Below are 115,343 nucleotides of genomic sequence, written 5' to 3' on the forward strand. Positions count from 1 at the left end.
GATTGTAAACTTGTACGAAGATTTATAGTTGTAGCTTTGTGTAAAGGTGGTGTAGATTCATGTGCTTTTTCTAAGTTGTAATTAGGTACTCTTGGACTTAAATGATGAACGTGATGGAAACCAATGTTGCCTGTTACCCATTGTAGCACTCTTGGTAATTTGTAGTAAGAGCTTCCTTCAATCGCAGCTTTTACATAATCCCATTCTTTCTCATCTTCGAAGTAGGAATCTTCAAACTGATGCTGTACGTAGAACAACCAAATCCCTAATGCTCCTGCTACAAAAAGAATAGTTCCCTGTATAATGGCAAATGCTTGCCAGCCAATTAGCCAAATCATGAAAGAATAAATAGCAATCACTGAAATGTTAATCAGATACGTGTTATAGCGCTCTTTTCCTTTAGCGCCTTTACGGTTAATACGATTACTTACTAGAAATAACAAGGCAGGTCCTAAACCAAACATAACAATTGGATTACGATATAGTCGGTAAGAAAGGCGCTTCATCGGTGAAGCCTCTATATACTCTTCGACTGTCATCATCCAAATGTCACCAACGCCACGTTTGTCTAAATTACCACTAGTTGCATGATGAATGTTATGCTCGCGCTTCCACTTCTCGTATGCAAATAAGGTGATGATACCTGTAATAGTTCCTGTTATATTATTAGCTTTTTTATTTTTAAAGAAAGATCCGTGTGTGCAATCGTGGAAGATAATAAATATACGAACGACAAATCCTGCAGCAATGATGGATAATCCAACAGTCAACCATACAGAAATGTCGAGGCTTAAATAGGCTAAAAACCAGAGGATAAAAAATGGTGGAATTGTATTGATGAGCTGTACTATGCTTTTCTTCAACTCGGAATTTTCAAATGGTTTTACATTCTTACGTAATTCAAGTGTTTTTTCTCTACTCATTATAATTCCTCCTATATACATATTTCGTTATGTTAACTATAAAGCAATGCTGGTATTAGGAGTAGGCATAAACGTCAAGTCAACACTATGACAAGTATCATATAGGACAATATATAGAAAAGGGCTAACCTGCAGTGTGAGGTTAGCCCTTTACTTATTATTTTTTACGCTCTTCTTTTAATAGTTGAACGGTGTCATCGAATTCTTTTTCAATCTCAGCGTTAGGCTTGTAGGTTAACAAGCTCACCACCACCGTAACAATCAGAGCTAAAAGGAAGCCGGGAACTATTTCATATAATGCGTCTTTAAGCGTTTCGTTAGCCTTCCAGATCACAACGGTTACAGCACCGACGACCATACCTGAAAGTGCGCCGGTAGCAGTAATCTTTTTCCAATAAAGTGAAAGTAAAATGACTGGACCAAATGACGCACCGAAGCCCGCCCATGCAAAAGCTACAAGGCCTAAAATAGTCTCGTTTTGTTCCCAAGCAAGCACAGCAGCAATTATGGATACTGCTAGTACAGCGATACGACCATAATTTACATATGTTCGATCAGAAGCATCTGTTTTTATAAATGCTTTATACAAGTCCTCTATTAATGCAGAGGAAGTAACGATTAGCTGAGACGAGATTGTACTCATAACGGCTGCTAAAACAGCAGCAAGCACAAGACCTGCAATGAATGGGTGGAACACAATTTGGCCAAGGGAGATAAATATAGCTTCTGGATCAGTAAGAGTTAGATTAGGGTTTTGTTGGTAATATGCTAGTCCAACAAGAGCAGTGGAAATAGCTCCAACTAAGCTTAGAATCATCCACCCTATACCAATGCGACGAGCATTCTTTGTTTCCTTTACTGAACTAATAGCCATAAAGCGAACAATAATATGGGGCTGTCCAAAGTAACCAAGACCCCATGCTAAGGATGATATAATCCCTGCAGTTGTAGTACCAGCGATCAGGCTTAAATGAGTTGGATTAACCGCCTTGATTGAATCTACAGTTGTATCTATTCCCCCAGTTGCAAATAAGCCAATAATGGGAACGAAAATTAGTGCGAGAAACATAAGAAGACCTTGTAGGAAATCCGTATAGCTAACGGCTAGGAAGCCGCCAAACAGAGTGTAGGCTACTGTAACCGCTGATACAACTAACAAGCCAGTATGGTAGTCTAGTCCAAATGAGCTTTCAAAAAATACTCCACCAGCAACCATTCCGGATGAGACATAAAAAGTAAAGAATAAAAGAATAATGAGACCTGATACTACTCGTAACAAGCGTGAAGATTGCTTCAAGCGACTTTCTAGGTAGCTTGGAATAGTAATGGAATCGTTGGAAACCTGTGTGTATACTCGTAAACGTGGTGCTACATATAGCCAGTTTAAATACGCTCCAATTGTTAAACCAACCGCTATCCAAGCTTCTCCCATACCATGTAGATAGATTGCTCCTGGTAATCCCATTAGGAGCCACCCAGACATATCAGCAGCTCCTGCACTTAAAGCGGTAACTGCTGGGCCGAGTGAACGTCCTCCTAGCATATAATCAGTCAGATTAACGGTTTTTCTATACGAATAATATCCGATAGCAAGCATGGCAACCATATAGATAGATATGGCTATCAATTGATAAGTTTCTGGTGACATATAAAAAATCCTCCTTTTAATCATAATCTTTACATATTTACTATTTAACTTTATATGAAATCTCGGCAAGTTAATATAACCTGTCCTCCTTAAATGATAAAATAGATATAAATTAACATAAAATCTTCAGTGTAGGAGGGTAATTACTCATGAAAATATTTCACACAGCCGACTGGCATTTAGGTAAATTAGTACAAGGGATCTATATGACAGAAGATCAGAGACATGTGTTGGCTTCATTTATAAAAGCAATTGAGGAAGAAAAGCCAGATGTAGTAATCATAGCAGGAGATTTATATGACCGGGCTGTACCACCTGCAGAATCTGTAAATTTGTTGGACAATGTACTTGCAGAGATTGTATTAAAGCATCAGACTCCTGTTTTAAGTATTGCGGGAAACCATGACAGCCCAGGCCGTTTAAATTTTGGAAGAAACATTATGAAAGAAACTGGTTTACATATAGTGGGACAACTAACAAAAGAGTTTAATTCTGTGACAATCAGTGATGAATATGGAGAAGTAGAATTTCATCTAATCCCGTATATGGACCCTTCTCAGGTTAGGTTCATACTCGAGGACGAAACAATCACCAGTCATCAGCTAGCCATGAAAAAAATAGTGGAAGCTATTGAATTGCAAATGGATTTTTCGAAAAGACATGTGTTTGTAGGACATGCCTTTGTTACTCCTCAAGGTCGGGAAGAGGATAATACTAGTGAGTCAGAAAGACCGCTTGCCATTGGTGGAGCTGAGTATGTAGATGCTTCGCTATTTAAGAACTTCAAGTACACAGCGTTAGGCCATCTTCATCAAGCACATTTTGTGCAAAATGAAACCATTCAATACGCCGGATCTCCTTTAAAATATTCCATTTCAGAGGAACACCATAAAAAAGGCTTTCTAATAGTGGAAATAGATGAAAAAGGTTGTGCAAAAGTAGAAAAAAGATTACTTACCCCTAAAAGAGATATGCGCACAGTGGAAGGCTATTTGAATGACATTTTACAGCATCCTACAAGCGAGGATTACATTTTCGTGAAGTTACTAGATGAAACGCCAGTACTTTCACCAATGGAGCAAATTCGAACTGTATATCCGAATGCCATGCATGTAGAAAGAAAAGTATTCCAATCTTTTGGAATAGGAAAAGCAGAAGAACCAAAAAGTCGTCATAAGATGGATGACTTAATGCTATTTGAATCCTTCTATGAGGAAATCAAGGGACAAACTCCGGCTGAGGAAACAAAAGAACTATTTAAGGAAGTACTTTCGGGATTAATGCTTGAAGAAAGAGAAGGAGGAAGCAGAGCATGAAGCCTATTCAGTTAAAAATGACAGCATTCGGTCCCTATAAATACACGGAAACGATTAACTTCATGGATTTGATGGATCATCGATTATTTGTCATATCTGGGGCCACTGGAGCAGGAAAAACGACAATATTTGATGGAATAAGCTTTGCCCTTTATGGCTCTGGGAGTGGGGAGGATAGAAAAGATACGAAAATGTTGCGCAGTGATTTTGCATTGGATCAAACGCATACTTCTGTTGAATTGATATTTGAAATATTTAACCGTAAATATCGTATTTTAAGACAGCTTCCTCACGTTAAAAAAGGAAATAAAAGCTCAACAGGAGAAAAATATGAGTTCTTCGAAATAAAGGAGACAGGGGAAGTACCTGTTGTTGAAAGACAAATAGTTTCAGAGATTAACAAGAAAATAGAGGATATCATTGGACTTACGCAAGATCAGTTCAGCCAAATCGTCATGCTGCCACAAGGCGAATTTAGGAAGCTATTAACCTCTTCTACTGAAAACAAGGAAGCAATTCTTCGAAAAATATTTAAAACAGAACCCTACAGGCTGATTAATGAAAGACTTAAAGAGAAAAAATTAGTAGCTGAGGCAGAGCTTAAAAAAGAAGAAAACACCCGTAATAGTTATTCGGAACAGATTATGGCCTCTTTTCCAAAACGGGAGTCTATTCTTTTTGACCTCCTAGAGGAAGGTAATTATAATATATTCCAGTTAAAGGATGCTTTACAGGCTGAGACTAATTATTACCGAGATAAGATAGAAAAAGACGAGCTCCTCTGTGAAGAGGCATATGAAAATCAGGTAGCGAAGCAATCAGCCTATTACAATGCTAAAAACACCAATACCCAATTGGAGGAGCTTGAGTTAAAAGAGCAAAACCTCCAGCGTCTTCTTAGCCAGGAAGAAACATACAAAAAGGAAGAAAGTAGACTAGAGGCAGCAGAACGGGCAAATACTATAGAAGCAATCGAGAGCCACTATAAAGAAACAGTTACTGAAGGAAATTTAAAGGAAAGCCTATTGCTTAGAGCTAAAGAGGAGCTATCCTTAACATCTAATTCCTTAATTCAGATGGAAGAGGTCTATCTCAAAGAGTTAAGCAAAAAGCAAGACCGTGAACAAAGTGTAGAAGCTTTAATCCAGCTAAATGCTCTATTACCTTTAATGGAAGACCTAGAAAAAAGGAAGCGGCAGTTAAAAGAGTTAGAGGTTAGGCAACGTAATCTCAAGGAGCAGCATGAACTTAAAATAGCTACATACCAACAAGCTAAGGCAAGCCACCTTTTGATGAAAAACGAAATAGAGAAACTAGAGGAGCAAGTAAATCCATTAGATAACAAGGTTCAACAATACTCTCAGATTAAAGGGCAATATCAACTAATGCAGGATTTTATACAGCAGGAGTCCAAGCTTGAGGAATTGAAGAACATAGAAGAAAAGGAAGAGACGATATACCTGAAAGCCCAGCAAACTCTTCAATATGAAGAAGGCAGATGGCTTAATAATCAGGCGAGTATCCTTGCCTCTAGGCTCGTAGACGGTGAAGCTTGTCCTGTATGTGGTAGTACCGAGCATAAGCCAACAAGCACTTATACCCATGAAGCTATATTAACGGATGAGCAAGTGCAGATGCTGAAAAAAGATCTTACGAGTAAGGAAACTAGCTACTTAACTATACGAACCAAACGAGAGCATGCTCTTGAGAACATAGAAAAAATCTTGGAACAGCTAGAAGAGCTACAATTATCTATTCTAGATATAGAGCAAGTAAAAATGGATCTAAATCAGCTAGAAAATGAAATAGAAGGTCTCCGTTCTGATAAAGAAAGCTTAATTTCCTTAAAAGAAACGTACAAAACGAGTGTAAGACAAATAGAGGAATTAGAAGAAAACAAGAATAATATTGAGGCAGATTATATCCATGCAAAGGCCGAATATGAGCAGGCAAATGCCGTCCTAGAGTCCAAACAAAGCTCTATCCCAAGTACAATTTCTAATCTTGAGGAGCTTCACGAACAAATTAATGCTGCTACTAAGCAAAAGCTTCTATTAGAAGAAACATGGGAGAAGGCTCAAAAGCAACATAAAGATGCAGAGGAATCCCATACGAAAGCCCAAATGAGATTAGAGCATGCCACTCAATCCGCAGAGGAAGCAATACTTAAGCAAGAGAAGGCTAAACAACAATTTTTACAAGCGTTAGTAAAGGCTGGTTTTGAAACCAAAGAGGAGTATGAGGAAGCAAGAATGGATGAACCTGCGCGGAAGGCGTTAAGAGAACGTTGTGAAGCATATAAACAGGCGGTACATACATTTACCGAACAAGTGAAGGATGGTTATAAGAAGCTAGAAGGTAAGAGCAAAGTCGATTTGAACGCCCTTGAAGAAGAGTTAAGCCAACTTAAAACTGCATATGAATCTGCATTAAATACTTTGAATAGTACTAAGGAGTTTGTAAAAGCGGGCATAGAAATTCAAGAAAAAATAGCATTATCCAGCGATCGTATTGCTAAGTTAGAGCAACAAGTAAGTCATATTCTCGATTTATACGATTTACTTAGAGGGCAAAATCCTTTGAAAATTTCTTTTGAACGCTATATACAAATAGAGTACTTAGAACAGATAATTCATGCAGCAAATGAAAGACTCAAGCATTTATCGAATGGACAGTACCAACTAATGAGAAGTGATAGACAGGAAACCCACGGCAAGCAAAGTGGACTAGGTCTAGATGTATATGATGCTTACACTGGGCAAATCCGAGATGTTAAAACATTATCAGGGGGAGAAAAATTTAATGCCTCCCTATGTCTTGCGCTTGGTATGGCAGACGTCATCCAAAGCTATCGTGGAAGTGTAAGAATTGATACGATGTTCATCGACGAAGGTTTTGGTTCGCTAGACGAGGAATCTTTAAATAAAGCGATAGACACGTTGGTAGATCTTCAAAGATCCGGTCGCATGGTCGGTGTGATTTCTCATGTTAGTGAGCTTAAGTCGGCTATTCCTGCCATACTTGAAGTCGAGAAGCTAAAAGAAGGCTACAGCCAAACAAAGTTTGTGATTAAGTAACGGAGGGATATCATGGACTTGGATCATATTTTTTAGAGATGGCGTTAGGGGAAGCGGAAAAAGCATTAGAGGAAAATACTTATCCAGTTGGAGCAGTTATTGTGGATGAGCATTTTAATCTCGTTGCTAAAGGTAGAAATAGAGTACATCCTAGTCAGGATATTACGGCACATGCAGAAATGGATGCGATAAGAAATGCTGGGACTGTAATGTTTGATGCTAAAATTAAACACAAGAAATTTACGCTTTATAGCTCCCTCGAGCCTTGTCCAATGTGTACAGGAGGAATACTATTTGCTAAAATTCAGCGTGTCGTTTGGTTATTAAACGATGATCATGGTTTTGGAGGATATAAAAGACTGAAAGATGCCTCCGTCTTCCTAGAAAAATTTGACCGTATCGAAGTAATGGAAGAACCTTTTGAGGATTTAAAGAATAGACAGAAGGAATTAATGATTAGCTGGGAGACAAATGCAAATAATGTAACATCATTGCGTAATAGGCAATAAGACGAAAAATATGCATAGTAAATGGTAGATTTTTCTGGGTAAGTGATTGATTGGTAAAGTAAATATAGTCTATAAATACTCAAATATATAGAAGGAAAGCTCGCGGAATTTCATCTTCGCGAGCTTTTTTATGATTAGAGAAAAAAAGATTATTATTGTCTTCTAAAATCAAATTTTTCCTTTGTAACATCTAATGTATGACCGTTAATTATTACTGTATTATTATCTGTCCAAGAAATATTTGCGCTTTCTTCTCGATAGTTCCAATAGATGTTTTTAGTTTTATTATCTTTATCATTAAATACCAGCTCGCCACGAACAGAATATGACGTAGTTGCGCCTCCGTTCGTAACATATGCTTTTAATGTGTACTTTCCATTAGGTGAAGTCTCTTCTATAAGATATTCTCCTGTTGGTAACCTATTCATATCAAAAAAAGCCCAATATACTCCGTAGCCGACAAGTCCGACGATTAACAAGCTTCCAATGATGAAGACCTTTAATAGTCTATTTAATTTATTTTTATTGTCATTTAGAGTTGGTTCATTGTATTCCAAATCTTATTACTTCCCCTCATTGGAACTATTAAAAAATAGACTATGCTAATTAATCAAAAAGTAGAATTGATTTCCGCACCAGCTTGACGCTTACCGCGACGGGAGTGACCTGTCCAAAACTAGGAGAGGATAGATTTAAAATAGGTATTTCAATTTACTGGTTGAAGTAGACTATTCAATGTCTGTTCGAACTGCCCACTAGGAACACCTAGAATATTATTTCCCGAGTAACCTTCGGGATCAACTATGGCCGGATCTGCCCCATACTCATACAATAGAGCTGTCAATTCGTAATTCTCATGATAAAAGGTGGCGGTCAAAGCGTTGGAATAGAGATCCTTTGTATTAGGGTCTGCCCCAGCCTCAAGTAAAATTTCTGCCATCATAATGTCATTTAAATATACTGCTTGATGTAAAGCAGTTGCCCCCTCTGTGTCTTTTTCTTCTAAATTTACCCCGCTAGCTATAAGCTCTCGCACCTTCGTATAGTCTCCATCCACGACTGCATTCATTAATGGAGTGTAATTGTAAGTGTCTTGGTCTGAAGGTGAAGAGCCTGTCTCTAGTGTTGACTCCTCCGAAGTTAAAGTATTTAACGCGGATTCATCCTCTAGCAAGTCATCAGGAAAAATGCTTGCATAGGTAAGAGAGCCTGCCAGGACTATTCCTATAATCCCTAAATAACCAATGAATAAAATACCAAATAATGCGCCTAAACCAAGAGCGATTTTATTAGCATTCGTATAGTAGGTAGGAGTCCCTTCTACTTGCATAAAATGACCGACTGCTTGGACTCTTTTAGGAGTGGGTGGGTGGGAGGATAAGACCTCACCAAGCCATGTGAAAACATTGGACTCTGTGGAAATTTGCTCTAAATAGGCATCCTCATTTACCTCTTTATATAGTTCCTTCCCAATACTTAAAATTGTTAGGCCACGCTTAGCAGCTGCACCATCTCTAATGAAGTAAGCTGCTTGACGATCACATGTATATTCACATGCACGACTATACGCCTGGGAAAGGAACGGCACTAAACGAGCGGGTGTAATTAATATATTTTTCCAAATGTGATTTCGTTTAATATGTGTAAGCTCGTGAGCTATGATGAAATCTAGCTCTGCATCGCCTTGCTCCCTAGCAAGCTCAAATACCTCTGAATAGAGCACAACCATATTCTTTCCTAAAAACCGGGTTGCAAAAGCGTTAAAAGCACCTTCGGAGTGAACTACAAATATATCTGGTACTTTTTTTAAATTCATATCTTCAGACATACGAGTTATTCGTTCATAGACATCTGGAAACTGCCTTTGGCTAACTCTGATACCATTTGATCGAATATAGCTAAGATTCATAAGATGTGCATATGTACTGATAAAAAATAAAACAAGAATGATTGCGATCCCAAAAATACTAGCTATAGCTATAACGTAAATTAATAAACTAAATAGGATGCTTAAAATAAAATATGGCATTTCTTTTGTGGATCTTAATTGTTTGTCTGTCATATTAACCCCCTCTTTCTTATTTTAAAATTACCAAAATCTACATTTTAAGTCAATTTCAATGTAGGTGTGGTCACACATTTTCCCCATTCGACATATTATTTTTAGAAAGAGGTGGTGAAAGATGCGCGATGAAAATGGGCTCGTGGATAGCGACTACGATCCCTATGAAACGGAACAAAAGGAATGGAAAAAGCAACAACTAAAAGAACGTGGTAAGCAGCTTTTAACAATTACTTCACCAATACTCATCTTAATCTTGTGGGAGGTCTTCTCACGAACGGGCATTTTAGATATACGCTTTTTCCCTCCTCCTACTGCAATAGTTTCGACATTTTTTGAGCTTGCTACAAGTGGGTTACTATGGACTCATGTATCAGTCTCTCTTTACCGAATTGCAATGGGTTTCCTACTCGGTGTAATTCCAGGTGTAATCATAGGGCTGTTAATGGGATTGTATGCTCCTATTCGACACTTTATATCCCCTATAGTAATGGCATTTATGCCGATTCCAACATTAGCTTTAATGCCAATCATCATTATCCTTTTTGGTATTGGAGATTTTTCAAAGGTAGTTACTATTGCTGGGAGTGTATTTTTTCCTGTCGTTATTAATACAGTGGCTGGTGTTTTGAACATAGATAGGGTACATCTAGATGTAGCCAAAAACTATGGTGCAAGTCCAAAGGATTTCTTTTTGAAAATTGCTTTCCCGGGTGCCTTGCCAGTTATGCTAGAAGGTATTCAAATGGGGCAGGCAATAGCTTTGTTAACAATCGTTGCCGCAGAAATGATGGGGGCAACCTCTGGTATCGGTTATTTAATATGGACCTCTTATAAGGCATTCATGTTGAAGGAAATGTTCGTTGGTTTAGTGCTCATTTCTTTTTTTGGGTTTCTTTTTTCCCTTCTCCTACGTGGACTGCAAAAGAGAATTGTCCCATGGAGGTGAGTTAAATGAGCGGAAAAGTTAAAATTTCCATTGATAATCTTACGAAGATTTTCTATAAAAAAAGTAATAGTGTTACAGCTATAAAGGATATTTCTCTGCAGGTAGAGGAAGGAGAATTTATCTGTCTAGTTGGACCAAGTGGATGTGGAAAGACAACTCTTTTACGCATCCTTGCGGGACTAGAAACTCCGAGCTCTGGCTCCTTTTTAATTGCATCGGAAGCAGGGGAACGTCCGCTACAGTCTATGGTGTTTCAAGAAAAAGGGGTTATTCCTTGGCTGACCGTTGAAGAGAATGTTGCTTTTGGTTTAAAAATGAGGCACCTTCCAAAGGAATACGTTAAAAAGCAAACCGACTACTACTTAAAAAAGGTAGGTTTAAGTAAGTTTTCTTCGCTTTATCCAAAAGAGCTTTCTGGAGGGATGAAGCAACGGATTAGTATTGCTAGGGCTTTTGCCAATGATCCAGAAATTTTGTTAATGGATGAGCCATTTGCTGCCTTGGATGAACAAAACAAATTCATATTGCAGGAAGAGTTACTATCAATTTGGTCCGAAAACAAAAAGACCGTTTTATTTATCACTCATAGTATTGATGAGGCTTTGTTGCTGAGTGACCGTATCGTGTTATTGAGCTCTCATCCAGGTGAGATTGTAAGTGAGATAAAAGTTCCATTGCCAAGACCCCGTACAATGGAGCAGGTTAGGGCAAATGCAGAAATGGCGGAACAGTTTATAACGATTTGGAATCATTTACAGCAAGAAGTTCAAAAATCGAGAAAATAAAGGAGGAAAGTTGTGAAGAAACGCTGGTTCATACTATTTGCATCTATTGTTCTTTTACTAGGTGCTTGTAGTCCAAAAGAAGAAGGAACTGACAATGTAAATGATGAAGTAAGTAAGGATAACCCTTCTGGAGACTTGGCACCGCTAAATAAGAAAGTAAAAGTAATTATAGCGGAAGACGGGGCTGCCTCTGGAGCAGGTTTTTACATTGCAAAAGAAAAAGGTTATTTTGAGGACTACAATATTGAAGTAGAGTTTGCGCAATTTGCAAATAGTGATGAAATGCTTCCTGCACTTGCTTCGGGAGACGTGGATATTGCCGGTGGGGTTTCAACTGCTTCATTTTTTAATGCCATTGCCCAAGGGATTGACGTAAAAATTATTGCAGACAAGGGACACAATGTGCCAGGTAAGTCGTATTTCTCATTCGTCATTGGAAACCACATGAAGGATGTCATCAAGGAGTATAAGGATTTTGAAGGAAAGCGTATTGCTGTTTCCTCTAAAAACTCGATTGATGAATTTATCTTTTTAGAAATGCTGAAGCATGCAGGATTAACACCTGAGGATGTAGAGTTTGTATTACTTGGAGACTTTGGAAGCATGCTAGGGGCGATTGAAAATGGTTCGATAGATGCCGCACTTCAAATTGAACCACTAATCGCCCAAGGGATTGAAAACGGATTTCATGAGCGCTTTGGAGACGCTACGGATTATGCACCGGAATCTCAAATCGCGATGGTTTTAGGTTCTCCTCAATTTATGAGTGAGGAACAAGATGTTTCGCTCCGATTCATGGCGGCCTATTTAAAGGGTGTCCGGGATTATAATGATGCATTTATAAAGGGTGAAGGAAAAGCTGAAATCATTGAAATTATGACAAAGTATACTTCACTAAAAGATCCAGTGTTATGGGAAAAAGTATTTGTTACAGGCTTAGATCCTAATGGAAAAATGTTTTTAGATGACGTGTTAAAGCAATATGACGTATATAAAGAAAATGGAGCAATTAGCGGTGACGTTGACTTTGATAAAGCGGTGGATACATCTATAACAGAAAAAGCAGTGGAGATATTAGGTGAATATAAGTAAAGGTTCAATATAAAAGGTATGGAAGAATATATCCATGCCTTTTGATTTATATAATAATTGGAAACTTTTAAAAACTAATTGCCAAATACAACTAAATTATTCATTTTGATAACTGCGTGGTAAAAAAGCCTTTGTATTGCAACCTCCTACATTCATAAAAATATTCTTTTAGTATACAATGTAGGATATATAGCTGATAGGGGTGCTCAAAATGGTGAATGTACTAGTAGATGCGGACGGCTGTCCTGTCGTGGATTTAACGATTGATATCGCAAAACAGTTCGATTTGAAGGTAACGTTGTTATGCGACACTGCACATTATATGCAGAGGGAAGGTGCTGAAACAGTCATGGTTTCGAAAGGCGCGGATGCTGTAGACTTTGTGCTCGTTAATAAAGTGAATAAGGGCGACATTGTTGTCACCCAGGATTATGGTCTTGCAGCCATGGTTTTAGCTAAGCGAGGCTATGCAATAGACCAAAATGGAAGATGGTATACACCAGAGAATATAGACCAGCTATTAGAGAGTAGACATATATCCAAAAAAATAAGACAAGCAGGTGGCCGAATGAAGGGACCACGAAAACGTCAAAAAGAAGACAATGAGAAATATGAAATTCATTTTAAAAGACTTTGTGAAAAAGTTTTGAAGCAACAGATTTAATTTTGTGTACGATCTATTATTTCTAAAGCAACGTTAGGAGCATCTGCGAATATACCATCAGCCTTGTAGAGCAAGGCTTTTTTTATATCTGCTTCTCCTATCAAGGAAAACAGGTGTACCTTCAACCCATTTTCATGTGCTTCATGGACAAAGGTTCCATCTACAGCATTCACGTTGACGCCAATTCCACTTGCATAGGTTTTTAGGCTTTTCATTTCCTGGTTGGTAAATTTAGCCTCCTCTTTATTACCGAGCAGTTGGATAAGGGGGATGCTTGGTTCAAGCTCATGAAATTCTATTAGGCTAGCACGGTTGAAGGATTGGACGATTACTTTTGGTACATCTTCTTCGTGATTTAATAAGTTATATTCTTCTAACAAAGCAAGCAATTCCTCCTCCATTTCCTCATATATTTTTGGGGATTTCATTTCAATGTAGTAGTTGACTCTATCTCCAAAATTATCAAATATTTCTCTTAATGTAGGAACTCGTGCCTTTTCAAATGCAGTATTGGCGAAATCTGGATATTTATCATTAAACCATTTCCCGGCATTCAACTTTTTTAATTCCTCTAATGTGTAATCTTTTACTAGCCCTTCACCTTCAGTAGTACGTTCTACTGTTTCATCATGCATGGCAACTAATACTCCATCTTTTGTCATTTGTAAGTCAATTTCAATATAAGTAGCCCCTAGCTGCTCAGCAATCTCATAAGCGACCAATGTATGCTCTGGTGCATAAGTGGATGCTCCTCTATGTGCGATGATAAAAAACTCTCCCGAAGCTATGGGTGTTACTTCTTTCCCTACACATCCACAAACAAACAAAACAAGTATAAGTAGGATTATTTGATATTTACGCATAAATTTGTCCTCCAAGAACTGTAAACTTTTTGTATAAAATTAAATATTCTGTAAAGATTGTAAATTTCTTTGATTTAGAATATTCTTTTTAGTAATATGGTTAAGAAAAGATTACATAGCTATGGAAAAAATGACAAAAACATAATTTACTAGCTTCCATAGTAAAATCTATAAACTTGAGGCTTATGTCAACATAATCGATTAGAGAATGGGGGAAATCTTTTGAAGCGAGTAGAATTGATTGATATCTCTAAATCATACGACAAACAATCTAACGTTATTTCTAATATTAACGTAACGATTGAACCAGGGGAATTTTTTGTGCTTGTTGGTCCATCGGGGTGTGGAAAAAGTACAATGCTTCGAATGATCGCGGGATTAGAAGAGATAACAGGAGGAGTGCTCAAGATTGGTGAGCAGGAAGTGAATGATTTACCTCCAAGTAAGCGTGATTTGTCTATGGTATTCCAGAACTATGCTTTATACCCACATCTTTCGGTAGAAGAAAATATTCAATTTGGTCTGCATGTAAAAAAAATCTCTAAAGAAGAACGTAACAATCGAACAATAGAGGTTGCTCAAATGCTAGGGCTTTCTGATTACTTAAAACGTAAGCCAAGAGAACTTTCCGGTGGACAAAGACAACGAGTTGCTCTTGCCCGAGCTATCGTAAACCAAGCGCCAATTTGTCTAATGGACGAACCATTATCTAACTTAGATGCTAAGCTTCGTGCGCACATGAGATCTGAAATTAGACAAATCCAGCGCAGACTTGGAATTACTATGATTTATGTGACGCATGATCAAATTGAAGCGATGACAATGGGTGATCGCATTATGATCCTACATGAAGGATCTATCCAACAAATAGGCAAACCAATTGATATTTATAATAATCCAGCCAATCCTTTTGTGGCTACCTTTATTGGTTCACCTCCTATGAATATTGCGGAAGGCATAGGAAGTAAAGAACAGCGTGCTATTGTGTTAAATGATTTCATTACTATTTCCGTACCAGCTGAGGACGATCACTACCTGACAGACAAAGTTATTGTTGGCATTCGTCCGGAGCATATAAAAGCAGCGACTAAGGAGTCGACCTCTGAGGAAAAGGTATTTGTAGAAATTGTAAATGTAGAAATTTTAGGAAATGAAACTGTATTTTCATTTACATTGAATGATCAGCAATGGCAAGTTAAATGGAGCGGCCAATGGCAGATAGCTGTCGGTGATAAAATACCAGTCATCATGAACTATGATTCCTTTTGCTTCTTTGATAGCGTAACAAAGGAGATTATTAAAAAACCTTCTGATGTAGAAAACCATGTATTTGGTAAAGAGGTATTTGTATGACAGTAGTGAAATCAAATCATGTAACTGCCGTTAGATCTAAGCAAAAGAAAGGTTTCTGGAAGCGCTCACTGAATGCTCGAACAGCTCTTTTATATTTATTGCCATCTATTATCTTATTTTCCGTTTTTGTTTTTTATCCAATGTTTCGTACCATTTATTTAAGCTTTTTCTTAACCAACCAAGCAGGAGAGGCTGCAGTGTTTGTTGGTCTGGAAAATTATGCTTATTTGCTTGAATCGTCTACTTTTCTAAACAGTATAAAGGCCACATTCCTATTTGTACTATATACAGTGCCTACTGGAATTATTATTGCGCTAGGCCTAGCATTACTTGCCAATGAAAAGCTAAGAGGAATAGGTTTCTTTCGTACAATTTATGCTTCCACTATGGGGGTTTCCGTAGCAGCTTCCTCCGTTGTGTGGCTATTCTTATTCCACCCAAGTATTGGGATGTTCAACAAAGTGCTTGCCATATTGAATCTTCCACAAGTCGAGTGGCTTCTAGATCCAACATGGGCGTTGCTATCGGTGTCTTTAACAACGATTTGGTTGAACACAGGCTTCTGCTTCCTAATATTGCTAGGGGGACTACAAAATATTGATGAGCACTTATATGAAAGTGCTCGTATTGACGGAGCAAGCTATTGGTATCGTTTGAGAAGAATAACTATACCAATGCTCTCTCCCACCTTATTTTTTATTATTACCATTTCTCTCATCAATGCGTTTCAAACGTTTGGACAGGTGGATATCTTAACAAAGGGCGGGCCCTCCCAATCCACTAACTTAATCGTGTATTCCATTTATAGAGAGGCATTTGTTAACGCTCAATTTGGTACTGCCAGTGCGCAGGCGGTGTTCTTATTTATATGTATTTTACTCGTTACAATTTTACAATTTAAGCTAGGGGAAAAGAAGGTGCATTACCAATGAGAATACTAAAGCGCTCCATTGTGTATTTTTTATTGATCGTTACTGCCCTGATTATGTTTTTCCCGATTATCTATGCCTTGATGGTAAGCTTCATGACGGGAGGCGAAATTTTACAAGGAAAATTCTTGCCGTCAACCTTCAGTTTTGATAATTATGTGAAGGTGTTTGATCGATTGCCTCTATTAAATTATTTGATAAACAGTTTCATTGTTTCGTTCGGGGTTATGCTTGGACAGCTGGTCGTATGTAGTTTAGCGGCCTATGCCTTCGTCTTTATCCCATTCAAAGGAAGGGACTTTGTATTTTTCCTTTTTATCTCCACGATGATGATTCCTTGGGAAGCAACAATGATTCCCAATTTCTTTACCATTCAAAATCTAAACTGGCTTAACACATACCAAGGGATGACACTACCATTTTTTGCTTTAGCCTTCGGGACATTTTTACTTAGACAGCATTTCAAAACAATACCGAAGGAGCTGCATGAGGCATCCCAGATTGCAGGACTCAGTAGATTTGCGTTTTTTGTTCGTGTAATCTTGCCGGTTTCTAAAACTAGTTTAGTAACATTAGGAGCATATGGGTTTCTAACAACATGGAATATGTACTTGTGGCCATTACTAGTTACAACTAATAACTCTGTAAGAACCGTACAAATTGGCTTGAAACAACTCCAGTCACAAGAGGTTGCAACAGAATGGGGGGTGGTTATGGCAGGGGTAATCGTTGTTATTATTCCAACACTACTACTATTGTTTTTAGGTCAAAAGCAATTGCAAAAAGGGTTAACGCAAGGGGCTCTAAAATAACAGTTGTTCCAAACTAAAAAAAGAGGTGTATGACATGAGGAAGAAGTTTAAGTTTACGTGGTTATTCATGATTTTGTTAGGTATTCTAGCATTAGCTGCATGTACAAATAGTGATGACAGTTCATCGACAGAACCTGTACAAAAAAGCGACGAGGATGTTGAAAAATCCGAAGATGGTAAAACAGTCATCTCCTTTTGGCACGCTATGTCAGGTTCAGGGCAAACAGCTCTTGATAATATTGTCGCTGACTTTAATGCATCCCAGGATGATTACGAGGTAAAGGCAGAATTCCAAGGATCATATGAAGAATCGTTAACTAAGCTTCGTAGTGTTGGGGGTACTGCAGACGCTCCGGCCATAACGCAGGTGTTTGAGGTAGGTACTAAATATATGATTGAAAGTGGATTTATCGAGCCAATGCAAAAGTTTATCGATGAAGATAACTATGACTTGTCTCAATTAGAGGAGAATATCTTAAATTATTATTCTCTTGATGGAGAGCTATATTCTATGCCATTTAACTCCTCTACACCAGTAATGCTATACAACAAGGATGCATTTAAAGCAGCCGGCTTGGATCCTGAAAACCCTCCTAAAACGTTCCAGGAGGTAATTGATACAGCAGCAAAGCTTAAAACAGAGGAGATGAAAGGCTTTTCTATGCTAACATACGGCTGGTTCTTCGAGCAGTTAGTAGCCACACAAGGTGGACTTTATGTAAATGAAGACAACGGTCGTGCTGGTGATGCAACAGAAGCGGTTTTCAACGGAGAAGAAGGTCAACGTGTGTTTGAATTCTTAAATACTATGAATGAGGCTGGTACATTTGGTAACTTCGGAACGAACTGGGATGACATTCGAGCAGCTTTCCAATCAGGGAAGGTAGCTATGTATATGGATTCCTCTGCAGGTGTACGAGGTATTATTGATAATGCGCCATTTGAAGTGGGTGCTGCATACATTCCTTACGCAGACGAAGTAGATCGTAAAGGTGTTGTAATTGGAGGGGCATCTTTATGGATGTCTAAAGGAATCGCTGAAATTGAGCAAAAAGCAGCTTGGGAGTTCATGAAGTATTTAACTACTCCAGAAGTTCAAGCTAAGTGGCATTTAGATACAGGATACTTTGCGATTAACCCATCTGCATATGAAGCAGACATTGTTAAAGAAGCATGGGAAAAGATGCCACAGTTAAAAGTAACGGTAGAACAGCTACAAAGCACAGAGCCATCTATCGCTACTCAGGGCGCCTTAATATCAGTGTTCCCAGAATCTCGTCAGCAAATTGTGACGGCGTTGGAGAATTTATATCAAGGGATGGATCCTAAAGAAGCGCTAGATGCAGCGGCAGAAGGAACTAACCGCGCAATCGAGATTGCTAATAGAACAAAATAATAAAACAAGCAGAGAGCTTAGGCTTTCTGCTTGTTTTTTAAGTAATTTAAAGAAAGGATACAGGGCGGTTAATTATGAATCTCCGAGCTTACTTTAATATCTAGCTAAATCTCCAAATGCAGAAGTAAACTCCTTTCTTATCTGAATAATGAATTTTATAGGTTCTTCAGTATTATCTTTAGTACTTAAATTCTTGCGTTCCTTTCCTTCATACCAAAATCTCTTACCATTAGAGGTCTTTTTAAGCTCTTCGTCACCGTCAAAGTAAATTTCGAAACCTCTTTCCTTATAATAATCATGTACTTCTTTTTCGCTAAGTTCAGAATATAACTTTTTGTAGACAACGACAGTTGGTCGTCCCCCACTCCCCCATGGTCCTCCACCATACGCAACTCCAAAGTCAAATCCACGATCAAGCTCTTTTGTCTTAGGAGGTAGAGGAGTAGAAAAGACTTTGTTTGCAAATTCTTCTGCGTTCTTTTTGTCTTGGCTAAAAAAAGATACAGCCAAACATACAATGGCGAAAAAAGTTAATAAGATCATCAAAATCTTAAATTTATTATTCAAAGAAATTCTCCTATCTTAATGCACATTACTGTTTTTCAAAAAGAAAAAACTTTTTCGTTTTCGCGTTCTTGCATTAAGTTTGTTTTTCGTCTCTATCTTCTATATATCTTTCGTACGCTTCTTTTACCTTGTCATTGATTGGCGGGTACTACTTGTTTATGAATCTCTTTAAATAAAATAAATGAGCTGAAAATGACCCACGCAACAATTGGACATATATGATTTATATTCAAAAAGGACTGAGAATAGTTAGAAAACCTAAAACCCAGGTCAAAACTGTCTAGTCTCGAATCATATTGTTTTGTTGTTAAATCTTTTTATTGCGCTTGCTAAAATGGCAATTAGAAAAACAATAACACTATTTATTAGTAGATAGTATGCTACTTGAAGGCCGTAAAATATTGCAAAAGGATCATTAATAACAAATACGGTTATTGCACCACCGATGGAGCCAAACAAAACCCCTAGATATAATATAGTAAAAGCGGAGTAATATAGACTTTTCTTTTTTCTGTAAGTTAGAAATCCAATAATATTGGCAGCAACGATAAAAAAGACTAAAAGTATTATGAAAAAACTATCCATGTAAACCCCCGTCAGTAAATTTATTTATCATCACAACTAAAATATTGTTTGCGATGATCATTACTAGTTCAAGTGTAACATTTTACAAACAATTCCATATAAAGAAAAATAAAACCTTAAAGTTATAAGTGGAAAATGGCTTTCCTGTTAGACTTATCAGACATTAAAACTCTTTGAATTATTTCGTGATTATTTTTTGACAAAACTAACTATTTAACTTCTCCCTTTAAATTTGTTATGATAAATTGATGGACAAAATTTGAAAAGGTGGAGTAAAAAATGGACACAAATGCATACAGAGTATTACTTTACTACAAATATGTCCCGATTGAAGATCCAGTAACATTTGCACAAGAACATCTTGCTGCATGTAAGGAACTTGGGTTAAAAGGGCGTATTTTAGTATCGAATGAAGGTATAAACGGAACTTGTTCCGGAACAATTGAACAAACAGACGCATACATGGACATGATGAAAGCAGACGAACGTTTTGCTGACATGGTGTTTAAAATAGATGAAGCGGAAGGACATGCATTTAAGAAAATGCACGTTCGCCCTAAGCGTGAAATTGTTCACTTAGGATTAGAGGAAGATATCAATCCTAATGAATTAACAGGTAAATACCTGTCTCCAAAAGAATTTTATGAGCAAATGCAAGCCGAAGACACAATAGTTATCGATGCTCGTAACGATTATGAATTTGACTTAGGTCATTTCCGCGGAGCAATCCGTCCAGATATCAAAAACTTCCGTGATCTTCCTGAATGGATTCACGATAATAAAGAGCTTTTTGAAGGTAAAAAGGTATTAACGTATTGCACAGGCGGAATTCGCTGTGAAAAATTCTCTGGTTGGTTAGTTAGAGAAGGATTCGAAGATGTTGCTCAACTGCACGGAGGTATTGCTACCTATGGTAAAGACCCAGAAGTTCGTGGTCAGCTATGGGACGGTCAAATGTACGTATTTGATGAGCGTATTGCTGTTCCGATTAACCAAGTAGAGCATGTGGTTGTAGGGAAAGATCATTTCACTGGAGAGCCTTGTGAACGTTATGTAAACTGTGCAAATCCGGACTGTAATGACAAAATTCTATGTTCGGAAGAAAATGAACATAAGTATCTTCGCAGCTGTTCACACGAATGTCGTGTACACCCGCGTAATCGCTATATTGTAGAACATAAATTGACGGATGAAGAAGTAGAAGCAAGATTAGCTGCTATCTAATTTCGTTTGCTAAAGGACTGTGCTTTTAAGCGCAGTCTTTTTTTACTTTTTTTAAGACGAGCCTGCATCAGAAAATAAGATTTAATGGGTACGTGAATGATGACATTCTATTTGTGGAAGGATAGAAATATATTGATGTAATAGAGGTTATTCGCTTCTGTATATCGAAAGTTACTAGGAGTTCGTTTTTACAAATAGAATGGAGGAGCGTATATGGCAATCGAAGTAAGAAGAATTTCTGATTTGAATGAGGTCGACGTATCCAAGCTAATTCAAGAAAGCGAAAAAGAAGGGTACCGTTTTGTATCCAGGCTAGCTACTGAGTATGAGGACGGTACAAACAGGTTTAGTGAGCAAGGGGAGGCACTATATGGTGCTTGGAATGAAGGAGAGCTAGTGGCAATTGGAGGCTTAAATCGAGATGTTTTAGGAGCAGATTCTGCTAGATTGCATCGTTTTTATACGTTGCCTGATTATCGAAGAAAAGGAATCGGCAGTGAACTTTTTAAAGCAATTTTAGAGGATGCTAAAGGTCAGTTCAACGAAATCACGACTAAAACCGAATCCATGAAAGCGGATGCTTTTTATCGGGCAAACGGCTTTATATTTGACCGCAGATCTCCTGACACCACTCATGTAATAGGACTTTAAACAACAATTCTATAAGGTGCTCTTTGTGAAGTTATTTACAAGGAGCACCTTTTTATATTCAATTCTTAGGTTCCTCTAGATGCTTTTCTTCTCGCATAGCTTTTCGCTCCAAAAGCATAAAAGCCTCGTTTTCTAAACGCAAAAGTTCTATCTCTAATTCCTTTTGTTTATGCTGCTGTTGTTTCACTGTTACGTAGCCACCCATAGCGATTAAACTCAGCAAGGATAAGCCAATAGTTGAAAAAATAAAGATAGCAATAATATCCTCCAAGAAATGCACCTCCCTTTATATAAATAGTATAACAAATACATTAATAGTTAAAGTTTCCAAGGATAAGAAAAACATAGAAGCAAATAACTAACAGGAGCTAACCTTTTGACAGTCTTCTTATATTAATATAATATAAGGAAGTCTCGAATTTGAGATAAATAAAAATATAAAAATATATGGATATTATAGAGGAGTTATAAAAATGAACGTATTAGTAGTAAAAGCAAATAACCGACCAGCAACAGAAGCGATTTCAAGTAAAATGTATGAAACTTTCATGGCTGAACTTGAAGGTAAAGATGTAAACGTAACAGTTTATGATGTATATGAAGAGGATACTCCATACTTCGGACAAGACCTTTTCAATGCTTTCGGTAAAGTACAAACTGGTGGAGAGTTGACGGACGTTGAATCTCGCTTATTAGCAGCTAAACAAAAAGCAATGGATCTATTAACTGCTGCAGATGTTGTAGTATTTGCATTCCCATTATGGAATCTAACAATCCCTGCTAAATTACAAACTTTTATTGATTATGTATATGCTGCAGGCTTTGCATTTAAATATGATGCACAAGGCAACATGGTTCAATTAATGACAGATAAAAAAGCAATCTTCTTAAACGCTCGTGGTGGAATTTATTCTACACCTGAGGCAGCGCCAATGGAAATGGCTGTAAACTATATGCGTGCAGTATTTGGTGGAGTATTCGGTATGCAAATCATTGATGAAGTAATTATTGAAGGTCACAATGCTATGCCTGCTAAAGCACAAGAAATTATCTCAGCAGGTATGGAAGAAGTAAAAGCTTCTGCTCAACGCTTAGTAGAGTTAACAGTAAAAGGATAATAAACATATTTGGAACCGGCAAGATCCTCAGAGATCTTGTCGGCTTTTTTTGTTGGAATGAGTCCTGTTTGCGGAAGAATGGTAAGTGTGAAGGGCTCCGTAGTTATTGATAAGCATCAGGATTGGATCGGGATTGTCGTAAAACTTCAGTTAATTGTAGTAAAAGAATGAGGGATTGTAGTAAATGAATGCTTGATTGTAGTAAATCGAGTCAGGGAAATAAGCCTGGAAAGGGATTGTCGTAAAATTTCCAGTGATTGTAGTAAAAGAGTGAGGGATTGTAGTAAACGAAGCCTGGATTGTAGTAATTGAGGCGCGGATTGTCGTAAAACGACCCAAGATTATCCAGTAAAACAATGGATTAGCCAAAAATAAAAACATTTTGATATACTACATATAGAACAGAGTGTTATAATATATATAGAACAAGAGGTAAATAGGAGGTCATGAAATGTTTATAGAGATAAAGCCGAATTCATCTGTGCCGATCTATTTACAGCTAGCGCAACAATTGATGGAAGGAATGGCTAGAGGAGAACTAAAGCCAGGGGATTCCTTGCCATCTGTTAGAAGCTTTGCCAGTGATTTGGGTATGAATATGCATACGGTTAATAAGGCTTATCATCTTTTGGAGGAGAAAGATTTCATTCAAATTGTTCCGAAGTCAGGGGTAATTATACAACCAAAAGGTATGGAAAAAGCAACAGATCAACAAAAGCAAGTGTTAGCTGAACAGATTCGCCCATTGTTAGCAGAGGGGATGGTATTGCAACTTTCAGAGGAAGAAATGGTTGTAATGGTACGAGAGCTTGTTCGACAAATTAAGGAGGGGTAAATAATGATTTTGTTGTTATTTGGATTTATTCTTTTATTTATTACAATTTTACAGGCATACATTCCAAAATTTTTAAAACCAACGATTGTGTTTGGTGTAAACGTTCCTGAGCAGCATGAAAAGGACAAGGAAATCCTTCAGTTAAAAAATAGATACACAGCTGTAGTACTTTTTGTTGGGTTAGTAATTTTTGCGGGCTATATTGCTTGGGCGTTGCTTCAAAATCCTCAGGAAGAAGTATTAGCTCTTGTTAGTGTTGGAGTTCAAATTGGTGTTCTATTTTTGAGCGTCGCCTATTACTTCATCATGCATACGAAAATGAAGAAATTAAAGGAGCAGCGTCGCTGGTTTTCCGACAAAAATGAAGTGAAAGTAGTAGATTTAGGATTTCAAGAGAAGCTTCAACTGCTGCCGAGAATTTTATTTATTATTCCCATGATTGTATCGATTGGGCTTATATTTTATACGCTTTTAAAATATCCACAGATGCCGGACATGATTCCTACTCATTGGGGTCCAACTGGGGAAGCGGATGCTTTTAGTGAGAAAAGCTATCTTACTGTTATTTCCCTTCCACTAATTTTATTGATAGTGCAGGTAATGTTTTTATTTACTAGCGAGGGAATTAAAATGTCGGGAACAAGCATTAGCCCTCAACGCAAAAAAACTTCCGTTAAGCAGCAGCTTGCATTTCGGAAATACTCTAGCTGGCTCTCTTTTGTCATGTCGGTAGGAGTCACCTTGCTGATGGGATATCTTCAGTTACAGACTATACATCCTGAAATAACCTCTTCCCTTGTTATGATTGCTTTACCAATAGGATTTTTGGTGCTAGCTTTTGCTAGTGTAGCTATTTTTACTGTAAGAGTTGGTCAAGGAGGATCACGTTTGAAAGTAGGGGAGGAAGAAGCGGTTGTAGGAAATCCTCATATTACTTCTGTAGATGATGATCGATTTTGGAAGGGCGGTATTTTCTATATCAACAAAGATGATCCAAGTGTTTTTGTAGAAAAACGCTTTGGAGTTGGCTGGTCTGTCAACTTTGCAAGACCGCTAGCTTGGTTATTTATTTTAGGACCTATCGTGCTCATTATTGGTATTTCATTTCTCTTATAGAAAATGTCTCTAGAGTAAAACACTCTAGGGATCTTTTTAATTTTTGTCTGCGTTTGAACGAACGATAAATAGGAAAAGGATATAGGACAGGTAATTAGAAAGGAAGGTTCACTTATGTGTGGGCGTTTTAGTCTATATACGGATATGGAACAGATCAAAGAACAATTTGATGTGCAGTTTGTATCCAATGAAGAGGATTATTATCCTAATTATAATATAGCCCCTTCTCAGTCTGTCGTAGCTATTATTAACGATGGAACCAGCAATAGAATGGGGCAGCTACGGTGGGGTTTAATACCCAGCTGGGCAAAGGACGAGAAGATAGGTTACAAAATGATCAATGCAAGGTCTGAAACAGTTGATGAAAAACCTAGCTATCGTAATGCTTTTACACAACGAAGATGTATCATACCTATGAATTCCTTTTATGAATGGACCGTAAATGAAAAGGAAAAGGTTCCAATGCTTATAAAAATGAAAAACAATGAACTATTTGGAGTAGCGGGAATATGGGAGACCTGGAAAAGGGATAATGAAGAAACGGTTCATTCCTGCACTATTCTCACTACCGAAGCTAATTCTTTAGTAAAGACTATTCATGATCGTATGCCAGTCATACTTCCACCAGAAAAGTTCGGGAATTGGTTAGATCCCAACCTTCGTGATAAAGATAGGCTTAAAGCAATGCTCAACCCTTATGAATCAAACCTAATGCAGGCTTATCCAGTTTCGAAGGAAGTAAATACTCCAAAAAATAATTATGCTGAGCTCTTAAACTCATTATAAAATAACTACATGTAATAAAAAAAGACAGGCTCCTAAAAGCCCGTCTTGTGAGGTGAAGTATAGTAACTAGGAGGAACATTAACACATTTATTTAGCAGGACTCTCCGCCAACATAACCGCCGCCACTTCCATATCCGAAAGTACCAACTACGATGATTAAAAGAATAAATAAAACAACTAATAAAGCAAATCCAGAACCCATGCCAGCTCCGCCGCCTGGGTAACCGCCACCGCCAGTGTTACCGCCGTATCCACCACCGTAGCCACCACCACAATAATTTGAATAACTCATTATTAACACCTCCTCCTCGCTAAGAGTTATCTTATTTATATGTAGAGGGATAGGGTTAGACTGATGAATATGTAACGATTTTTCATATTATTTTTTAGGCGAAACAAAAAAATATTGGGTTCACTAGTATTGACGGGATATGGTGGGATTGGACAGGTAAGTAAAACTGTAATAAAAAAACGAGCAGCTATGACTGCTCGTTTGTAACTTCCATCGTCTCTTCGGTAACCTTCCAATGCTTAGAAGGAATAATATTATTATTTAACTTTAGAACAAACTTATGGGCATCCTCATAAGTTGTAAAAGTTTTATTGAATTGGCTGTTGGAATTTTTCAAGGTCTCTGTTGTACCATTGATTTTGCGAGTGATTAGAAACATAGGTACACCTCCGCCTATCACTATTTTGTTATAATTTATTATACCTACAAAAACATATAAAAGGTATAAATATACAAATTTATATTATAATTGTTACTATATTGTAATATAGTAACCAAATATTAAAAAAATAATTAATTATGACTATAAAAGGAATTTATTTACAACGTAATGGGTTTTGCTGAGATGTTTTAAGAACTGAAGTACTGTTATTAAAAATCGATGCAATGAGTTGGAAGGAAAGTGCTTAAGAGGGTAGATCTTATAAAGCTGTAGGTGGCGAAGCGAGACGGTTGATGGATAAGCCTTTACGCTTAGTGACGAGAGATGGATTCTTCCTAACATAAAGTAGGCTCTCGAAGGAGGGCCTACTTGGATTCCAATATAGCAGAATTAATTGAATTGACCAAAACCAACCGTATGAAGGCTAACCGGCAGTTCATGCCCATTTCGATTAAGAGAAATAATTAAATTTTGTCCGGGATTACATGAAAATACATACCTTTCCAAGTCGTCATAGCATTGAATCGGATTTCCATTTACTGCTGTAATCACGTCATCTACTTCTATTAACCCATCCGCTGGAGTAGAGGCTATTACTTGAACTACTTTAGTTCCTTCTCGTTTATCCGCAGTACGATGCAAGACACCAATCCAACTTTTCCAAAAGTTTTTGCGTAAATCCATTTCCTTTTCTAATACACTCTTAAGGTTTAACATGAACTGATAAGTACCAAAAAGCATATTGTCCATTTCCATTAAGCCAATGTCCCCAGTCCAAGAACCTGTATATTCAATGGAGACAAGGACACCATCTGCTTCAGTAGTAATGGTCCATGTGGTCAATTGCTTGTCGTTCCCTTGCAAAACGAGCTTTTGTTCTTCCTCTAACTCTATTATAGTTCCTACATAGCTAGCGCCCCACCCATAATCTAGGGTTACCTGTCCGCCGATTCTAATATCCATTTCGCAGCTTCTGGTTTCCCAGGCATTACGTTCGTCTGCTTGTGTAAGTGCTCTCCATACCCTCTCAGGTGTAGATTTTATGAAGATTTTCCTTTGAACCGACTGAACAACTTTCTCCAATTTTAATCCTCCTCTAAATAGTTTTTTAGCTTCGTGAGCTTATCCTCTAATATCAAGCCAATCTCTTCTTGCAATTTTTTATAGTGAACAGCAAAATTGTCTTGCTTTAAACGATAGAGACGATATTTCCCTTCTCGCCTTTCCTCAATTAATTCCTCTTCTAGCAATATAGTGAGATGTTTTTTTACTGCAGGCTGGGAGATTGGGAAATGATCAACTAGCTCGGTTTGAGTACATTCCTTTTGAGACAATATGGTGAGGATACGACGACGTATGGGATCTGCTATTGCTCTATAAATGTCCGTCAACAAATGACCTCCTCATCACATAACCTTTTGGTTATATATAAAATATACAATAATGGATAAGCGGTGTAAATATATAGTTGTAATATTTAGTTTAATTTATTAAGACTTACTAGTGTCTGTCTTCTCCATTAGCTTTCTTACATTCTCTTTTGGGTTCCAACAGTTGAATTTATAAGAGGGTTCAGTTTGAAAGCCTAATCGTTTGCATTTATAATGCATGCCTTTAGTCGTTTTTTCACTGCTAAAATGAATGCAAGTTGCACAGCAATGGAAATCCTTCATCCTTTTACCTCCTAAAATGTACTGCTCTGTTTTTATTGTTCAGTGATATACGATACTGGGGATTTAGCTGGGGGGAGGGGTGTGACTTTGTTATTTAAAATAGGCCTTGGAATTAATCACCCCAAGACCTAAAATATCTAACTTAAGCTTCGTCGAATACTTCGACTTTTTCCATTTTGTCGCCGTTTTTCATAGCTTTTGCTACTTCTAAACCACTAGTTACTTTACCAAAAACAGTGTGAACACCGTTTAAATGTGGTTGTGGTTCGTGAACGATGAAGAATTGGCTTGACCCAGTGTCTTTTCCAGCGTGAGCCATAGAAAGGCTTCCAGCTTCGTGTTTGTGAGGATTTCCAGCAGTTTCACATTTAATAGTTTTACCGCTTCCGCCCATACCTGTACCAGTTGGGTCTCCACCTTGGCTTACAAAACCAGGAATTACACGGTGGAACACTACACCATTGTAGAAACCACTGTTAGCTAATTCTTCAAAGTTAGCTACTGTGTTTGGTGCTTCGTTTGGATATAGTTCAAATTCAATTTTGTCCCCAGATTCCATAAGGAAATAACCTTTTTTCGCCATTATAAAACACTCCTTTTGTAATGAAAATTCTTTCACAGTATAGCATGAACTCTTGCTTTTTCCAAAGAACATAGCTGTTATTAGCAGTTGTAGTGTACTAAATATAAGATGGCGCCCATTTCTTCTAAAACTTACTAAGGAAAACCGGTTTCAATTAAACAAATGGATGTAAGCATGATATGAAAGTGGTACGATACAAAAAGAGGTGATTATATGAACGGACAAAATAGAAAAGACATTCACGCAGGACTAGAAGTTTATATTATTTTGAAGAAGGATCAGCGTACCGGTAACAAAACAAAAGGAATCGTTCAAGATATTTTAACGAATTCTTCCTTTCATCCACACGGTATTAAAGTAAGACTCACAGATGGTCAAATTGGCCGTGTATGTGAAATCATAAAGTAAAAAATTGGGGCTTCAAAAAAGCTCTAAAAATAAAAAAGTGTAAAGGGAGAATGAGAAAAGATGCAGGTAGAATCTCAAATTTTAGAGTGGTTTGAACATTTTCATAAATACCCCGAAGTTAGCTGGAAGGAATTCGAAACAACGAAAAAAATAACAGAAATTCTTGATTCGCTCAATGTACCTTACCGACTTTTTAATGATGTAACCGGCCTCCTAGCAGAGATAGGAGAAGGTGACGAAGTAATAGCAATTCGTGCAGATATAGATGCTTTGTGGCAGGAAGTGGACGGGGTTTACCGAGCCAATCATTCATGTGGTCACGACGCTAATATCTCTATGGTTTTAGGAGCCCTTCTTTTATTGAAGGATGAAAAATTAAATAAACGTATTCGTTTCATCTTCCAGCCTGCAGAAGAAAAAGGAAATGGTGCGAATTCTATGGTCGATAGAGGAGCGCTTGAAGGAGTTACGCATCTCTTTGGTGTGCACTTAAGACCGATAGAAGAACTACCTTTTGGTAAGGTCTCACCAGCAATTCATCACGGAGCAGCTATGTTTCTTGAAGGTAAGATTAAAGGAATGGATGCCCATGGAGCCAGACCTCATCAAGGGCAGAATGCAATTGATGTAGCAGTCGCTATACATCAATCCTTAAAGAACTTATATTTTTCTCCTTTTGAAGCATATTCCGCGAAACTAACTAAAATTCAGGCTGGCGGTGAGAGCTCTAATATTATTCCTGGTACAGCGAGCTTTTCAATTGATGCACGCGCTCAAAAGAATAGTGTGCTAAAACAAATGAAAGTACAAATTGAAAAGAATTTACATGCTCTTCAAGCTCTTTTTGATATAGATATAGAATGGGAATGGCAGGATATCACTCCAGGAGCAGAAGTCTCCAATGAGGCTGCTTTAATAGCAAGAGAGGGTATCGTGGAAGCAATAGGAGAAGAGAGCCTGGCGGAAGAGGTTATCACATCTGGTAGTGATGATTTCCATTTTTATACGATTAGACAGCCGGATTTAAAGGCTACTATGATTGGGGTCGGTGCAGACCTTTCTCCCGGTCTTCATCATCCACATATGTCTTTTGACCGTAAAGCCCTTTATATAGGCGCTCAAGTCCTTATGAAAACGCTTTTACAAATTGCCAAAAAAGATTGACGAATTTTTAATAAAAGATTAATATATCCCTAATAGCGACTAATAAACGACAATTTCTAATAATTGAAAAAGTCGCGAAGGGGTGAAGTGGAATGGTAGAAAAGAAGGAACAAACAGAGAAAAAAGAAATGTCATTAATATGGGCTGTAACGCCTTTACTAGTAATGATTATAACAATGGTTATAGCTGTCGTTAAGCTGGAGCAAGGTCCTCACATTCCGCTAATAGTTGGTACAATCGTAGCAGCTATGGTTGCTTGGAAGCATGGCTTTAAATGGGATGAAGTCGAGGAAATGATGTATAAGGGGATCAAACTAGCGCTTCCAGCTGTAGTCATCATTATATTGGTCGGCCTCATAATAGGAGCTTGGATCGGTGGCGGTGTAGTTGCGACCATGATTTATTTTGGTCTAAAAATTATTACACCAGCATTCTTTTTAGTCACTATTTGTGTGATTTGTATGATTGTCTCTCTTGCCATTGGTAGCTCCTGGTCTACGATGGGGACTATCGGGGTTGCAGGTATGGGGATTGGTCTAAGCATGGGGATTCCAGCTGCTATGATTGCTGGTGCAGTTATTTCTGGAGCTTATTTTGGAGACAAGATGTCCCCGCTTTCTGATACTACCAATCTTGCAGCTGGTCTTACAGGGACAGATTTGTTCGTACATATCCGACACATGTTTTATACAACTATACCAGCAGCTATTATTGCGTTAGTAGCTTACGGTCTGTTAGGAATGAAATACAAAAATAGCAGTATTGATCAGGAGAGCATACAGCAAACAATAAATGTACTTGATCAAAGCTTTGTAATATCTCCATGGTTGTTATTAATCCCGTTAGCAGTAATTGTATTAGTTGCTGTAAAGGTACCTGCTATACCAGCTTTAGTGGTGGGGATTTTACTAGGATTCCTTTCTCAAATTTTTGTACAAGGGGGAGATGTAGCATCAGCTGTTAGTGCTCTTCAAAGTGGGTTTGAGATTAAAACAGGTAACACAATGGTGGATGAACTATTTAATCGTGGTGGATTGGATTCCATGATGTATACCGTGTCGATGACCATTGTGGCGATGACATTTGGTGGTATTCTCGAATTTTCAGGGATGCTTCAATCTATTATGAATCAAATTTTAAAGCTAGCAAAGACTGCTTTTTCGATGATAGCTTCTACTATATTAGCTTGCTTTACAACGAATGCGACATGCTCTGAGCAATATATCTCCATCGTTGTGCCAGCGAGAATGTTTTCTAAAGCATATACGAATATGGGACTCCACTCTAAAAACCTATCACGAGCTTTAGAGGATGGAGGGACATTGACTTCTGTGTTCATACCTTGGAACACATGTGGCGTTTTCATATTAGGAACATTAGGAGTAGGGGCTTATGAATATGCTCCCTATGCAATATTAAACTTTACAGTGCCAATTATATCTATTATCTATGCAGCGGTAGGGTTCTCCATTGTAAAAATTACAGAGGAAGAAAAGCAAGAGATTTTAAACAAAGAGATTGCCGAAGCGTAAAAAAGAAAGTTCAGTGACAAGCTGAACTTTCTTTTTTATAGGTTTCATGATTGAATACTGATAAAAAGATTAGTTGATGCCTATACATATTTATTGGTAGGTAGGAAAATTAAATTCATAAATCGCTCGGGGACGGCCTTGCTGGTACGTCATTTCTTCCCCAACAATGGATGCATAACCTTTGTTCAACAGCTTCTTTAGTATCCTTTCGGTAGTCCTGCGGCTGACCTTTAAAAAGATCTCTAAATCATGTGCCGTAAACTCAACTGAATGATGGAGGCGACTAAAAAGCATAATTTTAGATAGATTTGCTGGACTTAAAGTTGTTTCCTTCGCCAATACAACTAGCCTAGGATCGCTCGTTCTTAAATTGATCTTGTTCTCTTCCTGGAAGAGTGGGCTAGTCAATTGTTTTTTCTCATTCATAAGGAAGACTGTATTTTCTGTCGCATGTGCTAAAGCATCTTTTGCATTTTCACTTGCTTCTATTGCTGTCGTTCCATAACCAAAGGCAATACGAATTGGTGTACTAAAAAACTCAAGCCAATTATTAACCTTATTGTGCTCTAAGGCTTGCTGAACCTTACCTTGAGTAGTAAATAGCAAATAGAGGAGGTCATCTGCTTTCACAATAGAAGCATCAATCGAATCTGTAATTCTTTTTAATGCTGTTGCTGTGTTCATGTCTTGTTCGGTAAGGGAGATGGAACAAACGGCAATCTTAGCAGCCTCACTTTTTGTGAGTAATGCCAATGACCTAGTTTCTTCAAGGGACTTTAAAATAGAGTTTTTAGGATCAATCATTCGTATAACAGGTATTCCCCTTTGTACCAGGGTCTCATAAACTGCGTGCACAGAGGTGATAGCCAATTTTGTTTTTTCGTTCCTTTGTAGGTTTATATGAAAGGAAGTCACTTCCTCTAAAGAGAATGCAGGATCTACTTGCATAAGGAAGGGGACAGAAGCAGTTTGATTAATATCCTGAAGGACACTCTCTACAAGGGCTGGTTCCATTAAATCCATGGAAATATGATGCATAGGGGTACTGCAGGTTGCTAATAATGTAGTGGCAACAGAAGTACCATCCTGTTTTAAATAATAGGAAGGTACCGGCAACAGCTCTCTCTCCTGTACTGCATATAGGTAGGGGAGCGAACCGGAGAAAAATACAGCGTCGCATGGTTTTATATTTTTTAGTAGTTCCTTTGCTTCTTTTGGAGTATGATATTGATAATAATCCAAACGGATAGAAGGAATTTCTTGTTCGAAAAGCTTCAAGCGATCTATAAAGTTTCTAGAACCAAGTACTGCTATACGTGTTTGCATGACATCCTCCTTTTTTTAAAACATTAACGACTATTTAACGACAACTATAACTAAAAAATATAAAAATGTAAAGGAAGTTAGAAAAATATGAAAATTAAAGAAATAGAAATTTATGCTATTAGATTACCATTAATTGCCCCATTTATCATCAGCTATCATACATACGATGATATGCCTTCGATTATAGTTAAGCTAACAACAGAAGAAGGTTTAATTGGATATGGGGAGGCAGTAGCAGACGAGCATGTAACAGGGGAAACGTGGGAGAGCACTTATGCGATGCTGAAAAATACGTTAGCTCCGGCTTTGATTGGAGAAAATCCAATGGAATTTGAGCGACTGCATGAAAAAATGGATAAGGCGGTCTATCAAGCTCCAGCAGCTAAAGCAGCCTTAGATATTGCTTGTTACGATGTAGTTGGTAAAAAACTAGGCGTACCTGTATACCAATTGTTAGGTGGGCGTTATCACGAGCAATTTCCAGTTACTCATGTATTGAGCATAGGATCACCAGAGTCTATGGCAGAGGAAGCAGAAAAACGTATGAAAGAGGGCTATACATCGTTTAAAATGAAGGTTGGAACAGAAGTACAGGCGGATGTACAACGTATACAAGCCGTTAGAGAAAAAGTAGGTAATGAGGTTGCTATCCGAGTGGACGTAAACCAAGGGTGGAAGAACAGTGCGAACACAATTTCTGCCATGCGTCAGTTGGAGCATACCGGATTAGATTGGCTAGAGCAGCCCGTTATGGCCGACGACTTCAATGGGATGGTAGAGGTCAAGGCAAAAACTAGTACCCCGCTTATGATGGATGAAGGGTTGAGAGGAATACGAGACATGCGTGAATTAATAGAAAAACAAGCCGCGCATAAGGTGAATATCAAGCTGATGAAATGTGGGGGTATATACCCTGCTATGAAACTCGCTCATATGGCAGAAATGGCTGGAATGGAATGCCAGATTGGCTCGATGGTAGAGTCTTCTATTGGTTCAGCAGCAGGTTTTCATGTGGCATTTTCTAAAAAAGCATTTACGAGTGTCGAATTGACCGGTCCACTTAAATTCTCGAAGGACGTTGGGAATTTGCGCTATGATGTCCCATTTATTAAACTGAATGAGTGTCCGGGTTTAGGAATTGATGTGGATGAAAATATGTTAAAAGAGTTAACCGAGTTCTCCGTAAAAGTCATGAAGTAAGAGGAAGTGCGTCAATGAAAGAGTGGACTGTCAGTCTAGGGAAAAAAGATTATCCAGCTAGAGAATTAACAATAGACAACATGGAACAAATTTTAGCGTTACAGAGCATTGTTCTCCAGCATTTAGAGAACAAAGAGTTTTTACAGCCTCTAACAAAAGAGGAATTTGAAGACTCTCTTAAGCATCGATTAATGGTAGGGGTATTCGCTGATGATGAGCTGATTGCATTTCGAACGCTTGCCATCCCAGTGATGGATGAGAATCACCTTGGCTATGACATTGGTCTTTCGGAAGAGCAGCTAGGTGATGTAGTTTATCAGGAAATTACAAATGTCCATCCAGAGTATCGAGGCTACGGTCTTCAAAGAAAACTAGCAGACCTAGTAATGGAGCTCCTGCAGAATTCTCCGTACACATACATTTGTGCAACAGTAGCACCTTTTAACTTTGCTAGCTTGAAGGACAAGCTTAGTCAAGGAATGGTTATTAAAGCTCTCAAACGTAAGTATGACAACATGCTACGTTACATATTTTACAAAAGGCTCGACGGAAATGATTATATTGTATTTGGTGAAAATCAGATGAATATAAAAATGTCTGACATAGAGGAACAGCAAAAGCTACTTAAAGCAGGCTGGGTAGGCACCAACATTCTACAAAAAGAAGAAGAGTGGTACGTAGTCTATAAAGAAACGATTTAAGGTAAAGGGAATACCTTTAGAGCTATAGCCTTGAGGTAACTCTTATAAATTTTTGCTTATTTGCATAGACTATAAAAGGCAGGGACACTAGTGTCTCTGCCTTTCTTATATATTCATTATAGCAGATTTATTTTTTTATTATAAGACTGCAAATTGTTAGAATTTTTTGTAATAATACATAAGCATGCTATGTCAGGGAGGTTAGTGGATGGAAAAACATATTTGGGATGAGGAACAGCGACATTTAACCACAGTAGTTGAAAAGCTAACGGGACATATAGATGTTCTTCAAGTTTTTCTTAAAAAGCAAAAAGGTGAACTAATAGAAGAGCGGCAATCCGTTTCAAAGGAGTTCTCAGATTTGTCTGATGAACGTGGAATTGATTTTGCAACCATACTACCTACTCTCAAGGAAAAAGAACTTCGTTATATCCATGTTAATGACGTGCTTTCTAAGTTAGAGCTACTCTATAAAAGTGCCTATTTTGGACGAATTGATATAGAGGATGAACAACTGGAGAGCCTTTATATTGGACTCGCTACGTTTGGTGAAGAAGATACAGGTGATATCATTATCCATGATTGGCGTGCCCCTATATCCAGTCTGTTTTATGAAAACAAGTTAGGTGAAGCGTTCTACCAAATTCCTAGTGAAGAGATGGTGCCCGTCCAGATTCAAAGACGCCGACAATTTAAAATCTCCTACGATAATCTTCTACAAATATTCGATGCAGACATGTATATCGGTGATGAGGTGCTGCAAAGCCTTTTGACGGATACAGCAAAACAAAAGATGAAGAGTATTGTGACGACCATTCAAAGTGATCAGAATGCAGTTATTCGTTCAGAAAGTCATCGTAATATGATGGTGCTAGGACCACCGGGAAGTGGAAAGACATCTGTAGCTATGCAACGCATCGCTTATCTTCTATATCAATACCGCAGGACGCTTTCCGCCAAAAATATTATGCTTATATCCCCAAGCGATTTGTTTAATGATTATATTTCCAATGTTTTACCAGAATTAGGAGAGGAGAATGTCGTACATTCAACCTATTATCGTTTATATAAAGGGATGAGGCGTCTTCCATTATTGGCAGAGACCTTTTATGAAAATGTAGAGCGGCTACAAAACGCCGACTTGATACATCAGGAAAGCTTTTACTGGAAAAACTCAAATGCTTATGCAATTCATCTCGTACAATACCTACAGGATTTAGGATTGGCAGGATTACCTTTTTACACATTAAGCATTGGCAAGAAAGTTTTTATATCAGCTACAGAGCTTCAAGAATTGTTTTATCGAAAATATACAAACTTGGAAATAGACTTCCGTTTAAAAAAGATCCGTAATCACTTGATGCCTAGGTTAAGGGAATGGAAGGAACAAGCGATTTTGAGGAGATACGAGGAACTTAGAGGAGTCGACCAATACATCGGTGATGACGAGGATTTGATTAGACAGAGTAAAAAAGAGATAGAAAAGCAGTACTCACCCCTCCATAGTGCAATAGAAGAACTGGGATTCGTTAACATCCTGAAAATTTATACGGGTTCCATTAGGAGTATGGATACAACGGAGGCTAGAAAAGTCTATGAATTAACGATTCGACAAATAAAATCCAAACAACTTTTTTATGAAGATTTAGGTCCACTTATGTATATACAAGCTAGAATCAAAGGGATTGACAGAAACCTAGACATCAAGCATATTGTAATCGATGAAATACAGGACTATTCATTTCTTCAGTTTAAAGCTATTCAGCAGCTTTTCCCGAAAGCTCACTTTACCTTGCTGGGAGATAAAAACCAGGTAGTACATCCAACCGAAAAAGATCAGGTGCCAAGGGAGCTTTCCGATATATCAATAGTAGAACTTAACAAATCGTATCGTTCTACGCATGAAATTACAGATTTTATGAGTGATATTTTAAAACAAGACAAGGTCCTCTCGCTAGGAGTGAGTGGGAGAAAGCCATTAGTAAAAAAAGTGGATAAGGAGCAACGGCTAACGGAAATAGAAGCAGTGGTAGATTCTTATTATGAGACCAACACCTCTTTGGTTATATTATGTAAGGACATGGCAAGCTGTCGGATGCTCTTTGAGGAATTGAAGAATATCATTCCCACTATTCAACTAATATCACAGGAACAAAAGGTATATATGAAAGGGATATTAATCATGCCAGGATACATGGCAAAGGGGTTCGAATTTACGACTGTATTAATAGCAGACGCTGACCAAGCGGTTTACGCTGGGCCCTATGACAAGTTTCTTCTCTACACTATGGTATCGCGAGCAACCAGAAACTTAATTATTTTCTATCGTATAGAGCTTACGGAGGCTTTGAAACAAATCCAAAAGGACTTATATCTTACGGAAACCTTAAAATAAAACAAAGAAACCCACCTTTACCTCCTGTAAAGGTGGGTTTCTTCGGTCAAAGGTATGAGGATGATTTAAGACCATTGGCTGAATGCAATCCATGTCAATTCCCTTACATTAAGAATAGTAAGAATATTTGAGAGGGTGTTTGACGATGAAAAATTTATATAAAGATTCGCGATTTTGGCTGATCATACTGGCTAATATAGCTTCCTCTATTGGTTCTGGAATAACAATGATTGCAATCCCTTGGATGCTCGTGACAAGTGATGAAGGAAATACTGTCTTCGGATACATTACAATCACAATGACAATCATTAGTTTTATGATAACGCCTTTTGTGGGTTCTTTAGTGGATAGAATGTCCAGGAAAAAATTACTTTTAATCAGTGAAGTAGTTTGTTTAATCGCATTAGTGTTTTTTGCTTCCATTGGATTCCTTGGGTTATCCTATGAGATCTGGCATTATACACTAATTTATATGATTGGAAGTCTGTATTACACTATTTTTTATCCCACTATGTTTGCGATGAATCAGGAGATTTTTCATAAGGATCAGTATAAATCTTTAAACGGGACGATGGAGGTACAGGGGCAGCTTTCTAGCATGATAGCTGGAGGAGTAGCTAGTATTTTGTTGATGAAATGGGATTTACATTATATTTTACTATTAGATGTTTTGACTTACGGAGCAGCTATTTACTTCTATGTTAAACTTCCTTATACCAGAGCGAAACAATCAGAAGCAGAGAAGGAAGAGAAGGGTAGAGCTTGGGATGGGTTAGCTTACATGATGGCACGTCCAGCCATGTTCGTTTTTTTGATATTTGCCTTTATGCCCTTTATAGGAGTTATGCTGACGAATTATTTATTTCCTGTTTATTTAGTGGAAGTACTAGAGGCGGACGCTAGCGTATATGGCTTGGAGGGAATGATATATGCAGCTGGAGCAGTGCTAGCAGGGGCATTTGTTCCGATGCTTGCGAAAAAGCTAGGAAATGAGAAGACTATTATAGTAGGAGTGCTTATTTATACCGTTGCCATTTCTTTGATTGTTTTTGTAGAGCTGCCTATTTACCTATCGTTAATGTTGTTTTTAGCTATTGGAAACAGCGGGGCTCGAGTAGCGAGAAATTCGTTCCTGATGGATCAAGTTCCGAACAAGATTATTGGCAGAGTTGATAGTTTGTTCCGTTCTATTGGTTTACTCATTAGAATATTATTACTAGGTCTTTTTACAGGAATGGTCTCTTCCGGATTAATTATCATATGTTTCTATATATTAAGTGGCCTATTGGTCGCGTCGGCCTTCATGGTTACAATTAGCTGGAAGAAAGGCTTTGTGGTAAGAAATAAAAAAGCTATTTGTATAGAAGAAGTCAGTATATAAACTAAATTAATCAAACAAAACTGCTCTTAAGTATGATGGAATATTAAGAGCAGTTTTTTCATATTCTCATCATAGTGAAAGGTAGCAAATGTTGAAATATGCATATGTAATCTACATAGAAGTTTCTTTGTTTTCATAACTAAACTTTGCAATTTAAATACGAATTTAATCTTTTTTATAATTGTGCCTGCAGGTAGCTATTAGGTCTAAAAAACTAGAGTTCTCAAGTTAAATGTCCTACCCTAAACTATATTTTAAAACATATGTTCATAAACTAACGTCAATTTATAATTTTAGAGTACAAAGAATTGTTGAAATTAACAATGTAATTGAGTAGTACATGTTGATTTTACTATATTCGTTGTTTATAATGAAAGACGACTCAATAATGATAATCGTTATCAACAAAGTTGAGAAATATATTTTTTTATGGGGATTACAAATGAGATTATGGATATTAGTAGTAGCAACTATTATCCTATCCTTTATTTCGCTATTTATAGGTGCCATTGATATAAAACCGAGTGATCTGCTTGATTTGGACTCCCAGAAGACCCAAATCTTTATAATGAGTCGATTGCCACGTTTAATGGCAATTATTTTAGCTGGTGCAGGAATGGGTATTGCAGGCTTAATTATGCAAAGTTTAAGTCGGAACAAGTTCGTATCACCGACAACGGCCGGTACGCTGGATGCAGCGAAACTAGGGGTCATTGTTTCGATGATATTCTTTACAAATATGTCTTATATGGGACAGATTTTCTTTAGTTTTTCATTTGCACTAATCGGTACGTTTATTTTTATGCAGCTGCTTGAGCGTATTAAATTCAAGGATGTTATGTTCGTACCTTTAATTGGTATTATGTATGGTAATATCATTGGTGCCATTTCCACATTCTTAGGATACGAAGCAGATGTCTTACAAAATGTAGATTCATTCTTCTTAGGGAGCTTTACACTAATTGTTTCTGGACGCTATGAACTACTATACGTAGCCGTACCTGCCATTATTATAGCTTATATTTACGCAAACAAATTCACTGTAGCAGGCATGGGTGAGGACTTTGCAAAAAACTTAGGTTTAAGTTATCGTACAGTGTTAAATATAGGTCTTGTCATTGTAGCTATTATTTCTACAACGGTCGTTTTAACGGTAGGTATTATACCGTTTTTAGGTTTAATCGTTCCGAACCTCGTTTCTTTGTATTTAGGAGATAATTTACGCAAGACAATACCGCATACTATTTTCATGGGAGCAGCATTCTTACTCGCATGTGATATTATCAGCCGTCTAATAGTTCATCCCTATGAGATTCCGGTAAATACAACAGTTGCCGTAATCGGCAGTGCGATCTTCTTAATTATGTTGTTTAGGGGGAAAGCATATGCGAAAAAATAGTAAGAAGCTAATTATTTTGGCTGTTATTGCATTAGTATGTATGGCATTGTTTGCATTTTACAATATTCAGGGTGGCTTTAGTTATGCCTTTCCAAAGCGTGTGGAACGTTTAGCTGCAATGGTAATCACGGGTACTGCAATTGCCTATGCAACGATTATATTCCAGACGGTAACACATAATCGTTTATTAACACCTTCCGTAATGGGCGTTGACTCTATGTATGAGGTAGTACAAACGGTGATTTACTTTACAGCAGGCTCTGCTTCTTTATTCGTCGTAAATCGTTATTTGAACTTTAGCGTATCGATTATGGCGATGATCATTTTCGCAGTGCTTTTATATCGTTTCCTATTCCGAGCAGATAAGTATCCAATCTTCCTTCTACTATTAGCAGGTATGATCATTGGGACTTTGCTAGGAAGTCTAGTGACATTTATGCAGGTCATCATTGATCCTGTTGAATATGAAAGTTTACAAGCTCGGTTGTTTGCAAGCTTTATGAATGTGAAAACCGAATTATTACTGATTGCCATGGTTATACTAGGACTGGCATTTTTGTATGGCTCTAGGTTGTTAAAAGATTTAAATGTTGTTTCGTTAGGACGAGACAATGCCATTAACCTCGGTGTTAATTATGACAAGATTGTTCTACAAGTTTTGATTTTATCTTCTGTGTTAATAGCTACTTCCACAGCGCTAGTTGGTCCTGTTACATTCTTAGGACTAATCGTAGCAAACGTAGCTTATCAATTTTTAGATACGTATAAGCATTCTGTATTAATTGTTGGAGCAAGCTTGATTAGTATTATCGGCCTTGTCGGAGGACAATTTATCGTGCAGCATGTGTTTCATTTAAATACAACTATTAGTGTCATCATTAACTTTGTCGGTGGGATTTACTTTATTTACTTATTACTAAAGGAAAGTAGGAAAGCAGCATGATAGAAATTAAAGAGCTTTCTAAAAGCTTTGGGAAAAAACCGGTCGTTGAAAATGTAACACTAAAAATACAACCAAAAGCAATCACTTCTTTTATTGGACCAAATGGTGCAGGTAAATCCACATTGTTATCCATGGTAAGCCGCCTTTTAGATGCGGATACAGGGGAAGTATTTTTAGATCAAACGGATGTAAAGAAAATGAAATCGAATAACTTTGCAAAGCGTGTGGCTATTTTAAAGCAGGCCAATCATTTAAACATCCGTTTAACTGTACGCGAGCTTGTTGCTTTTGGTCGCTATCCTTATTCAAAAGGGAGACTAAATGCAGAGGACGAGAAGTTGGTAGATCAAGCGCTGGAGTATTTGAATTTAACAGATATGCAAGATAAGTTTTTAGATGAGTTATCAGGTGGTCAAAGACAGCGTGCTTTTATTTCCATGGTAATTGCTCAAGATACGGAATATATCTTATTGGATGAGCCGTTAAACAATCTAGATATGAAACATTCTGTACAAATCATGAAAATCTTACGCAAGCTTGTAGATGACTTAGGAAAAACTGTAGTTATTGTATTACATGACATTAACTTTGCTTCTGTTTATTCTGATCGTATCGTTGCACTTAAAGAGGGGCGCCTTGTAAAAGATGGTCCAACACACGAAATTATCAATTCTGAAGCATTACGTGATGTCTACGATATGGATATCCCAGTACAAGTGCAAGATGGTTGCCGTATTTGCGTATACTTTAATTCTCAATAACTTTGCAGACGAAAAGTTCTTTTAGTTTGTAATCAGTAGATTCCATGTACGTGCATAAGTCAGACACTTATGCACGTGTTTCATGAGGCTAAATGAGAATGATAATTAATTGCAGAAATCAGTTGACAAATTTTGAAGGTTTCATTTAAACTAGAGTTAGAAATGAAAATGATAATCATTTTCAATTAAAGTAAGTATATTTTAGGAGGAAAAGAAAGATGAAAAAATGGAAGTTTTTAACTGCTGTTGCAGCCTTAACATTAATGCTAGGAGCATGTAACTCAGATGATGATTCAGCAACTGGTGAATCTACAGAGAAAGATTCAACTTCAGCAGCAACTGATACGGCTGAAAAATCTGCATTTCCAATGAAAATATCTTCTTTGACAGCTTCAAGCGAAGATGAAGAAAAAGGAACAACAATTACATTTGAAGATGTAACATTAGATAAAATGCCTGAACGCATTATCACTTTAGATTATGGTTTCTTGGATACACTGGATGCACTTGGAGTAGAAGGAATTGTAGGAATCGCAGCTAACGGTGGTAAAGGTAACATCCCACCACATTTAAAAGAAAAATATGTAGTTGACGGTGTAGCTGATGTTGGTACGCTAAAACAAATCGACTTTGAAGCAGTAGCAGCTGCTGAACCAGATGTTATTTTCATCTCAGGTCGTCAAGCACCATTCTATGAGGAATTAAAAGAAATTACACCAAATGTAGTATTCATAGGTTCTGACAATGAAAATTATATTAACGCTGTAAATGAAACAGTTGACTTAGCAGCTCAAATCTTTGATAAAGAAACAGAAGCTGAAAAACTAAAAGCAGATCTACAAGCAAAAGTGGATGAAGTGAAAGAAAAAGCAGCAGGTTATGAAAATGCATTAGTAGCAATGTACAATGACAAAAAAATCTCTGGTTTCGATAACGGAGCAGATTCTCGTTTTGCATATGTGTACAATGACTTTGGTTTCAAACCAGCAACTACTGATATTGAGGCATCATCTCATGGTTCAGATTTCTCTTATGAATCAGTTCTTTCTGTAGATCCAGAAGTTTTATTAATAATTGACCGTACAGCTTCTGATGTAGAAACAATTAAAGCTGATATTGAAAATGATATTATTAAACAAACTCGCGCTTACAAAGAAGGTAAAATCGTGTACTTAGACGGTGTTAACTGGTACTTCTCAAGCAACGGTGTAACTACTGAAACAGAAAAATTAGATGAAATCTTAAATGAGTTAAAATAATCTCATAAAAAGATTCAAATCATAGCCAAATAAACCCTATAAGATAGACACTTTGAAAAAAGGTCATCTTATAGGGTTTTTTTTAATAGCGGGGTGAGCGATAAGCCATCACCCATCGCTTACGCGCGTGGTTGTGATAGCTTTCATCCCACCGCGGAGTCGCCACCTCCCGCTACAATCAATACAGCGAGTGTCCGTTAATTAATCGAAGAAATACTACAATCTTTCAAACAAGTTCCATCCATCTGCGTTTAGAAAATATGAGATGATTCTCTTAACAAATCATTAACTGATCTTGTATGGTGAATAATACTTTAGAGTTAACCGGATTGGAAAGAGATGAATCACATCTTTGAGTGGATTTTTTTTACCATTATACAATCTTAGGCAAATCTATTAGTATATTAATATATAGTTTTTATAAGATTCTTAATAGGATGAGGAGAGCAATTAAGTGAATAAATGTAATATTTTTGCGACGGTTATTATTTTAACTGTTCTTATGATGACAATGCCTAGCACAGGCAATGCAGCTACCCTTTCACAAGCAGAGAAGTTGGTTCAAAAAGCTGAGAGTGCTGCAACGATATTAAAATGGGAAATCTCTCTAGAACATAGAAAGGTTAAGTATTCAGATCCCGTGACATTACCAAATATGAATTTATACAATGATACAAAACGTGCAAGGCAATTAGCATACGATGCGATCAAAAGTCTCCCCTCTCAAGAGAAAGAGAAGTTAACTAAAAGAATGGAGAGTAATGTGGATATCCACTTTACCAGGTCAATGGCGTACATAGATGCTATAAAGTCTGGGAATAAAATCATAGTAAAAAAAGATGATCTTAATGATGCCTATAGATTAAACCCGTTAGGTAAGCAAACAGAAAAGGCTTATCATGATTTATCGAGCGAAATTAGAAAGCAGGCGATATTACTATATCGTGTATACGGTAAGTCAACGAGGGATGCTATTTTAGAAAGATATAAAAGCCCAGGAGAAAAAGCCAGACAATCTACCATGTATGCCATAAGCGCAAACATAGAGATTGACCGGTTTCAGCAATTAATTGCTAATAATAAAACCAAAGAAGAACTACTTTTAACTGCCAAGCAAATTCAGGCCACTGTTAACAAAATACAAGATGAAAACGCTCGACAACTATTACTAAATAAATTAGATGAGGCTAAAAAGACCATTCCAGGAATCAACCTGTTCGATTATGATGAGTTCTTTTATTTATCCGATTTAATTCGGGAGGTAGTGATTCATCCATCCCAGCCTATTATTTATGCTTTAAACGAAAATAAAGATGTTTTAAAGATAAATTATAAAACAGGTGAAATTCAGCGACTTACAATGAATCTAGTTCCCGAAACTATCTATTTATATAATAATGAGCTGTATGTTGCTTTACTAAAAGGGACACGTAGTACTTATATAGAATATCAAAATGGGGCTATCGCTATAATTGATACGGTTAATTTTAAAGTGGTGGAACAGTTTGATATTAATATCGATCCTTTTGATATAGTGGCAGATGACAAGTCTATATATATATCAAGCGGTTCTGGTCAACATTCAAATATCCTGGGATATTCAAGGGAGACACTACTCGAAACTTCCAAGAGCAGCATGTCTGTATATCAGGATAGTTATATAGTAATGCATCCAAATTTAGATAGAATTTATGCCATTGATACAACTGTTAGTCCAAGAGATATTGAAAATCACTTTATTGAAAATGGTAAAGTAACAACAGGGTACGATTCACCTTATCACGGTGATTACTCACTAAATACAAATATAAGCATTTCACCGGATGGAAAATATATTTTTAACGGTTCCGGTGTCATTATGGTTGCTTCAGATTCAAAGGCAATGAATATGACGTATCTAACAAAGCTATATACCCCCTTTGAACAAATTACCTATAACATGGATGATGGGCTCTTCTATACAAGCAATAGAAAAAATATAGAGGTTTACAATTATGCCACAATGGAAAGAGTTCAGAGTTATACAATGAGTGGATATATCAAAAATATATTTTATCAAAATGGGAGATTGGTGGTTGTTTCTACTGAAACATTATATTCTTCAAAACTTCCAAAACACGCCATAAAAACGTACAAGGTGGAAGGCGATAAAATTATACAATGATGAAAGTCGTTTCAGCTAATTAAAATTAACGGTTAGATATAGGGAAAATAATAGAAAAGAACCTTGTGTAAAATTCGATTGTTCCAGTATAGAGAAACTTGCCAATGCTAATGAGTTACCATTTTCTGTGCAAATGGGAGTGATAGTGACAGAATTAATACTGTCCATCTCTCTAAGGGCTTTTTAATATTTTCGAGGTTTTCACATGAAAACACACATGATTCACTGATTTATCTTCAACGCCGATACATAACCGTAACAGAGCCTGAATAAAAAAAGACTGTAATATATCCAACATTATTCATGGAGGAAGTATTACAGTTTTTTATTAGTAAAAGGGAGCTTCAAAATAAAAGTCAGCTTTTTCTCTAAGGTTTTGAGGATTTAGTTTATCGAAATTGACCTTTAAAAGCTTCTCCTGTGTAAAATCTATTTTGAATACGCCATAGTTTATATTTTCCCCATTTTCTTTTTCATACGGTATTTCAACTACAAGTGTAAGATTCTGCACCTTGTCTTGCATTTGTATTTCTTGCAAAAGTAGTATGCAACTATCAAGTAAATCAGCTTTAAATTCTTCTACTGTTTCATCCATAAAAGCTAAGGTAGTTACAACAACTTTTAAATTTCCATTTTTTTCATTAAATTCTATCGTTTTAACTGCTTGTTCTGGAATTTCAACCCGATGGCCAAAATAACCAATAATGGCCTCGTTCATTTGGTCTTCTAGAGAAAAATCTTTACTTTCATTTTCCAAGCTATTGTTCTGATTTGAACAGCTTGCAAGGATTAAGAGGGATATAAGTATAGTTAGTATTCTTTTCAAATTATTGCTCCCTTAATCATTAGATTCTTGTAAATTATAATGGGAATTAAATAAGTTTGAAAGAATTATTTAATTTATTAGCTTGAAACCATTTCTTCTTTCGACCGTATATTGAAGTATGAACAAAAGAAAGAAGGATGAATAAATGGCTTTTGTATTTATTATTTCAGCCGTAGTCGCAGTATTCACTGCATTATTAGTAGTCCCACTTGGCGGCGGTCGTAAGGATAAAGTGTCTTCTATTGCTTTACTTGCAATCCTAACGTTCGTTGTAGTCGCAATCATATACTATGTAACAAATTTAGATAGAAACTGGACTGCCCTATGGCCGTGGCTAGTATTGATCACCTTTGCAGGAACGTTTTTGGCAAGAGGTGTAGAACAAAAGGTAAAAGGTTTCCTTTTACTAGGAAGCTTAGCTTTAGCAATTTATATGCTATCAGCACCTGTGTGGAATGCTGATAAAAAGTATGAAGTAGCAAAAATGGATGAAGAAGTTGAAATTGAGGCATTCGATGAAACAAAAACACCAGCGAGTGTTCCTCCTAAGTTTGCGCGTAACAAAATGAAGAAGGCATTTGGCCAAGTACCAGATACAAGCTACTATGAATTAGGTAATTTACAAATTCAAAAGGTAGATGGCAAGTACGTATATATCGCACCGGTAGAATTTTCAGGATTTTTTAAATGGTGGAATGGGGATGTCACTCCAGGTTATTTTACAATGAGTGCAACTGATTCAGCGGATAATCCTAAATTTGTGAAATCCCAAATGACCTATACACCATCGTCATTTCTTCATAAAAACTTAGAAAGACATATGCGTATGAAGCATCCGACTAAAATTTTCTATGGAGATGCCCAATTAGAAATTGATGAAGATGGAAAACCATACTATATTCGTTCATACGGTAAATTTATCACTGCACGTAATGGCTTTGATGTAGAGGGGATCGTTGTTGTAGACCCAGCTACAGGACAAACGGAATCATTTGCTTTAGCAGATGTACCCGAATTTATTGATGGTGCTGTTTCACCAGAGACGGTAAGCTTACAAAACAGTTACTATGGAAAGTATGTGCATGGGTTTATTAATAGCTTGATCGGTAAAAAAGAAGTGAAGCTTCCTTCAGACGAAGGAACGGAGGCTAATGTAAGTCCAATCTTCACTGAAAACGGAGAAATGTATTATTTTACAGATTTCACTAGCCCAAAAGAAGGCGTGGACTCTATGCTTGGTTACTCCTTAACTGACGGTCGAACTGGTAAAGCAACCTATTACACTGGTAACCTAGAGGATTCCTATATGGACTCACAAGGTGCACTTCAAATTATTGAAAAGAAATTTATTGAAAAGAAATGGTCTGGAGAAATGCCTGTTCTCTATAATTTTTATGGAGAAGCAAGCTGGCTAACACCAGTATTAGACTCAAACGGGTTTTTACAAAACTACTTTATCGTGTCAGCAGCGAACCCGGAAATCTCTGTTTACGGGAATACGCCAAATGAAGCGTTAAAACTTTATAAAACAGCTATTCAGCGTGGCGGAAGCACTGTAGACGGTAGTTCTAGCGCCGAGGAAAAATCAGTGTCTGGTACAGTAGTTCGTGTATTTAAAGAACGTGTAGGAGACTTCACGCAAGTATCGTTCCTGCTAGACAATAAAGCAAATTACATTGTCTCTTCAGAAATGGCACCATTCGTTGTGTATATGGAAGTGGGCGACAAGGTACAGGTGAAGTATCTAGAGACAGGCGAGCTGTTCTTACCAGTGAAAGAAGTAAAGATAGAGGGCATTGAGTAGTACTATAAAAAGGGATTTGGAGTTATCTCCGAATCCCTATTTTTTGGCTAAATTTAAGGCAATATCAGCTTTTTCTAAATCATGCTCCATTTGTTCGTTTAAATCATACGCGTGATACATTTCATTTTTAATCATGTATTGTGCGATTTTATCATGTGTATCAATGGCATTATCCATCTCACGACGTAGCAGCTTCTTAATAGAAGGAGTCGCAGTTTCCGTAATTGCAGTAGCAAGGTTTCTAACAGCTGCCTTAGAAGTAATTAATAAATCGGTAGCAATTACCCCCTTTTTTTCTTTTAATCCATTTCAATCTTTAATTTAAATATAAAAAGAGAGAAGGACATTTGAAAGGAGACAGAAGGAAGGATATTCTAATAGAAGCAGTTAATAAAGGGAGGACTAACAATGGACGTATTTATCGTAACTGGATCTACTAGCGGGATCGGACAAGAGCTAGTAAAACAACTAATTGATAAAAATAAAAGAGTGTTTGGTATTGCAAGGGGAGAAAGTAAGCTTGAACATCCTAATTATCATCACGTTCTATTAGATTTAGCAACAACTGAAAAGGTAGCAGAAACTCTAGAAGAGCTGTTGAATAACGTGATAGAAGAGGCAACATCGTTGACCCTTATCAATAATGCAGGAACCATTGAGCCAATTGGGACAGCTGGAGAGATAGATTCTAATCTAGTGGCAAAAAGCATTGCGGTAAACCTCACTGCACCTATGATATTAACTGGAACGTTTATAAGAATGACAGAACAAATAGAAGTTCCGAAAAAAATTATGCAAATTTCTTCTGGCGCTGGTCGAAATGGGTATGAGGGATGGAGCAGCTATTGTGCTGGGAAGGCAGGACTTGATCGTTTTACAGAAGCAGTACAGCTAGAGGAATCGAGGAAAACAAATGGTGTAAAGCTAGTATCTATTGCTCCGGGAATTATTGATACGAATATGCAAGGGAAGATTCGGGATGCCAAAGAAAGTGAATTTGCGTTAGTAAATAAATTTAGAGAGTATAAAGTGACTGGTCAGCTAAGTAGTGCAGAGGAAGTTGCATCCAAGCTGATAGGTTTTTTGGTAAGTGATCAATATTATACTAGTGAAGTTGTAACAGATTTACGACAACTGTAAGGAGTCATTTTATCTTTTAGGTAAAATCCGATACAATAGAGGGTATAGAATCTTGAACGTGAAATGGAGGCGCCTAGTTGTGCGTGAAGTAGCAACATTACAAAAAGAAGCAATGGATATGCTAAAGAAAACAAGCAGAACCTTTTATATTCCAATTACTTTTTTAGAGCCCACTCTGAAAAAAGCGGTTGCTTCTGCATACCTTTGTATGCGTGCAATTGATGAGATTGAAGACCACGAAACATTGGATGCACTAGTAAAACAACATTTATTGTTCGAAACTAGCAAGATGCTTGTAAATGGTTTTGATAAAAAAGGGTATGAACTGCTTGTAGCTCCGTATCAGGAACAATTACCAGCAGTTTCCCTCCGACTTGGCGACTGGCTTGAAATCTGTCCAACAGATTTAGCGGAGACAGTTAAGACCTATACTGCTGAAATGGCGGAAGGAATGGCGAAGTGGGTTGAGAAGGAATGGCAAGTAAAAACAAAAGAAGACTTAGATGAGTATACCTACTATGTAGCTGGACTTGTTGGCGTAATGCTTTCTGATCTATGGAAGTGGAATGCAGATATTGAAACCGACCGAGATTTAGCGGTAGCGTACGGGAGAGGCTTGCAAGCAGTAAACATATTAAGAAATAAAGACGAAGACAAAGAGCGAGGGGTACAATTCTTCCCCGAGGGATGGACACGAGCGGATATGTTTGAATATGCGGAGGACAACCTATCTAAAGCGGACGAGTATATAAAAAGCATTAACCGTAAAAGCATCCTGTTATTCTGCAAGCTACCACTTGCGCTAGCACATAAAACATTAAAAGCGTTGAAGAGCGGTAAAGAAAAAATGAGTCGCTCTGAAGTAGAAGAAACAGTGGTTGAAGTACAGGCAGAAGTTTAAAAGTGTATAGACTAAAGCAATCTCGAGATGTAGTGTCTCGAGATTTTTTAATAGGCTGATTTAAAGGAAAAGGTTTATAACCTAAATGAATAGGGAGTATCGATCCCTATTCATATGGTTACTTGTTTTAAAGGGTGTGGTATAAAATGACATAATTTGGGCTTTTATCATATAGTATCTAGGGGGTGAAAAAATGGCTAGAGTTAAATACCGAGATAAAGATGTTGACCTCATGGCAAGGATGATGAGAGCAGAAGCTGAAGGTGAAGGTAAGCAAGGGATGTTATATGTTGGAAATGTAATTGTAAACCGTGCTAAAGCTGATTGTTTAGACTTTAGAGATGTAAGGTCTATTGAGGATGTCATTTTTCAGGTACAAGGGGGCAATTATTCTTTTGAAGCCGTTCAAAAAGGTAATTTATTTTATGAAAGAGCGAGAGGTACTGAAAAAAGTTAGCAAAGCAGGCTTTGGATTACTGGAGAGAACACCCAGCAAAATATGCATTATGGTATTTTAATCCATACGCTCCGTGCCCTCCGACTTGGTATGGTCAACCTTTTTCTGGTCAATATAAAGATCATTGTTTTTATGAACCAGCAGCTGGAACATGCGAAAGCGTTTATATAGGTTAGGTTATATAGTATTTTAAATCTGGAGTTTTAGTTGAATTTAATGTTCTTCAATAAGTCTATTTATAAGGCATATTCAGATAAAATGAATATGTCTATTTTTGAGCATATTTATCGAGCATAGTTTCATAAATCACTGGAGATAGATGAAAATATAGCAGTCATTACTAAATAAAGTACTTATATTTCAAAAAAAACACCTCCGATTGAAAATTGAAGGTAACGTATACCCATTTTCCAACGAAAGGTGTTTTTATTTGTCTAATGTAATCCAAGCTAAAATTATATATGAGCAAAGCTTAACAACAGCTAGAAGTAGGGTCTTGAATATTCACACTGCAAACTCCCGTTTCAGGTAAATCTAACTCTACCTTTTTGGCTGCAGCTATATCTCCAGTTATATAGGCTACAATAGAACGTACTTGCTCGTATCCTGTGGCCATTAGAAAAGTAGGTGCCCGACCATAACTTTTCATCCCAACAATATAGTAGTTCTTTTCAGGCTGTCTTAATTCCTCTTCTCCATGGGGGCGAACAGTTCCGCAGCTATGGATATTTGGATCAATTAATGGGGCAATCGCAGTCACGCTTTCAGTTACTGGATCGATATCCAATCGAATCTCTCTTGTTAAAGAAAAATCTGGTCGACTACCTGTGTTTGCAATAATTTCATCGATGGGAGGTAGAGTGGTAACCTGGCCCTTAGATTCACCTTCTATAATGATTCCATTTTCTGTTTTTGCTAAGTGATGAATAAGAAATGGTGTGAATACCCGCACTTTGCCGGCATCTACTAGCTGGTGTACTTTACTGCCTAATTCACCTCTAGCTGCCAGGGCATCCTTGTCTTCTCCTCCAAATGCCGCTTCTACGTTTCTCTTTCTCATAATCCATACGATTTCAATTTCTTCATCTAATTGAGCTAGCTCTAAAATCGAATTAATAGCTGAATGACCACCACCAACAACTGCTACTCGTTTTCCTTTATATTTGTCTAGAGCAGAGCCATGTACATTAGGAATTCCGTAATAAATATGATCTTTTAAATCTTTTTCAGCGTTTGTCCATATGTTGTCGGCATTAACTGGATTGGGAGAAGACCACGTTCCAGTTGCGTCAATAACTGCTCGTGCCTCTATTCTCTTTAATTGTCCTGCTTGCTCCACGTACAAAATGAAGGGTACATCTGATCGATTGGCAGTTTTCATCTTGTCTAATCCCTTTTTGCTAATGGATACTACTTTCGTGTTAAGCGAAAGTGAAGACTTTATTTCGGGTATTTTTGCTAAAGGCTCTAAATAGCTGCTAATTAGTTCTTTACCTAAAGGAAGATGCTCAGGATTTGGTGCAATCCATCCCTGTTTCTCCAACAATTTCTCCGCAACCTTATCTACATTATATTGCCATGGAGAAAATAAACGTACATGTTCCCAAGAAGAAATATGGTGTCCAACAGTACTTCCAGCTTCAAGAACGATAAAGTGTTCTCCTGCATTTACTAAGTGAGCAGCTGCTGCCAAGCCGATGGGGCCAGCACCGATAATGGCTATAGGTAGTTCTTTGTTTGGTTCAATCTTTTCAGGAGTGGAAGAACAGCATCCTGTGTTAATCGGCGTTAATTTAATTTGATTCATTATAGTAACCTCCAGTAATTTATTTGTAATTTGCAACTATATAATATTTTATTAAGCAAGCTTTCGCTTGCTCAAAGTAACGGAGTACAGCATACCGTGGATTTAGCCATTGCCTGATTCAATAATTGAATGGAGCGTATGACAGTTTCTTTTTCAAACTCATTCATATGTGAAAATACTTCCTCTAAATAATCATTCATCGATTGATCGATTGTTGTAGCGACAAACTTTCCTTGAGTGGTTAAAGAAAGCAGGTACACTCTTTTGTCTTTAGGTGATGGACATTTCTTTACTAATTCCATTTTAATTAATGTTTGAATCTGTCGACTAAAGGTAGTGATATCCACTGCAAGAATATCTGCAATTTGTTGCATAGAACGATCGGGGTGTTTATCAATTTCGTATAAAATGTGGCTTTGAATAGTTGAAATATCAACAGAACCTACTGAACAACAATTTTTGTTTAATAGTCCAAAGCGACGCGTAAGTATTTGAAATAGCTCCCGTTTGTTATCCATGTAGTTCACCTCTATTAAAGTATATGGTCATTACTTGTAAAGTGCAACTAATTAATAAAAATTTCGAGCGTAAGTGCTCGAAATCATACTTATTCACCCGTTTTCGCGAAGTGCCTGATTCTTTCTCCAATCTCATCGCGAACTCGTTGGAAGACGCTCCATTTTTCTTCTTCAGATCCTTTTGCTTTAGCAGGGTCATCAAATCCCCAATGTACTCTTTTCACATGGGGTGGTGTTACTGGACATTTGTCGGCAGCATCGCCACATAGAGTAACGACTAATTCGGCGTGATGGAGTGTGTCCATGTCAATAAGATCTGAGGTTTGATTGGAAATATTGATATCTACCTCATTCATGGCCTTTATAGCATTAGGATTAAGGCCGTGTGCTTCAATTCCAGCACTTTTTACAATCCATTCGTCACTTAAATATTGTTTTGCCCAACCCTCAGCCATTTGACTTCTGCAAGAATTGCCGGTGCATAAAAAATAAATTATTTTACTGGTCATTATAGTTTGCTCCTCTAGGTTTATTAATAGGCTAATAAAGAAAAATATAGGCCTAATAGTGTGATGAATAGAATAGGGATTGTTAACATGAGACCTGTTTTAAAATAGATTCCCCATGATATTTTAACGCCTTTTTGAGAAAGGACATGCAACCATACAAGTGTTGCAAGAGACCCGATAGGTGTAATTTTTGGTCCCAAATCAGAGCCAATAATATTGGCATAAATAAGTGCCTCTCGGATTGTACCAGTAGTATTCGTCTCGGCGATTGCAAGTGCATCAATCATTACCGTTGGCATATTGTTCATAATGGATGATAGAAACGCAGCGATGAAACCCATAGACATGGTTGCAGTAAATAAGCCATATCCAGCAGCAGTCTCAATAACCCCCGCCAAGGCATGAGTCAATCCTGCATTTCCTAGTCCGTAAACAACTACATACATACCAATAGAAAAGAAGACAATATTCCATGGTGCACCTTTAATTACCGTGCGAGTATCGACAACTGAACTCTTTCTTGCCATAACGATAAAAAATATGGCAACCACGCCAGCTACAAATGAAACAGGTAACCCTATAAACTCACTTGTGAAATAGCCGACTAATAGAATAGCAAGCACATACCAGGACAAGCGGAACATAGACGTATCTTTTATAGCCTCCTTAGGCTGTTTGAGCATGGTTAAATCGTACGTTCTCGGAATACTTTTTCTAAAGTAAAACAGTAAAACTGTAATAGTGGCAATTAAAGAAAATATATTTGGCAAAATCATGCGAGATGCATATTCTATAAATCCAATGCCAAAGAAATCAGCAGAAACGATATTTACTAGATTACTGACGACAAAGGGTAAAGAAGTCGTATCGGCTATAAAACCACTAGCCATAATAAAAGGAAAAATCATTTTCTCTGTAAAATTTAAGTTGCGAACCATTGCCAATACGATAGGGGTAAGGATCAAAGCAGCTCCATCATTAGCAAAGAACGCCGCAACTACCGCCCCTAGTAGACTGACATAGACAAACATTTTAATACCATTGCTTTTTGCTACTCTAGCCATATGAAGGGCAGCCCATTCAAATAGACCAATTTCATCTAAAATCAATGAAATTAGAATGATTGCTATAAAAGATAGGGTGGCATTCCAGGTGATGTCTATTACTGTTAGGACATCATTAAATCCGACAACGCCAACTAACAATGCGACAACAGCTCCTGCGCAGGCAGACCAGCCGATATTCAAGCCTCTAGGCTGCCAAATGACAAAAATCAAAGTAACGATAAAAATAGTTGCTGCTAAAATAAGTGGTGACAATATAGAAACCTCCAATAATTACTTACATGAAATACGTCTTCCTTGTTCCTCTAGCTGTTCCAGGTAAAAGTCTTGATTTGGCAAATGTTCGAGCAAGCTTTTTACGAGTGAAAAGAGCTCCTGATTTTTATTGAGGGAATAAATAATCCATTGGCCTCTTCTAGTCTCTTGAACTAAGCCTGCATCCTTTAGCTTTTTTAAATGCTGACTAATTGCAGGCTGACTCGTCTTGAAAATCTCCACAAATTCGCAAACACAGTAATCATGTGATTCAAGCATTTTAAGCATAGTAAGTCTTGTTTTATCACCGAGTAGCTTGAAAAGATTCGCAGCACGTTCGATTTCTTGTTCCAAGAGTAATCCATCCTTTATATAAGCGTTTGCTTATATAATACCTTGCTTATATGCTCGGTGCAACTAAATTTTACAGTAGGAGAAGAGGTGGACTATAATAAAATATATGGAACGTAAAGTAGAAGGGAAGTATTTAAATGTTAAAAACAGCAGTATTTGAACAATTGAAGCAAGCGATGCGTGATAAAGATGTGTTATCAAAAGGTGTATTGACTCTTTTAAAAGCAGCTTTAGATAAAGCTGAAAAAGAAAAAGGTGCTACTCTAGCGCAAGAAGAGGAAGTAGCAGTGGTAAATCGTGAAGTAAAACAAACGAACCAAGCATTAGATGGAGCCAAAGATGCGGGGCGTGAAGATTTAATTGAGAAAGAGGAAGCGAAGCTAGAATTATTAAAGAGCTTCTTGCCTAAACAATTAAGTGAAGAAGAAATTGCTGCGGCTCTTACAGAAGCAGGGGTTACTAAGGGAATGAACATGGGTGACGCTATGAAAATTGCTAAACCTTTGCTTTCAGGAAAAGCAGATGGAGCAACAATGTCTAAAGTAGTTAAAAGCTTAATCTAAAAAAAGGAGGGGCGTGACTCAAAAAGTCATGCCCCTCCTCGTTATATTTAAACCATTTATGAATTAGGCTCCGGCAGAAAACCTTGCAGAAACGAGCGAGAACCTTGCACAGATCGACTGAAACCTTGCACAAATCAGCTTAAACCTTGCGGAAACCATCAAGAACCTTGCAGTAACCAAAAACCTGCCCTTTCTCTTACCCCATTAGCATATCGAGCCTAGCCTAAGTAGTGCTTACGCTTTTATTATTTTGCCCGTATGAAAAGTACTTTTAAATAGTTACCTTCTTTGAAGAGTGGGGAAGTACGGAAATCACTTGGTAACGAGAATTCATCTTCAATGACATACTTTCGATTGCTTTCGTTAAATGCCTTTTCCACAAAGGTCTTAAATTTCTTCATGCCAAAGGTTGCATTGTTTGTGGAGGCAACAATTACCCCATTTTTTTCTGTTATCGTAATGGCATCCATTAACAATTTCGTATAATCCTTAGCGGAACTGAACGTATACTTCTTCGAGCGTGCAAAGCTAGGGGGATCTATAATAACCATGTCAAAAGATAATTCTTTACGCTTTGCATATTTGAAGTAATCGAAGACATCCATCACGATAATATCCTGGTCTTCAACATTAATCCCGTTTATTTCAAATTGCTCTGTCGTTTTACTTAAACTACGTTTTGCTAAATCGACACTTGTTGTCTTTTTTGCACCGCCAGCTGCAGCAAATACAGAAAAAGCACCAGTATAGGAGAATGTATTGAGAACCGTTTTTCCTTTTGCATACTCATCGCGTATTTTTTTTCGAACCTCTCGCTGATCTAGGAAGACTCCAACCATCGCTCCATCGTTTAAGTAGATAGCAAAGTTTTCTCCATTTTCTTTTACTAAAAGAGGGAACTCCCCGCGTTCGCCTTTTACGAAATCATCGTCTTCTAAATACTGGCCCTTCGTATCGAAACGTTTTTTTTCATAAATTCCTTTATAAGAAGGAACAGTAGATTCTAAAGCTTTTAAGATTTGCTCCTTAAATGCATAAATCCCTTCACTGTACCAGCTGAGCAGATAAAATTCATCAAAATAATCAATCGTCAAACCGCCGATTCCGTCACCCTCTCCATTGAAGACACGGAAGGCGGTTGTATCATCGTTTTCATAGTAATCTTTTCGGTGCTTTAATGCATTGGTAATTTTATTTTGAAAGAAACCAGTATCAATTGTCTCTGCTTCATTTTTAGTAAGCAGCCAGCCAATTCCCTTATTTTGCTTCCCGACATAGCCTTTGCCTATAAACTTTCCTCCAGGATTTCTGAGCTTTAGAATTGTCCCATCTACCAACGAGTCCGTCTCGTGAAAGCCATCCTTCAGTAAAACAGGAACCCCCTTCTGTAAATCTTGTGCTAGAGAGTCTTTTACTTTAATATCTATTTCTTTTTGCATACATTTCATCCTTCTAGTTATGTTTTCTCTATTATCACATAACCAGCTATATTTAAAAAGGAACGAGGTTCCAGTTAATTCAGTAGCTTATAAATGACTTATATTACCTACAAGCACAAAATAGAGACTAATGGTTTTCCATACTTATAATGTAAAGTAGCTTCTAAATTAACTCGACGTTACACCCTCTTCGCCACATTCTTCCTATGAATTATGATATACTAATCTATATGTCGCGAAAGGAAGTTTGTTTTGAAAAAATCAAAAGTTATCATACCGATCATGGTAATTGTGGTCGTGTTGGCAGCCATTCTTTTATCTCAAGAAGAATATAATGAAGTCACTATTATAAATAAGATTCTTATCGCACTTGGTGCAGCTATTGTGTCCTCTTCCATAGGTTATATCCTCTTAAAACCAGACATCGACAAGGTAGATCCAAAACCATCAGCTAATCATACAGAGAATAAAAAGAAGGGAAGCGGAAAATAATCTGTTTCCCTTTTTACTTCACTAGATAGGAGCGACTAGCATGCTAGAAAATGCAACACAGTTACTACAGGAATATTATGGCTATGACTCTTTCAGAGAAGGACAAGAGAAAGTTATCAATTATGTAATGAATGGCAAATCGAGCCTGTGTGTTATGCCTACTGGAGGTGGTAAATCTCTTTGCTATCAAATTCCCTCTCTATTATTAGATGGGACGACCATAGTAATTTCGCCATTGATTTCTTTGATGAAGGATCAGGTGGATACCTTATTGCAGGCAGGTATACCCGCAACATTCATAAATAGCACATTATCTTCTGAAGAAGTACGAGAAACGATGGAAGAGGTTTTAAATGGCCAATATCGAATGCTTTATATAGCTCCAGAGCGTTTGGAATCACAGGCCTTTTTGAACCAATTAAAAAAAGTGAAGGTACCGTTAATTGCAGTAGATGAGGCACACTGTATCTCTCAGTGGGGTCATGATTTTCGTCCCAGCTACCGTGCGATTCATCGATTAAAGGATGTATTCACGGAACAGCCTGTTGTTCTTGCATTAACAGCAACAGCGACACCAGCTGTACGAGATGATATTTGTCGTCTATTACAAATTCGAGATGAAAATACGGTTATAACTGGATTTGCTCGTTCAAATCTATCGTTCTCTGTTGTGCTCGGACAAGATAAGAATAAATTTTTAAAAGAATTTATTAAAAAGAATGCACAGGAAGTCGGCATTATATATGCAGCAACGAGAAAAACAGTAGATTTGTTATATGATTTATTAAACAAGGCAGGTGTCCAAGCGGCTAAATACCATGCCGGATTACCTGAGGCCTTTAGAAACAAGGAGCAGGAGCGGTTTCTTACAGATGAGGCACAGGTTATGGTTGCTACCAATGCCTTCGGAATGGGAATTGATAAATCGAATGTTCGATATGTTATTCACTATCAGCTTCCTAAAAACATGGAAAGCTATTATCAAGAGGCTGGAAGAGCTGGCCGAGATGGACTACCGAGTGAATGTGTGGTTCTCTATGCATCGCAGGATGTACAAACACAGCGATTCTTAATCGATCAGGCATTAGACCGAGATAGAATTCCTCAAGAATTAGAAAAACTTCAAGGGATGGTAGATTATTGCCATACAGAAAACTGCTTACAGCAGTATATCGTGCAATATTTTGGAGAGCCCAATGGAGAAACTTGTGGTCAATGTGGAAATTGTACAGATTCTAGAGAAATGCAGGACGTTACAAAGGAAGTACAAATGGTTTTGTCTTGTGTGGTTAGAATGGGACAAAGATTTGGTAAGACGATTACAGCTCAGGTGCTAACAGGTTCAGAAAATAAAAAGGTAATAGAGTTTGGATTTCAAAAACTATCTACTTATGGGATATTAAAGGCTAAATCCTTAAAAGAAGTGTTAGGGCTTATGGAGTTTATGATTGCAGAAGGGTTACTTCTAGTGAAACAGGGAAGTATGCCGACGATTTATATTTCGGATGCAGGAAAAGAAGTATTGTTAGGGAAGAGAAAGATCATGCGTAAGGGAGTAGCGGTCACAAAGCAGATTGCTAAGAATGACCCGTTATTTGAAGGGTTAAGAGTGCTTCGGAAAAAAATTGCGGACGAAGCTGGTGTTCCACCGTTTGTTATATTTTCTGATAAAACATTACAAGACATGTGCGTAAAGCGTCCGCAAACCGAAGATGAGCTACTAGATGTACATGGAGTTGGTGCTAATAAGCGTGACAAATATGGTCAAGCTTTTCTAGAAGAAATACTCCGTTATATCACCGTATAGTTTTTATGTGATACTACTGTAAGATTCGAAGGAACATTAATTTTCTTCGCATCCTCCATAGATATTTCGACAATAACAGATTGCTCTAGGATTTTAAAAATAGTACCCTGTACTTCAACATCATTGCGTGTAAAAGAGATCTTCTCATCAATTTTCCGTGCTGCCACGAAAGGTGAAACATCCTTAGGTTGTCGTTGGAAACTCATGTATCTGCCTCTTTTCTAATATATTCACTCACAGAGCGATATAGTAATTATACCACAAAATTGGGTTGAAAATTGTAGTTTAAGATTATTAAAAAGAGATTCCCTACGAATATTGTCGAATTGTAGTTTGGCCAATGACACTAGCACATTTTATGTTTGAGATTAACCCATTTGCACATGATAGAAGTAAGGCAAGAAAAAGAACGCGGAAGATAAATTAGGCTTTAACTAAGAGGAGATTATGCAGAATGCATTTTAACGAATTTAAATTAGATGATAAAATATTGCAAGCAATTGAACAACTAGGTTACACAGAGCCAACTGAAGTCCAACAAAAGGTAATCCCAGTAGCCTTGTCAAAGAAAGACATTCTGGTGAAATCGAAAACAGGTAGTGGGAAGACTGCAGCATTTGCCACTCCTTTATGTGAGCTAGTAGATTGGGAAGAAAATAAGCCACAAGCTTTAGTTTTAACCCCGACAAGAGAGCTTGCAGTGCAGGTTCAGGAAGACATCACAAATATCGGTCGCTATAAACGAATTAAAGGATTAGCGTTGTATGGAAAATCTCCATTTGCAAAGCAAAAGCTGGCATTAAAGCAAAAAACACATATTGTAGTTGGAACTCCAGGTCGTGTGTTAGATCATATAGAAAAAGGGACATTGGATGTATCCAAAATAGAATACTTAGTAATTGATGAAGCAGATGAAATGTTAAACATGGGCTTCCTTGAACAAGTAGAATCTATTATAAAACTGCTTCCTAAAAAACGTACGACTATGCTATTCTCTGCAACCTTGTCACAGGAGATAAAAACGTTGAGCGGCAGATATATGAATGATGCGGTATCAATAGAAATAGACGCAGCTGAAGAAGATGCGCCTAAAATTGAGCATTTAAAATATATAGTGAAAGATGACCAGAAGTTAGCCTTTATAGAAAAGCTGACGATTACAGAAAATCCGGATAGCTGTATTGTATTTTGCCGGACAAAAGAGCGTGTAGATCAATTAGTAGACGCATTAGACAATAAAGGCTATACGGCAGATAAGATTCACGGTGGTATGATGCAGGAAGATCGTTTTGAGGTAATGGATGATTTCAGAAAAGGTGAGTTCCGTTATTTGATCGCTACGGATGTCGCAGCACGTGGTATTGATATTGAAGATATTACGCACGTAGTACATTATGATGTGCCGTTAGAGCAAGAAAGCTATGTACATCGTACAGGTAGAACAGGAAGAGCTGGCAGAAGCGGAAAATCGATCATGCTTGCGACTCCTCATGAAGACAAATTTGTAAAAGAGATTGAAGCATTTATTGGCTTTGAAATTCCAACTGGTCGTGAAATTACGTCAGAAATGGTTGCTCAAAACAGAGCAGCGTTTGATTTGAAGATGCAGGAGCAGCCGGAGGCTAAGAAATCAAAAGGCGAGCAGCTGAATGTTAATATTACTAAGCTATATTTCAATGGTGGTAAGAAGAAGAAAATCAGAGCGGTAGACTTCGTAGGGACAATAGCCAAAATCGAGGGCGTTAGTGCTGACGATATAGGTATTATTACGATCCAAGATAACGTTTCATACGTTGAAATTCTCAATGGCAAAGGACCTCTTGTATTGAAAAAAATGAGAAACACAACGATTAAAGGTAAGCTTTTAAAAGTCCACATTGCGCATAAATAAGATATCTAATAGAAAACGAAAACTACCTCTAGAGAGTGATCTAGAGGTAGTTTTTTTGTTTGAATTAAAGGTTAGGAGGTTCTTCTAATTCTTTTGTACATACCTCATAAAAAGATTATATTATTTAAAAAAAAGTATCTCTTTTGAATACGGGTTGAACGTATACACTAGTGTTTGTGAATCTTTGAGAACAGTAATTCTATATACTTCTTTGCCAACGTCATGATCCATTACTTTCTTATAATCACTTTCTACTACTTTTACATTATATTCCGTCTCTACTATTTCCTTAGCTTCGTCATACGTATAATTAGGACTAGTCAATTCAAATAAAATAAACATACCTACTATTATAGCCATAAAAATAGTGGCCATTTTAAAAACAAGGTGTTGTCTATCTTTAAGATATAAGATAAATACGCCGGAAAACAATACTAAAAAGGTGATAATTGGGAAGAAAACAAGATTTAAATACGGAATAGCAAATGCGTAAGCAACGGTTCTATTATAAAAATAAAAAGAGCATGAACTTGCGATAAGGAAGTAAAAAATCAAAATAAATATAGATTTTTTATTCATGATTTTTTCTCCGCTCCTTGTATATGAATTTTTCTGAGTTCCCTGATGAGTGAATATAATAGCTTAGATTTTAATGGATTAACTTTTATCATCTAACTTTTTCAATACGGTATCTAACTTTTGGTTAATTAGCTGTTTTTCTTTAGTTGAATTTCTCAAGCCTTTAATAGCTATAAAAATAATAGCAATAACTAGAACAATAAAAATTAAAAATATTAAAGTCGCTATAACATCATCCAGATTCAAAGTCATTAATTACACCCCCTAAATGCATTTACTCGTTCTATACACATATGCCAATTTTCATTAACGTCTTGTAATTACTTGTTTATTCTCCTCCAAAACAATGATGCCATAAGAAGCAGAACTCCAACGGATGCTCCAATAAGTTGGTCTACTAGAAGTTCATTCGTTCTAAAATAACGAATGACAAAAGTTCCACCGAAAATAATAATTATTGTAAAAGATAATTGAATAAAGTAAGTATTTATTTTAATAATGGTACCTCCTGCTTATCATTTTATAAAGGCTATGTTAAAGGGTAGGATTGATTTATGATTCAAAGAGATCTTAAAAGAGAGTAGAATTGATTTCCGCGCCAGCCGGACGCTTTCCTCGGGGTGAGCGATAAGTCATCACCCATCGCTTACGCGCGTGGTTGTGATGTCTTATCTGTCTCACTCATCCCGTAGGAGTCGCCGTCTGGCGCTCCAATCAATAAATTGGAACAACTTTAGCATCGATAAAGCGCCAATCAATTTACTTGCATAAACAAAGCTGAAAAACTGTAACCAACGTAATTTAGTCATCTATTTATGATTTTAATAGTAATTTGAATGTCCTTTTTATAATGTTTACAGTCACTATAAAAAAGAATTGTTAGTTAAAATCAACCAATAACTTAAACAAAGCTTTTATAAAAAATGTACAATTGACTTCTCTGTATCATTAGTTCAAGTTTAGTTTTTAACAACTTCTTTATATTTTAACATAAATATCCATTTTAAGTGGTTGTGAAATTGTTTTTTAAATAACCAAGAATAAGCGTTATGATCTGCTATACTAGGTCTATATTCCATGTTTAGGTAAGGATTTCCCGAATTTGAACATTAAGAAAAGTAACAAAAAGGTCAGCATCTCCTAGTCGCTGACCTTTATTTCTCTTTTATAATTCCTATCCAATTTTTCATCTATAAAATAATTGGAGATAATTGAATGACAATCTATTTTTTTAGAAATACTAAAATTATAGAAGTTTCATACATATTAAGCGTAGTATTTGTATTGAATTATGTTATTGAGACGTTAATTCAATAACTCGTCCTCTATAAAGGTACGATAGGATGCTAGGATACCGTTCGGTAGGTTATTCGGTGGAAAAAATTGAAGTGAGATAGATTCTAATTCATCCGGTGTAAGTAGGCCTTCATATTCATTGGTTTTGTAAACGATAGTAACCGAATAAAAGGTATCACCATTTGGATTTTCTATATAATAATCAGGACCCGAGTAAACTTGGCAAAGTGTCAGCTTTCCAATACGCAAGCCAGTCTCCTCTAAAACCTCTCGATGTGCAGTGTCTTCCAGGCTTTCACCAAGTTCCATTAATCCTCCAGGTAGACCATAAATGCCAGGTGCTCTTTCTTGAAGTAACACTTCATTGTGTTCATTTAGTATTAGCACAACTGAACCAGGTAGTATTAGTGGCTGATGCCCAACATATTGGCGTAATTTTTTATAGTATTCCAAGAGTCTCCCCCTATTCAAGTTAAGAATTATTAACAGTTTACTATAAAAATGGTACGATACGTATAATGTTGAAACTTACCTTATGATAATTCGTATATAAGATTATGTTAAACCTACATGGAGGATGTGAAAGTTAGTTGACTAAAAAGCTTTGGTTCCAGGTTGGAACCGCAATATTATTTACTTTATTAATTATTTTTATGTTTATGCAGGTTAAATCGATCTTTTCCCCTTTTCTGACAATTGCCCAGGCTATTTTTATGCCACTGTTATTGGGTGGGGTATTATTCTATTTATCCAGACCACTTCAAAAATGGCTAGAATCGAAAAAATTTCCACGATGGGCTAGTATTATATCGGTATTTGTTGTAATTGGTCTCCTTATTTGGGGATTCATAGCATTATTAAGTCCTGTCCTAACAAAACAGGTGAATGCGTTGGTAGATAATACACCTGAGATGGTAGAAGAGGTAGAGGAATTTGTTAATTATTCCATTTCCCAGAGAAAAAAATTTGGTGAACTGCCAGAGGCAATTCAAACTACGATAGATAGTGCAAGTGGGAAAATAGAAACCATAGCAGTATCTGCAGGCGGTTTGATAGTTAAGTTCGTCCAGAATGTATTCCAAGGAGTATTTTTATTGGTGCTTGTACCATTCTTCCTGGTCTATATGCTGAAGGATCATGAAAAGTTTGTCCCTTTCATTACACAGTTTTTTAAGGGGGAAAAGAAAAAGTTTATACGTAAAACCTTATCTGATATAGATGATACTCTTCGCTCATACGTTCAAGGACAATTATTCGTGAGTTTTTTAGTGGGAGTAATGTTATTCATCGGATATACAGCAATTGGTCTTGAATATGCCTTACTACTAGCGCTATTTGGGATGATTATGAATGTTATTCCATTCCTAGGGCCATATATATCCCTAGTTCCTGCAGTTATAATTGCTTTAATTCAAGAGCCTAAACTAGCTATCTACGTAGCGATTATAATGCTTGTAGCTCAGCAAATTGAAAGTAACTTCATTACTCCAAACGTGATGGGGAAATCCTTGGATATTCATCCACTAACTGTTATTACAATTATTTTAGCGGCTGGAAATATTGCAGGTTTAATGGGAATCATTTTAGGGGTTCCAACCTATGCAGTTATTAAAGCTATTTTAAAGAATATATATGCACATAGGGAAGGGATTAAGGATACAGCCACGAAATCTGTCTAGGAGGGGATGGAATGACCTTTAAATCTAAAATCGATAAAACCTTTGCTTATTTTATAGGGGTAGCAATTTTTATAATAGCACTTGCTACTCTTGTACCCGCCTTATATGAAATCTTTTCAGATGATGTAGATGTAAAAGCAGTGGTTATTATCAGTATTCTATTTATCATGTGTGTTGGATTTATTTTGTGGATAACCTTTGATATTGAGTATTCTTTTAGGGAGAAGTACTTATTTATTAAAGGAGGTCCGTTTAAAAGTAAAATTCCTTATGAGGATATAACGAAAGTGAATAAAACATCTCAAATTTTAGCTGGTTATCGAATTCTATCTTCTAAAGATGCGTTAGAAATTCATTATAAAAAAGCAGTGCTTGGAAGTGTAATTATCTCACCTAGCGAACAGCAGAAATTTTTAAGAATTTTGTCTGAAAAAGCACCACACATCTCTATGAAATGAGGTTTGATGATGGATAAGGACGATTATACACCACCGGTTAACGATTTAATGGGTGATATTCTTAGGAACTATGAAAAGTCTGGAGGCATGGATCGTATCAAGGGAATGGGTCAACCGATTTCGGATGAATATTTCTCAGGAGACATTTTTCAGCACTTTCAAAAGATAGCCAAGGATGCTGGGTACAAACCACACTGGCTTAAGCTACAGCATGAAATTCGTGATGAGTTACAGGATATAGCGTCTAACTATACACATGGTATTAAAGAAGGACTCCATTTTCGAATTACTAAAGTAAATGAAAAAATTATGGCTTATAACAAGTCATGTCCGCCTCCTATGCAAAAGAGTACAGTACGATTAGAATCAGTAGAAAATGCAGTGATTCGTTGGTTGTAAGCATTGCTAGACAGACTTGCTCCAAATAAAAAAAGAAACCGAGAATTAATCCTCCGGTTTCTTTTTTTATTTTGTTCTCTTTTACCCACCTTTGTGTTAACCTATATTTGTAAGTGGTTAACACAAATAAAAAGGGGAAGAAATTATGAGAAATGAACGTTTGAAAATGATGATTACTGCTGCTATGTTTGCTGGCATTATTGCCGTAGCTGCTCAGATAATGATCGCTATACCGCCTGTACCATTTTCACTCTTAACGATTGCTGTTATGTTAACGGCTACTATTTTACCGAAGGAATATGCGTGTCTTGCTATTATCATCTATATATTACTTGGACTAGGTGGCATACCTGTTTTTGCTGGCATGACAGGTGGACCAGGCATATTACTCGGTCCAACGGGAGGATATATTTTAGCTACGCTTCCAGCTGTGGTATGTATAAGTTTTCTGTTAGACATGTTTGGTCATAACAAATTTGTGGCTATTGGAGCTAATATGCTTAGTGTATTAATTATCCTATCGATCGGTATGGTTTGGTTAAAAATAGTTACAGGTATTTCATGGGAAGGTGCCTTTAAAGGTGGAATGTTAATTTTTCTTATTCCCGATTTAGTAAAATCAATAGTTGCAGCACTACTAGGAGTGGTTATTAGACGTCGTTTGGTCCAAGCTAAATTGATTAGGGCTACTCCTCTTTAATAAAAAAAGAATGCTCCAAGGGGAAAGGAGCATTCTTTTTTATTTCTAGGTTGGAGAAACATTATCTAGGAGGAAATCGTTCTTCGCTAGAAGAACGGTTTTTCGTGTGGGTATGATCTCTTTCGTCTTGAACTTGAATATTCAAATCCTCTACAGAGATTGCATCAACAGTTTGCATATCCTCATGCATATCGAACAGGCTGACTTTGGTCGTCTTAACCCTATCAGGATTGTCTAATAGACGACCATCTGCCTCTTCTCGTTTATCCTTCATGTTTCGTAAGTTTTAAAAGCATTTGGCTAAGTGCTTGCTTCTCATCTTTGTCAGCAGTTTTCCATAGTTGCTGTAAAAGATGTTCTTCACGGTTTCTAGGTTCTTCGTGCGCTGCAAGATAACCTGCGACTTTCTCGGTTGCTTTTGCAAGGGTCTCATCACTTAGACCCATTTTTTCACCCATTTTAACTTTGTCAGCTAGATAATCCTTAAATGTAGTAAAGCTTTTTAGGATATTATTTTTTTCGTCTGTACTGAAGCTTTCTAATGCTACTTCCACTTGTTTGTCTATTTTTCGATCCATTCTTTCTCACTCCTTTTTTTTGGGGATTGTTATTAGCTATTCCCGAAGCTAAAAGGAATATGCATTTTAGTTTTACAATAAAGTTATTGGCAAACTGTTAAAAGGGGAGTGTAATCGATAAACACCTAAAAATGGTGTTTTATTTTGATTTCTACTCTGGCAAAAGTTTACTTGTGAAAAGAGATAATAAGCCGTCACCAATCTTCGGCTGCTAAATATAAACTCAACTTGGGTAAGTAAAAAATTACATTTATAAAAATGGTTGACATACTAATTGAAAATGATTATCATTATCGTATAGAGCTTACTCAATAGAGAAGGTTCTTACCAGCAACTTTTCTCCAAAGTACAGCTGAGTATTTATTACGACTTAACCCCCTCAACGTTAAGTTCGTCCCTTGAAAAGCGGCATCCGCGTGGATGTCGCTTTTTTTTACGCGATAAAACAAATAAGGCGGCGACGTAACTATCAATAAATAGAAAGTGTTCGCTGTAACGGTGAACAGCCTACAGGTATTGGAATAGTAATATTTGGTGGACCAACCTATAGTTTTATATAAGTTTAAAAAGAAATTATTGTGGAAGACTTAAAATAATTGACAAAAAAATTATGAAGTCAAGCTCGTAAAGAAAAAAACAAATAATTGATTGTATGAAATTATTATGTGTAATTTATCAGGCATTATTAATAATATACAAAAACAAGGATTTACAAATTTATCGCATGTATTTACTGAGACTTCGGCGGCCATTCTAACTGGGAATTATCTTCACTGTACATCCAATCAATTGAGAAATGCACCAGATGTGCTAGCATGCACTACAGTTTAAAAAAGAGCATATAGTATAAGGTAAAATCGTTTAAGCAATCTTGCGTTGTACCAATTATCACTTATGTAATAATGACTTGTGACATGGAACCTTTTTAACTTCCAAACCGTAGAAGTTAGAAAGGGGGCGGTTATTATGAAAGACGTACGAGAATTTTATGTAGATATTACACCTATTGAGGCATTAAGGGTAATAGAACAATCAATTGTCACAGGATCTATATCTGGTAAGGTGTTAGACGTATATAAGCGCTCTGTAGGAGACCAAGAGATAGTTGTTTGTGTAATAGAAAAATTCTATTATCGAACAAGTAATAGAGCATCTTTAACTATCACATTAGACAATTTAGAGGAATTTACCAAGGTTCATGCAGTAGCCTCTGGTGGTGGGGCAGGAGCATTTATGCGGTTTGATTGGGGAGCTGGCAGTAATTTTGTAGAGGGTGTAAGCCGTGCGTTGGACCAATATATTGTTGAACAGTGAAATTTTGATAATTTTTGTCTAAAATTACTATTTAACAAAAATAATGAAAAATATAAAAATTTAAAATATAATTAATGTAGGAATAAAAATGAATGAGTATTCATTTTTTGTTTCTACATTTTTTTAATTTAAAATAGGGGGTTATGTATGGGTGCGTTCAAATTGTTGGGCGTGGAATTATCCAAGCTAACAGAGAAAAAAGGGGTATTATTTTCACTCATTGGAGTTTTGCTAATTCCAATTGTCTATGCAGCAGTGTTGTTATCTGCTACATGGGATCCGTATGACAATCTAGATAATTTACCTGTAGCGTTTGTTAATAATGATGCAGGTGCTGAATCAGGGGGAGCCCCAATAAACGTGGGGAATGATTTAGTGGCAGATTTGAAGCAAAATCCAGCATTAGGATGGGATTTTGTATCGAAAGAGGAAGCCGAAAAAGGACTCAAGAGTCAGAAGTATTATATGACTATTGAAATTCCAGAGGACTTTTCTAGCAAGGTAACAACTGTGCTAGATGCTAATCCACAGGTAGCAGAAATAATTTATACACAAAATGAAGGACTAAACTTCATGGCTTCACAGGTCACGAAAAGTGCCACAGAAAAAATTCGTGAACAGCTAGGAAACAAAATTACGGAAACCTACACCAAAACATTATTTGCTCGATTTGGTGATATTTCTAATGGATTTGCTTCTGGTGCTGATGGTTCTAACAAATTGTATGAGGGTACAACAAGTCTTTCGGCAGGTACAAGTCAACTGCTACAATCTTTAAACGAAAAATCAGGAGATGTTCAGAAGCTTGCAGTTGGAGCTAAAACTGCTGAGGATGGAGCTAGCCAATTACTTAGCTCGATTAAAAGTGGAGAGAATGATATTAAAAAGCTGGCTGTAGGATCAAAAGAGGTTGTGAAGGGCTTAGATTCTCTAAAAGCTGGATCTGACCAGGTATTGAATGGTTTAAAGACTGTTAACACAGGCAGTTCCACATTATCTGCAGGTTTAGAAAAACAGTTGAAACCAGGGGCAGAGCAGTTAGCAGGTGGAATTGCTAAAGTGACGGAATCTACGAAAACGCTTTCAGGAGGATCTCAAAATCTTACGGAAGGCCTGAAGGGTTATTTAGCAAAACATCCTGAGCTTGCAAAAGATGTGGAATTTATGACTCTTGTAGGTACAAGTGATGCAATTTCAAAAGGTCTCACTCAATTTGATCAGCAAGTTCAACCATTAAAGCAGGGTGCTGACGCTTTAGTTGCGGGAGCGACTCAGCTTACCACAGGCTCTAAGCAGCTGAATGCTGGGATCAATCAACTTGTAGAAGGACAAACGGTAGCTAATGCTGGGATCAATCGACTTAAAACAGGGGCAAATCAAGTGGCTAATGGGAATGCCACGGTTGCAAGTTCCTGGACGAAGATTGGAAATGCAGTTACTGATTTAAAGGCAGGGCTTACACAAATTAGTGATGGTAACCAAACTGTTGCAGTTGGTTGGGAAACAATGACTTTAGGGGTAACATCACTAAACGATGGTGCAAATCAATTGCAATCTGGAAGCCAAGAGCTTCAAACTGGCTTAGCAGGTGGAGCAGAGCAGGTCAGTGGTATTCAAGTGAGTGAAGCTAATATAGCTAAATTCTCTAATCCAGTTAGTTTTAAGGGGGAGACGGTGAATAGTTATAATTATTACCGTGACTCTACAGCTCCATATATTATTTCTTTAGCTTTATTTGTTGGCATTTTAATATTATCCTTTATTGTTGATTTTAAAAGACCAGCTACTTTGCCTGGTTCATTATTTAGCTGGTATGCAAGTAAACTAATGCAGCTTTCGTTATTTGCCATTGCTCAAGGCTTATTAGTGTCTTTATTTTCGTTATTCTTTTTGAAGCTACAGGTTACTAACGCTGGATTGTTTATATTATTTACTGTTTTTGTAAGTTTAGCGTTTATGTCAATTGTATTCTTCTTGATAGCACTAGGAGGTAATATTGGTCGATTTATTGCTCTAGCATTCATCGTTCTTCAATTATCTACAACAGGCTCGAACCTACCAATACCTATGTTACCGGAGAACTTGCAAGCGCTTAGTAAATTCTTACCGCTAACGTATTCTAATGCAGGGCTTAAAGCCGTTATTTCTTTAGGCGATCCAGGGTTTATGCTGGCTAATGGTTTTGTACTTCTAATTTGCTTAGTGGCATTCCTTGTACTGACATTTATTGTATTTGCTGTCAGCTACAAGCATGTATCTCGCTACATTGCAGAAAGAAATCCAGTAACAGAAGCTACAGTGTAATAAGATATGCTAAAACGATAAAAGAGACACTCGCTAATATGGCAAGTGTCTCTTTTATCTATAGCTTAGTTATGCTTTATTTTCAAAGGTTTGAATAATCCCTTTCATTACTTCTGTAGCTTTTTCCATTGCATTTATAGAGATATACTCATATTTCCCATGATAGTTTTCTCCACCTGTAAAGATGTTTGGTGTTGGCATACCCATGAAGGAAAGCTGAGAGCCATCTGTCCCACCACGGATAGGAATGATTAATGGTTCTATGTCTAAAGAAATCATAACATCCTTAGCAATATCTACAATTTCCATAACAGGTGTAATTTTTTCACCCATGTTATAGTATTGATCTTTTACCTCGACTACGATTGCCTTTTCTCCGTACTCCGCTTTAAATTTCTCTGCAACATCAAGGAAAAGTTGTTTTTTAGCTTCGAACTTTTGACGGTCGTGATCACGGATAATATAGCTTAGCTCCGATTTTTCCACATCGCCGTTAAAGGACATCAAATGAATAAAACCTTCACTTCCGCTAGTTTTTTCTGGAACCTCATCCATAGGCATAGGAGATTGGAATTTAGTAGCCATCGTAATGGAGTTCACCATTTTATCCTTAGCAGAGCCAGGATGTACACTTTTGCCATGGGTAGTAACTTTAACACTAGCAGCGTTAAAGCTCTCATATTGCAGTTCTCCAAGTGGACCTCCGTCCATCGTGTATGCGTATTTTGCCCCGAATTTTTCTACATCAAATTTATGTGGTCCGCGACCTATTTCCTCGTCAGGCGTAAAGGCCACACGAATTTTCCCGTGTTTTACTTCGGGGTTTTGAAGGAAGTATTCCATAGCAGTCATGATAATAGCTATACCTGCTTTGTTGTCAGCTCCTAATAAGGTTGATCCATCTGTAGTCATTAGTGTTTGACCAACATACTTTGTTAATTCAGGGAAGTCTGCAATTGACATAACAGTATTCTTATTCAGTTGAATGTCTCGTCCGTCATAGCTTTCAATTAGCTGAGGATTTACATTTTTTCCTGTGTAATCTGTTGCTGTATCCACATGTGCCAAAAAGCCGATTGTAGGTACATCCTTATTTGTGTTAGCTGGTAGAGATGCAAACAAGTATCCATTATCATCTAACGTGATCTCTTCCATCCCAAGTTCTGCTAATTCCTTCTCCAATAAATGAAGTAAGTCCCACTGACCTTCAGTAGAAGGACAAGAAGAGCTAGCGGCATTTGATTGTGTATCTATTTTAGCGTATCTAGTTAATCGATCGATAAGAATTTCTTTCATGATAAAATCTCCTCCAATATGCAAAGCATATATTTATTTTAACAGATTATTCCGTGTTGAGGAATAATGCGAAAATATACTGTATGAGAAGAGAAATTGTGCACCATAGTAGGAGAGCATTACAAGTGCATGTTCATAAGGGATAGCTACTATAAACTTATTAATCGCTAGGATGGAATCAGAGAATATAAATAAGATGGCACCAATTATGGCGAACCTATTACCTGTCTGTAATGCATGCCAGCCCATAGTTAAAATAACACCTATATACAGAACAACAGCAACTACTAAAACAAATTCTCCTTCAGTCCATAAAGTGCCTGCAATCCAAATAATCATAATAAGTCCATAAAGAAGTAACAAAGCTGCTGCCCACTTAGGGATTGTGTTTTTCTTTATTCTTCTGAACGCAAAAATATAAACAATATGTCCTATTAAAAATGTGATGAGACCAATAATAAACCAATAAATTAGTCCGTCTGCTAGCATACATATAAATAGCCCCGAAATAATGAGTGTCTTATAGCTCTTGGGTAAACCAGGTGGTTGAACACTTGCAAAAAGAATAATAAGCAACATAGGAATAAGTTTGAACATTATTTTAATACCAACCGGATCATGAGGTATCAAAAATATATAAATAATTCCCATAATCGCAATTGTAATTGCTAATATTTTACTCGACATAATAACACCCCTTTATACTTACATTCGTTATCTTCTATGAATTACCTGCTATTGTATGAGAGTATAGGCTAAAAAATGTTATTAAAAAGACTATGTTAAAGGTTAGGGTTGATTTATGATGCAAAATAATCTTAGATCAGAGAGTAGAATTGATTTTTCGCCCCAGCCGGATGCTTTCCTCGGGGTGAGCGATAAGCCATCACCCATCGCTTACGCGCGTGGTTGTGACGACTTATCTGTCTCACTCATCCCGTAGGAGTTGCCGTCTGGCGCTCCAATCAATAAACGGGAACAGCTTTAGCATCGATCGCTAAAGAATTTACTCGCTAAACAAAGCTGAAAAACTGTCACCAACCCCAATTTCATCATCTATTTATGTTCTTAATAGCCATTTGAAAGTTCCTTTGTTTATGTTTACAGTCACTATAAAAAAATTGTTAGTCTAAATCAACCAATAACTTTAACAAAGCTTTAAAAAATAAGGCTAGATAAAAGAAGATGGTCGTGAAGGGAATCACGACCATCTTCTTTTCTTTTCATTAGTATCAAAAATAAAGTGGGGATGATAGAAGGTTAAGTTAACTGCTCATGAATAAGGCGAATCATGAGTTACATAAGTACCAGCTATAAAATCATGAAGGGATCTCTTATCCTCGCGTAAACCGACCATAAAACAGCTCACAATTAGACCAATACCCAAAGTTATCCCATAGACAATTCCTGCTATTATAACTCTTTTTACCATCGTCCAAACGTCTACACTAGACCCGTCTACTTTAACGATTCGTACTCCTACAATTCGTTTGCCTATTGTGTATCCTGCCCATAAAATAGGCAAGATAAAAGTATAAAAGTTTTGTCCTATGGTCGTAAACCAAGTATCACTTTCTCCGAACAAAAGTAAGCTAATAATTGCCAATGGTATACCGATAATAATTCCATCTAATAGACCTGCCCCAACTCTTATCCAAAAACCTGCTGGGTTAATCATAACTTATAAACTCCTTATTTCTAAAATTAAAGTGAAGCATCATCTACGCTGTTTAAGTAATCCTCAATTGTACCAATGACAGACTCGACACAGCCTTCTTCAAAAGGAGAAATGAGATTAGCTTCTTTTACAAGCTTAGTGAAGGACATAGAGCCCCCTAGTTTACAAAGGTGTAAGTAATCCTTCCAAGCGGATTCACGATCTTCTCTTGAACGTTTCCAAAATTGGAATGCACAAATCTGTGCCAACGTATAATCGATGTAATAGAATGGACTTGCGTAAATATGTCCTTGGCGCTGCCAGAAGCCACCAGCCTCATAATAACTGTTCCCATCATAATCACGATGAGGGAGGTACGTTTGCTCAATTTTTCTCCATGCTGCCTTTCTTTCTGCTGGTGTCATTTCTGGATTTTCATATACGACGTGCTGGAATTCGTCTACGGCCACACCGTAAGGAAGGAACAAAAGGCCACTGCTTAGATGGGCAAATTTATATTTCTCTGTTTGCTCTTTGAAGAAAAGCTCCATCCATGGCCAAGTAAAAAACTCCATGCTCATCGAGTGGATCTCGCATGATTCAAACGTTGGCCAGATATATTCCGGTATCCCAATATTTCTACTTGTGTAAACCTGAAAAGCATGCCCGGCTTCATGTGTTAAGACATCAATATCTCCAGATGTTCCATTAAAATTAGAGAAAATATAAGGAGATTCATAGTCATCGATAAATGTACAATATCCTCCAGCTTCTTTCCCTTTTTTAGCTTCTAAATCCATTAGATCTCGGTCAATCATAAATTGGAAGAATTCAGCTGTCTCTGGAGAAAGCTCCTCATACATTTTCTTTCCGTTATCTATAATCCATTGTGGAGAGCCTTGTGGAGTTGCATTCCCAGTTAAAAAGTTAAGTGGTTCATCATAAAATTTAAGCTTCTCTACACCAATGCGTTTAGCTTGTCTTTCATGTAGCTTATTGGCAAGAGGGACTATATAATCACGAACCTGGTCACGGAATTTCTTTACCATCTCTGCATTATAGTCGATTCTGTTCATTCGAATATACCCAAGCTCTACAAAGTTTTTGTAGCCAAGAGTAGTTGCCATCTCATGACGTAGTTTGACAAGTTGGTCATAGATATCATCGAATTTGGCTTCGTTTTCTTCGAAAAATCCACCGGAAGCTTCTCTAGCTTTCTTTCTTATTTCACGGTCTGTCGACTCTGTGAACTTTCCAAGCTGTGCTAGTGTATATTTTTCTCCCTCGAACTCAACTTCTGCAGATGCAACAAGCTTAGAGTAGTCAGAAGTTAGTTTGTTTTCCTTTTGCATTAAGCCTATAAGTTCGGAAGAGAATCCTTTAATTTGAAAGTCTGCCAAATCAAATAATTGGCTGCCCCATTTTTGTTCTAGCTCATTACGGTATGGGGAAGCTACAAGAACCTTGTAGTATTCTGTGACAAGCTCATCTACCTCGGGACTAATTTCATCTAAAAAATCGCGTTCCTTTTGATAAAATTCATTGTTTGTATCGATAGAAGCTCGGATATAAACAAGGTTTGCTTGGGTAGAGAAGTCGTTGCGAATCGAGTTAATCTCTTCAATTATTGAATTTTGCTCCTCTACAGAAGAAGCCTCCTTCATTTTATCCAATAAACTATGAAATGCTGTCTTCATTTCTTGTAAATCTGGTCTTTTATATTCGTACTCTTTAAATGTAACCACTGTATTTCCCCCTAATTTTTGTAATCCTCACCTTTCAATTGTTTATTATTTTCAGAAAAATTGCAACAGTATTATTTTATTTGATTACTTATAGACAATAATATAAAATGTTTATAAATAAATAAACAAAATTAAGGAGTGTTTGTTATGAATGCGGTTGAGAAATTTATAGAAGCTTCTATGGAAGATATGAAAAGAGGATATGTGGAGGAACTAGAATGCTATCAATGTTTATTGTGTGGGGAAAAAGTAGAAAAAGGTTTGATTTATCCTGAAAATCACGTACTTTATGAGTCGGAGAAATTTATGAAGCTTCATATAGAGCAACAACATATCTCTGTGTTTGACTATTTAATTGGCTTAAACAAAAAGCTAACAGGCTTGACGGATCACCAAAATAGCTTGCTAAAACTGTTTTATGAAGGGAGAAGTGACTTAGAAGTTCAAAAGGAGTTAGAGATAGGGAGTGCCTCAACTATTCGAAATCATCGTTTTGTTTTGAAGGAGAAGGAACGCCAAGCAAAGATATTTTTGACGATGATGGAGCTGTTGAAGGAAAAGGACAGTCATGCCCCTAATTTCCTTCCAATTCATAAAAACGCTACGATGGTAGACGATCGCTACAATATAACAGCCGAAGAGCAGGCAGAAGTAGAGAAAAAGTTCTTCCCTGGTGGATTAAATGGGCGGATGATTAAGTTTCCGAAAAAGGAAAAGCAAAAGCTAGCAACACTAAGAGTAATTATTAAGCATTTTGACAAGGAAAAACAGTATAGCGAAAAAGAAATAAATGAAATTCTAAAAAGCATATACGATGACTATGTGACCCTTAGACGCTATTTAGTTGAGTACGGGTTTTTAGATAGAAAAGATGATGGTAGTGTTTATTGGGTAAAGGGGTGAGGAAGAAGTGAATTGAATCCAATTATAATTAGAGAAGAATACAGACCATATATAAAAGTATTGAAAGGTAACTTATTCCACCCTTGTCCGTCTAACAATGTAAGGAGGGGATAACGTGAGACTACCAGCATTATTTTTGGGTTTGATCATTTTCGTTTTATTAACTGCTGTTGGATGTTCTAATTCATTAAATACAGAAAAAATAGAAGTTCATGAAACTAAAAATCCTGACGCTGAAGAGGTTTTAACATTAGACCCTGAAGCCGATATATTTCAGCTAGATGGTGTGATTTATAAGACCGGAATTGATTGGGTTGAGGAACTTACTTTAACAAAAGGCGAGCAAGTAGGGGAAATAAAAAAAAGAAATGATTCAGACACAGACTTTGAAGACGAAATGTCGAATAAGCTCCCTGTTGGTGCAAAGATCTTTTCAACTATAGAAAAAGAAGGTCCTATTTTACTCGTAGAGTTAGAAGGTAAACTTCTGAAATACTATGCACTGGTAGAGGGTTAATAAATTTCCTATATTTCGAAAATGAGCGAGCCGAGGAAGGGAGGAAGGGCAGCGTAGCTACTCTTCTTTTTAATCCTTCCCTTTGTTTTATTCTCCAGAGACAAAGGTTTTGAGCAAGGCTGCTCTTTCACGCAAACGCAGTTTTGCCTCTGAAATTTGTGGTGTCCTAGCAGCTACCACATCAGCATTCCATCCTATTCCTTCGGCTATAATTTTTGCGCGCTGTAAATGGAAATCACTCGTAATAATGGTGACAGAGGTAACGCTGTCAGGGAGAAGCTGTTGGGAGTATAAAAGGTTTTCATACGTAGAGGTAGATTGATCTTCTACTATGATTCGACTCTCCTTAATTCCATTCTCTACAAGATAGTTCTTCATCACTATAGCTTCCTCTATATCCTCATCTTGTCCCTGTCCTCCAGTAACAACAAGTTTTACAGCTGGATACTTTTCAGCATATTCTAGTGCTGCTTCCAAACGATAAAGAAGTGCTAGAGAAGGTATATGTCCTTTTTTTACCTTTGCCCCTAACACAATGGCATACTCATTGGAACCGTCTGCCTTAGGCTTCAACCCGTCCTCGAGCCATTTGCTTGTAAGCATCCACATACCTAATCCGCTCGATGCGATTATTATTAATGGAATGACCACAATCCACCTCTTTTTTTTGCTCATTTAACTCACTCTTTTCCTTTAAAGCGAAGGCTTCTTTTTCTTTATAACGGAGGAGATTTTTGTCTCTTCCTTTCGTAATAATCGTTGGACATTTTCTATGTGTAAGAAGGAAGCCATTAAAAATAGGAAGCCAGCTATTAAAATTGGCCCTGCTCCATCTGCTGTCCAGACAGAGGCTCCTAAAAATATGAGATAAAAAAATAAAACTCCTATCAACAAATAATCCGTTAAAAGTGTAACGCAGATTAATATAAGCAATCCTGCCAGTCCGACCGGCCAGTGTAATGCAAGTAAAACCCCGATGATGGAAGCAGTGCCTTTCCCACCTTTAAATTTTGTGAAAACTGGAAAGTTGTGTCCTAAAATAACCGCGGCACCAGCTAGATAAAGAAGTAGATCCAGCTCTGATGAACTAAACAAGCTCCACTGCTCAGAAAGTACACGTACGCCAATAATCATAATGGCACCCTTTAATATATCTATGACTCCCACTAAAACACCATACTTCCAACCAAGTACGATAGTAGCATTGGATGCTCCGGAATTATTTAGGCCTTCTTTTTTTATATTAACTCCACTCATCCATTGAGCGAGTTTAGATCCATGTAGCGAACCAATAATGTAGCCTGTTAGGAGAATGCTAACAATCCAAACAACCATTCTATGACACCCCTTATAAAATTATTCTATCTATTATATTAAACGATTAAAAAAAGAAGAAGTTTCAGAATTTTTATAAAATGACTTGACATCTAAATATATGGAGACTTATACTGTGTAACAAGATGGAATACTAATCAAATACTCTTATCAAGAGTGACTGAGGGAATAGGCCCTAAGAAGTCCGGCAACCACCAAGTTCTATAACTTGGAAAGGTGCTAAATCCTACAAATTCTTTAATAGAATTTGGAAGATAAGAGGAGGAACATGTCATCAATTTGACCCCTCTTCTTAATTGAAGAGGGGTTTTTATAGTTGTCAGTTCTATAATCCTCTCTGGCCTCCAGCATCCATCTAATCTACTAAATCGGAGGAATTCAAATGACTAATCTTCAAAAAGAAACACTTCTATTGCACGGTGGACAAACGCCTGATCCAGTGACAGGATCTAGAGCAGTACCTATTTACAAAACAACCTCATATGTATTTCAAAACACAGAGCATGCACAAAATCTATTTGCCTTGAAAGAGACTGGTAATATCTATTCCAGAATCACAAACCCAACAGTAGATGTTTTTGAACAAAGAATTGCATTACTGGAAGGAGGAACAGCAGCAGTAGCACTTTCCTCAGGAGCAGCAGCCATAGCATTTTCTATTTTGAACATTGCTGGAGCTGGAGATGAAATTATAGCTGCTGAAAACTTATACGGAGGAACTTTTAATCTATTTGCACATACACTCCCACGTTATGGGATTACAGTAAAATTCGTAGATTCCTCTGACCCAGAAAATTTCCGTAAAGCTGTTACAGAGAAAACGAAAGGCTTCTTTGCAGAAATCATTGGAAATCCAAGCTTAAATGTTCTAGACGTAGAAGCTGTTTCAAAAATTTCCAATGAAGTAGGAGTTCCATTATTAGTAGATAACACATTTGCTACACCTTTTGGTTCAAATCCTATAGAGTATGGAGCTAACGTTGTTATACATTCTGCAACGAAATGGATTGGAGGCCATGGGACAACAATTGGTGGTGTAGTAGTAGACGGAGGGAATTTCAATTGGAACTCCGATAAATTTCCGGGATTTACAGAGCCTGATGTTACTTATCATGGGCTACGTTATGGAATCGACGTACCAAATGTGGCATTTGCAATTAAGCTAAGAGTTCAGTTGCTTCGGGATTTTGGTCCTACTCTTAGCCCAGAGGCAGCATTTTCCTTTCTTCAAGGACTAGAAACACTTCACTTAAGAGTGCCAAAACATAACGAAAATGCACAGAAGATTGCAGAGTACTTAAATGCAAATGAGGAAGTGTCATGGGTTAACTACTTAGGGCTTGAAAACCATCCAACGCACGAGCTGGCTAAAAAGTATTTAAAAAATGGCTTCGGTTCTATTCTGACATTTGGAGTGAAGGGAGGCAGAGAAGCAGGCAGACAAATTATTGATAATATTGAAATTTGGTCTCATGTTGCTAATGTAGGAGACGCAAAATCCTTAATTATCCACCCGGCTTCTACTACTCACCAACAGCTTACTCCAGAGGATTTAGAAAAAACAGGCGTTACAGAGGACCTAATCCGCTTGTCTGTTGGCTTGGAGGCAGTTGAAGACTTACAAAATGCACTCGAAAAAGTACTTTTGAGAAAAACAAATGTCCTCTCTAGGTAGAATTATATTGTATAATGAATAAAAATAGTCTACAATATGTAAAATAGTCAATAAATTTATTGAAATATTACACAAGTGCGATTATTTATATTCAATTGTACAGATTCATTTTGGAGGAGACAGCATGGCAAAAATAAAAGCAGCGATTTTAGGGTTTGGAACAGTCGGCCAAGGGATTTATCATATCGTAAATGAAAAAAGAGAAGACTTAAAAAAGTCATTAGGGTTGGATATTGAGATTTGTGCAATCCTGATAAATAATTTAGCAAAAGAAAGACCTGAAACTCCAGGAGTTTTGGTAACAGACGACTTTGAGGATATTGAGAATATTCCTGGACTCCAGGTAGTTTTTGAGGCAATTGTCAACGAAGAGCCCGCATATAGCTATTTATGCAGAGCGATTGACAAAGGTTGTCACGTGATTACTGCAAATAAAGTCATGTTCTCTAAATATAGTATTCCCTTACAGGAGCGCGCAAAATCACGAGGTGTATTTGTAGGCTATGAGGCTACTACAGCTGGTGGGGTGCCAATTATCAAGACTCTAAAAAACCTGCTTCAAGTAAACTCTGTGAAGAAAATTCAAGGAATATTGAATGGAACATCCAACTATATTTTGACGCAAATGCGTATAGAGGATTCGCCATTTGAGGATGCCTTAAAAGAAGCACAGCTGCTTGGATATGCAGAGGCTGATCCTTACAACGATATATCTGGTCAGGATGCATTTCGCAAGCTAATGATCTTAAGCGCATTGGCATTTGGAAAACAGCCAGATTGGGACGATGTACGTGTAGTAGGAATCGATGAAATTACATTAGAGGATGTACGTGAAGCTAAGGACAAAGGTCTTCGTTATCGTCATGTAGCAGAAATTGAACAGGATGAAAATGGAGAGTTATATGCATCAGTAGGACCTCAGCTGGTAGGAGCAGATCATCCGTTGTATGCAATCGAAGGAGTAAATAATGCTGTTTCTCTTGATACTAACTATATTGGGACACTTACACTAGTAGGTCCTGGAGCGGGGATGTATCCTACTGCTAGTGTGATGGTTGAGGACTACGCAGAGATTATCGGTAAGAGAGCAGGCTTTTTTATTACAATATAAAATCAAAAAGGACAATTTCCCTTCGGAAAAAGTCCTTTTTGTTTGATATGCTTAAATTGGCTAGTCCTCGTCCTTCACATCAATGTCCTCTGGAATTGGAGTATTGCGCCACTCATCAATTTGGCGTTTTAATTCTTCCACTTGCTCTAAATGGGTTTCGAACTGTGCACTATTGACAACATATTGCTCTCCGTCAAAGACAGCACGTATTTTTTTATCGGCGATATACCTTTTGACTTGTTCAAGTGGCATCGACAAGAAGTCAGCTGTTTCTTCTACTGTCATGTACATGGTACAAATCCCTCCTACGTCTTTATTAGTATAATGGAGACAAGGAGGTAACTCAATGTCCTCACATAGAAAATAGTTGTAGTAGAAAGGATGAAAAGAGTGGCTGTTATACCATACATATTCGTATTACTGGGAGCGATGCTTTGGGGAACGACAGGAACGGCTCAAACATTTTTACCAGATAATGCCCATCCCTTTATTATTAGCGCTGGACGATCGGCAACCGGAGGCATTCCCCTATTAATCATTATGATTTTACTAAAAAAGTTAAAGCTTCGCACTTGGCCTTGGAAACAGACAATATATGCCGCTATTTGCATATCCTTGTTTCAGCTTTTGTTTTTTTCATCCGTACGATTAACCGGTGTTGCCATTGCCAGTGTAGTTGCTATCGGAAGTGCGCCTGTTTTCTCTGGCATGGTTGAATGGATTTTCTTGAAAATGAGACCCACAAAAGTGTGGGGTTTCTCTACTGGACTAGCAATTGTTGGCTGTCTGTTTTTATTTTTGACGAAGGGTGAAGTAACAATCGATCCGGTAGGTATTTTATATTCACTAGTTGCCGGGCTTATATTTGCTTTTTATACGCTTACGAGCAAGTCCCTTTTACAAAAAGAAGAAGCCATCCCTGTAGTGGCAGTGACGTTCTCACTAAGTGCGTTGCTGTTAACGCCATTTTTCTTTATCTATGACATAAGCTGGCTAGCTGATCCAGGTAACGTGGGAATCATCGTCTATTTAGGCTTGGCTACAACGAGTGTGGCGTATGTTTTGTATGGGTGGGGTCTTCGGAAGATACCAGCATCCTCTGCATTGACACTATCGCTAGCAGAGCCAACCACAGCTGCACTGCTTGGTGTAGTCGTAGTGGGAGAAATTTTAGGGTTTACATCGTGGATAGGAATTGGTTTGTTGCTTGGAAGTATCGTCATTTTAACTTTGGGTAGTAGACGCTAGCCTGTCCCTGTGTCACACACAATTTCCACACAATTCATGACTGGAAGCAGCAATCTGAAATAAAGTCTCATTGATTGCGACAATCCTACGCTCGTTTACTACAATGGAGCTTTGCTTTACGACAATCAACCGGTATTTTACTACAATCCCTAACCAAATTGGTTTCCTGAACAAAGATTACGACAATCCTGTGCTCGTTTACTACAATGGAGCTCTACTTTACGACAATCAACCGGTATTTTACTACAATCCCTAACCAAATTGGTTTCCTGAACAAAGATTACGACAATCCTGCGCTCGTTTACTACAATGGAGCTTTGCTTTACGACAATCAACCGGTATTTTACTACAATCCCTAACCAAATTGGTTTCCTGAACAAAGATTACGACAATCCTGTGCTCGTTTACTACAATGGAGCTCTACTTTACGACAATCAACCGGTATTTTACTACAATCCCTAACCAAATTGGTTTCCTGAACAAAGATTACGACAATCCTGTGCTCGTTTACTACAATGAAGCTCTACTTTACGACAATCAGCCGGTATTTTACTACAATCCAGCAGTAGAGCATCCTTTCGAAAGCAATTAGGGACTGCATTTTTGTGTGGAAGATAATTTGTACATTCTAACCTTGGGACTTCAAAATGTATGGGGAAAAGGTAAAAGAGGACGGCTTGTTGAAGAATAAGTAAGAATGGAAATCTTTTAATAGAAATCTGTAAGTGAGGTGAAAAGATGAAGGAAATAATTGTGTCTATTATTTATTTTATAGCGTCCATTGCTTTCTTTCTTCACTTCTTTTATGATTCCAGCAAATATTTAAGGATTGATCCAACTCTACACTTTTTATCGATTTACATTCCGTTAATTTTATTATCGTATGTTCAAATTTATATTATTTGGATGGATGAAAGAGAAAAATTCTTTAAAACGACAGGATTGTGCTTATTAGGTATTGTTTGTATTACTTTGATGTATGAAATAGTTAAGCCTAATTATACGTATGAAGAAGCAAAGCAAATAGTAGCGAAGGAGTATGACGTAGAGGTCCAAGAGAGTTTTCTAACTACTATACCTCAAGCGGAGACAGGTAAAGAGAATTATCGTATGAATGTTATTCAGGATTCCAATGAAATTGTTGTAATCTTTAACCCATATACAAGGAAAATACTGTTTTTAAATTAACAAGCTGTTTCGAGCAAGAGTCGAAGCAGCTTTTATTAATATGTACGTTTTCAAAACGTGCTGTATAGGTGCCTCGTCTATTATTAAAAGGGGTAGGAAGGGGGATAGAATTTGGACAGTTATTTAGAAGAACAGAGGTTTCAGCAGGTAATGCAGGAGCATATGGATTATCTGCTTAAGCTTGCTTACTTATATGTAAAGGAGTGGCCTGCAGCAGAAGATATTGTTCAAGAGGTTTTTTTGACCTTCTATCAGAAATTCGAGCAGTTTGAAGAACGAGCATCTTTGAAGACATACCTTGCACGAATAACCATTAACAGATGTAAGGATTATTTGAAGAGCTGGCGATATCGAACTCATACATTAACTAATTCATTTAAATCACCAACTAAAAGGTCTCGAAATGTCATGATAGAAAGTGATGAAAAATTAGAACTGGCAGAAGCAGTGCTAGAGCTCCCATTGAAATATCGTGAAGTGATCATACACTATTATTTTGAAGAGTTATCAGTCCTGGAGGTTTCTCAGCTGTTAATCATTTCAGATAGTACCGTAAAGACAAGGCTCAGAAAAGCTAGGTCACTATTGAAGGAAAAACTAAAGGATGGGGAATGGGAGGTGCTTGTAAATGAATGATATTAAACAACAGCTGCTGTTGAAAATAGGGAACACCTCCGAACGTGGTGATAGAGTGAAGGAGCAGATTCAAAAGAAAAAAGGGAACCACATAAAAAGAAAGTCGGAGCGTTTGGCTAGCTATACAGCTATAGCAGCTTTTACAGGTTTGATAGCTGTTGCTTGCTTCATACTAGTCCCAAACCTTCTCCAAGAAAAGCCGTTCCAACCTGCAGAGGAACCGCCAACCACTGTGGTCCCTCCCTTGGAAGAACCAAATCATGAAGAAGATCTTACATTGCTATTAAAAGAATATTTTCCGGTCAATAGCAAGTCTACTTTTGATGGTGGTTATGAGGATAGCGGTTCTACTATTGAAACAACTTGGCTCAACGTAGATTATGTTCAGCAAATAGTGAGTAATACAGGGGCAGCGTTCGAAAACATTTATCGGATTAAGGACAATAAGGTAGAGCTCGTTTACAGAGAAATGCTAGAGGGCGTCTCGCCAACGAATATGACATTCAAAGAGTTAGAGTCCTTGCCTACCATAGAGCTGATACTAGAAGCTCCATTTGAAGTGGGAGATCCATATGGGTATGGAGGTACCCTTGGTGAAGGGGTTATTGTTTCCTTAGAGGAAGAGATTACAACTCCTTTAGGTACCTTGAACAACGTGATGGTTGTAGAGACAAGTGCGGATGCGTATCGAGCTAGAAGCTACTATGCTCCTGGATATGGATATATAAAAGGGGTATCTGAATACTGGGATGAAGAAAAAGGCGATTATATTATTGGGGTAACAGAGGAAATAAAAGAATATACGTATGCAACAGAGTCAAAAGATGATAGAAATAAAGCAACTCCCGATACATTTGAGAAAACTAAAGCATTTAATTACAAACCAACTTTCCACTCTCCATGGATTCCTTCACCCAACGGTACATATCGTGCCACAATAGAAGGACGTGGAGAACAGGCTGGAGAAGAGGGCATCGGTACTTTAGTTATCGAAAACATGAATGCAAAGGATTCATTTATCTTTAAATTACTGGAGGAAGAACCTTACAGGCAATACACACCGAAAGAAGTGGCTTGGATTGATGAAAGTCGACTATTTGTTATAATCGGCTACGCGTACGGGATGATAACTGCTGGTGGCAAGCTGTATGTGTTAGACATAGAGAGGAATGAAATGAAGCCAATTATCACAGATTTAACTAACAAAGAAGAAGTTATGTCTATAAAGGTGAACAACGATGATACTTTCACATATCAATTACATGTATATGATACAGATGCAATGGAAGGCTCAGAAAGCCATGTGGAAGAAAATACACTACCATTACCAAAGCCTGGAGAGAGGGAGTAATTACCCTCTCTTTTTTATTCTGCCTTGTTAGAATGGGGGAGGTTATCGAGCTTTCTAGAAATCTCTCTTAATAATTCATTACGCTCTTTATTCGAAAGTACTAATGTAATGATAAACCAAATAACAAAACACCAGAATGCAAAGAAAAGAATTAAAGGGATAATTGCAATAAACGTGTTCATCAATCAAATTTCTCCTTTCTTATTATAATTGGTTACTTAAATGCTCATGAATGAGTTTCCAATCTCCTTCATTCTTTACGAATACATTTGTAGCTCTGCCTTCACCATTAACATACTCACCATTTACGTACCCTTCATAAAAATAGGTATAGATACATGTCGCTGAGTCTTCACCTTGATGGAGCCAATGGACATTCCGAGCCTCATAGTTTTCATCTTTTACAACCGTCCAAGCGTTTTCAAAGTTATTCTGTATCTCTTGATGAGTAGTACAGGTTTGATCGGAGAAAAAGTAAACGGCATTGTTGTGCAATACTTTACGGACCTGTTCAAAGTCATGCGTGTTCGTGGCTGCTATATACGTATTTAGAATTTCCATGATTATCCTCCGACAGTTTACTTATTTTTATAATAAAGAAGTTGTTTGTAGAAAACAAATGGTATTTGGCAACCTAAAAAGAGCTTCCCTAAAATGGTAGCTCTTTTATTTATGTCTATTGATAGAGGCTTATGACCTCTTCTTTTAAAATCCTAGAACAGCCCTCACCTCAGCCATATAAGATTGGCTAATCGGCAATTCTGTATCATCGGTTAATACAACTAATAAATTGGAGGAAAAGTCTCGAATGATTCGATCAATAAATGAGATATTAACGATATAAGAACGATGTATTCTTATGAAATTATCAGGCAATTTTCTTTGAAGATCCTTTAAAGGGAGAGTCGTTTTGTAAGCGTCACCCTCTGCATAAAACCAAATCTTTTTTTGCAAGCTTTCCAGGTATTCTATTTTTTCAATAGGTACAGGCTTCCACTCTTCTTCTTTTTTTCCTGTAAGAAATCGAACCAGGGATTGCTTTGGAACAGCATGCTTTGGTGGGAGGATAACAACTAATACAGCATTTTCGCCATTAATTTCGATAGGATAGCCTACTCCGTAGTAAGGGATTTGAAACAAATTATCGTCTAATACAGCTTCTGTTCGACAGCCATTTTTAAAAACTAAATCAGCAATACTTCCTGGCTGAACCTTCTGTCCTTCCTGCAATTGTAGGTCATGCTCACCTGCATAATAATAGATGTACTGGTCTTTAACGGCAATTGCAATGGAAGCCTCTTTAGGAATCCATTCTTCTAATAGATTGCTATACCTCTTTAATTGGTCTTTCGTTATTTCCATTCATACACCTCCAAGTTCTTTTTTTACCATTCGTCTGCCTTATTTCTTGTTCGTCCTTGAAAAAAAGTATCTTATCCAAAAACCGATACAGAATAAACCATTCTGTTATATATTAGATTACAAGAAAAGGCACTGTTATGATACAGTAAAAAAGACATATTTTTAATTATCAAAAAATTGTGGAGAGGTGTGTTGAATAATGACAAACAGACAACAGCAAGTAGAAGAGCTTAGAAAGCAATGGGAAGAGGATAACCGTTGGAAGGGAATAGAACGTCCTTATACTCCTGAAGAGGTTATTAAGTTACGTGGATCACTACAAATCGAGCATACATTAGCGCGCAAGGGAGCAGAACGTCTATGGAATTCCCTTCATAAAGAAGATTTTATAAATGCCTTAGGAGCTCTAACTGGAAACCAGGCAGTACAGCAGGTAAAAGCAGGACTACAAGCGATTTACTTGAGTGGCTGGCAGGTAGCAGCTGATGCAAACCTTTCCGGTCAAATGTACCCAGACCAAAGTCTTTACCCGGCAAACAGCGTTCCAGCAGTAGTGAAGCGTATTAACCAAGCACTTCAGCGTGCAGACCAAATTGACCAAGCTGAAGGTCGTGAGGATGAGTTTGACTGGTTCGCACCGATTGTGGCAGACGCTGAAGCAGGTTTTGGTGGCCCACTGAACGTATTTGAGCTAATTAAAGGAATGATTGAAGCAGGAGCAGCTGGCGTTCACTTAGAAGACCAGCTAGCATCAGAAAAGAAGTGCGGTCATCTTGGAGGTAAAGTACTTCTTCCAACACAAAATGCTATCCGTAACCTAGTGGCAGCTCGTTTAGCAGCTGACGTATCTGGCGTCCCTACCGTTTTAATCGCACGTACGGATGCAGACGCTGCAGACATGGTGACAAGTGATATTGATCCACGTGACCATGAATTTATTACGGGAGAAAGAACTCCAGAAGGCTTCTATCGTACGAAGGCTGGTATAGAACAAGCAATCGCTCGTGGAATGGCTTATGCTCCATATGCAGATCTAGTATGGTGCGAAACCTCCCACCCGAGCCTAGAGGAAGCAAAGCAATTTGCGGATGCAATTCATGCTCAATATCCAGATAAAATGCTTGCATACAACTGTTCTCCATCATTTAACTGGAAGGCAAACTTAGATGAAGAGACGATTGCTAAGTATCAAGTAGAGCTAGGTAAGATGGGCTACAAGTTCCAATTCGTTACACTTGCTGGATTCCATTCATTGAACCACAGCATGTTTGAGCTTGCTCATGAGTACAAAACGAAAGGGATGGCTGCATACTCCAAATTGCAACAGGCAGAGTTTGCGAACGAATCAAAGGGGTATACTGCTACCAAACATCAGCGTGAGGTTGGTACTGGATACTTTGATGAGGTTTCTCAAGTCGTTTCCGGTGGTACTTCCTCTACGACTGCCATGAAAGGTTCAACTGAAACAGCACAATTTGCTTGATCATTGAAGAAATGGGAGGGTAAAGGAATGGAACAAATAACTGAAAAAAAGATTGAAATTGTTGGTAATGATGTGGAAGGAATACATGAGATTCTAACACCAGAAGCATTGGAATTCGTCGCTTCTCTTCATCAAACATTTGATGATCGACGAAAGGATTTGCTCATTGCTCGGAGAGATCGCCAGGAAAGACTAGATAATGGAGAAAAATTAGATTTTCTTACAGAAACAAAGCATATTCGAGAAGGGGACTGGACAATAGCTCCACTCCCTAAGGATTTACAGGATAGAAGGGTAGAGATTACTGGACCAGTCAATCGAAAGATGGTTATTAATGCCCTAAATTCTGGAGCAAAAGCATTCATGGCCTGCTTTGAGGATGCAACATCTCCTACATGGGAGAATATGATTGAAGGCCAGATTAATATGAGAGACGCAGTAAGAAAGACAATTTCTTATACGCAACCTGAGACTGGAAAAAGTTATCACTTAAAGGATGAAACAGCAGTGTTATTAGTTCGTCCTCGTGGCCTCCATCTGATGGAGAAGAATATTCATATAGATGGTAAGCCGATTTCTGGTAGCTTCTTTGACTTTGGATTATATTTTTTCCACAACGCGAAAGAGGCAATCGAACGTGGAACAGGACCATATTTTTATCTGCCAAAGCTAGAAAGTCATCTAGAGGCAAGACTGTGGAATGATATCTTTATCTTTGCGCAGGAGAAGCTAGGTATTCCACAAGGAACTATAAAAGCAACGGTATTGATAGAAACAATTATGGCTGCCTTTGAAATGGATGAGATTTTATACGAATTAAAAGATCATTCTGCAGGCTTAAATTGTGGACGCTGGGATTATATTTTTAGCTATATCAAACGTCTTCGCAACCAACCAGAGGTCATTTTACCTGACCGCGGCCAGGTGACCATGACGTCACCATTTATGAGAGCGTATACACAGCTTTGTATTCAAACCTGTCATAAACGTAATGCTTCAGCTATCGGGGGAATGGCAGCTCAAATTCCTATTAAGAATGATGAGGAAGCAAACGAGGCGGCATTTGCAAAGGTTCGAGAAGACAAAAGAAGAGAGGCTTCGGATGGACACGATGGAACTTGGGTAGCACACCCTGGACTTGTACCAGTTGCTTGGGAGCAATTCGACGAGTATATGCCAACGCCTAACCAAATCCACCGTAAACGAGAGGATGTTCAGGTAACTGCAGACAACCTTCTCGAAGTCCCAGCTGGAACAATCACCGAAGAAGGACTCCGTCTAAACTGTAGCGTTGGAGTTCAATACATTGCTTCATGGCTACGAGGCAACGGGGCTGCACCTATTAACAACCTGATGGAGGATGCAGCGACTGCAGAAATTTCTCGTACACAGGTATGGCAATGGGTTCGACATCCAGAAGGAAAGCTAGAGGACGGGCGAAAAATTACAATGCCACTTGTAGAGCAGGTATTAACAGAGGAGCTAGGGAAGTTAAAAGCTGACTTCGGTAATGACATCTATTTGAACGGTAGATATATGGAAGCAGCAGAGCTATTTTTGACATTAGTGAAAGAGGATAACTTCATTGAATTTTTAACTATTCCAGGCTATGCAAAATTATAGGAGGTGATTGGAATGAATAAGCCAACGAGTGAAAAAAATCCAAAGATTTGTCGCGAATGTGGATGCGTCATCCAAGAGCAAGTCGAATCTCCATTATTTGAATGTGAACGCTGTCTGAATGATAGAAGTGAATAAACTAGAAAAAGAGCTTGGAGGTGATCCAAGCTCTTTTGTTTTATTAATTTGGTTTTGTATATTGCTCATCGCGTGTGAATGTGGATACAGCTCCCATATGTGACAGTTCAACAGGTGTACCATCTTCTTTAACAAAATCAATTTCTTCTAATTTAGGGTAGTTTTCAAAGTAAGAATGGAGGACTTTGCCTAAAAATAGGTATTCTCCAGCAGTTCCTTGAACATTTTCAGTAGCCTTATCCATTACTAAAACTAGTTTTTTCTCGTCATTCTCAAAACGATATTCTAGTAATCCTACATTTGTTGTGTCAATTTCTTCAAATATTTGCTTCACTTTATCTCCAGATGGATCAATTTCCACCTCGTAAGGCTCTACAAATTCTGCATTAGCATCTTCTTTGTATAAAGTAATTTTACCATTTTCACCAGCAGGAGGAGCATTTTCTTCTGCTTGTTCAGTTCCAGCCCATTCGTAATTTGTTTCCACTTTTTGTTCGCTCAGTTCAGATGCCAAAGACCAAACAACTAGCTTATACTTTCCAGCAGGTACATCTGCAAGCTCGTTTTCTAAATCTAGGTTAACGGAAATCTCTTCGTTAGGCTGTATTTTCTTTTCTTGAATTGCTTGTGTAAAATTTTTATTGGCAGAATACGTATAAATAACATTTTTATCCTGGTCTAGTAGTTGGTACTCCACTTCTTGACCACTTGGAAAGGTTAATGTCATTTCTTCCTTGGTAGGGTTTTTGATAAGGAGATTTGCTTCTCCAGTAGCATCCACCTTTAATTGAGTAGTAATTTTCGCCTCTGTTTCTTGCTCTCCACTGCCTGTTGTAGGGTCATCGTTATTATTACTAGTACCGCAGCCTGCAAGGAATAAGATCGTAAAAATAGTTAACATACTCCAAAGCATTTTTTTCATCTTGTTCACTCCTTTAGAATATTAGACCGTTTTTGTTCCAGAAAGTTTCAGATATACGAAAAAGTGATAGTTAAGTTGCCTTAATAGGATTATAATGGAATTTAAATGTGTTATAAATACTTTATTTCTTACTGTATCCTGGACTTGTTGTTTAAAGTCTTTGAAAGTAAGTATTTACCTCTAATAATTAAATAAATGATTTCTACTCGGACGGATTTTCGTGGGTTGCCCAATATGATATTTTCCGTCTTACAAATCAAATATAGATTCTAAATTTATCTGTGAAACGCTATTACGTAATTGAGCCCCTTATATGGCATTTGATGAAAAAGAATATCATTACTTACATAATCATATGCATAACTTAACAAAGGATCTTTCCCTTTACTAGTATAGACTTTTAAGAAGGAGCTGGACCACTATATCGAAAAATTATACTCGATCACTAAATGTTATCCCCGTGATTATTACTATCGTATTTTATCTTCTAGTACTAGGTTTATTCCTTCGAGACGCTATAGATGGTATCTCGTATTTAGTTTTACTGCTCCTTAGTTTATTTATGCTAATTATCTCCATCTTCATATTTCGAAGAAAACAGAAGACCAAAAAACAACTTACTATTGCTCTAGCTATCCTATTGCTTCTATTTTGTTATGAGCTTCCGCTTCTAGGGTTCGTTACAAAAACATACGTAGCAAACTTATATGTAGAACCAAGACAGACAGTAGAAGGTTCAGGAATCTTTATAGTTTCTGTTTCTTACAAGCCTCTAGATAACATGAAAAGCCAACAGGAGGTCCGGAAGTATTTAAGAAATCACCCTGATCTAGAGGTTATAAACGTTGCTAAAATAACGAATGAAATTCTTTACGAAAATAAGAACAGGACAATATTTGAGTGGCTACAACTTAAAAAAACGCCGAAGGAAGAGATGAGAGAGAACTTAAAACTGTACTTTGGTAAAGAAGAAGCAAGGCTTACAGAATATTTCAAGCATGATAAAGCGATAGGAGACAGTGCAGGGCTAAGCTTGCTGTTAACTGAGCTCATTATAAAAGGTGAACTACAAAATGATTTACGTTTGGCTATTACAGGTGCCATTGATGCAGAGGGAAATGTTTTAGCTATTGGAGGCTTGAGAGAAAAGCTGCAAAATGTTAACAAATATGGTTTTCCTTTTATTATTATACCGAGCGAAAACGCAAAAGAAGCAGAGACCCTTCAAAGAGAGTTAAAGTTAAATATTGAAGTTTTTGATGTCGAGCATGTTGAGGAAGCAATTGAAGTAATTAATGATTTGAACGAAAAATATAAAAAGTAGATTGATAGGAACTTTAAATTATTTAGGAACGCCCATAGTGGCGTTTTTTTCTTTACAAAATTTCATTTCCCTAAAATTTCAAGTTGTAAAAACAAACAAATGTTCGTATACTAAAAAGTAATAGGAGGGAACGAATGTGCGCATAATAATTTTGAAGTCAATGAAAGCCAATCAGTTATCTGAAATGATTTACATGAAACACAATGGTGAAATCAGTAAGAGACGAGTTAAGGTGCTAAGTGTCTCTAAGGAATCCTTTCAGGCTTATTGCTTTTTAAGAGGTACGAAAAGGATCTTTAAAATAGAAAATGTGCTAGCATTTGTTCCCATTCTTCAAAAGGAACGTGAGGTTATATGAATATTCATGATAAGTTTTTTGAAGGGATTAAAAAATCTAAATATCCTTTAGATCCTCGCCGAAATATTAAATGGGGGACATCTATGATGCTTCCAGAACATGTCTCACTACTTCGTGAGTATTATGAAGAGGTAAAGAAAGAGCCTAAGCCAGTATTGACAGAATACGATTATGTCATGATATCAGAGACGCTTGAGTTAGCCTATACGTCTAAAGGTGATACGAAGATCAAACGCTGGAAAAATGGTCACTATATTTATAACAGGGGTACTATTGAAGAAATAGATGCAAAGCATAGGACAATTCATCTTCACGATCCATTTTATTTAATACCTATTAAGCTAGAAGAAATTGTAGATATAACAATTATGGACTAAGGAGTGACTAATCATGAGCAAAACGAAGGAACAATTAGAGCTAGATCAATTAGTAAATGAATTATTTGAAAATTATTCTGGTGAAGTAGTGAATTCTTATATAGAGCGGATTAGCGATATAAGTTACCAGGACATTGACCTAGAGCTTTGCACTAGTATAGAAGAAACGTGTAATGAATCCACCAACCTGTAAAAAGGTAGGTGGATTTTTTTAATAGTGAGTGCAAAAGAAAATACTCTATTCTATTTTGAATGTACTTTATTATGCCGATAATTTAGTTAAGCTTACAAAACCTTAGAGTGCAACAATATATAAATAAACCAAGCTTTGTTAAAGTTATTGGTTGATTTTGACAAACAATTCTTTTTTATAGTGACTGTAAACATTAAAAAAGGAACTTTCAAATGGCTATTAAGAACATAAATAGATGATGAAATTGGGATTGGGATTGGGTACAGTTTTTCGGCTTTGTTTATGCGAGTAAATTTATAAGCAATTTATCGATGCATTAAAGCTGTTCCCATTTATTGATTGGAGCGCCAGACGGCTACTCCTACGGGATGAGTGAGACAGATAAGACATACATCCACGCGCGTAAGCGATGGGTGATGGCTTATCGCTCACCCCGAAGAAAGCTTCCGGCTGGTGCGGTGATCAATTCTACTCTCTGACTTAAAGATTTCTTTTTCTATGCATCATAAATCAACCCTACTCTTTAACATAGCCATAAACAAAATAATTTCTTAAGATTTTCTTCAGAATTATACTGCTGGAATGTTAAGAAATGAAGGTTACAATAAGAATCATAAGAAAGCAAACGTGAGGAGGTAGCAAGAGATGCCTGAGTTTACTGTACTAGTGACGGATGATGATCAAGACATTCGAGATGGAATAGAGATCTATTTAAAAAATGAAGGCTACCGTGTGTTGAAGGCAGGAAATGGGATAGAGGCACTGGAGTTGCTAGAGGAAAACGAGGTTCATGTCATTGTATTAGATATCATGATGCCTCAAATGGATGGAATTTCTGCTACTTTTAAAATTCGAGAGCAAAGAAATATACCAATTATTATGTTAAGTGCTAAAGCAGAGGATTCAGATAAAATTCACGGTTTGTCTGTAGGTGCAGATGATTATGTAACGAAGCCATTTCATCCTATGGAACTTGTAGCCAGAGTTAAGTCACAGCTCAGAAGATACACAAAGCTAGGGACGTATCTGGGCAGGCAAGCGGTGATAGAAGTGGATGGTCTTATTTTAAATCAGGAGGCAAAGGAGCTTTCTGTAGAAGGAGAAGCGGTAAAGCTAACCCCAATTGAATATAAAATAACAGAACTGTTAATGACCAATGCAGGAAGAGTTTTTTCTATTCACGATATTTATGAACGAGTATGGAATGAACCAGCATACAACGCGGAGAATATTGTGGCTGTTCATATTCGTAAAATACGAGAAAAAATTGAGGCAGATCCTAAAAATCCAAGATACTTAAAGGTGGTGTGGGGAGTTGGCTATAAAATCGACAAGTAAATGGAGTTTTCTTTTTTCTATAGGCGCTATTCTTTGCGGAGCAATTTGTTTATTTTATTGTACATCTCAGCTCATTCCCATCATGGAGATTAGCAGAACCTTTACAGACATTGTTGAATTAATGAAAGGAGGAGCAAGATGAAGCGCCCTCTAGGAAAAGTAATTTTATTGAGTGTGTTGGTAGTGATAGCCGTTGGTGCGTTCATTACTCTTACAAATTTAGGTAGAGAGTATATAGGGAAAAACTATTTCGATAGTTCTAGCTTTCAACAAGAATTAGATGAGTTTGAATCTGCGCTTGTTCCGTTAGCGTTGGCTGTCCCAGATATAGAAGCAGTAAAGAAAAATATAGTAGTTACCTCTAGTGAAATTGAAGAGCATCGTAATCGTTATGGAAATTTGGAGGATCAAATATATTCTATTGAGAGTAACTATGAGGATAGGATAGATTCTGTAACTACGACAGAGACATCTGCCGAGGGTGATGCAGCACAGGAGAAGGATGTACAAAACACAGTTAGGGAGAGTCTCATAGCAGAACGAGATGCTAAGATAGCGGACATTAAAAAGAATTTTGAAAGCGATGAATACGTAGAAGAAAAAATACGAAAAGAAAAAGAAGAAGAAGTGGATGCTTATTTCCAAAACGTAGCTAAAGCAAAAAACCATTTATTAAATGAGAAAGATGATTTTAACTACGAGTTAAAAAATGTAGAAACCGGAGAGGTATTCACAAACGGAACAATCGGAAAGAAAATGGCGTTTAAGAAAGTGTACTCTAGTGATAATGGCTATTTAAAGGAGCCTAACACGTATTCACCAGCAATTAATGAAGATTATTACGACGGCACTTATAGGGATCTAAGTGACACTCTTGGAAGTCGATATACTCGCTTTGAAGGTACCATTGCCATATCAGAAGCAAGTATGCTTAGTGGAAATAGATCGTATGAGTACAATTACTTTAAAACACGACAGCTAATTTTTTATAGTGTCATTGTAGTAGGGATTCTTTCAGCAGTATTGTTTGTGTTTCAATGGAGAAAGAATCGTAAATCTTTCATTTTTGAAAAAGGAAGAGCAAAATATGAAAGCTTGCCAATTGATGTTCAGATAGTATTAATCTTTGTTAGTGGATTCCTAGCAATTTTATTTACTGAGGAAGCTATACTGTCAGTTTTCCATTATGGAGGATATGATATACCAATCGGTGGATTTATTATTGCGGTTATCTTAACAGCAGCAACTCTCTATCAAATTCCGTGGCTAAAAGAATCGTTAAGTACAGCTGACTGGAAAAACAGTCTTACAGTTCATGGGATTAAATCGTTAGAAGGGTTTTTCCTAAATCGATCCATTGGAGTACAAACAATTATTATGCTAATTGTAGTATTTTTCTGGGGGGTAGGTACGGTCTTAATCGCAAATGTTCCGGAACTAATCATATTATGGATTCCTTGTACTTTATTTATAGGTATCCCTGTTCTATTTATTTTATTATCTAGAATGGCTTATTTGAATCGTATTATTGGGAAAACCGAAGAGATGGTCAAGGGCAATGATGGTTCTGAAATTAAGGTGAAGGGAAGATCACCGATTGCTAAGCTTGCATCGAATGTAAATGACTTAAGGGGACGCGTACAAACTTCACAAATAGAGCAAGTGAAAAGTGAGCGCCTAAAAACGGAGCTAATTACTAATGTAAGCCATGATTTAAGAACGCCATTGACCTCTATTATTACGTACACGGATCTTTTGAAAAATCCCGATATTACGGAGGAAGAGCGAGCTTCGTATATAGCGATTTTAGATAAGAAATCATTACGGCTAAAAACATTGATTGAGGATTTATTTGAGGTATCTAAAATGGCCTCAGGAAATATGGAGTTAGACAAACGTAAGGTCGATTTAACTCAGCTTTTGCAGCAGGCAGTTGCTGAACATCAAGAGGATATCGATAAGTCTGGACTTGACTACCGAGTGACTATCGGCACAAAACCAATTATGTCCTATGTAGATGGTCAGAAGTGGTGGAGAGTACTAGATAACCTAATTATAAATACATTGAAGTATTCTCTGCTTAATACAAGAGTATATATAAACTTAGACCAATCAGATGGCCACGCAGTATTTGTGTTTAAAAATATCGCGAAATATGAGCTGGGCGATGATGTGGCAGAGCTTACGGAGAGATTTAAGCGTGCAGACACATCCCGTCACACAGAGGGCTCTGGACTAGGCCTTGCCATTGCTCAATCTATTGTAGACTTACATGGAGGAAGCCTGGTAACCGAAGTAGACGGAGATCTGTTTAAAGTAACTGTGAAAATACCAGTTATTTAATAAGAAAATCGAAAACCCTTCCCTTGTGGAAGGGTTTTTTGTTGTGAAGGGATTGGGTCTTAGTTAGGAGGATACTCTGTTGCGTGTTTTTAGTAAACGAGCGGCTGATTGTTGTAATCGATAGTCGGGAAGAGAGTTTGGCCATTGATTGTAGTAAAAAACTAGGTGATTGTCGTAAAGTAGAGCTCGATTGTAGTAAACGAGCGGCTGATTGTTGTAATCGATGGTCGGGAAGAGAGTTTGGTCATTGATTGTAGTAAAAAACTAGTTGATTGTCGTAAAGTAGAGCGTGATTGTAGTAAACGAGCGGCTGATTGTTGTAATCGATGGTTGGGAAGAGAGTTTGGTCATTGATTGTAGTAAAAAACTAGGTGATTGTCGTAAAGTAGAGCGTGATTGTAGTAAACGAGCGTCTGATTGTTGTAATCGATAGATGGGAAGAGAGTTTGGTCATTGATTGTAGTAAAAAACTAGTTGATTGTCGTAAAGTAGAGCGTGATTGTAGTAAACGAGCGTCTGATTGTTGTAATCGATAGATGGGAAGAGAGTTTGGTCATTGATTGTAGTAAAAAACTAGTTGATTGTCGTAAAGTGGAGCTTGATTGTAGTAAACGAGCGGCTGATTGTTGTAATCCATCTCCGGGAGGAGACTCAGGCCGGGATTGGTTTAAACTAGTGACTTGCTATGTCGAACCTCTCCTAGTTACTGAACGGCATACCTAGTCCTCGCTCAAACTACTGCTCGTTCGTGAATCTTTATTTCTTTTGAATGACGTAGTAACGACTTTTCGTATTATTGATGGGAAATAATCTAGAGTTCCTTAATAAGTATGAAGCAGCATGCTTGTCTTTTAGGTTTAAAAATTCCATGCACTCTTTATTGGAGATTGTTTCTTTATATAGATAAAACCAATCTTCCAAGCCATCATGTTGCATTATTTTTTTTAATGTACCACATGATGGGCAATTGCCTTCTACAAATTGAAAGCATTTTCCACATAGCAAACCTTTCTTAATGTCCTGAAGGTCTAAGGGATGGATATGAGATAGAGGTTTTGGTATGAACTCGGTAGCGTGCAACGTTAAATAATTTAATAGATGTTTAAATTTATTTACGGACAGGACATCAGGGAGAATGTGTAGGGAATTTATAGAAGTTGCAATATCACAGCCCATGACGGCTTTCACTAATTTAGGGGGCTGGATAACGATGGTCTTCGTGGAAGCAAAAACAATAAAACTTTTCACAGGAAGCTGAATTTTGAGGGAGTTTAATAGGAATGTTAGCTTTTGGGCGTGTCGTATGATCTGTTGCTCAGGACATTTAAAGGCAGTGGTTTCACCGTCGATTTCACGTATAAGTTGTTCAGGGTTTCTTTGAAAAGAGATTTTTCCTCGAATATTTTTGATTTCTAGGAGGGCTAAATATTTTGGAGTGAGGATTATGGTATCTAATTGAAGGTAGCTCGAGTCAGAAATGGGAAGGTGAAGATCCTTTAAAATAGCGTAATGCTTAGAAAACGGGATTTGTTTTAAAAAGTTATCAACGTATGTTTCGCCAGCGTAGCCTGCTTCCAGACTATAAATGCGATTTTCTAGAAGGGGAGTAAGCGAATGTTGATTAGGAAGTCGATGAATAGATCGTTTGTAAACTTCAATTGTTTTAGGAATGCCACGGGGTTGGTCTATAGTAATCTCTCCTTTTTTTAAAACATATCACTTCGTATAATAGAAAACAAGTATCAGGAGACAGAATTTTCCCATAAATGATATACTCAAAGTAAAGGGGGGAGTACAATAGAATCTTTATACCAACTAAACTTTGCAAGAATCTACACACTTGGCAGAATCAAACAATGCCGAGAAGATGAATGGGATGTAAAGCCTAAAGGATTCTCTAACACCATTCGATGGAATGTCGGACATGTCTTTGTACAAATGGAGATTTTAGTTCAAAAAGCAATCCCTGCCTACCAAATAGTACATCCAGAATGGATACCTTTTTTTGCACCAGGCACAGATCCGGAAGATTGGCAGGAGATCCCTCCTTCAAAAGAAGAACTAGTAGTTAGTTTAAAAGACCAGTTAGACCGTGTGTTAGCACTTTTAGCACCAAAACTACAAGATTATTTAATAGATACGTTAGAGATAGGAAATCTACATAGCATGGAAACTGTAGAGGCAATTGTACAATTCATTGTTTGGCATGAAGGGGTACATGCAGGAATCATTCATTCGATCAATCAAGCAAATATGGAGTAACAGATGAAAATATATATTGTGGGTTCTGTAGGAAGTGGAAAAACAACACTAGGTCGACAGTTAGCAGAGTATTATAGCATACCTCATTTTGAAACAGATAACTTTGTTTGGACCAGACGCCCTGAGGGGGACATTAGAAATTCTGTGGAAAAACGAGACGATTTACTTAAAAGTGCAATTCAATTGGAGCAGTGGGTAATCGAAGGAGTTCATATAGATTGGACGGACCCTGGTTTAGAGGCATCCGATTATATTTTATTTCTAGATATTCCAGTAGCTATAAGACATTGGCGAATTGTAAAGAGGTTTACTCGTCAAGCACTTGGATTGGAAAAGGCTAACTACCAGCCAACCTTTTCTATATTTCTAAAAATGTTTCAATGGACGAGGTACTTTGAAAAACAAATGAAACCTGAATTTCTTAAGAAGTTTAATACGTATGATAATAAAGTAGCACTACTATCAACAAGTGATTTCCGAAAAATAATAGCATTGTTTTAAATACGCTAAAACATCAAAAAGAGATGACCCTTAGATGGTTAGGATCATCTCCTTTTCTTTAATGCTTCTAGCTCTTTAATCACTTGGTCTAATTTTTTTTCTATTTGAGAGAGCTGCAGTTTCTGATTGTTCTTAGAGTTTTTTTCAGATTTCTTTTCTTCTAAGGATTCTTGGAGGGTGATACCTTCTCCAATAGTACCAATGAGGAAACCTAATGTGATGACGACAGAGCCCAAGAAGTCCACGGTAGCGCCAAGGTTAGGTTGCTCACTAGGTTTGTCGTTGTTATTAGGAGTCATATGTTGTCTATCATCCTTTGGCTGTCTTTTCATTAGCATATGATAGCCGAGGAGGTTTGGTTATTTTTTTGTAGAGACTAACTTATGCTCGTAAGCATATATAACAGCTTGAGTACGATCATTTACCTCCAACTTAGATAAGATGTTGCTGACATGCGTTTTTGCTGTTTTGAGCGCAATAAATAAAGTATCGGCAATATCCTGATTTGTTTTGCCCTCGGCTATGAGAAGAAGCACTTCTAGTTCACGATCAGTCAAATCCTCATGTAATGAACGACCAGATCCTTGTCGCATTCGTAACATCATCTTGTTAGTGACCTCTGGCTCTAAAACGGCATTTCCATTTAAAGTTTTACGAATTGAATCAGCAATATGTGAGGCTTTGGACGTTTTTAAGAGATAGCTGATCGCTCCTGCTTCCAAAGCAGGATACACCTTGTCATCATCGATAAAGCTAGTGACCACCATCACTTTAGCTTCAGGCCATTTTTTAATAATTTCCCGAGTAGCCTCTGCCCCGTTCATAATAGGCATGACCATATCCATTAAAATAATGTCAGGTCGATGCTTGAGAGCCAAGTCGACTGCCTCTAGTCCATTTACTGCCTCTGCTACAACCTCCATATCTGGTTGAGCCTGTAAGTAAGCTGAAACGCCGATACGGACCATCTCATGGTCATCGGCTAGCAAAATGCGAATCATTCTATTCACTCCTCCGTGGCCTTTTTAATATCTATATTTATAGGCTGGACTACTGGTCTTTCAATAGGCAGCTTCACTTCTACAATTGTTCCTTGAGAGGGAACGGATACGACTTTGCATGTAGCACCAATCTCGACGGCTCGTTCTCGAACACTTTGAATTCCATAAGAGCCATTTTTACCTTCCCCTACTTCAAAACCAACACCATTATCCTGGACACGGAAAATAGCGAGATTGTCTCTTTCAACGAAGAGAATGTCTACTTCAGTTGCTTTAGCGTGTCTTAGTGTATTTGATAAGGTTTCCTGTGCGATTCGGAATAAATGATCCTCGGCGCCCTTAGACAAGGAAACCTCCTCTAATCGGTAGTGTATGGTAAAAAACACTTTCTCTTGAAGCTCCTGAAGTAACTCCTCTAAGCCTTCCTTTAAGGTTTTATTGTGTAAAGCTGCTGGGCGTAGGTGGAGAAGTAGCGCGCGCATTTCTAATTGAGCCTGCTGTACAATTTTCTCTGTTTGCATCAAGGTTTTTGGGACTTCTCCATTTTTAGATTCCTCTATTTCTACCATGGTAGATAGAAGCATGGATGCTGCAAAAAGCTGCTGGGATACGGAATCATGAAGCTCTCTAGCCAATCTTTGTCTTTCTTGGACTAGTCTTTCCTGAATAATTCTGTCCTGTGTTTCAGCCTTTTCATTTGTTATACGCTGTAATGTTTTTCGTTGGGTCAGGATTAGCTGTTCTAGTTGAGTAACAGTTGCCTGCATTCTTTTGGTTTGTGTATACTTTTTCTTGCTCGTTTCAAACGTTTCTGCAAGTAATGGGCGTAAGCTCGTTTCTATTTTCTTTTCTTGACCGCGCACCTTTTGAAGTGTGTTCAATGAAAATCCGAAGCTTATAAAAGCTAGCACAATTATTATCCACACGCCTAGAGGTATTTGTGCATATGTCTGGTTTAACAATGACCACCAAGCTTCGTCATTTGGCCATCCCCAGACAACATATAAAAGTAACACAATAATACTAACTAGATAGAAAAAGAGGGAGATTCCTTGACCTAGAAATATTTTCATTTTCGGATCACCTCAACATCACCAATCCACGTGGATACAGTTATCAGTAGCTCTGCTGGATGAGAAACCTCCTCCAGGTAACCGTCCTTTACAAGGACAGTCTGGTTCCATAGACGCTGAACCCCGCGGGAAAGAATACGTGCTTCACCAATTACGGTAGTGTAATGTATGCGAACTGGAATCTCGTATGGAACATGTATAGTAACCTTCCCTAAAGATTGTCGAATGGAAATAAGGGAGGTGCCTTTTGGTAGCACTGTCTCAGTGACATCAATTACATAGTCTCCGTAAAAGCTTTGCACGTGTACATCCTGCCACTCATAGGCTTGAAATGGCGTTGATTGTGATGAAAATAGCTTGTTTTGGATTATACTATTTGGTGTTTCTTCATATACCTTGCCAAACGGTTTAATCACTTGGCTAATAGGTTCGTTTTTCCAAAGCTTATAAAGGGAATAGACAAGGATAGCTACTAAAAACAATCGTAGGCTCCACATAGAAAAGATGGCTAAAATCAGAAATATAAAGCCTAGCCAGAACATATATTTCGATTGCTTCCGTAAGCTAAAGTACATCATTCCTATGCCAAGAAGGACTAATATAATATTGCCGTTCCCAAATATAGTAGCTTCTATAAAAATGAGAAAAACAAAACAAATAAGAAAAAAAGCTAGCTTGTTTGTTTGGTTTTCTTTCATGCTTGTATTCTCCCTTCTTCGCATAGTAATGCATGAGAAGGAGAAGGCGTTTGCCTTCCCCTCATTGGTCCTATAAAATGGACAACCTTTTACTATATATTACACAATTTCTGCCTTTGGTTGTTCGTTTTTTTCTAATTGTTCTAAACGTTGCTCCATGGAAGTGATTTCATGCTCTTTTTCAATTTTTTGTCCAAGGCGTTCGATATATTGTTCCATGTCTTGAAAAGTACCGAATCCTTTCTGCTTTTCTTCAGGCTTTAACAATTGATCCATTTGGTGGTGGGCACGAGTAACATTTTCTTTGCCCATCAGCTGCAGTTGGCGGACCTTCATATCCTTCACTTTGTGCTTCATCTCTTCATATTTGCGCTCTAACCCGAAAAGCTCCTCCATAGTTTGATGAATGCTAGTCTGTAAAGTTGTTGCACGTTCGTTGTAGGCATCAACCTCTGCCTGTGCAAAGGAAATTAAATCTTCTTCGCCTGAAGCATTAGCTAGTTCGACTTGGTTTTTGCGTTTTTCAGCCATCTGTAATGTTTCAGCCAATTCTTTTTCCAGCTCTTGCTTTAATTTCCCTTGGCGCTCTAGCCATTTACCGGTTTGTTCTGTTTGTTTCTCTGCTTCTCGAATGTATTGATTGAGCATAGCGATTGGATTCTTTTCTTCTTTTTTATCAAATAGTTGGTGTAGATCTGCCTTAACTGAATACTTTAATCGTTGTAGTAATGATGTCATGTTTGTTTCCTCCTTATTTATTAAGTTCGTTCCACTGTGTTTCAAAATTAACGAATGGATCATCTTTTTTTTGTAAAGATAGTGAAAGATCTTCCTTATTCCAAGTTTTCCAGATGAAGTATAAAGCTACGATTGATAAGATACCAACAAATCCTGGTATATTAGAAATCGCTGTCAATAAACCAATAATACCGACTGTTGCCCAAAAGATTTTTAGTAGGCTTGAATCGCTTTTTAAGTAGAAATGTACACCTGCCATGACGAACAATGCGGATATCCCTAATCCTAATAACGGACCAAGATTCACCAATGCTGCAATTCCTGCAATTATCCCAAGTGTAACTAAACCAAATTTTTTCATATATTTGTTCCTCCTCTCGTCTGTATCTATAGCTTACCAACTCCTTATGTTTTGCTAAACGGGCTTAAACATGATTTTCTCCTCGGTCTTAAGGCTGAGAAGGAGTAAATTACGCAAATCTGCTATACTAATGGGAAAAGACAAAATGGAGAACTCAAATGAAAAAAAATGGCTTTATAACGTTAGCGATCCTTATTTATTCCGCAATTGTTTTTTATTTTGGCTGGAGTGTGTGGACATGGTTAGAAGCTTTCTTCTCAATTAATCTGGGGCTTTTCATGGGGATTTGGTTTTTAGTTGCTTATGCAATTATTATTGCAAGACTTGACCACAGACTAAGAACTTTTAGTATAATAGGTTCTTATTGGCTTATAATCATGCAGTATGGAATTCTTTTATTCCCGATTGCAAGTATACTTGTGTGGATTTTCCCAGAGTATTTAAAGCCGATTGGTGGAATCGTTTTGCTAATCTTTGTTTTGATCATGTTGCTTGGAACATATAATGCCTTCTCACCAGTAGTCCGAAATCTTACTATTACCATGCCTAAAAAGGGTGCAGCAGTGGACAAGTTGAAAGTGGTGGTTGCATCTGACTTTCACCTGGGTCTGTTATCCAATAAAGTGCATTTACAAAGATTTGTAAAAAAATCAAATGAACAAGATCCAGATTTGGTATTACTAGTTGGAGATATAGTGGACGATGACCCAATATGGTTTGTAAAAAAGGGTATGTCCGAGGTGATGAAGCAGCTTCAATCTACGTATGGTAATTATGGGGTGCTAGGAAACCATGAATACTATGGGAAGAAAATTCCATTACTTGTGGAGGAAATGGAAGCTTCTAATGTAAAGATGTTATTAGATGAAACAATCATGGTGGCAGACACGTTCTATTTGACAGGACGTGAGGACTTAACTAATAGAAATAGAAAAGAACTATCCGAACTGGCACCAAAACAAAACAATTTGCCATGGCTTGTAATGGATCATACACCGTCTAATTTACTCATCCCTGAGAGGGAGAAGGTAGACTTTCACGTGTCGGGTCATACCCATCGTGGTCAAATGTGGCCAAATCATTTGTTTACCCAAAGAATTTTTGAGCTAGATTACGGGTATAGGAAAAAAGGAAATATGCATGCGATTGTATCTTCCGGATTTGGATTTTGGGGACCTCCAATTCGATTAGGTAGTCAATCAGAGTTATGGTCGGTAGAGATTAAGTTAGAGGATGTGTAAGTATAATGGAAGCATGGGTTACAGACTGGATGAACCAGTTTGGATATTTTGGCGTATTTTTATTAATATTGTTAGAGAACGTATTCCCGCCGATACCTTCAGAGGTTATTTTAACGCTTGGAGGATTTATGACAACTACAACTTCGATGACCAAGGTAGGTGTTATTCTAGCAGCTACTGCGGGGTCGGTAATTGGGGCGACAATTCTTTATGGGATTGGTCTATTACTAGATGTAGAGCGTTTAGAAAAGATTGTGAACAAGTACGGTAAATTCTTGAGACTTACTATAAAAGATATTCATAAGGCGGATGCCTGGTTCGACAAATATGGCGTTTGGGCTGTATTTTTTGGTCGACTAATTCCATTGGTTAGAAGTCTTATTTCTATTCCAGCAGGGATGTCAAATATGAAATTTTGGCTATTCCTTCTATTTACTACACTAGGTACACTTATTTGGAATACAGTTTTAGTTTCTGTAGGTTCTGCAGTAGGTGAAAACTGGGAAGATATCGTAGGGTATATGGATATCTACTCGAACATAGTTTATGTGCTTATAGCAATAGTAGGGATTGCATTTTTAGTATGGTATTTTAAAAAACGTGACTAAGGAGATCTTATGGAAATTCTAGAATTATTTAAAGCATTAATATTAGGTTTTGTAGAAGGTATGACGGAGTTTGCTCCGGTTTCATCCACTGGTCATATGATTATCGTGGATGATATGTGGCTTCAAACAAAAGACTTTTTAGGAGAATACTCAGCTAATACATTCAAAATTGTTATTCAGCTTGGGTCAATTCTCGCTGTAGTCGTTGTCTTTTGGAAAAGATTATTGAGTTTAATAGGCTTATATAAAATAGAGGATGCGCCTAAAGGGGGACAGCTAAAGCTGACTCATGTAATTGTTGGGCTTATCCCTGCTGGTGTGCTTGGTGTATTGTTTGAGGATTACATCGATGAGCATTTATTTACAACAGAGACTGTATTAATAGGATTAGTGCTAGGTGCAATCCTTATGATTGTTGCTGATAAACTTGGACCTAAACATCCAAAAACGAACACACTAGACAAGATTACATATAAGCAAGCGATTCTTGTTGGGCTTATACAGTGTCTATCATTGTGGCCAGGATTTTCTCGTTCTGGTTCAACGATTTCCGGTGGCGTAATATTAGGTATGAATCATAAAACGGCAGCAGATTTTACTTTTATCATGGCTGTGCCAATTATGGCAGGGGCAAGCTTTCTATCCCTTTTGAAAAACTGGGAGTACGTGGAGATGGATCATTTTGGCTTTTATGCAGTGGGCTTTGTCAGCGCATTTGTATTTGCTTTAATATCGATTCGCTTCTTCTTGAAACTAATTGATAAAGTTAAACTAACACCGTTCGCTATTTATCGAATAGTTTTAGCGGCTGTATTAGCGGGTATTATATTTTTGTAAAGATACCAAAAAGCATTGGGGGAGTTCCCAATGCTTTTTATTATTCCTTTGGAAGAATAACAGTCACTAGTGTTCCGGTGTTTAATGATTCTACCCTTATAGTACCGTTATGTGCTTCTATTAGTTGTTTAGTAATTGCTAAACCAAGCCCAGTTCCCGAAGTTTCAGAAGTTGTATTTGTTCCTCTATAGTAACGGTTAAACAAGTTGTCTAAAACTACCTTTGGAATACCAGGGCCTTCATCTCGAATTGCAAGACAGGCTACGCTATCTTTTTCATAAATCTCCAAGTAAATGTTAGTGCCATTCGGAGTATGTTTTACTGCATTTCCTACAAGATTATCGAGAACCCGTTCAAATAGCTTTGCATCTAAATAAACAGTAAGATCCTTATTCCCTCTAGGTTCTTGAACATCATTCCAATGACTGGCGATAACATAGGATCTTAAAAATTTAAAGAGATTTAATTTTTCTTTGTTAAGTTGAATTGCATCGTTTTTCAACTGGTAAGTATAAGTCAAATCCTCGATTAAGGCATTCATGTAAATAGACTTTTCCTGCATGGTTTTAGCAAAGTGTTGTACCTCTTCAGCCGACCAGGAGTATTCATAGGAAGCTAGCATGGTAGAATATCCATAGATTGAACTGAGAGGGGTTTTTAAATCATGAGAAAGCCCAGTAATCCAGTCCTCTCTTAGTTTTTCCGTTTCTATTATCTTCTCTTCGTTACTTTTTAATGTATTTGCTAATTTGGCTAGGGACTTATCCACTTCCTCGTATATACGGTATTTTCGTTTAAATCTACCGGATTTTGGCGAACGTAATTTTTTATCATGTGGCGATTCGTAGTCTTTTACGCTTAATTTTTCAATTCTATGCAAGAAGTAGAGCAAAGGACGACCAAATCGATATCCAAGCCAGATAGAAAAAAGAATAGTAAAGATGAACAGAAAGAGATGAAATGCTAAAATGGAGAACACTAGCTTTTTCATCGTATCTACTAAGGCCGGCTCAAAGGGATGATAATTCATATTAGGCATTCGTACTACTAGGACTTTTCCATTTCCCATCATTTTGAAAGCTGTAACTTCTTTTCTTTCAAAGTAGTCCTGACTATTCGTAACTATTTCCATGCTACTTAATGCTTTATGTGTATCTCCATAAATGATTTCTTCTCTTGTACCATTGGAATTGTATATTTCTACTGCTGCATCTACAGCTGAAAACTCCTTTTCTAGCTCGTCATTCATTTGAATTTCATTATTTATATAAAGCCTATCAAGTAACGACTCTACCATATGGTTTTCTATGAAAATCATGAAAAGCTGATCTGGTAACTCCCAAACAACATGATCTTGTTTCTGTATGGCAGTCCATTCAATAGAGTGTGAAGACAGTTTTTCTTGGTCAGTAGCTACAAGAATTTTCCCTACTTCGTCTACAAGGTATACATGGCCGGAGTTTTGTTTGGCCATTTTTACTAAGTCCTCCGAAAATATATAGCTACCATCTGTTTGTTTCTGAATGTCACTTTCTATTTCAAAGGTATCCAATGCACGAATATCTGAGATAGCTTCCTTTGAAAGTAAATCGTAAATGATATAAGCGAACATCCCAAATGTCACTAAAAATAATACGGCATAGAATACAACAAAATAAATTAAAAATCGTAATGATAGTTTACTCGAAAGTCTCATACCTTATTTCTCCTCATTAACGAGCTTATAGCCAATCCCTCTAATAGTTACCAACTGTTGAGGATTACTAGGGTTTTGTTCAATTTTCTCTCGGAGTCTCCGTATATGTACCATTATTGTGTTGTCATCTATATAGCTGTCTTCTCCCCAGATAGAAAGAAAAATTTGCTCCTTAGATAAAATCTGTCCGGCATTTTCACAAAAAAGAAGCAGTAAATGAAATAGTTTACCCGTAACAATACTTTTTTCTCCGTTTACAGTTAGCTCTGCGCTACTTTTATTCAACATAAAATTGCCGAATTTATATACCTTTTCATCAGAAGGTTTAAATGCAGAAGTATAGCGTTTCATATGTGCTTTAACTCGGGCCGCTAACTCCAATGGATTAAAAGGTTTGGTTATGTAATCATCAGCTCCATTCATAAATCCTCTTATTTTATCAGCATCGCTTTCTTTTGCTGTTAGAAAAAATATAGGAGCATTGGATTTTAAGCGAATTTGTTTAGCTAAATCAAGTCCTACTCCATCGGGAAGCATTATGTCGAGTATATATAAATCATAAAGACTAGTGGAAATATAACTACTGGCCTTCTGATAAGTTTCACAAATATCAATATGACGAAAATCTTCTCTTCTTAAAATGATTTCTACCATTTCAGCGATGGCAAGCTCGTCTTCCACTATCAATATATTAGTATCTTCCATAATTAACTCACTCCTATAAATATTTAAGGTTTCTTTAAGGTCGGTTTCAATATATTATAAGCTTACCATTTTATACTAATTAAGAAGGTGAAAATTTTAGGGGGTTTTTTAGTTGAACACAAATAGGATAAGCTTTATAGATGCCTTAAGAGGATTAAGCTTGTTTGGTATATTATTGGCCAATCTTTTAATCTTTCATTACGGTATTTGGGGAAAAGATGAAATTAGTTATTTTTCTTTGTCGGATACAGATAAAGGATTATATTCTTTTCTAAAAATTGTTGTAGAAGGAAGTTTTATGCCCATTTTTACTTTTTTATTTGGATATTCGCTAATTAAACTAGCAGAATCCATCAAAAATAAAAATGGAAAAGTAAAAAGACACCTGTGGAGACGTTTTTTACTGCTTTTTTCATTAGGTCTATTACATTCGACTTACTTGTGGGAAGGAGATATTTTGGCCTTTTACGGGATGATGGGTATCTTCCTATTACTCTTTCTTAATAGAAAAAAGAAAACGTTAATCATCTGGGGAGTGGTTTTATTCATTCTGACTGGGGCAGCCGGTTATGGTGTAGTAGAGCAATCAATAGAGGAAGAGAAAAGAATTTCTGACTACATAGAAAAAACATATGATATCTACAAAAGCGGTTCTTACGAAGAAATAAAGGATCATCGAAATAATGAGAGCCCCTTGTTTACGGACGATGAGTTGGAAACGGCCTTCTTAATACTGTTTATGCTGTTATTTGCACCGCTTTTGACCTCTCCAATGTTTTTGTTCGGAATGGCAGCTGCAAAAGGTGGGTTATTTCAACAAATGGAACAGGAGGAGAAGTGGTATAAGCTTAGTATGGCACTATTGCCGATAGGACTATTGCTAAAATCATTAGCTATACTTGGGGATGATTCCAATTGGACAGACATTTTTCTGCATTTAGGAGCACAATTTCTTTCTATAGCTTACATTGGTACTTTTGCTCTTCTATTTAGAAAGTTTTCTGCTAGTAAAGTATTCCTTGGTTTAGAGAGTGCAGGGAAGCTTTCCTTAACTAATTACATTTCACAAAGCATAGTATGTACCTTTGTCTTCTATGGATACGGCTTGGGTCAGTTTGGAACATTGGGAATGCTAAACAGTATTTTTCTTGTTCTTATACTTTTTGTATTTCAGTGCATAAGCAGCTATTTTTATCTAAAAAGATTTAAACGAGGTCCTTTAGAGATGATTATTAGAATGGGAACAAATCTATCCTGGAGAGGAGATTTAAAAGCGAAAAAGCAGAAGATAAAGGTAGAAAAAGTGCTCGCATAACAAGAAGTTAAGGTTTTGGATTACGGCTCCAATACCAATAAATTAGAGCGAACTTATAATTGCTAAACAGAAATTGCAAATTAATTAAATCCTGTTTAAGGTTTATCGTATTGTTTTAGTGACAGTACTAGCAGTTATTATATTTTTTTATGATTAAGAGATGACTTCTTTCACAGGGGTCATCCTTTTGTTTTTGGCTACGTTAAAATTAATGGTTTTCTGTCTTTTTCATTAAACATACCCGTTAATAATGCATTTAACATAATACATCTTGACAGTACGGTAAAACATGATAAAATTCTATTAACTTTAGCGATTGAAAGCGTTGAATCGCGAAAGTGGAATATGTATGAGTGATTGTCCTAGTAATCTGCATGTACCCAGCAAAAAGAGACTGAACGGTTGGTGAAAGTTCAGGTAAACATGATAGATGAATTACAACAATTAAGTAAACTCAATTTTAATGAAGTGGTTGAACATACACCATGTTCGACAAATAGGGTGGTACCGCGGAGATTTCCTTCGTCCCTAGCTATAGGGATTGGAAGGTTTTTTTTCATTCCTAAAAACTATTATTAGGAGGATATACAATGTTTCGTATTCGTTCCACGATCTCCCCCTCATTTTCGGAGGCGGCACTACTTAGTACTATGATTATCGCAATAATGGCACTTTGTATCATAAAATTTGATTCAGTTCCTCATATGCCTATCTTACTGGCAATTCTATTACTCATAACTTATGGTCTTATGAAGAAAGTACCTTACAAAAAACTAGAAGAAGGACTAGCAGATGGTGCCAAAGCAGGTCTTGGCGCAATTTTCATCTTTTTCTTTATTGGTATATTAGTTAGTAGCTTAATGATGAGCGGGACGATTCCAACACTTATTCACTTAGGCTTTCAATTTATTACGCCCCACTTTTTTTATGCTATTGTATTTCTAGTTACTTGTATCGTTGGTTTATCGATAGGAAGCTCCCTAACAACAGTAGCTACAATCGGTGTTGCTTTTATTGGAATGGCTAGCGCTATGGATATTTCTTTGGCTATTACAGCTGGTGCAATTGTTTCAGGAGCTTTTTTCGGAGATAAAATGTCTCCACTATCAGATACTACAAATCTCGCATCTGCTATCGTTCAGGTAGATTTATTTGAACATATTCGAAATATGGGATGGACAACGATACCAGCATTCATTATTTCGCTAATTGGATATGTAATTTTATCGCCAAACAAAGAATTTCAACAGCTCGAGCAAGTAAATGGATTTCAAGCTGGACTACTCCAAACAGGGATGATTCATTGGTATACACTGATCCCTCTTGTTTTACTCGTTATACTTTCCATTAAGAAAGTGCCTGCTATATTATCTCTGGCTTTCACATCAGTTGTTGCTATACTTATTTCCTATTTCCATCAATCTTTTAGTTTTGGGGAAGTATTGAATATACTATTTTACGGTTTTACATCTAGCACGGGTATGGAAGCAATTGACTCCTTACTTTCTAGGGGAGGCATTAATAGCATGATGTTTACGATTGGGCTTGTTCTACTTGCCCTAAGTATGGGTGGACTTTTGTTTACACTGGGGATCGTGCAAAGCTTGCTGATGAAAGTGGAAAGCTCGCTAAGGAAGGTGAGTTCTGTTGTTGCAGCAACTGCATTTACTGCAATTGGGGTTAATACACTTATCGGAGAGCAGTACTTGTCGATTTTATTGACTGGAGAAGCATTCCAAGCACAATTTAAAAAAGTTGGTTTGGCCAATAAAAACTTAGCACGCGTAATGGAAGATGCTGGTACGGTTGTAAACCCGCTAGTACCATGGAGTGTATGTGGGATTTTCATAACGAATGTATTAGCTGTGACAACACTCGAGTACTTACCATTCGCATTTTTCTGCTTACTTAGCCCGATTTTGACTATATTATTTGGATTTACTGGAAAAACATTAACTTATATCGAAGGAAAATAGTTTTACACTAAATCCTCATTACTAATTTTATTTAGTAATGAGGACTTTACTGTAGTTATGGGCTGGATTGTTTGTTAATGAACAAATGTATTATGAACTCTTTGAGATTCATTGAAATAATTCGCCCATATAAATGTAAAAATAAAGGACATCATAGAGACAGCAGCAAATTCAAACCGTTCCTCATGATTCACTCCATATAATAGATTTGATATGTAAACAATGCAAAGCCGAAAACAATTTTACACGCAGCTGTGGCAATATAATAAAGAATCATATTCTTTGGTAATGTCCTTTTTTTCTTGAAAAAGTGAAAAATAAGGATGGTTGAGATGACTGCTGTTAAAAGTAAAATAAGGGAGTAGACTACTATGGTTACACTTATGAAGATTTGCTGTCCTTTAGATACATCTAATTCAATCATCGTCACCCAAATGTTATTCGTAAGGTAGGTTATTACGTGGCTGAAAAATCTAAGTAAATAGTGAAATGGTGCAAATAGCAAACCGATCAAGGGCAGAATTAGCCAACCATTAATTCCTGAGGGTCCATTATGTGGTTGTATAGATACATTAGTAACAGTCATTGAGAACTACCTCCTATCGTATGTTTACTTTACAAATGTATTCTTTACTCTCTTGGATTTACTAAAATAAGTAATCCAAATCGAGGTACTTACCATAGCCCGTATTACATTAAACATATAGTGCTGGGACGTTAAAGGATCGGGTTCAAACACACTCTCTACGATTTGCAAATTTATATAGCCTATGAGAATATCTAATATTAGTATTGTGGTAAGATAGGTGATCATTACTCTAGGGAAAATGGTTTTGTTTTTAAAGAAAAGAATGAGTAATACGATAACTAAAGAATTTTGAGCAAGGTAAATGATGAGATCTATTATTACAATTGGGCCAAATAAAGGGTGGTAATACTCTCCACTCCTACTAGTTATACTCTCCCAACTTTCAGCTGTTAAAAATGGGAAAACATCGGTCACCAGATATGCAAAAGTAACAAAGGGTGTGGTAATAAGTCCGATAAGTGGAAGTATCAGCCAGCCACCAATACCAACTGGTCCTTGGGGTAATAAGTCCTTAGAGGTCGACCTCGCGGAATTGCTTGCAATCATATTTAACACTCTCCTAAAATTAAGATATTTTACCATTTTTATAGGTCGCTATAATTATAATATACAGAAAATATTGGATTCGCAATTTTGTGACAGAGTTATTCTGAAAATAAGATGTAAGACCTAACTCATAGTCTTTTTACCTATGTACAAGTTTAAACACAATATGTTAGGGTATATAAGTAATCAAAACACAATATATAGTATTTATACGATGAAAAGGTACCGTTATGGTTTAAAAGGGAATTCGGTGAAAGACCGAAGCTGTCCCCGCAACTGTAAGTGTAGACGACTGTTGAATATGCCACTGCGATATTTCGTGGGAAGGCCAGCAGAAGGGAGAAACACGAGCCAGTAGACCTGCCTTTTTATCGGTGAAGCAACACTTTCTTCGGGGGTTGAGAGGTGGGGGCGAGAGACTCTATCTTAAAACGAACGATATGTCTTGTTGTTTCCTACTTTAAAATCATGAGCGATGACTCAGCCGAAGAGGCTGGAGGCATCGCTTTTTTTGTATATAAAAAATAGGGAGGAATTTGAATTGGCAATTATTACGAATACAGAAAAACAGCAGGTATTACAGCAGTTAATAGTAGAATTTGGAGAAGAAAAGATAGCGCCCTTAGTTAAGTCGCATCACAAGTGGTTACAAAAACACCCGGAAGGCACAATTGCTGCTTGGTCTAAAGCTATGTCTCTAGATGCACTAAGCTTTTTAGATGAACAGGAGCCATTTTGGACATTTGTAGCCTCAAGAATATATTTAGCAGAAGTCTATTCACAGCAAGCCGAACGCAGAAACACAACCGCAGATGCCGTCTATACAAAATTTGCAGAGAACGTACGGATCCTTGCTAAAAAGGGAATATATAATCCCTCTATTATGGAAAGTTATTCGAATGAGGAGTTAGAGCAGCTAGGAAATCTCCTTGTCGCAAAAAGAGATTTCCTATTTACCTATATAGCCTTAAAAACTCTTTTAGATCGCTATGTAGCGAAGGATTTTAATAAGAATATTGTAGAGTTGCCACAAGAACGCTGGCTTGTTATAGCTATGACACTTATGAAGGACGAAAAAGTAAACCGTCTTGAAAAAATAAAAGAAGCTTATTGGGCGATGAGCAATTTATATATGACGGTTGCAACTCCAACTTTATCTAATGCTGGGAAGCCGCATGGACAGCTCTCTAGCTGCTTTATTGACACTGTAGATGATAGTCTGCAAGGTATTTACGACAGTAATACAGACGTAGCTACTCTATCTAAATTTGGAGGGGGTATCGGTGTATATATGGGGAAGGTGCGTAGCCGTGGCTCTTCTATTCGAGGATTCGTGGGAGCATCTAGTGGAGTTCTACCTTGGATTAAACAGTTAAATAATACGGCAGTCAGCGTCGATCAGCTTGGCCAACGACAAGGAGCAGTAGCTGTTTACTTGGATGCTTGGCATAAGGATATTTTTACTTTTTTAGACTTACGCCTAAACAATGGAGATGATCGCCTTCGAGCGCATGATATTTTCACAGGTATATGCTTGCCGGATTTATTCATGGAGAGGGTTGATGCAAGAGAAGAATGGCATTTGTTTGATCCGCATGAGGTTCGTCAGGTAATGGGTTATTCTTTGGAGGATTTCTACGATGAGAAACGAGGAGAAGGATCATTCCGAGAAAAATACGAGGAATGTGTGAATGACCAACGCCTATCGCGAGAAACTGTACAAGCAATCGACTTGATGAAAAGAATTATGAGGTCTCAGTTAGAGACAGGGGTGCCATATATGTTTTACCGAGATGAAGTAAATCGGAGCAACCCAAATAAGCATGAAGGAATGGTCTATAGTAGTAACCTCTGCACAGAAATTTTTCAAAACCAGAGCGCAACAACTTTTGAATCGATCCAGTTAGAGGATGATGTTATTGTCACACGCAGAAAACCTGGGGACTTTGTTGTTTGTAACTTATCCTCTATTAACTTAGGAAAGGCTGTACCAGCAAATGTATTAGAAAGACTGATAAACATTCAAGTACGCATGCTAGATAATGTAATCGATTTAAATATGATTCCTGTGCCCCAGGCAGAGCGCACAAATGCAAGGTATCGAGGTATTGGTCTTGGTACATTTGGATGGCATCATTTGCTCGCACTTAAGCAGATTCGTTGGGAGTCAGAGGAAGCGGTTGAACTTGCGGATAAATTATACGAAAGAATTGCATATTTAACTATTCAGGCATCCTCAAGTCTTGCTAAGGAAAAGGGAGCTTATCCTTTATTCGAAGGTTCGGAATGGCAAACAGGTGCTTATTTTGAAAAGCGTCAGTATGAAGGAGACGAATGGAATAAGCTTCGCAGAAAGGTCGCAGAAGTAGGTCTTAGAAATGGTTATTTAATGGCAGTTGCTCCTAATTCATCGACTTCTATTTTAGCGGGAAGTACTGCTAGTATTGATCCGATTTTCCAGAAGTCTTATGCAGAAGAGAAGAAGGATTATAAAATTCCTGTTACAGTGCCAGATTTAAATTCAGAGACTACGTGGTTTTATAAGTCTGCTTATTTCATTGATCAGCATTGGACGGTGAAGCAAAACGCCGCACGTCAGCGACATATTGACCAGGGGGTCTCCTTAAATTTATATGTACAAAACACGATAAAGGCAAAGGAATTACTTTCGTTACATTTAGAAGCTTGGAAAAGTGGGCTAAAAACGACTTATTACGTACGTTCCACCTCGGTAGAACTTATCGAATGTGAGTCCTGTTCGAGCTGATGAAGGCAATTATATGTTATGTGAGCTATAGCGGAAATACAGAAGAAATAGCAGAGCTTTTACAAAATCAGCTGGTGACCTTCCATTATCAGGTGGATACCTATTGCATCGATATAGGAGACTTACCAGACCTGCAGCTGTATGACTTAGTATTTATAGGGACTTTCACCTGGGATCAGGGGGGTATTCCAGATGAAATGAAGGATTTTTTAAGAGACTTAGGATATCGACCAGAAAATAGTTATATATTTGGCTCTGGCGATACTCAATTTGGTGGAGACGAGCTATTTTGCGGGGCAGTGGATAAACTAGTTTGCTATTGTAACAGTCCTTTCCAAGGCTTAAAAATTGA

Annotated in this window: 120 protein-coding genes, 1 pseudogene and 2 riboswitches (2 of these 123 running past the window's edge); of the genes and pseudogenes, 70 read left to right on the forward strand and 51 right to left on the reverse strand. The window is 37.3% G+C overall.

From position 1 onward, the window contains the following. Positions 1-923: the 5' portion of a fatty acid desaturase gene (locus NSQ95_RS00620; RefSeq protein WP_342560114.1), read on the reverse strand. It extends 130 nt beyond the left edge of the window; only the first 923 of its 1,053 coding nucleotides appear in the window; its start codon is at positions 921-923; its stop codon lies beyond the left edge, outside the window. A gap of 157 nt (positions 924-1,080) precedes the next feature. After that, positions 1,081-2,571: a sodium/proline symporter PutP gene (gene putP / locus NSQ95_RS00625; RefSeq protein ID WP_342560115.1), complete on the reverse strand. Its 1,491-nt coding sequence runs from the start codon at positions 2,569-2,571 to the stop codon at positions 1,081-1,083. Between the two features lie 149 nt (positions 2,572-2,720). On the opposite strand from putP, the gene NSQ95_RS00630 reads away from it, so the two are divergent. The 3 genes from NSQ95_RS00630 to NSQ95_RS00640 are packed head-to-tail and all read left to right on the forward strand — an operon-like array spanning position 2,721 to position 7,473. Next, positions 2,721-3,887: an exonuclease SbcCD subunit D gene (locus tag NSQ95_RS00630; protein ID WP_342560116.1), complete on the forward strand. Its 1,167-nt coding sequence runs from the start codon at positions 2,721-2,723 to the stop codon at positions 3,885-3,887. Next, entirely contained in the window at positions 3,884-6,964 is a 3,081-nt protein-coding gene (locus NSQ95_RS00635; RefSeq protein ID WP_340886265.1) for an SMC family ATPase, read from the forward strand. The genes NSQ95_RS00630 and NSQ95_RS00635 overlap by 4 nt, the downstream gene beginning before the upstream one ends. Before the next feature lie 38 nt (positions 6,965-7,002). Further along, positions 7,003-7,473 (forward strand): nucleoside deaminase, encoded by a 471-nt coding sequence (locus NSQ95_RS00640; protein ID WP_340886267.1) that lies wholly within the window; start codon positions 7,003-7,005, stop codon positions 7,471-7,473. Positions 7,474-7,625: 152 nt separating this feature from the next. Here NSQ95_RS00640 and NSQ95_RS00645 read toward each other — a convergent pair whose 3' ends face one another. Continuing rightward, entirely contained in the window at positions 7,626-7,964 is a 339-nt protein-coding gene (locus NSQ95_RS00645) for a DUF5412 domain-containing protein (protein ID WP_340886948.1), read from the reverse strand. Positions 7,965-8,179: 215 nt separating this feature from the next. Continuing rightward, positions 8,180-9,535: a M48 family metalloprotease gene (locus NSQ95_RS00650; protein WP_340886270.1), complete on the reverse strand. Its 1,356-nt coding sequence runs from the start codon at positions 9,533-9,535 to the stop codon at positions 8,180-8,182. 121 nt (positions 9,536-9,656) lie between these two features. On the opposite strand from NSQ95_RS00650, the gene NSQ95_RS00655 reads away from it, so the two are divergent. The 4 genes from NSQ95_RS00655 (at position 9,657) to NSQ95_RS00670 (ending at position 13,025) form a co-directional block, all read left to right on the forward strand. Further along, positions 9,657-10,484, forward strand: a complete 828-nt coding sequence (locus NSQ95_RS00655; protein ID WP_169359313.1) for an ABC transporter permease — start codon at positions 9,657-9,659, stop codon at positions 10,482-10,484. A gap of 5 nt (positions 10,485-10,489) precedes the next feature. Continuing rightward, positions 10,490-11,269 (forward strand): ABC transporter ATP-binding protein, encoded by a 780-nt coding sequence (locus tag NSQ95_RS00660; RefSeq protein WP_298469777.1) that lies wholly within the window; start codon positions 10,490-10,492, stop codon positions 11,267-11,269. A gap of 12 nt (positions 11,270-11,281) precedes the next feature. Next, entirely contained in the window at positions 11,282-12,361 is a 1,080-nt protein-coding gene (locus NSQ95_RS00665; RefSeq protein ID WP_340886273.1) for an ABC transporter substrate-binding protein, read from the forward strand. A gap of 211 nt (positions 12,362-12,572) precedes the next feature. Then, positions 12,573-13,025: a YaiI/YqxD family protein gene (locus NSQ95_RS00670; protein WP_340886274.1), complete on the forward strand. Its 453-nt coding sequence runs from the start codon at positions 12,573-12,575 to the stop codon at positions 13,023-13,025. Here the strand turns inward: NSQ95_RS00670 and NSQ95_RS00675 are convergent. Continuing rightward, positions 13,022-13,888 (reverse strand): glycerophosphodiester phosphodiesterase family protein, encoded by an 867-nt coding sequence (locus NSQ95_RS00675; protein WP_340886276.1) that lies wholly within the window; start codon positions 13,886-13,888, stop codon positions 13,022-13,024. The two genes, NSQ95_RS00670 and NSQ95_RS00675, sit on opposite strands and share 4 nt — an antisense overlap. Positions 13,889-14,110: 222 nt before the next feature. On the opposite strand from NSQ95_RS00675, the gene ugpC reads away from it, so the two are divergent. Genes ugpC through NSQ95_RS00695 form a run of 4 tightly spaced genes read left to right on the forward strand, consistent with a single transcriptional unit; the run spans position 14,111 to position 18,378 of the window. Further along, positions 14,111-15,241, forward strand: a complete 1,131-nt coding sequence (ugpC, locus tag NSQ95_RS00680; RefSeq protein WP_340886279.1) for a sn-glycerol-3-phosphate ABC transporter ATP-binding protein UgpC — start codon at positions 14,111-14,113, stop codon at positions 15,239-15,241. After that, a complete protein-coding gene (locus NSQ95_RS00685; protein WP_340886281.1) occupies positions 15,238-16,173 on the forward strand; it encodes a sugar ABC transporter permease in 936 nt (311 codons plus the stop codon). The genes ugpC and NSQ95_RS00685 overlap by 4 nt, the downstream gene beginning before the upstream one ends. Beyond that, positions 16,170-16,982 (forward strand): carbohydrate ABC transporter permease, encoded by an 813-nt coding sequence (locus tag NSQ95_RS00690; protein WP_169359306.1) that lies wholly within the window; start codon positions 16,170-16,172, stop codon positions 16,980-16,982. The genes NSQ95_RS00685 and NSQ95_RS00690 overlap by 4 nt, the downstream gene beginning before the upstream one ends. Positions 16,983-17,016: 34 nt before the next feature. After that, the gene (locus NSQ95_RS00695) at positions 17,017-18,378 is read left to right on the forward strand and encodes an ABC transporter substrate-binding protein (RefSeq protein ID WP_340886286.1); all 1,362 of its coding nucleotides are present in this window, start codon (positions 17,017-17,019) and stop codon (positions 18,376-18,378) included. A 93-nt stretch (positions 18,379-18,471) separates the two neighbouring features. Here NSQ95_RS00695 and NSQ95_RS00700 read toward each other — a convergent pair whose 3' ends face one another. Next, entirely contained in the window at positions 18,472-18,945 is a 474-nt protein-coding gene (locus NSQ95_RS00700; protein ID WP_340886288.1) for a hypothetical protein, read from the reverse strand. A 291-nt stretch (positions 18,946-19,236) separates the two neighbouring features. After that, positions 19,237-19,530, reverse strand: a complete 294-nt coding sequence (locus NSQ95_RS00705; protein ID WP_340886290.1) for a 3-isopropylmalate dehydrogenase — start codon at positions 19,528-19,530, stop codon at positions 19,237-19,239. A 279-nt stretch (positions 19,531-19,809) separates the two neighbouring features. Here NSQ95_RS00705 and NSQ95_RS00710 point away from each other — a divergent pair, with 279 nt between their 5' ends. Both NSQ95_RS00710 and NSQ95_RS00715 read left to right on the forward strand, forming a co-directional pair. Further along, positions 19,810-20,754 (forward strand): rhodanese-related sulfurtransferase, encoded by a 945-nt coding sequence (locus tag NSQ95_RS00710; protein WP_340886292.1) that lies wholly within the window; start codon positions 19,810-19,812, stop codon positions 20,752-20,754. 213 nt (positions 20,755-20,967) lie between these two features. Continuing rightward, on the forward strand, positions 20,968-21,405 hold the full coding sequence (locus NSQ95_RS00715) for a GNAT family N-acetyltransferase (RefSeq protein WP_340886295.1): 438 nt from the start codon (positions 20,968-20,970) through the stop codon (positions 21,403-21,405). 58 nt (positions 21,406-21,463) lie between these two features. On the opposite strand, the gene NSQ95_RS00720 is transcribed toward NSQ95_RS00715, so the two are convergent. Then, positions 21,464-21,676 (reverse strand): hypothetical protein, encoded by a 213-nt coding sequence (locus NSQ95_RS00720; RefSeq protein ID WP_169359300.1) that lies wholly within the window; start codon positions 21,674-21,676, stop codon positions 21,464-21,466. Between the two features lie 202 nt (positions 21,677-21,878). Between NSQ95_RS00720 and NSQ95_RS00725 the strand changes: the two genes are divergently transcribed. The 5 genes from NSQ95_RS00725 to NSQ95_RS00745 all read left to right on the forward strand — a co-directional run bounded on the left by NSQ95_RS00725 (position 21,879) and on the right by NSQ95_RS00745 (position 25,260). Next, on the forward strand, positions 21,879-22,523 hold the full coding sequence (locus NSQ95_RS00725) for an FMN-dependent NADH-azoreductase (RefSeq protein ID WP_169359299.1): 645 nt from the start codon (positions 21,879-21,881) through the stop codon (positions 22,521-22,523). 9 nt (positions 22,524-22,532) lie between these two features. After that, positions 22,533-22,694, forward strand: coding sequence for a hypothetical protein (locus tag NSQ95_RS00730; RefSeq protein ID WP_340886298.1), 162 nt, complete (start codon positions 22,533-22,535; stop codon positions 22,692-22,694). Positions 22,695-22,974: 280 nt separating this feature from the next. After that, a complete protein-coding gene (locus NSQ95_RS00735; protein WP_340886300.1) occupies positions 22,975-23,358 on the forward strand; it encodes a GntR family transcriptional regulator in 384 nt (127 codons plus the stop codon). A 3-nt stretch (positions 23,359-23,361) separates the two neighbouring features. Beyond that, positions 23,362-24,474, forward strand: a complete 1,113-nt coding sequence (locus tag NSQ95_RS00740) for a DUF5808 domain-containing protein (RefSeq protein ID WP_340886303.1) — start codon at positions 23,362-23,364, stop codon at positions 24,472-24,474. Between the two features lie 114 nt (positions 24,475-24,588). Next, entirely contained in the window at positions 24,589-25,260 is a 672-nt protein-coding gene (locus tag NSQ95_RS00745) for an SOS response-associated peptidase (protein WP_340886305.1), read from the forward strand. A 91-nt stretch (positions 25,261-25,351) separates the two neighbouring features. On the opposite strand, the gene NSQ95_RS00750 is transcribed toward NSQ95_RS00745, so the two are convergent. The 6 genes from NSQ95_RS00750 to NSQ95_RS00775 all read right to left on the reverse strand — a co-directional run bounded on the left by NSQ95_RS00750 (position 25,352) and on the right by NSQ95_RS00775 (position 28,190). Further along, the gene (locus NSQ95_RS00750) at positions 25,352-25,552 is read right to left on the reverse strand and encodes a YjcZ family sporulation protein (protein ID WP_340886307.1); all 201 of its coding nucleotides are present in this window, start codon (positions 25,550-25,552) and stop codon (positions 25,352-25,354) included. A 187-nt stretch (positions 25,553-25,739) separates the two neighbouring features. Next, positions 25,740-25,931 carry a hypothetical protein gene (locus NSQ95_RS00755; protein ID WP_169359294.1) on the reverse strand — a complete coding sequence of 64 codons (192 nt, stop codon included), beginning with the start codon at positions 25,929-25,931 and terminating at the stop codon, positions 25,740-25,742. 393 nt (positions 25,932-26,324) lie between these two features. Further along, on the reverse strand, positions 26,325-27,017 hold the full coding sequence (locus NSQ95_RS00760) for an SRPBCC domain-containing protein (RefSeq protein ID WP_340886311.1): 693 nt from the start codon (positions 27,015-27,017) through the stop codon (positions 26,325-26,327). 2 nt (positions 27,018-27,019) lie between these two features. Continuing rightward, positions 27,020-27,325 (reverse strand): metalloregulator ArsR/SmtB family transcription factor, encoded by a 306-nt coding sequence (locus tag NSQ95_RS00765; protein ID WP_169359292.1) that lies wholly within the window; start codon positions 27,323-27,325, stop codon positions 27,020-27,022. Positions 27,326-27,424: 99 nt separating this feature from the next. Beyond that, a complete protein-coding gene (locus tag NSQ95_RS00770; RefSeq protein WP_340886314.1) occupies positions 27,425-27,607 on the reverse strand; it encodes a hypothetical protein in 183 nt (60 codons plus the stop codon). 142 nt (positions 27,608-27,749) lie between these two features. Then, positions 27,750-28,190 (reverse strand): peptidylprolyl isomerase, encoded by a 441-nt coding sequence (locus tag NSQ95_RS00775; RefSeq protein ID WP_169359291.1) that lies wholly within the window; start codon positions 28,188-28,190, stop codon positions 27,750-27,752. Positions 28,191-28,403: 213 nt separating this feature from the next. On the opposite strand from NSQ95_RS00775, the gene NSQ95_RS00780 reads away from it, so the two are divergent. The 3 genes from NSQ95_RS00780 to nhaC (NSQ95_RS00790) all read left to right on the forward strand — a co-directional run bounded on the left by NSQ95_RS00780 (position 28,404) and on the right by nhaC (NSQ95_RS00790) (position 31,294). Next, a complete protein-coding gene (locus NSQ95_RS00780; protein ID WP_169359290.1) occupies positions 28,404-28,598 on the forward strand; it encodes a YwbE family protein in 195 nt (64 codons plus the stop codon). 60 nt (positions 28,599-28,658) lie between these two features. Next, positions 28,659-29,762, forward strand: a complete 1,104-nt coding sequence (locus NSQ95_RS00785) for an amidohydrolase (protein WP_340886320.1) — start codon at positions 28,659-28,661, stop codon at positions 29,760-29,762. 92 nt (positions 29,763-29,854) lie between these two features. After that, on the forward strand, positions 29,855-31,294 hold the full coding sequence (gene nhaC / locus NSQ95_RS00790) for a Na+/H+ antiporter NhaC (RefSeq protein ID WP_340886323.1): 1,440 nt from the start codon (positions 29,855-29,857) through the stop codon (positions 31,292-31,294). A gap of 90 nt (positions 31,295-31,384) precedes the next feature. Here the strand turns inward: nhaC (NSQ95_RS00790) and NSQ95_RS00795 are convergent, their stop codons facing one another. Beyond that, positions 31,385-32,620, reverse strand: coding sequence for a hypothetical protein (locus NSQ95_RS00795; RefSeq protein WP_340886325.1), 1,236 nt, complete (start codon positions 32,618-32,620; stop codon positions 31,385-31,387). Between the two features lie 87 nt (positions 32,621-32,707). Here NSQ95_RS00795 and NSQ95_RS00800 point away from each other — a divergent pair, with 87 nt between their 5' ends. The 9 genes from NSQ95_RS00800 to NSQ95_RS00840 all read left to right on the forward strand — a co-directional run bounded on the left by NSQ95_RS00800 (position 32,708) and on the right by NSQ95_RS00840 (position 44,823). Continuing rightward, the gene (locus tag NSQ95_RS00800) at positions 32,708-33,820 is read left to right on the forward strand and encodes a dipeptide epimerase (RefSeq protein WP_340886327.1); all 1,113 of its coding nucleotides are present in this window, start codon (positions 32,708-32,710) and stop codon (positions 33,818-33,820) included. Positions 33,821-33,834: 14 nt separating this feature from the next. Next, a complete protein-coding gene (locus tag NSQ95_RS00805; protein ID WP_340886329.1) occupies positions 33,835-34,521 on the forward strand; it encodes a GNAT family N-acetyltransferase in 687 nt (228 codons plus the stop codon). A gap of 208 nt (positions 34,522-34,729) precedes the next feature. After that, positions 34,730-36,916 (forward strand): RNA polymerase recycling motor HelD, encoded by a 2,187-nt coding sequence (gene helD / locus NSQ95_RS00810; RefSeq protein ID WP_340886332.1) that lies wholly within the window; start codon positions 34,730-34,732, stop codon positions 36,914-36,916. A 145-nt stretch (positions 36,917-37,061) separates the two neighbouring features. After that, a complete protein-coding gene (locus tag NSQ95_RS00815; protein WP_340886334.1) occupies positions 37,062-38,297 on the forward strand; it encodes an MFS transporter in 1,236 nt (411 codons plus the stop codon). 442 nt (positions 38,298-38,739) lie between these two features. Beyond that, entirely contained in the window at positions 38,740-39,696 is a 957-nt protein-coding gene (locus tag NSQ95_RS00820; RefSeq protein WP_340886338.1) for an ABC transporter permease, read from the forward strand. After that, on the forward strand, positions 39,683-40,639 hold the full coding sequence (locus NSQ95_RS00825) for an iron chelate uptake ABC transporter family permease subunit (RefSeq protein WP_169359282.1): 957 nt from the start codon (positions 39,683-39,685) through the stop codon (positions 40,637-40,639). Before NSQ95_RS00820 ends, NSQ95_RS00825 begins: the two co-directional genes overlap by 14 nt. Beyond that, positions 40,636-41,400: an ATP-binding cassette domain-containing protein gene (locus tag NSQ95_RS00830; RefSeq protein ID WP_169359281.1), complete on the forward strand. Its 765-nt coding sequence runs from the start codon at positions 40,636-40,638 to the stop codon at positions 41,398-41,400. Before NSQ95_RS00825 ends, NSQ95_RS00830 begins: the two co-directional genes overlap by 4 nt. A gap of 218 nt (positions 41,401-41,618) precedes the next feature. After that, positions 41,619-42,659: a siderophore ABC transporter substrate-binding protein gene (locus tag NSQ95_RS00835; protein ID WP_340886345.1), complete on the forward strand. Its 1,041-nt coding sequence runs from the start codon at positions 41,619-41,621 to the stop codon at positions 42,657-42,659. A gap of 454 nt (positions 42,660-43,113) precedes the next feature. Further along, a complete protein-coding gene (locus NSQ95_RS00840; RefSeq protein ID WP_342560117.1) occupies positions 43,114-44,823 on the forward strand; it encodes a hypothetical protein in 1,710 nt (569 codons plus the stop codon). A gap of 328 nt (positions 44,824-45,151) precedes the next feature. Here NSQ95_RS00840 and NSQ95_RS00845 read toward each other — a convergent pair whose 3' ends face one another. Continuing rightward, the gene (locus NSQ95_RS00845; protein WP_342560118.1) at positions 45,152-45,649 is read right to left on the reverse strand and encodes a hypothetical protein; all 498 of its coding nucleotides are present in this window, start codon (positions 45,647-45,649) and stop codon (positions 45,152-45,154) included. Positions 45,650-45,794: 145 nt separating this feature from the next. On the opposite strand from NSQ95_RS00845, the gene NSQ95_RS00850 reads away from it, so the two are divergent. Further along, a complete protein-coding gene (locus NSQ95_RS00850) occupies positions 45,795-47,453 on the forward strand; it encodes a hypothetical protein (RefSeq protein ID WP_340886353.1) in 1,659 nt (552 codons plus the stop codon). A gap of 36 nt (positions 47,454-47,489) precedes the next feature. Here NSQ95_RS00850 and NSQ95_RS00855 read toward each other — a convergent pair whose 3' ends face one another. Continuing rightward, positions 47,490-47,735 (reverse strand): spore coat protein, encoded by a 246-nt coding sequence (locus tag NSQ95_RS00855; protein ID WP_340886951.1) that lies wholly within the window; start codon positions 47,733-47,735, stop codon positions 47,490-47,492. 126 nt (positions 47,736-47,861) lie between these two features. Here NSQ95_RS00855 and NSQ95_RS00860 point away from each other — a divergent pair, with 126 nt between their 5' ends. From NSQ95_RS00860 to NSQ95_RS00870, 3 genes and pseudogenes are all read left to right on the forward strand, one after another. Then, positions 47,862-48,593, forward strand: a complete 732-nt coding sequence (locus NSQ95_RS00860) for an SDR family NAD(P)-dependent oxidoreductase (protein ID WP_342560119.1) — start codon at positions 47,862-47,864, stop codon at positions 48,591-48,593. A 79-nt stretch (positions 48,594-48,672) separates the two neighbouring features. Further along, entirely contained in the window at positions 48,673-49,494 is an 822-nt protein-coding gene (locus NSQ95_RS00865; RefSeq protein ID WP_340886359.1) for a phytoene/squalene synthase family protein, read from the forward strand. A gap of 193 nt (positions 49,495-49,687) precedes the next feature. Then, positions 49,688-50,127: pseudogene (locus NSQ95_RS00870) on the forward strand (cell wall hydrolase). A gap of 296 nt (positions 50,128-50,423) precedes the next feature. Here the strand turns inward: NSQ95_RS00870 and NSQ95_RS00875 are convergent. The 5 genes from NSQ95_RS00875 to NSQ95_RS00895 form a co-directional block, all read right to left on the reverse strand. Continuing rightward, positions 50,424-51,758: an NAD(P)-binding domain-containing protein gene (locus NSQ95_RS00875; protein WP_342560120.1), complete on the reverse strand. Its 1,335-nt coding sequence runs from the start codon at positions 51,756-51,758 to the stop codon at positions 50,424-50,426. A gap of 71 nt (positions 51,759-51,829) precedes the next feature. After that, a complete protein-coding gene (locus tag NSQ95_RS00880; RefSeq protein WP_298469291.1) occupies positions 51,830-52,276 on the reverse strand; it encodes a MarR family winged helix-turn-helix transcriptional regulator in 447 nt (148 codons plus the stop codon). Positions 52,277-52,365: 89 nt separating this feature from the next. Further along, complete coding sequence (gene arsC / locus NSQ95_RS00885; RefSeq protein WP_340886366.1) at positions 52,366-52,785, reverse strand: arsenate reductase (thioredoxin); 420 nt, start codon at positions 52,783-52,785, stop codon at positions 52,366-52,368. Between the two features lie 23 nt (positions 52,786-52,808). Beyond that, positions 52,809-54,104, reverse strand: a complete 1,296-nt coding sequence (locus NSQ95_RS00890; RefSeq protein WP_342560121.1) for an arsenic transporter — start codon at positions 54,102-54,104, stop codon at positions 52,809-52,811. An 18-nt stretch (positions 54,105-54,122) separates the two neighbouring features. Further along, positions 54,123-54,458, reverse strand: a complete 336-nt coding sequence (locus NSQ95_RS00895) for a metalloregulator ArsR/SmtB family transcription factor (protein WP_342560122.1) — start codon at positions 54,456-54,458, stop codon at positions 54,123-54,125. 137 nt (positions 54,459-54,595) lie between these two features. On the opposite strand from NSQ95_RS00895, the gene NSQ95_RS00900 reads away from it, so the two are divergent. Beyond that, on the forward strand, positions 54,596-55,021 hold the full coding sequence (locus NSQ95_RS00900) for a GatB/YqeY domain-containing protein (RefSeq protein ID WP_342560123.1): 426 nt from the start codon (positions 54,596-54,598) through the stop codon (positions 55,019-55,021). A gap of 245 nt (positions 55,022-55,266) precedes the next feature. On the opposite strand, the gene NSQ95_RS00905 is transcribed toward NSQ95_RS00900, so the two are convergent. Next, positions 55,267-56,460: a class I SAM-dependent rRNA methyltransferase gene (locus NSQ95_RS00905; RefSeq protein ID WP_342560124.1), complete on the reverse strand. Its 1,194-nt coding sequence runs from the start codon at positions 56,458-56,460 to the stop codon at positions 55,267-55,269. Between the two features lie 252 nt (positions 56,461-56,712). Here NSQ95_RS00905 and NSQ95_RS00910 point away from each other — a divergent pair, with 252 nt between their 5' ends. After that, a complete protein-coding gene (locus NSQ95_RS00910) occupies positions 56,713-56,952 on the forward strand; it encodes a hypothetical protein (RefSeq protein ID WP_251555282.1) in 240 nt (79 codons plus the stop codon). Between the two features lie 40 nt (positions 56,953-56,992). Continuing rightward, entirely contained in the window at positions 56,993-58,759 is a 1,767-nt protein-coding gene (recQ, locus tag NSQ95_RS00915; RefSeq protein WP_298469310.1) for a DNA helicase RecQ, read from the forward strand. On the opposite strand, the gene NSQ95_RS00920 is transcribed toward recQ, so the two are convergent. Then, on the reverse strand, positions 58,744-58,965 hold the full coding sequence (locus NSQ95_RS00920; protein ID WP_169359263.1) for a DUF2187 family protein: 222 nt from the start codon (positions 58,963-58,965) through the stop codon (positions 58,744-58,746). The two genes, recQ and NSQ95_RS00920, sit on opposite strands and share 16 nt — an antisense overlap. Before the next feature lie 248 nt (positions 58,966-59,213). Here NSQ95_RS00920 and NSQ95_RS00925 point away from each other — a divergent pair, with 248 nt between their 5' ends. After that, positions 59,214-60,650 carry a DEAD/DEAH box helicase gene (locus tag NSQ95_RS00925; RefSeq protein WP_340886381.1) on the forward strand — a complete coding sequence of 479 codons (1,437 nt, stop codon included), beginning with the start codon at positions 59,214-59,216 and terminating at the stop codon, positions 60,648-60,650. Between the two features lie 120 nt (positions 60,651-60,770). Here the strand turns inward: NSQ95_RS00925 and NSQ95_RS00930 are convergent, their stop codons facing one another. The 3 genes from NSQ95_RS00930 to NSQ95_RS00940 all read right to left on the reverse strand — a co-directional run bounded on the left by NSQ95_RS00930 (position 60,771) and on the right by NSQ95_RS00940 (position 62,978). Next, entirely contained in the window at positions 60,771-61,229 is a 459-nt protein-coding gene (locus NSQ95_RS00930) for a PepSY domain-containing protein (protein WP_342560125.1), read from the reverse strand. A gap of 78 nt (positions 61,230-61,307) precedes the next feature. After that, positions 61,308-61,481, reverse strand: a complete 174-nt coding sequence (locus NSQ95_RS00935) for a hypothetical protein (RefSeq protein ID WP_340886385.1) — start codon at positions 61,479-61,481, stop codon at positions 61,308-61,310. 1,053 nt (positions 61,482-62,534) lie between these two features. After that, on the reverse strand, positions 62,535-62,978 hold the full coding sequence (locus tag NSQ95_RS00940; RefSeq protein ID WP_340886387.1) for an NUDIX hydrolase: 444 nt from the start codon (positions 62,976-62,978) through the stop codon (positions 62,535-62,537). A gap of 137 nt (positions 62,979-63,115) precedes the next feature. Between NSQ95_RS00940 and NSQ95_RS00945 the strand changes: the two genes are divergently transcribed. The 4 genes from NSQ95_RS00945 to NSQ95_RS00960 all read left to right on the forward strand — a co-directional run bounded on the left by NSQ95_RS00945 (position 63,116) and on the right by NSQ95_RS00960 (position 65,761). Next, positions 63,116-64,204 (forward strand): AI-2E family transporter, encoded by a 1,089-nt coding sequence (locus NSQ95_RS00945; RefSeq protein WP_169359258.1) that lies wholly within the window; start codon positions 63,116-63,118, stop codon positions 64,202-64,204. Between the two features lie 11 nt (positions 64,205-64,215). After that, positions 64,216-64,662, forward strand: coding sequence for a PH domain-containing protein (locus NSQ95_RS00950; RefSeq protein ID WP_340886393.1), 447 nt, complete (start codon positions 64,216-64,218; stop codon positions 64,660-64,662). Positions 64,663-64,671: 9 nt separating this feature from the next. Next, entirely contained in the window at positions 64,672-65,061 is a 390-nt protein-coding gene (locus NSQ95_RS00955; RefSeq protein WP_342560126.1) for a DUF1992 domain-containing protein, read from the forward strand. A gap of 145 nt (positions 65,062-65,206) precedes the next feature. Continuing rightward, a complete protein-coding gene (locus tag NSQ95_RS00960) occupies positions 65,207-65,761 on the forward strand; it encodes a biotin transporter BioY (RefSeq protein ID WP_340886398.1) in 555 nt (184 codons plus the stop codon). A gap of 61 nt (positions 65,762-65,822) precedes the next feature. On the opposite strand, the gene NSQ95_RS00965 is transcribed toward NSQ95_RS00960, so the two are convergent. Continuing rightward, entirely contained in the window at positions 65,823-66,035 is a 213-nt protein-coding gene (locus NSQ95_RS00965) for a hypothetical protein (RefSeq protein ID WP_169359254.1), read from the reverse strand. Then, positions 66,025-66,339 carry a DUF3243 domain-containing protein gene (locus NSQ95_RS00970; RefSeq protein ID WP_169359253.1) on the reverse strand — a complete coding sequence of 105 codons (315 nt, stop codon included), beginning with the start codon at positions 66,337-66,339 and terminating at the stop codon, positions 66,025-66,027. The genes NSQ95_RS00965 and NSQ95_RS00970 overlap by 11 nt, the downstream gene beginning before the upstream one ends. Positions 66,340-67,305: 966 nt before the next feature. Between NSQ95_RS00970 and NSQ95_RS00975 the strand changes: the two genes are divergently transcribed. Both NSQ95_RS00975 and NSQ95_RS00980 read left to right on the forward strand, forming a co-directional pair. Then, positions 67,306-67,653 carry a DUF6054 family protein gene (locus NSQ95_RS00975; RefSeq protein ID WP_340886402.1) on the forward strand — a complete coding sequence of 116 codons (348 nt, stop codon included), beginning with the start codon at positions 67,306-67,308 and terminating at the stop codon, positions 67,651-67,653. Positions 67,654-67,800: 147 nt separating this feature from the next. Then, positions 67,801-69,957: a YhgE/Pip domain-containing protein gene (locus tag NSQ95_RS00980; protein WP_342560127.1), complete on the forward strand. Its 2,157-nt coding sequence runs from the start codon at positions 67,801-67,803 to the stop codon at positions 69,955-69,957. A 69-nt stretch (positions 69,958-70,026) separates the two neighbouring features. Here NSQ95_RS00980 and pepT read toward each other — a convergent pair whose 3' ends face one another. The 4 genes from pepT to NSQ95_RS01000 form a co-directional block, all read right to left on the reverse strand. Further along, positions 70,027-71,253 carry a peptidase T gene (gene pepT, locus NSQ95_RS00985; RefSeq protein ID WP_342560128.1) on the reverse strand — a complete coding sequence of 409 codons (1,227 nt, stop codon included), beginning with the start codon at positions 71,251-71,253 and terminating at the stop codon, positions 70,027-70,029. A gap of 33 nt (positions 71,254-71,286) precedes the next feature. Further along, positions 71,287-71,940, reverse strand: a complete 654-nt coding sequence (locus tag NSQ95_RS00990) for a lysoplasmalogenase (protein ID WP_342560129.1) — start codon at positions 71,938-71,940, stop codon at positions 71,287-71,289. A 586-nt stretch (positions 71,941-72,526) separates the two neighbouring features. Then, positions 72,527-72,931, reverse strand: a complete 405-nt coding sequence (locus NSQ95_RS00995; protein ID WP_169359247.1) for an RDD family protein — start codon at positions 72,929-72,931, stop codon at positions 72,527-72,529. Positions 72,932-72,957: 26 nt separating this feature from the next. Continuing rightward, positions 72,958-74,655, reverse strand: a complete 1,698-nt coding sequence (locus NSQ95_RS01000; protein WP_342560130.1) for a M3 family oligoendopeptidase — start codon at positions 74,653-74,655, stop codon at positions 72,958-72,960. Positions 74,656-74,802: 147 nt separating this feature from the next. On the opposite strand from NSQ95_RS01000, the gene NSQ95_RS01005 reads away from it, so the two are divergent. Next, a complete protein-coding gene (locus tag NSQ95_RS01005) occupies positions 74,803-75,558 on the forward strand; it encodes a DUF2087 domain-containing protein (RefSeq protein ID WP_342560131.1) in 756 nt (251 codons plus the stop codon). A 115-nt stretch (positions 75,559-75,673) separates the two neighbouring features. Then, positions 75,674-76,075, forward strand: coding sequence for a hypothetical protein (locus tag NSQ95_RS01010; RefSeq protein WP_342560132.1), 402 nt, complete (start codon positions 75,674-75,676; stop codon positions 76,073-76,075). An 87-nt stretch (positions 76,076-76,162) separates the two neighbouring features. Here NSQ95_RS01010 and NSQ95_RS01015 read toward each other — a convergent pair whose 3' ends face one another. Together NSQ95_RS01015 and NSQ95_RS01020 are read right to left on the reverse strand one after the other, a co-directional pair. Beyond that, positions 76,163-76,750: a YdcF family protein gene (locus NSQ95_RS01015; RefSeq protein WP_340886424.1), complete on the reverse strand. Its 588-nt coding sequence runs from the start codon at positions 76,748-76,750 to the stop codon at positions 76,163-76,165. An 18-nt stretch (positions 76,751-76,768) separates the two neighbouring features. Beyond that, positions 76,769-77,410, reverse strand: a complete 642-nt coding sequence (locus tag NSQ95_RS01020) for a glycerol-3-phosphate acyltransferase (RefSeq protein ID WP_340886427.1) — start codon at positions 77,408-77,410, stop codon at positions 76,769-76,771. Between the two features lie 144 nt (positions 77,411-77,554). After that, positions 77,555-77,671: riboswitch (SAM riboswitch) on the forward strand. A gap of 121 nt (positions 77,672-77,792) precedes the next feature. Between NSQ95_RS01020 and NSQ95_RS01025 the strand changes: the two genes are divergently transcribed. Both NSQ95_RS01025 and NSQ95_RS01030 read left to right on the forward strand, forming a co-directional pair. Beyond that, positions 77,793-79,085, forward strand: a complete 1,293-nt coding sequence (locus NSQ95_RS01025; protein ID WP_342560133.1) for a PLP-dependent transferase — start codon at positions 77,793-77,795, stop codon at positions 79,083-79,085. A gap of 124 nt (positions 79,086-79,209) precedes the next feature. Further along, the gene (locus tag NSQ95_RS01030; protein WP_340886431.1) at positions 79,210-80,196 is read left to right on the forward strand and encodes a homoserine dehydrogenase; all 987 of its coding nucleotides are present in this window, start codon (positions 79,210-79,212) and stop codon (positions 80,194-80,196) included. Between the two features lie 60 nt (positions 80,197-80,256). On the opposite strand, the gene NSQ95_RS01035 is transcribed toward NSQ95_RS01030, so the two are convergent. Next, on the reverse strand, positions 80,257-80,487 hold the full coding sequence (locus NSQ95_RS01035) for an excisionase family DNA-binding protein (RefSeq protein WP_169359239.1): 231 nt from the start codon (positions 80,485-80,487) through the stop codon (positions 80,257-80,259). A gap of 90 nt (positions 80,488-80,577) precedes the next feature. Here NSQ95_RS01035 and NSQ95_RS01040 point away from each other — a divergent pair, with 90 nt between their 5' ends. The 4 genes from NSQ95_RS01040 to NSQ95_RS01055 all read left to right on the forward strand — a co-directional run bounded on the left by NSQ95_RS01040 (position 80,578) and on the right by NSQ95_RS01055 (position 84,619). Next, positions 80,578-81,444 carry an EamA family transporter gene (locus NSQ95_RS01040; protein WP_342560134.1) on the forward strand — a complete coding sequence of 289 codons (867 nt, stop codon included), beginning with the start codon at positions 80,578-80,580 and terminating at the stop codon, positions 81,442-81,444. Positions 81,445-82,182: 738 nt separating this feature from the next. After that, positions 82,183-82,632 carry a hypothetical protein gene (locus NSQ95_RS01045; RefSeq protein ID WP_340886436.1) on the forward strand — a complete coding sequence of 150 codons (450 nt, stop codon included), beginning with the start codon at positions 82,183-82,185 and terminating at the stop codon, positions 82,630-82,632. Positions 82,633-82,743: 111 nt separating this feature from the next. After that, the gene (locus NSQ95_RS01050) at positions 82,744-83,268 is read left to right on the forward strand and encodes a sigma-70 family RNA polymerase sigma factor (RefSeq protein ID WP_340886440.1); all 525 of its coding nucleotides are present in this window, start codon (positions 82,744-82,746) and stop codon (positions 83,266-83,268) included. Beyond that, positions 83,261-84,619, forward strand: coding sequence for a DUF4652 domain-containing protein (locus tag NSQ95_RS01055; protein WP_342560135.1), 1,359 nt, complete (start codon positions 83,261-83,263; stop codon positions 84,617-84,619). Before NSQ95_RS01050 ends, NSQ95_RS01055 begins: the two co-directional genes overlap by 8 nt. A 14-nt stretch (positions 84,620-84,633) precedes the next feature. Here NSQ95_RS01055 and NSQ95_RS01060 read toward each other — a convergent pair whose 3' ends face one another. The 3 genes from NSQ95_RS01060 to NSQ95_RS01070 form a co-directional block, all read right to left on the reverse strand. Next, positions 84,634-84,804, reverse strand: a complete 171-nt coding sequence (locus NSQ95_RS01060; RefSeq protein WP_298469496.1) for a hypothetical protein — start codon at positions 84,802-84,804, stop codon at positions 84,634-84,636. A gap of 19 nt (positions 84,805-84,823) precedes the next feature. Further along, the gene (locus NSQ95_RS01065; RefSeq protein ID WP_342560136.1) at positions 84,824-85,180 is read right to left on the reverse strand and encodes a nuclear transport factor 2 family protein; all 357 of its coding nucleotides are present in this window, start codon (positions 85,178-85,180) and stop codon (positions 84,824-84,826) included. Positions 85,181-85,324: 144 nt separating this feature from the next. After that, a complete protein-coding gene (locus NSQ95_RS01070) occupies positions 85,325-85,981 on the reverse strand; it encodes a LytTR family DNA-binding domain-containing protein (RefSeq protein ID WP_340886449.1) in 657 nt (218 codons plus the stop codon). Positions 85,982-86,180: 199 nt separating this feature from the next. On the opposite strand from NSQ95_RS01070, the gene aceA reads away from it, so the two are divergent. The 3 genes from aceA to NSQ95_RS01085 are packed head-to-tail and all read left to right on the forward strand — an operon-like array spanning position 86,181 to position 89,222. Continuing rightward, a complete protein-coding gene (gene aceA, locus NSQ95_RS01075) occupies positions 86,181-87,464 on the forward strand; it encodes an isocitrate lyase (protein ID WP_342560137.1) in 1,284 nt (427 codons plus the stop codon). Positions 87,465-87,491: 27 nt separating this feature from the next. Next, positions 87,492-89,087, forward strand: a complete 1,596-nt coding sequence (gene aceB, locus NSQ95_RS01080) for a malate synthase A (RefSeq protein ID WP_340886452.1) — start codon at positions 87,492-87,494, stop codon at positions 89,085-89,087. A 12-nt stretch (positions 89,088-89,099) separates the two neighbouring features. Further along, positions 89,100-89,222 (forward strand): YhfH family protein, encoded by a 123-nt coding sequence (locus tag NSQ95_RS01085; protein WP_205964027.1) that lies wholly within the window; start codon positions 89,100-89,102, stop codon positions 89,220-89,222. A gap of 43 nt (positions 89,223-89,265) precedes the next feature. Here the strand turns inward: NSQ95_RS01085 and NSQ95_RS01090 are convergent, their stop codons facing one another. After that, on the reverse strand, positions 89,266-90,144 hold the full coding sequence (locus NSQ95_RS01090; protein WP_340886456.1) for a BsuPI-related putative proteinase inhibitor: 879 nt from the start codon (positions 90,142-90,144) through the stop codon (positions 89,266-89,268). A 460-nt stretch (positions 90,145-90,604) separates the two neighbouring features. Here NSQ95_RS01090 and NSQ95_RS01095 point away from each other — a divergent pair, with 460 nt between their 5' ends. The 6 genes from NSQ95_RS01095 (at position 90,605) to NSQ95_RS01120 (ending at position 96,077) form a co-directional block, all read left to right on the forward strand. Then, positions 90,605-91,468 (forward strand): S16 family serine protease, encoded by an 864-nt coding sequence (locus tag NSQ95_RS01095; protein WP_340886458.1) that lies wholly within the window; start codon positions 90,605-90,607, stop codon positions 91,466-91,468. Between the two features lie 136 nt (positions 91,469-91,604). Further along, complete coding sequence (locus NSQ95_RS01100) at positions 91,605-91,826, forward strand: transcriptional regulator (protein WP_340886461.1); 222 nt, start codon at positions 91,605-91,607, stop codon at positions 91,824-91,826. Positions 91,827-91,909: 83 nt separating this feature from the next. Next, positions 91,910-92,203 (forward strand): YolD-like family protein, encoded by a 294-nt coding sequence (locus tag NSQ95_RS01105; RefSeq protein WP_340886463.1) that lies wholly within the window; start codon positions 91,910-91,912, stop codon positions 92,201-92,203. A 13-nt stretch (positions 92,204-92,216) separates the two neighbouring features. Next, positions 92,217-92,396 carry a hypothetical protein gene (locus NSQ95_RS01110; RefSeq protein WP_340886466.1) on the forward strand — a complete coding sequence of 60 codons (180 nt, stop codon included), beginning with the start codon at positions 92,217-92,219 and terminating at the stop codon, positions 92,394-92,396. A 645-nt stretch (positions 92,397-93,041) separates the two neighbouring features. Then, the gene (locus NSQ95_RS01115) at positions 93,042-93,734 is read left to right on the forward strand and encodes a response regulator transcription factor (protein WP_340886468.1); all 693 of its coding nucleotides are present in this window, start codon (positions 93,042-93,044) and stop codon (positions 93,732-93,734) included. 138 nt (positions 93,735-93,872) lie between these two features. Further along, entirely contained in the window at positions 93,873-96,077 is a 2,205-nt protein-coding gene (locus tag NSQ95_RS01120) for a HAMP domain-containing sensor histidine kinase (RefSeq protein ID WP_342560138.1), read from the forward strand. A 756-nt stretch (positions 96,078-96,833) separates the two neighbouring features. Here NSQ95_RS01120 and NSQ95_RS01125 read toward each other — a convergent pair. After that, positions 96,834-97,772 (reverse strand): nuclease-related domain-containing protein, encoded by a 939-nt coding sequence (locus tag NSQ95_RS01125; protein ID WP_342560776.1) that lies wholly within the window; start codon positions 97,770-97,772, stop codon positions 96,834-96,836. Positions 97,773-97,874: 102 nt separating this feature from the next. Here NSQ95_RS01125 and NSQ95_RS01130 point away from each other — a divergent pair, with 102 nt between their 5' ends. Both NSQ95_RS01130 and NSQ95_RS01135 read left to right on the forward strand, forming a co-directional pair. Further along, positions 97,875-98,339: a DinB family protein gene (locus NSQ95_RS01130; protein WP_342560777.1), complete on the forward strand. Its 465-nt coding sequence runs from the start codon at positions 97,875-97,877 to the stop codon at positions 98,337-98,339. Positions 98,340-98,342: 3 nt separating this feature from the next. Continuing rightward, positions 98,343-98,840, forward strand: a complete 498-nt coding sequence (locus NSQ95_RS01135) for a DNA topology modulation protein FlaR (protein WP_342560139.1) — start codon at positions 98,343-98,345, stop codon at positions 98,838-98,840. Between the two features lie 44 nt (positions 98,841-98,884). On the opposite strand, the gene NSQ95_RS01140 is transcribed toward NSQ95_RS01135, so the two are convergent. The 6 genes from NSQ95_RS01140 to NSQ95_RS01165 form a co-directional block, all read right to left on the reverse strand. Beyond that, complete coding sequence (locus NSQ95_RS01140) at positions 98,885-99,139, reverse strand: hypothetical protein (protein WP_169360876.1); 255 nt, start codon at positions 99,137-99,139, stop codon at positions 98,885-98,887. Between the two features lie 60 nt (positions 99,140-99,199). Next, on the reverse strand, positions 99,200-99,841 hold the full coding sequence (locus NSQ95_RS01145; protein ID WP_340886478.1) for a response regulator transcription factor: 642 nt from the start codon (positions 99,839-99,841) through the stop codon (positions 99,200-99,202). A 5-nt stretch (positions 99,842-99,846) separates the two neighbouring features. Next, positions 99,847-100,914 carry a sensor histidine kinase gene (locus NSQ95_RS01150; RefSeq protein ID WP_340886481.1) on the reverse strand — a complete coding sequence of 356 codons (1,068 nt, stop codon included), beginning with the start codon at positions 100,912-100,914 and terminating at the stop codon, positions 99,847-99,849. Continuing rightward, entirely contained in the window at positions 100,911-101,612 is a 702-nt protein-coding gene (gene liaF, locus NSQ95_RS01155) for a cell wall-active antibiotics response protein LiaF (RefSeq protein WP_340886482.1), read from the reverse strand. The genes NSQ95_RS01150 and liaF overlap by 4 nt, the downstream gene beginning before the upstream one ends. A 99-nt stretch (positions 101,613-101,711) precedes the next feature. Then, on the reverse strand, positions 101,712-102,350 hold the full coding sequence (locus tag NSQ95_RS01160) for a PspA/IM30 family protein (RefSeq protein ID WP_340886484.1): 639 nt from the start codon (positions 102,348-102,350) through the stop codon (positions 101,712-101,714). A 13-nt stretch (positions 102,351-102,363) separates the two neighbouring features. Next, the gene (locus NSQ95_RS01165) at positions 102,364-102,711 is read right to left on the reverse strand and encodes an ABC transporter permease (protein ID WP_340886486.1); all 348 of its coding nucleotides are present in this window, start codon (positions 102,709-102,711) and stop codon (positions 102,364-102,366) included. 158 nt (positions 102,712-102,869) lie between these two features. On the opposite strand from NSQ95_RS01165, the gene NSQ95_RS01170 reads away from it, so the two are divergent. Genes NSQ95_RS01170 through NSQ95_RS01180 form a run of 3 tightly spaced genes read left to right on the forward strand, consistent with a single transcriptional unit; the run spans position 102,870 to position 105,397 of the window. Beyond that, positions 102,870-103,952 carry a metallophosphoesterase gene (locus tag NSQ95_RS01170; protein ID WP_340886487.1) on the forward strand — a complete coding sequence of 361 codons (1,083 nt, stop codon included), beginning with the start codon at positions 102,870-102,872 and terminating at the stop codon, positions 103,950-103,952. 5 nt (positions 103,953-103,957) lie between these two features. Beyond that, positions 103,958-104,560: a DedA family protein gene (locus NSQ95_RS01175; RefSeq protein ID WP_340886489.1), complete on the forward strand. Its 603-nt coding sequence runs from the start codon at positions 103,958-103,960 to the stop codon at positions 104,558-104,560. A 9-nt stretch (positions 104,561-104,569) separates the two neighbouring features. Continuing rightward, entirely contained in the window at positions 104,570-105,397 is an 828-nt protein-coding gene (locus NSQ95_RS01180; protein ID WP_340886491.1) for an undecaprenyl-diphosphate phosphatase, read from the forward strand. A gap of 40 nt (positions 105,398-105,437) precedes the next feature. Here NSQ95_RS01180 and NSQ95_RS01185 read toward each other — a convergent pair whose 3' ends face one another. Together NSQ95_RS01185 and NSQ95_RS01190 are read right to left on the reverse strand one after the other, a co-directional pair. After that, positions 105,438-107,093: an ATP-binding protein gene (locus NSQ95_RS01185; RefSeq protein WP_340886494.1), complete on the reverse strand. Its 1,656-nt coding sequence runs from the start codon at positions 107,091-107,093 to the stop codon at positions 105,438-105,440. Positions 107,094-107,096: 3 nt separating this feature from the next. After that, positions 107,097-107,798: a response regulator transcription factor gene (locus tag NSQ95_RS01190; RefSeq protein WP_340886497.1), complete on the reverse strand. Its 702-nt coding sequence runs from the start codon at positions 107,796-107,798 to the stop codon at positions 107,097-107,099. 112 nt (positions 107,799-107,910) lie between these two features. On the opposite strand from NSQ95_RS01190, the gene NSQ95_RS01195 reads away from it, so the two are divergent. Both NSQ95_RS01195 and nhaC (NSQ95_RS01200) read left to right on the forward strand, forming a co-directional pair. Next, positions 107,911-109,113: a DUF418 domain-containing protein gene (locus NSQ95_RS01195; RefSeq protein ID WP_340886500.1), complete on the forward strand. Its 1,203-nt coding sequence runs from the start codon at positions 107,911-107,913 to the stop codon at positions 109,111-109,113. A 590-nt stretch (positions 109,114-109,703) separates the two neighbouring features. Then, positions 109,704-111,089 carry a Na+/H+ antiporter NhaC gene (gene nhaC / locus NSQ95_RS01200; protein ID WP_342560140.1) on the forward strand — a complete coding sequence of 462 codons (1,386 nt, stop codon included), beginning with the start codon at positions 109,704-109,706 and terminating at the stop codon, positions 111,087-111,089. 190 nt (positions 111,090-111,279) lie between these two features. On the opposite strand, the gene NSQ95_RS01205 is transcribed toward nhaC (NSQ95_RS01200), so the two are convergent. Together NSQ95_RS01205 and NSQ95_RS01210 are read right to left on the reverse strand one after the other, a co-directional pair. Next, a complete protein-coding gene (locus NSQ95_RS01205) occupies positions 111,280-111,675 on the reverse strand; it encodes a DUF2569 family protein (protein ID WP_342560141.1) in 396 nt (131 codons plus the stop codon). A gap of 24 nt (positions 111,676-111,699) precedes the next feature. Beyond that, positions 111,700-112,224 carry a DUF2569 domain-containing protein gene (locus tag NSQ95_RS01210; protein ID WP_342560142.1) on the reverse strand — a complete coding sequence of 175 codons (525 nt, stop codon included), beginning with the start codon at positions 112,222-112,224 and terminating at the stop codon, positions 111,700-111,702. Between the two features lie 203 nt (positions 112,225-112,427). Continuing rightward, a riboswitch (cobalamin riboswitch) is annotated at positions 112,428-112,607 on the forward strand. A 164-nt stretch (positions 112,608-112,771) separates the two neighbouring features. On the opposite strand from NSQ95_RS01210, the gene NSQ95_RS01215 reads away from it, so the two are divergent. Further along, entirely contained in the window at positions 112,772-114,991 is a 2,220-nt protein-coding gene (locus tag NSQ95_RS01215) for a ribonucleoside-diphosphate reductase subunit alpha (protein ID WP_340886959.1), read from the forward strand. Then, a protein-coding gene (locus NSQ95_RS01220) for a flavodoxin (protein ID WP_342560143.1) crosses the window boundary here: on the forward strand, positions 114,991-115,343 show its 5' portion. Its footprint extends 121 nt past the window's final position; only the first 353 of its 474 coding nucleotides appear in the window; its start codon is at positions 114,991-114,993; the stop codon falls past the right edge of the window. The genes NSQ95_RS01215 and NSQ95_RS01220 overlap by 1 nt, the downstream gene beginning before the upstream one ends.

The sequence above is a fragment of the Psychrobacillus sp. FSL W7-1457 genome, assembly GCF_038593405.1.
GTDB lineage: Bacteria > Bacillota > Bacilli > Bacillales_A > Planococcaceae > Psychrobacillus.

What these genes read in the sequence shown, in the direction of transcription:
- NSQ95_RS00835 (WP_340886345.1), top strand. Translation starts at nt 41,619, where the DNA reads ATGAAAAAATGGAAGTTTTTAACTGCTGTTGCAGCCTTAACATTAATG.
- NSQ95_RS00960 (WP_340886398.1), top strand. Translation starts at nt 65,207, where the DNA reads ATGAGAAATGAACGTTTGAAAATGATGATTACTGCTGCTATGTTTGCT.
- pepT (WP_342560128.1), bottom strand. Translation starts at nt 71,253, where the DNA reads ATGAAAGAAATTCTTATCGATCGATTAACTAGATACGCTAAAATAGAT.
- NSQ95_RS00820 (WP_340886338.1), top strand. Translation starts at nt 38,740, where the DNA reads ATGAGATTATGGATATTAGTAGTAGCAACTATTATCCTATCCTTTATT.
- NSQ95_RS00725 (WP_169359299.1), top strand. Translation starts at nt 21,879, where the DNA reads ATGAACGTATTAGTAGTAAAAGCAAATAACCGACCAGCAACAGAAGCG.
- NSQ95_RS00935 (WP_340886385.1), bottom strand. Translation starts at nt 61,481, where the DNA reads ATGACTTTGAATCTGGATGATGTTATAGCGACTTTAATATTTTTAATT.
- NSQ95_RS01015 (WP_340886424.1), bottom strand. Translation starts at nt 76,750, where the DNA reads ATGAGCAAAAAAAAGAGGTGGATTGTGGTCATTCCATTAATAATAATC.
- NSQ95_RS01035 (WP_169359239.1), bottom strand. Translation starts at nt 80,487, where the DNA reads ATGTACATGACAGTAGAAGAAACAGCTGACTTCTTGTCGATGCCACTT.
- NSQ95_RS01150 (WP_340886481.1), bottom strand. Translation starts at nt 100,914, where the DNA reads ATGAAAATATTTCTAGGTCAAGGAATCTCCCTCTTTTTCTATCTAGTT.
- NSQ95_RS00635 (WP_340886265.1), top strand. Translation starts at nt 3,884, where the DNA reads ATGAAGCCTATTCAGTTAAAAATGACAGCATTCGGTCCCTATAAATAC.
- NSQ95_RS01145 (WP_340886478.1), bottom strand. Translation starts at nt 99,841, where the DNA reads ATGATTCGCATTTTGCTAGCCGATGACCATGAGATGGTCCGTATCGGC.
- NSQ95_RS00825 (WP_169359282.1), top strand. Translation starts at nt 39,683, where the DNA reads ATGCGAAAAAATAGTAAGAAGCTAATTATTTTGGCTGTTATTGCATTA.
- NSQ95_RS00755 (WP_169359294.1), bottom strand. Translation starts at nt 25,931, where the DNA reads ATGTTTCTAATCACTCGCAAAATCAATGGTACAACAGAGACCTTGAAA.
- nhaC (WP_340886323.1), top strand. Translation starts at nt 29,855, where the DNA reads ATGGTAGAAAAGAAGGAACAAACAGAGAAAAAAGAAATGTCATTAATA.
- NSQ95_RS01040 (WP_342560134.1), top strand. Translation starts at nt 80,578, where the DNA reads ATGAAAAGAGTGGCTGTTATACCATACATATTCGTATTACTGGGAGCG.
- NSQ95_RS00735 (WP_340886300.1), top strand. Translation starts at nt 22,975, where the DNA reads ATGTTTATAGAGATAAAGCCGAATTCATCTGTGCCGATCTATTTACAG.
- NSQ95_RS00930 (WP_342560125.1), bottom strand. Translation starts at nt 61,229, where the DNA reads ATGAATAAAAAATCTATATTTATTTTGATTTTTTACTTCCTTATCGCA.
- NSQ95_RS00640 (WP_340886267.1), top strand. Translation starts at nt 7,003, where the DNA reads ATGGCGTTAGGGGAAGCGGAAAAAGCATTAGAGGAAAATACTTATCCA.
- NSQ95_RS00650 (WP_340886270.1), bottom strand. Translation starts at nt 9,535, where the DNA reads ATGACAGACAAACAATTAAGATCCACAAAAGAAATGCCATATTTTATT.
- NSQ95_RS00800 (WP_340886327.1), top strand. Translation starts at nt 32,708, where the DNA reads ATGAAAATTAAAGAAATAGAAATTTATGCTATTAGATTACCATTAATT.
- NSQ95_RS00660 (WP_298469777.1), top strand. Translation starts at nt 10,490, where the DNA reads ATGAGCGGAAAAGTTAAAATTTCCATTGATAATCTTACGAAGATTTTC.
- NSQ95_RS01160 (WP_340886484.1), bottom strand. Translation starts at nt 102,350, where the DNA reads ATGACATCATTACTACAACGATTAAAGTATTCAGTTAAGGCAGATCTA.
- NSQ95_RS00815 (WP_340886334.1), top strand. Translation starts at nt 37,062, where the DNA reads ATGAAAAATTTATATAAAGATTCGCGATTTTGGCTGATCATACTGGCT.
- NSQ95_RS00705 (WP_340886290.1), bottom strand. Translation starts at nt 19,530, where the DNA reads ATGGATAGTTTTTTCATAATACTTTTAGTCTTTTTTATCGTTGCTGCC.
- NSQ95_RS00775 (WP_169359291.1), bottom strand. Translation starts at nt 28,190, where the DNA reads ATGGCGAAAAAAGGTTATTTCCTTATGGAATCTGGGGACAAAATTGAA.
- NSQ95_RS00710 (WP_340886292.1), top strand. Translation starts at nt 19,810, where the DNA reads ATGGACACAAATGCATACAGAGTATTACTTTACTACAAATATGTCCCG.
- NSQ95_RS00990 (WP_342560129.1), bottom strand. Translation starts at nt 71,940, where the DNA reads ATGTCGAGTAAAATATTAGCAATTACAATTGCGATTATGGGAATTATT.
- NSQ95_RS01115 (WP_340886468.1), top strand. Translation starts at nt 93,042, where the DNA reads ATGCCTGAGTTTACTGTACTAGTGACGGATGATGATCAAGACATTCGA.
- NSQ95_RS00900 (WP_342560123.1), top strand. Translation starts at nt 54,596, where the DNA reads ATGTTAAAAACAGCAGTATTTGAACAATTGAAGCAAGCGATGCGTGAT.
- NSQ95_RS01105 (WP_340886463.1), top strand. Translation starts at nt 91,910, where the DNA reads ATGATGCTTCCAGAACATGTCTCACTACTTCGTGAGTATTATGAAGAG.
- recQ (WP_298469310.1), top strand. Translation starts at nt 56,993, where the DNA reads ATGCTAGAAAATGCAACACAGTTACTACAGGAATATTATGGCTATGAC.
- NSQ95_RS00975 (WP_340886402.1), top strand. Translation starts at nt 67,306, where the DNA reads ATGAAAGACGTACGAGAATTTTATGTAGATATTACACCTATTGAGGCA.
- nhaC (WP_342560140.1), top strand. Translation starts at nt 109,704, where the DNA reads ATGTTTCGTATTCGTTCCACGATCTCCCCCTCATTTTCGGAGGCGGCA.
- NSQ95_RS01005 (WP_342560131.1), top strand. Translation starts at nt 74,803, where the DNA reads ATGAATGCGGTTGAGAAATTTATAGAAGCTTCTATGGAAGATATGAAA.
- NSQ95_RS01055 (WP_342560135.1), top strand. Translation starts at nt 83,261, where the DNA reads ATGAATGATATTAAACAACAGCTGCTGTTGAAAATAGGGAACACCTCC.
- helD (WP_340886332.1), top strand. Translation starts at nt 34,730, where the DNA reads ATGGAAAAACATATTTGGGATGAGGAACAGCGACATTTAACCACAGTA.
- NSQ95_RS00795 (WP_340886325.1), bottom strand. Translation starts at nt 32,620, where the DNA reads ATGCAAACACGTATAGCAGTACTTGGTTCTAGAAACTTTATAGATCGC.
- aceA (WP_342560137.1), top strand. Translation starts at nt 86,181, where the DNA reads ATGACAAACAGACAACAGCAAGTAGAAGAGCTTAGAAAGCAATGGGAA.
- NSQ95_RS01205 (WP_342560141.1), bottom strand. Translation starts at nt 111,675, where the DNA reads ATGACTGTTACTAATGTATCTATACAACCACATAATGGACCCTCAGGA.
- NSQ95_RS01190 (WP_340886497.1), bottom strand. Translation starts at nt 107,798, where the DNA reads ATGGAAGATACTAATATATTGATAGTGGAAGACGAGCTTGCCATCGCT.
- arsC (WP_340886366.1), bottom strand. Translation starts at nt 52,785, where the DNA reads ATGACCAGTAAAATAATTTATTTTTTATGCACCGGCAATTCTTGCAGA.
- NSQ95_RS01090 (WP_340886456.1), bottom strand. Translation starts at nt 90,144, where the DNA reads ATGAAAAAAATGCTTTGGAGTATGTTAACTATTTTTACGATCTTATTC.
- NSQ95_RS00630 (WP_342560116.1), top strand. Translation starts at nt 2,721, where the DNA reads ATGAAAATATTTCACACAGCCGACTGGCATTTAGGTAAATTAGTACAA.
- NSQ95_RS01020 (WP_340886427.1), bottom strand. Translation starts at nt 77,410, where the DNA reads ATGGTTGTTTGGATTGTTAGCATTCTCCTAACAGGCTACATTATTGGT.
- NSQ95_RS01085 (WP_205964027.1), top strand. Translation starts at nt 89,100, where the DNA reads ATGAATAAGCCAACGAGTGAAAAAAATCCAAAGATTTGTCGCGAATGT.
- putP (WP_342560115.1), bottom strand. Translation starts at nt 2,571, where the DNA reads ATGTCACCAGAAACTTATCAATTGATAGCCATATCTATCTATATGGTT.
- NSQ95_RS00950 (WP_340886393.1), top strand. Translation starts at nt 64,216, where the DNA reads ATGACCTTTAAATCTAAAATCGATAAAACCTTTGCTTATTTTATAGGG.
- NSQ95_RS00740 (WP_340886303.1), top strand. Translation starts at nt 23,362, where the DNA reads ATGATTTTGTTGTTATTTGGATTTATTCTTTTATTTATTACAATTTTA.
- NSQ95_RS00925 (WP_340886381.1), top strand. Translation starts at nt 59,214, where the DNA reads ATGCATTTTAACGAATTTAAATTAGATGATAAAATATTGCAAGCAATT.
- NSQ95_RS01185 (WP_340886494.1), bottom strand. Translation starts at nt 107,093, where the DNA reads ATGAGACTTTCGAGTAAACTATCATTACGATTTTTAATTTATTTTGTT.
- NSQ95_RS00695 (WP_340886286.1), top strand. Translation starts at nt 17,017, where the DNA reads ATGAGGAAGAAGTTTAAGTTTACGTGGTTATTCATGATTTTGTTAGGT.
- NSQ95_RS00830 (WP_169359281.1), top strand. Translation starts at nt 40,636, where the DNA reads ATGATAGAAATTAAAGAGCTTTCTAAAAGCTTTGGGAAAAAACCGGTC.
- NSQ95_RS01135 (WP_342560139.1), top strand. Translation starts at nt 98,343, where the DNA reads ATGAAAATATATATTGTGGGTTCTGTAGGAAGTGGAAAAACAACACTA.
- NSQ95_RS01025 (WP_342560133.1), top strand. Translation starts at nt 77,793, where the DNA reads ATGACTAATCTTCAAAAAGAAACACTTCTATTGCACGGTGGACAAACG.
- NSQ95_RS00850 (WP_340886353.1), top strand. Translation starts at nt 45,795, where the DNA reads ATGGCTTTTGTATTTATTATTTCAGCCGTAGTCGCAGTATTCACTGCA.
- NSQ95_RS01110 (WP_340886466.1), top strand. Translation starts at nt 92,217, where the DNA reads ATGAGCAAAACGAAGGAACAATTAGAGCTAGATCAATTAGTAAATGAA.
- NSQ95_RS01210 (WP_342560142.1), bottom strand. Translation starts at nt 112,224, where the DNA reads ATGATTGCAAGCAATTCCGCGAGGTCGACCTCTAAGGACTTATTACCC.
- NSQ95_RS00785 (WP_340886320.1), top strand. Translation starts at nt 28,659, where the DNA reads ATGCAGGTAGAATCTCAAATTTTAGAGTGGTTTGAACATTTTCATAAA.
- NSQ95_RS00875 (WP_342560120.1), bottom strand. Translation starts at nt 51,758, where the DNA reads ATGAATCAAATTAAATTAACGCCGATTAACACAGGATGCTGTTCTTCC.
- NSQ95_RS00655 (WP_169359313.1), top strand. Translation starts at nt 9,657, where the DNA reads ATGCGCGATGAAAATGGGCTCGTGGATAGCGACTACGATCCCTATGAA.
- NSQ95_RS01070 (WP_340886449.1), bottom strand. Translation starts at nt 85,981, where the DNA reads ATGGAAATAACGAAAGACCAATTAAAGAGGTATAGCAATCTATTAGAA.
- NSQ95_RS00715 (WP_340886295.1), top strand. Translation starts at nt 20,968, where the DNA reads ATGGCAATCGAAGTAAGAAGAATTTCTGATTTGAATGAGGTCGACGTA.
- NSQ95_RS00685 (WP_340886281.1), top strand. Translation starts at nt 15,238, where the DNA reads ATGACAGTAGTGAAATCAAATCATGTAACTGCCGTTAGATCTAAGCAA.
- NSQ95_RS01045 (WP_340886436.1), top strand. Translation starts at nt 82,183, where the DNA reads ATGAAGGAAATAATTGTGTCTATTATTTATTTTATAGCGTCCATTGCT.
- NSQ95_RS00745 (WP_340886305.1), top strand. Translation starts at nt 24,589, where the DNA reads ATGTGTGGGCGTTTTAGTCTATATACGGATATGGAACAGATCAAAGAA.
- NSQ95_RS01165 (WP_340886486.1), bottom strand. Translation starts at nt 102,711, where the DNA reads ATGAAAAAATTTGGTTTAGTTACACTTGGGATAATTGCAGGAATTGCA.
- NSQ95_RS00880 (WP_298469291.1), bottom strand. Translation starts at nt 52,276, where the DNA reads ATGGATAACAAACGGGAGCTATTTCAAATACTTACGCGTCGCTTTGGA.
- NSQ95_RS00920 (WP_169359263.1), bottom strand. Translation starts at nt 58,965, where the DNA reads ATGAGTTTCCAACGACAACCTAAGGATGTTTCACCTTTCGTGGCAGCA.
- NSQ95_RS00780 (WP_169359290.1), top strand. Translation starts at nt 28,404, where the DNA reads ATGAACGGACAAAATAGAAAAGACATTCACGCAGGACTAGAAGTTTAT.
- NSQ95_RS00675 (WP_340886276.1), bottom strand. Translation starts at nt 13,888, where the DNA reads ATGCGTAAATATCAAATAATCCTACTTATACTTGTTTTGTTTGTTTGT.
- NSQ95_RS00965 (WP_169359254.1), bottom strand. Translation starts at nt 66,035, where the DNA reads ATGAAGGATAAACGAGAAGAGGCAGATGGTCGTCTATTAGACAATCCT.
- liaF (WP_340886482.1), bottom strand. Translation starts at nt 101,612, where the DNA reads ATGAAAGAAAACCAAACAAACAAGCTAGCTTTTTTTCTTATTTGTTTT.
- NSQ95_RS00770 (WP_340886314.1), bottom strand. Translation starts at nt 27,607, where the DNA reads ATGAAGGATTTCCATTGCTGTGCAACTTGCATTCATTTTAGCAGTGAA.
- NSQ95_RS01065 (WP_342560136.1), bottom strand. Translation starts at nt 85,180, where the DNA reads ATGGAAATTCTAAATACGTATATAGCAGCCACGAACACGCATGACTTT.
- NSQ95_RS00805 (WP_340886329.1), top strand. Translation starts at nt 33,835, where the DNA reads ATGAAAGAGTGGACTGTCAGTCTAGGGAAAAAAGATTATCCAGCTAGA.
- NSQ95_RS00970 (WP_169359253.1), bottom strand. Translation starts at nt 66,339, where the DNA reads ATGGATCGAAAAATAGACAAACAAGTGGAAGTAGCATTAGAAAGCTTC.
- NSQ95_RS00995 (WP_169359247.1), bottom strand. Translation starts at nt 72,931, where the DNA reads ATGATTAACCCAGCAGGTTTTTGGATAAGAGTTGGGGCAGGTCTATTA.
- NSQ95_RS01170 (WP_340886487.1), top strand. Translation starts at nt 102,870, where the DNA reads ATGAAAAAAAATGGCTTTATAACGTTAGCGATCCTTATTTATTCCGCA.
- NSQ95_RS01180 (WP_340886491.1), top strand. Translation starts at nt 104,570, where the DNA reads ATGGAAATTCTAGAATTATTTAAAGCATTAATATTAGGTTTTGTAGAA.
- NSQ95_RS00690 (WP_169359306.1), top strand. Translation starts at nt 16,170, where the DNA reads ATGAGAATACTAAAGCGCTCCATTGTGTATTTTTTATTGATCGTTACT.
- aceB (WP_340886452.1), top strand. Translation starts at nt 87,492, where the DNA reads ATGGAACAAATAACTGAAAAAAAGATTGAAATTGTTGGTAATGATGTG.
- NSQ95_RS00670 (WP_340886274.1), top strand. Translation starts at nt 12,573, where the DNA reads ATGGTGAATGTACTAGTAGATGCGGACGGCTGTCCTGTCGTGGATTTA.
- NSQ95_RS01140 (WP_169360876.1), bottom strand. Translation starts at nt 99,139, where the DNA reads ATGACTCCTAATAACAACGACAAACCTAGTGAGCAACCTAACCTTGGC.
- NSQ95_RS00955 (WP_342560126.1), top strand. Translation starts at nt 64,672, where the DNA reads ATGGATAAGGACGATTATACACCACCGGTTAACGATTTAATGGGTGAT.
- NSQ95_RS00750 (WP_340886307.1), bottom strand. Translation starts at nt 25,552, where the DNA reads ATGAGTTATTCAAATTATTGTGGTGGTGGCTACGGTGGTGGATACGGC.
- NSQ95_RS01030 (WP_340886431.1), top strand. Translation starts at nt 79,210, where the DNA reads ATGGCAAAAATAAAAGCAGCGATTTTAGGGTTTGGAACAGTCGGCCAA.
- NSQ95_RS00860 (WP_342560119.1), top strand. Translation starts at nt 47,862, where the DNA reads ATGGACGTATTTATCGTAACTGGATCTACTAGCGGGATCGGACAAGAG.
- NSQ95_RS01175 (WP_340886489.1), top strand. Translation starts at nt 103,958, where the DNA reads ATGGAAGCATGGGTTACAGACTGGATGAACCAGTTTGGATATTTTGGC.
- NSQ95_RS00980 (WP_342560127.1), top strand. Translation starts at nt 67,801, where the DNA reads ATGGGTGCGTTCAAATTGTTGGGCGTGGAATTATCCAAGCTAACAGAG.
- NSQ95_RS01120 (WP_342560138.1), top strand. Translation starts at nt 93,873, where the DNA reads ATGAAGCGCCCTCTAGGAAAAGTAATTTTATTGAGTGTGTTGGTAGTG.
- NSQ95_RS00905 (WP_342560124.1), bottom strand. Translation starts at nt 56,460, where the DNA reads ATGCAAAAAGAAATAGATATTAAAGTAAAAGACTCTCTAGCACAAGAT.